The sequence below is a fragment of the Sphingorhabdus sp. M41 genome, assembly GCF_001586275.1.
Lineage (GTDB): Bacteria > Pseudomonadota > Alphaproteobacteria > Sphingomonadales > Sphingomonadaceae > Parasphingorhabdus.
In genome coordinates, this window is record NZ_CP014545.1 from 1347703 (window position 1) to 1462373 (window position 114671).

Here is a 114671-nt window from a genome sequence, read left to right on the forward strand (position 1 = left end):
CGGCCTGGCGGTCCTAACTGATGCCGATTCTCTTCATGATGCGATGGATCGGGCGGACCAGGCGTTATATCATGCCAAGAGAAACGGTCGCAATCAGGTCGCGCTCGCCAAGGTTGCGTGATCCAGGGACACTATAATCACCCGCCAGCTTTCCTACGTTGGCCTAACCGTGAAAGTTCCGCTTCAAGACGGGTCAACGCCTTAATAATCTCGCTTGGGGCAGATCGCTAATCCTCAGATCAGCCGGATTCTGTGAAATATGGAACCATGGAAAATGGCTCCCCGAGTTGGATTCGAACCAACGGCCATTCGATTAACAGTCGAATGCTCTACCACTGAGCTATCGGGGAACATGCTCGATTCTCGACCGAGCCTTTCATGGTGAAGCGCGCCTATAACAATGTCATTTGCGTCCCGCAAGTCATCAAACGACAAATTGTTCCATAGCGATGCGATCGTCGAGCGCATGTTCCGGGTCGAACAGCATGGTCAGCGACTGGCTGCGGTCGATTGCCACCTTGACGCAGCTGACATCGCGGACTTCCTGCTGGTCGCCAACCGCGCTAACCGGCCGTTTTTCGGGGTTAAGCACTCGGATGGTAATCTCCATCTTGTCTGGCAATATGGCACCTTTCCAGCGTCTTGGCCGAAACGGGCTGATCGGAGTCAGGGCAAGGAGATTGCAGGTGAGCGGAAGAATCGGACCGTTGGCGGACAGATTATAGGCGGTGGAGCCAGCGGGTGTCGCAATCAGCACACCGTCGCAAACGAGCTCTTCCATCATGATCCGGCCATTGATCTCAATCTCGAGCTTTGCCGTTTGCCGGGTTTCGCGCAAAAGCGAAACTTCGTTGATCGCGGGCAGGGTGAAGCTGGCCCCGGAAATGGTTTCAACCTCCATTTTGAGCGGCTTGACTTTGAAAGCCCGAGCTTTGGTCAATCGCTCGTGTAGGTCTTCCAGATGCCAGTTGTTCATCAGGAAGCCAACCGTGCCCAGATTCATGCCATAGACCGGCATGATCTTCCGGCGATTGAGCATTTGATGAAGTGTTTGCAACATGAAGCCGTCACCGCCCAGAACCACGGCCTGGTCGGCTTGTTCTACCGGCACCCAATCGATCAGCGATTTAAGCTTTTCGGCGGCCTCTTGCGCCGGCGGCGTAGGCGACACGATCAGTGCCCATTTCTTGTTGCTCATCCGCCCGTGACGTTCATGTGACGCTCCAATATCTCTGCGGACCCATCGAGCTGCGCATTGAAATCATGGCGCTGCGGTTTGAGCTTTAGAGCCTGCTGGAGCAGTTGGTCAACGGCAGCGATGCCATCCTTCCGGACAGCCGCGCGCAAATCGACATGTGCGTTATGGCCAAGGCACATGAATATCTTGCCATCGGTCGTCAGGCGCAACCGGTTGCAATCATCGCAGAAATTATTGCTGAGCGGCGTGATCAGACCCAGTCGCAGGCCGAGCGGTTCAACCGATACATAGCGCGCAGGGCCGGAGCTGCGATGGGGAATCGGAAGGATCGTATAATGGTCCCGCAACGGTGTCAGAAATTCATCGGCGGAAATATGGGCCAGTTTGCGATCAGCCCCGACATCGCCCAAGGGCATGCTCTCGATAATCGTCAGATCATGTCCCTGTTCTGCGCAATATTCGGCCATCGGCAGAAGATCCGCCTCATTGAAATCGCGAACCGCGACCATGTTGATCTTGACCCGGATACCCGCTTCCCTGGCGGCCTTTATGCCATCCAGCACAACGTTCACATCGGCGCCGCGGGTGATCTCGGAAAAGCGTGCGGCGTCGAGTGTGTCCATACTGACATTGATCCGCTGCACGCCATGACCTGCAAGATGGTCGGCATATTCGGTCAGCAGGGACCCGTTGGTGGTCAGCGTCAGTTCTTCCAGCTCTCCCGACGCCACCTTTCTGCCGAGCCGCTGGATAACGTCCTTCATATCCCGTCTTACCAGCGGTTCGCCGCCGGTCAGCCGGATTTTACGGATGCCGTGCCCGATGAACCGTTCCGCAATAAGCGTGATCTCTTCCAGTGTCAGCAGCTCCGACCTGGGCATGAAAGTCATCTTCTCCGACATGCAATATTGGCAGCGGAAATTGCATCGATCAGTGACCGAAATACGGAGATAATCAATTTTGCGTCCGAAACCGTCTTGCATTGGGCGCCTCATGTTGATTCAATGCTATAGGGCTAGCGTTTTCCGGATAGGCAAGCAACGCCCTATAAAGGTTTTCCTGCTACGGAAAAAGATAGGCATTCGTCGTAAAATTGGCGGTCCGGCTATGCAAACCAAGGAGGTTTAAGGTCCAAGAATCATCTATCTCGACTGTGCGTCCGGTTGAATTCAGAAACCTGTTCCTGCTTTCGTTTCACGAGCGTGATTCGCTGGCCGCTGAAATTGCGTCTTTCGGCTGGCGAGTCCATTCAGCCCGCAGACTGCACAATCTGAGCGCCCGTTTTTTTTCCGCCGGAGCGATGATCGCGGTGATCGATATCCGTCAAGCCGAACAGGAAGGCCTGAAAGCGATTGTAGATCTTTCACGCACGGCAACCGAAAGCGGAATTGCGATATTGGCATTGGTCGACAGCAACCAAAAGCGGGAGGTGATCGCACAATGTTTTGACTCAGGCGCGACCCATTATCTGGATTTTGCCGATTCCGGTGCGAACCTCGACCAGTCAATCAACTATGCCTATCGCTATGTCGAAAATTTCAGAGGTGGCGCCGAACGGGCTAGTCATGAGCAATCCTTGCTGACATTTGCGGATTTGCAATGGTCGATGACCTTGGACTCCATCAAGGGATACTGGATAAGCGATAGCCTGCTGGCAGCAGCTGGAGAGATTGATTTCAGGCAATATCCCATGACCGGCATCTACCGTGCGCTATCGCATGAAGAGCAAAAGCGCGTGCGAGGGGCCATGGGCCGTCTGCGCGATGGTGCCAGGCAGGCGGCGGTGCCACACCGGTTCAATGGCCGGGCGGTCATCCATCACTTGCACGAAGCAGATGGCCGGATTTCAGGCAGAATTGAATATCTCGCGAACAACGAGGAAGTGGATGACTGGACCGGGCGGGATCTGCTTTCCGGTTTGCGGAATACGGCATCGGCCCGCACGTGGATTCGGAAGAAGCTGGAAGCTGGAAGCCAATTGACGCTCATTGCGATCGGCATCAAGAACTTCCGGATGATCAACGCCGCATTCGGACGAAACGCCGGGGACCAGTTGCTACGGATTGTCGGGCACAGGCTCATGGATCAAACGCAGCGTCAATATGCAGGCCCGCACCTGGTCGCGCGTCTCGATGGCCAGAATTTTCTGGTCGCGCTGGCTAATATTCAGAAAAGCGAAGTTTCAGCTTTTGCCAACGACTTGATCAGCAACATTTTTGATGACTTGCAACTGGAGGGGCGACCGATCAATCCTGTCGCCCGGGTAGGGGTCGCGATCGGGAACAGCGATTCCAGCGAGAATACATTGATCAGAAAGGCGGTTCTGGCGCTTGCGGAAGCGACCGCCGCAGATGCTCTGCCGATCAATTTCAGTACTGTTTCGGAAGCGGATGTGCATCTCGAAGAAATATTGGAAGATCAATTGCCCGGGGCAATGGGCCGCGGTGAGATCGTAATCGCCTTTCAACCACAAATCAAAGTCGAAACCGGTGAGCTTTCTGGCGCAGAAGCCTTGGCGCGGTGGGAGCATCCCGAATACGGGCTGTTGGGCGCCTCCACTCTGTTCGCCGTCGCCGAACGGGCCGGGGTGATGGAGTCTCTCTCGACCCAGATTCACAAACAGGCTTTGACACTGGCGGCCGGTTGGCCGGCAAGTCTAGGGTTTCTAAGACTTTCATTGAATGTCACGGCAGGCGATTTGGCAGCAAAAACATTTGTCGATGATATGCTGGGGCAGGTCGACGCTGCCGGTTTTGAGCCGAGTCATCTGACTCTGGAAATCACAGAGTCCGAATTGATCGGTAATTTATCCGCTTCGGCGAACAAATTGCACCGATTGCGGAGGGCGGGCATTTGCATAGCGATTGACGATTTCGGCACAGGTTACAGCAGCCTGTCTTATCTCAAGCAATTACCGGTAGACTATTTGAAGATCGATAGCGGGCTGACCGGTGATATGAGCGGATCACCCAAGGACCAGGTTGTCGTGCGCTCGATAATCGACATGGCGCATAGCCTTGATCTCAGTGTGATTGCCGAGGGCATCGAAACTGAATCCCAACTCGATATCCTCGCAGAACAGGGCTGTGAATTTTTTCAGGGTTTCCTGCGGTCCGGACCGCTTTCCCCAGACGAATTTGAAGCTTTCGCCCTGCGCAGCAATTAAGCGGTCACTCGTTGCGCCAGTTTCGATAGTCCTGTCGTCAATTGTGTGAGCCCATGCAGACGGGACTTGGGATCACGCCACTTGCGTTCGATGAACAATTTATTGTCCGGACGGATTTTCGCGGTTCCCTTGAGGCGGTCGACATAATCGAGCAGACCCTGAACATTCGGAAAACTGTCATTGTGGAAGGTGACCAGGGCACCGCGCGGCCCCATCTCGATTTTCGCTATTCGTGCCTTCACGCAATTCATTTTGATATGCATAAGCTTGAGCAGATTGTCGGTCTGGATCGGCAGATCGCCGAACCGGTCGATCATTTCCGCAGCGAAGGATTCGATTTCCGGGAGCGTTTTGAGACCGTTCATGCGGCGATAAAGCCCCATTCGGAGTGAAAGGTCGGGGACGTAGGCCTCCGGTATCAGGATCGGAGCATCGACCGTGATCTGTGGAGAGAAACTGTCGGTTGGCATTGGTAAGCCAGAACCTTTGGCCTTCGCTTCCAATATCGCGTCTTCCAGCATCGACTGGTACAATTCAAACCCGACTTCCTTGATATGGCCGGATTGCTCATCGCCCAGCAAGTTGCCGGCGCCGCGGATATCGAGATCGTGGCTGGCGAGCTCGAAACCGGCACCAAGGCTATCGAGATCGCCCAAAATTTTGAGCCGTTTCTCCGCCTTTTCGGTAATTATCCGGTCCTTTGGCGTGACCATATAGGCATAAGCGCGGGTTTTTGATCGTCCCACACGGCCTCTGAGTTGATAGAGCTGGGCGAGGCCAAAGCGATCGGCGCGGTGAATGATCAGCGTGTTGGCGCTGGGAATGTCGAGGCCACTTTCTACAATCGTTGTCGACAACAAGACATCATATTTGCGGTCATAAAATGCGGACATCCGCTCTTCCACAGTCGCCGGGGCCATTTGGCCATGCGCTACGACATAGGTCAATTCGGTCGCATGCTTCTTGAGGAAATCCTCGATGTCGGGAAGATCCGCGATACGCGGGACAACTATGAACGACTGGCCTCCCCGATAATGCTCCCGCAACAGCGCCTCGCGCAGTGGAACAGGATCCCACGGCATAACATAAGTACGCACGGCCAATCGGTCGACAGGCGGAGTCTGGATGACGGATAGTTCGCGCATACCGGTCATCGCCATCTGCAATGTCCGCGGGATAGGCGTGGCGGTGAGGGTCAGGACATGGACGTCCGCCTTCATTGCCTTGAGGCGTTCCTTGTGGGTGACGCCAAAACGTTGCTCTTCATCAATGATGATCAGGCCGAGTCGCTGGAATTCAATCGATTTGGCTAGCAGTGCATGCGTGCCAATGACAATGTCGACTTCGCCGCTGGTCAGACCTTCTTTGGTTTTCTTCGCTTCTGCTGGCGTAACCAGTCGTGATAGCCGACCAATCTTTACGGGAAAGGGCCGGAAACGTTCTTCGAAATTGTTGAAATGCTGCCTAGCCAGAAGGGTTGTGGGAGCGATTATTGCGACTTGCATACCCGCCATTGCAGCGGCAAAGGCGGCGCGCATCGCGACCTCCGTCTTGCCAAAACCGACGTCGCCGCAGACCAGGCGGTCCATTGCCTTTCCGGACGCCATATCGCCGAGCACCTCTTCGATTGCCTGCTGCTGATCGTCGGTTTCCTGATAAGGGAAGCGATCTGCAAATCCGGCCATTTCACTGGCTTCGACGCGGGTAGGTGTTGCCGGTTGCAAAGCGCGTGCCGCAGCGGTTCTCAGCAGCTCATGAGCAATTGCCCGGATGCGTTCCTTCAGCTTCGATTTGCGCCTTTGCCAGGCTTCGCCACCGAGCCGGTCCAGCACAACACTGTCCCCGCCTTCACCATAGCGACTGAGGACGTCAATATTCTCGACCGGTACATAAAGCTTGTCGCCACCGGCATATTTGAGGTGGACACAATCATGCGGACTTGTACCTACCGGGATCGAAACAATGCCTTCATAAAGACCGACGCCATGTTCGAGATGGACGACGAGGTCGCCCTGACTGAGCGCTGACAATTCTTCGATGAAGGCATCGCTGCTTTTGCGACGCTTGGATTTGCGGACCAGACGGTCTCCGAAAATATCCTGTTCGGTGAGTAACGAAAGTTCGTCTGACCGGAATCCGGAAGACAAGGGCAATATTGTCAGGGCTATTGCAGGCGCAGCCGAGAGGCAGGAGTCCCAGTCGTCACAAAGCACTGCACCTTTGACGTCATGGTCTTTGAGCAAGTCAAAGATGCGCGCGCGCGAACCTTTGCTATAGCTGGCGACTATGGCGGTGGTTCCGGATTTTGTCAGACTGTTGAGATGGCCGCTCAAAGCCTGATAGATATTCTCATTGCGCGCTCGCTCCGGAGAAAAATCGCGCGGCGACGACACCGACATTGACATGACGGTTTCAGATTCGGGTTCGTCAAATTCGCTCAATATGTGGATTGGCGCATCATCCTCGCGGGACCGCCATTCATCTGCTGTCAGGTAAAGCATTTCTGGTGGCAGCGGGCGGTAGCTAGACAGATTGGCCTTGTCGGCTTCAACTCGGTTCTTGTGATAGTCTGCAATGGCAGCAAATTGCGCTTCTGCTGCCGCGGAACCGGCTGCATCCCGTAGAATTAGCGAATCTGCTTCCAAATAATCGAAAATCGTAGCCAGCCGGTCTTCGAGAAGCGGCAGCCAATGCTCCATGCCCGCCAATCGGCGTCCATCCGAGATCGATTGATAGAGAGCATCGCCTGTCGAAACGGCACCGAATAAATCCCGATAGCGGGTACGGAAGCGGGTGATGCTATCGGCGTCTAGCAGGAACTCCGATACCGGAAGCAGATCGAGCCCGTCTATGTTGCCTACCGTACGTTGGTCTGCAGGATCGAACTGCCGCAAGCTCTCTACCTCGTCACCGAAAAGGTCTATTCGGATGGGTAGCTCGGCACCTGGCGGAAATAGATCGATCAACCCACCGCGGGCCGCAAATTCGCCGCTGTCGGCTACAGTGTCTACCCGGACGAAGCCGTTTGCATAGAGGAAAGATATCAGTTTTTCCTGTTCAACAATCGTGCCGGGTGCGAGTCGGGTGACAAACTCCTTGATTCGTGAGGGTGTCAGCACCCGCTGGGTTATCGCGTTGACTGTTGTGACCACCAATTGCGCGCCGGTGAACGGCATGGCCAACTTGGACAGCGCCGCAAGCCGGTCCGAAGTGGTATGTAGCGCCGGGGATGCCCGATCATAAGGAAGGCAGTCCCAAGCGGGGAATTCGATAATCTCCAGCTCTGGTGCAAAAAAACGGGCAGCTTCGACAATAGCGCTCATCGCCGCATCATCGGTAGCAATGAACATCGTACGGCGACCGGAATGGACCGCCATTTCTGACAGAAACAGAGGGCGATAGCCGGTTGGCACACCGGCTAGCGTCATGCCTTTTTCTGAGGACAATAATTTATCTAGATAAGACACTCAAAATCGCTTCTGGATATAGGACAGGAATATTATTTCGTTGCATCGATATAGTCGAGTTGCTGCATGTTCGCCATTTCCGGCCCGTCAAAAGCCGGAGGAACAGGCAGTGTCCCAATCGCCCAGGCCATGACATCCACGTCATCTTCGACGAGCAGCCTCTCGAACCAGTCCAATTCCTTGTCGGACCAGTCCTGGCTATAGCGATCAAAAAAACCGCCTATCAAAAAGTCGGCTTCACGTGTTCCGCGATGCCAGGCGCGAAATTGCAGCCGTTTCAGCCTTGTTTCGCGATCCATATTTGTTGCTCCAACTTGGCTGGCATAATGAGCCAGCGACGGTATAAAGGCGGATAGACATGCGGCCCGAGATACTCAATCCATTATTTGGCGAAACCCAGTCGCTCAAAGGCGTCGGCAAGGTGCTGGTCAAGCCGCTCGAGAAGCTGCGACTGACCCGCGTCAAGGATCTGCTCTACCATCAACCGAGCTACTGGATGCACCGCAAACGCGTCGAGGAACTGGATGAAATCGATGTTGGTGAGACGATCATCGTTGAGGTGACGCCGGTCGACTATCGCACAGGCGGTCCGCGCAGCCCCCTGCGGGTCCACGCCACCGACAAGGCTGGCAATTATATCAGCCTGACCTTTTTCGGACGGAACCCGGGCTGGCCCAAGAAATTACTGCCGCTGGGCGAGCCCAAGGTCATTTCCGGAAAGCTCGAACGTTATGGTGATGAGTTGCAGATGGTCCATCCTGACCAGGTGCTCGACCCCGGACAGGGGGACGACATCGCGCTTCTGGAACCAATTTATCCATTGGCCGACGGGCTCGGCAATGTACGGATGAAGCAGTTGGTCGGGCAGGCGCTGGCGCTTGCTCCATCCCTGCCGGAATGGATCGAACCGAGCCAGCTGGCTGCGAAAAACTGGAAGAGTTGGAAGGATAGCATCGTCGCGCTTCATCGCGACGAAAGCGAAAATAGCAGTGACAGGCTCGCCTATGACGAAGTATTTGCCAACCAGCTCGCCTTCATGCTGGTGCGCGCCAGCAACCGGAGCAAGAAAGGTATCCCTATTCAAGGTGATGGCAGGCTTCGCGATCAGTTGAAGCTGCCGTTCGAGCTGACCAATGCCCAGAAGCGCTGCATTACCGAAATTGAGGGCGATCTTGCGCAAAGCGCACCGATGTTGCGGTTGCTTCAGGGTGATGTCGGATCGGGAAAGACGCTGGTGGCGCTAATGGCGCTGCTGTCAGCGGTGGAAGCGGGATACCAAGGCGCTTTTCTCGCCCCGACTGAAATATTGGCACGTCAACATTTTCAAGGTCTGCAGAAATTACTAACCGGTTTGCCGGTGAACATTGCCATATTGACCGGGCGCGACAAGGGCAAGATTCGCGAGGCGACACTAATGGGTCTGATGGACGGGTCCATCAACATCCTGATAGGGACCCACGCGATTTTTCAAGAGCATGTCCGGTACAAGAATCTCGCGGTGGCCGTTATTGATGAACAGCATAAGTTCGGTGTTTCGCAGCGCCTCATGCTGACCCAGAAAGCCGATCGCACACCGCATTTGCTGGCGATGACCGCCACACCCATCCCGCGAACCCTGACGCTCAGTCAATATGGAGAAATGGATGTCTCCCGTATTGACGAGCTCCCTCCTGGACGCCAATCCATTGATACCAGCGTGATTTCCGATGCACGCTTGCCGGATGTAGTGGAAGGGTTGGCTCGCCATATAGCTTCTGGCGGCCAGGCCTACTGGGTTTGTCCCTTGATCGACGAAAGCGAAAAAAGCGATCTTGCTGCGGCAGAAGACCGGGCTTCCGCCCTGAAGGTGCGGTTTGGCGATCAGGTCGGTCTGGTGCATGGCCGGATGAAGGGGCCCGAGAAAGACTTGGTGATGGGGCGCTTTCAGCGTGATGAAATCAAGATCCTCGTTGCCACTACGGTTATCGAAGTCGGGGTGGATGTACCCAATGCCAGTCTTATGATCATCGAAGCGGCAGATCGCTTTGGATTAGCCCAGTTACACCAGCTCCGCGGCCGCGTAGGGCGGGGAAGCGTCAAATCCAACTGCCTGTTGATTCGCGGTGAGACATTGAGCGAAACGGCGCGCGCCCGACTTACCCTGATGCGCGAGACGAATGATGGCTTCCGGATCGCGGAAGAAGATCTTCGATTGCGCGGGGCAGGGGAATTATTGGGGACGCGTCAATCGGGGGATGCCGGCTTTCGCATTGCCACACCGGCGCAAGTCAGTGATTTTATCGGAGCAGCTACTGATGATGCACGGCTGTTGCTTGACCGCGATGGTGGTTTGGCGAGCGAAAGAGGGCAGGCGGCGCGGATCGCGCTTTACCTGTTCGAGCGCGATTGGGGCGTCAGTCTGTTGCGAAGCGGATAAAGCCTAGATACCGTTGATTTTGTCTAGCATCGCATAGAAATCTGGTTCTCGGATCACCCGCTCGAACGTAAATCCTTGGCGTCCTTGATGAGACCAAGCAAGATGGGCTTCGATACGCCCGGCAACAGGTAGGTGAACGATTACCCGGTCTCCCTTTTCCCTGTCGATCGAGGCAGCGAGCATCATGCCGTTGGCGGAAATATTGGCGATGCGTACACGGATTTCCTGATGAGGATGATATTCGCAAATGGTCTCAAAATCGATCGAAAAACGCGTGGCGCGGCGTATATCACATACTGTTTGAGGTGGTGGGCCGGTCATCCGCAGCGAGCTCCGTGAATTGGTACCTCGCCACAATAATCAAAGATCGAGAATAAAAGGTAAATGCTGGTTAGCAGGTGAGGTCAGGCCAACAATCAGGATTTTCTGAGTAGACCATGCTTCTTTTTCCCTGCGGAAATCTTCAGGTCATGGTCGAAAATGGAAACCATGAATCCGGCGTCTTTGACGGGCTGATCATCAATTCGGGCGCCGCCGCCCGCAACCAGCCGTTTCGCTTCTCCTTTGGATGTACAGAATCCAATTCCAACCAAGGCATCGAGAAGCGAAATCGGATTTTCTGCTGTCTCAAATACAGGCAAATCGCCGCCTGCAGCGCCCTGTTCGAAGGTCTGCTGCGCTGTTTTGGCGGCGTCGCTTGCAGCGCTTTGTCCATGGGCCATTGCTGTCGCAGCATCAGCCAAGACTTTCTTTGCTTCGTTGATCTCGGAGCCTTGCAGGCATTCCAGCCGCGCAATCTCTTTCAGATCAATATCGGTGAAAAGTCTCATGAACTTGCCCACGTCCCGATCGTCGGTGTTTCGCCAGAATTGCCAGTAATCGTAAGGCGAAAGCCGGTCTGCATTCAGCCAGATAGCACCATCCACGGACTTGCCCATTTTGGAACCGTCAGCCTTGGTGATCAGAGGGGTGGTGACACCGTATAGCTCGGCACCGTCAACCCTGCGGCCAAGCTCGATCCCGTTTACGATATTGCCCCATTGATCCGAACCACCAAGCTGCAATTGGCAGCCATAATTCCGAGACAGTTCTAGAAAATCATAGGCTTGCAGGATCATATAGTTGAATTCGAGAAAGGTCAGCGGTTGTTCCCGTTCCAATCTGAGTTTGACAGAGTCAAAGGTCAGCATACGATTGATGGTGAAGTGACGCCCGATATCCCGCAGGAAGGGGATATATTTCAGCTCGCCCAGCCAGTCATTATTGTTGACCATCACCGCATCGGTGGGACCGTCACCAAATGTCAAAAAATTCTCGAAACTGTCCCGGATTTTGGCAAAATTTGACGCAATTCCGTCATCATCCAGCAATTTGCGCATCTCGTCTTTGCCGGAAGGATCGCCCACCTTGGTGGTGCCGCCGCCCATCAGAACGATCGGTTTGTGGCCCGCCTGCTGCAGCCGACGAAGAAGCATGATCTGGACCAGGTTCCCGACGTGAAGGGAATCGGCGGTGACATCAAATCCGATATAGCCGGGAATGATGCTCTTCGTGGCGAGAGAATCCAACGCTTCGGCATCGGTTAACTGGTGGATATAGCCGCGATCATTGAGTAGACGCAGGAGATCAGATTGATAATGGGTCATGGACTGGTGCGTTACATGGGGACAACGAAAGTCGCAATATGCGTTTGAACTTGCAAAGCCATCCCGTGACGCCGGTAACGGCAATCGATAAGATTACGGTCGAATGGTCGATGTCGGAGACCGGCACGATATGGTTGCGATATCATGCAGAGGGAAATGTTGAAGAAGTCAGCCTGCCGGTTGATCTGGATCAGTCGCGACGGATGGATGGTCTCTGGCAGAATACCTGTTTCGAACTTTTCCTCGGTGAACCGGGAGCCGAAAGATATTGCGAGTTCAACTTTTCACCTTCCGGCAACTGGGCCGCCTATATTTTCGACCGCTATCGTGACGGGATGGGTCAGCTCCCGATGTCTGAAGCACCCGAAATATACATGGATTTCAGCGATACCCATATGGCTCTCGAAGCCACTCTGCAATTGCCCGATATCTGGATGGCGAATGAACTTGATGCGGGCCTGTCGGCGGTTATTGAAACGCAAGATGGAGCGAAATCACTCTGGGCTTTGGCGCATCCCGCCGCTAGGCCGGATTTCCACCACCGGGATGGTTTTACGCTCAAAATGGAGGCAGCGGAACGTTGATGAAATTCGGAATAGACAGACTGATCGAGGACGCCGACCTGCGCCGGCCTTTGGTGGGAAAGCGAGTCGCGTTGCTGGCTCATCCGGCTTCGGTGACACGCGATCTAGTACATAGTCTGGACGCATTATCAGCTCTCGATGATATCAACCTGACCGCTGCCTTCGGGCCACAACATGGCCTGCGCGGTGACAAGCAGGACAATATGATCGAGTCGCCCGATTTCAACGACCCGGTCCACAATATTCCGGTTTTCAGTCTCTATGGTGAGGTCCGTCGCCCAACGGCTCAATCGATGAAAACATTCGATGTTGTACTGATCGACCTTCAGGATCTCGGGTGTCGGATCTACACCTTCATCACCACCTTGCGCTACATGCTGGAAGCCGCTGCAGAGCACGGCAAGACAGTCTGGGTGCTGGACCGCCCCAATCCTGCGGGCAGGCCGGTAGAGGGCACGCTGCTGGAAGAAGGCTGGGAAAGTTTTGTCGGGGCAGGGCCGATGCCTATGCGCCACGGGCTGACAATGGGCGAAATGGGGCGCTGGATGGTGAGCCATTTTAACCTCGACGTCGATTACAAGGTTATCGAAATGCAGGGGTGGCAGCCGGAAGGGGCCGGATTTGGCTGGCCGACAGATCGTATCTGGATCAATCCGAGCCCCAACGCTCCAAACGTCAATATGGCGAGGGCTTATGCCGGCACGGTAATGCTGGAAGGGACTAATTTGTCCGAGGGGCGGGGAACGACCCGGCCATTGGAGCTTTTCGGCGCCCCGGATATCGATGCGCGAGCGGTGATCGCGGAAATGCGGCGAAAAGCGCCGCAATGGCTGGATGGTTGTATATTGCGGGAGATCTGGTTCGAACCGACTTTTCACAAATATCAGGGTCAGTTGTGTAACGGGGTCCAGATCCATGCCGAGGGCCGCGCTTATGATCACCAGTCTTTCAGACCCTGGCGGCTTCAGGCGCTGGCGCTGAAAGCAATCGGGAAACTCTACCCCGGCTATGAGCTGTGGCGCGATTTTCCTTATGAATATGAGGAAGACAAGCTGGCTTTCGACGTCATTAATGGGGGAGCGGCCTTGCGGCAGTGGATCGAGAACGAATCAACAAATGCGAATGATCTGGAAGCAATCGCAGCGCCGGATGAAAAATCGTGGGGCGAGATATCAGGACAATATTGCCTCTATTAAATATGCTGCACTGCAACATATTTATTGCATTCGCCCTCATATCTGATAATTGCCCCCCATGTTACCGAGCAAAGAATTTTTTGAAGGCGTTGCACTGAAAAAATGTGTGGCTGCGACTTATAATAATACGACGTTCAAACTGGCGCCGCATATTCTTTATACGCGCCATGACGAAATGTATGTCGATGCCGTGCCGATCGAGAAAGACGGACAGCCGCCGCGGGAGATAAAACTCGGTACTTTCAAGCTTTCTGGCCTGAAGGATGTCCGGGTCGAGGACTTGCATTTTGAGAAGTCCGAAATTTTTGAGCCGGCAGCCGAAAAATATGATGGCACTACATTGCTGGCGATTGAAGGCTGAGGCTCAACCCTGCTTGCGGGTCAATTCTTTCATCGCATCACTCAGGCCGTCAACCGTCAGCGGGTACATCCGGTCATTCATCAGTTCACGGATAATCTTGACGCTTTGGGAATAGCCCCATTGCTTTTCCGGCACTGGATTGAGCCAGGCTGCAGCGGGATAGGTATTGGTTAGTCGCTGCAACCAGGTCACCCCGGCTTCTTCATTAAAATGTTCGACAGAGCCGCCCGGATGGGTGATTTCATAGGGACTCATCGACGCGTCTCCGACAAAGATCAGCTTATAGTCGTGGCCATATTTATGGAGCACATCCCAGGTGTTGGTGCGCTCGGAAAAGCGACGGCGATTGTCTTTCCACAGGCCTTCATAGGGGCAGTTGTGAAAATAGAAAAACTCGAGATTCTTGAACTCGGTGGTCGCCGCGCTGAACAATTCTTCGCATAGCTTGATGAACGGATCCATCGAACCGCCGACGTCGAGAAACAATAGCAGCTTCACCGCATTATGCCGTTCCGGGCGCATGTGGATGTCGAGCCAACCCTGTTTCGCCGTGCCGTTGATTGTCCGGTCGATGTCAAGCTCGTCGGCAGCACCTTCGCGGGCAAATTTGCGCAGGCGCCGGAGCGCGACCTTGATATTGCGCGTTCCCAGCAGCTTGGTGTTGTCGAGATTCTGGAACTCGCGCTTGTCCCAGACCTTGATCGCCTTTTTCTGGCCGCCTTCGCCGCCAATACGGACGCCTTCGGGATTATAGCCTGAATTGCCGTAAGGTGAGGTGCCGCCCGTACCGATCCACTTGCTACCGCCCTCATGTCGCTTTTGCTGTTCTTCGAGACGCTCTTTCAGCGTCTTCATAATCTCGTCCCAGCTGCCGAGAGAATTGATCTTTTCCATTTCCTCTTCGGACAGATATTTCTCCGCGACTGCTTTCAGCCAGTCGAGAGGGATATCTTCTTCCTGAGTGCCATAAGACGATTCTATGCCCTTGAAGACTTTCGAGAAAACCTGGTCAAAGCGGTCGAGCAGACCCTCATCTTTTACAAAGGTGGCTCGGGAAAGATAATAGAATTCCTCCGGATTCCGCTGGATGACGTCCTTTTGGAGCGCCTCGAGCAGAACCAGATGTTCCTTGAGCGAAGCCGAAATGCCAGCCGCCCTGAGTTCGTCCATGAAGTTAAAGAACATCGTATCTGCCTTTGCTTAGCGCGCTTCGCGTTTCGCCATGAAGGCAAGGCGTTCGAACAGCATCACGTCCTGCTCGTTCTTGAGCAGCGCACCATGCAATGGCGGAATCGCTTTGCTGCTGTCGTTCGATTGCAGGGCTTCGAGCGGCATGTCCTCGTTGAGAATCAATTTCAGCCAGTCCAGCAATTCGCTGGTGCTCGGTTTCTTTTTTAGGCCCGGGACGTCGCGGACATCGTAGAAAATGTCCATTGCCTTTTTGACCAATATGCCTTGGATGTCAGGGAAATGAACGTTGATGATTTCCTGCATCGTCTCGCGATCCGGGAATTTGATATAGTGGAAGAAGCAGCGGCGAAGGAAGGCGTCAGGCAGCTCTTTTTCGTTGTTTGAGGTGATGATCACAATGGGGCGTTCGACCGCCTTGATCGTCTCTTTCGTTTCGTAGACATGAAACTCCATGCGGTCGAGTTCCTGCAGAAGATCGTTCGGGAACTCGATGTCCGCTTTGTCTATTTCGTCGATCAGCAGCACGGGCAGTTCGGGAGCGGTAAACGCCTCCCATAGCTTCCCCTTGCGGATATAGTTGGAAATATCATGTACGCGTTCGTCGCCGAGTTGGCCGTCGCGGAGACGGGCTACCGCGTCATATTCGTATAGGCCCTGATGCGCCTTGGTGGTGGATTTAACGTTCCACTCAATCAACGGTGTGCCCATGGCTTTGGCAATTTCATAGGCAAGAACTGTTTTGCCGGTGCCGGGCTCGCCTTTGACCAGCAGAGGACGCCGGAGGGTCATGGCGGCATTGACCGCAACCTTCAGATCATCGGTTGCAACATAGTCCTGGGTACCGTCAAAACGCATGATTTTCTATTCCTTGCCGTGAACATCAAAGCAAAGGCGATAGGGAAAACACCCATTCTAGGCAAGTTAATCATTTAGTTAAGTTCGTCGGGACCTGACGGAACAATTAGCGGGACAGGCGAGTGTTTCTGCGCGCTTCCAGTAGTTGCCAAAGACCCCGATGCTGGTTGAGCAATTGTTCGGCGCCAAAATTCAATGCCCGTTCCAGAGCAGGAGTTTGAGCGAGGCGGTCGTTGAGATCGGCGGTTTTTTCTACGCTTGGCAGAATCGATGAGCGCGCCTCAACGCCGACTCGCAATGCGATCTGTTCCAGAATATATCTGATGTGATGCCAGTCCGTAACCAGTGCGATAGCGGCACCGATAGCGCATCCGCTGCGATCGGACTGGGACAGCATTTCCAGTGCCTTTCGCTGACCGAGAACTGCGGAGTTGCTTTGATCGTCCAGGCTAACACCGGAAATCGGTCCTGCGGCGACGGTCAGCTTGGTCAGAAAGGCCCGTTCGGCAGCAAAGCCGCCGGTCGCCTGAACCAGCCATTCCCGTGCAGCATCATCGGCCGTCTTGGTCGCGGCTTGATCAATCACGCCGGGATGGCGTCCGTGCAGAACGCACATGAAATGCGCAATATCCGCGAGGTCTGCACCGGACAAAGCTGAAAAGTCTTCAGTCATAAGGCGGACATAAGGGGCCGAATCGCTGCCAAGCGTGCCAATCTGGCCAGCAAAACCTGACGGTGTCACCAATTGTGCATTTTGTCCTAGCATCGCGTTTCCGATATCCGAATAGGGTTGCGAAAATGCATCGAGCATCATCGTCTATATTCGAATATAACGGCGATACCTAAAGACTAGGTTTACCGGCTGTTAGGGATTTACAAACCATAGCTGTCCGCCTTGCGGTGGCGAGTTTATTGATCCAGAAAACTGCGCATCTTGCGACTGCGGCTCGGATGCTTAAGCTTGCGCAATGCTTTGGCTTCAATCTGCCGAATACGTTCGCGCGTGACGCTGAATTGTTGTCCAACTTCTTCGAGCGTGTGATCGGTGTTCATGCCGATCCCGAAGCGCATGCGAAGCACACGTTCTTCTCGAGGTGTCAGGCTGGCCAATACGCGAGTCACGGTTTCTTTCAGATTGGCCTGGATCGCGGCATCCACCGGAATGATCGCATTTTTATCTTCAATGAAGTCACCGAGATGCGAATCTTCCTCGTCACCAATTGGCGTTTCGAGCGAAATCGGCTCCTTGGCGATTTTCATCACCTTGCGCACTTTTTCCAGCGGCATGGACAGGCGTTCGGCCATTTCTTCCGGAGTCGGCTCGCGGCCCTGTTCATGAAGGAACTGACGGCTGGTGCGGACCAGCTTGTTGATCGTCTCGATCATGTGGACCGGAATACGGATGGTCCGCGCCTGATCGGCAATCGAGCGCGTGATTGCCTGACGAATCCACCAGGTTGCGTAGGTGCTGAACTTATAGCCGCGGCGATATTCGAACTTGTCGACCGCTTTCATCAGGCCGATATTGCCTTCCTGAATGAGATCGAGGAACTGCAGGCCGCGATTTGTGTATTTCTTGGCGATCGAAATCACGAGGCGGAGATTGGCCTCGACCATTTCCTTCTTGGCGATTCGTGCTTCGCGTTCGCCCTTCTGGACCATGTTGACGATCCGGCGGAATTCGACCAGCGAAGTGCCGGTGGCATTGGCGATATCGGAAATTTCTGCGCGAATGCGATCAACGGCTTCCGCTTCTTTTTCGACAAATGCGGCCCATTTCTTGTCGGTCTTGGCCATGCTCGCCAGCCAGTTATCGTCGAGTTCGTTACCGACATAGCTTTCCAGAAAGGCGCGGCGCGGGACCTTGTGGCGTTCGGCCAGGCGAAGCATTTGCCCGCCGAGTGTCGTCAGCCGGCGATTGAACGAGTAAAGCTGGTCGACCAGAAACTCGATTTTATTGGCATGAAATTGCACGCTTTCGACCAAAGCGGTCAGTTCTTCGCGCAAATTATGATATTTATTCTCGGAAGATGTCGGGAAATCCTTGCCCGCTGCCAGAGAATCCAGTCGGATCGTCTGCAGTTTCGAGAATTTCTTGAACACCGAGGTAATCAGCGCGAATTTTTCAAGCGCCTCAGGTTTCAGGGCTTCTTCCATCTGGGCGAGCGAGAGAGTATTGTCTTCCTCTTCCTCCTCGACAACCCGCTTGGTGCGGCGTTCGGTCAGTTCGGCTTCATCATCATCTTCGCCATCGGCCGATTCTTCATCCTCGACTTCGTCATCATCCTTGAACGATGGGCCAGCGGTCTTCTCGCTGATTTCGCCATCATCGTCATCTTCGGCTTCTTCGAGGTTCTCCGGAACAGGATCCTTGGAGAGCATGGCATCAAGGTCGAGAATCTCGCGCAGCTGCATCTCGCCGTCGTTGAGCGCCGTCGACCATTCGATGATTGCGTTGAAGGTGGTCGGGCTTTCGCAAAGCCCCCAGATCATCGTGTCGCGGCCTGCTTCGATGCGCTTTGCAATCGCGATTTCGCCTTCGCGGCTGAGCAATTCCACGGCGCCCATTTCGCGCAAATACATGCGTACCGGGTCGTCGGTCCGGTCGGCGGTCGCTTTCTTGGGAGCGGCGGCAGCGGATTTCTTGTCCTTGTCCTTGCCGTCAATGGATTCGACTTCTTCGCCGGCCAGTTCTTCGGCGGCTTCCTCGTCATTCTCGACAATCCGGACGCCCATTTCGGAGATCGCCGACATGACGTCTTCAATCTGCTCGTTCTGGTCCTGGGGCAGGGCTTCGTTCAGCTCGTCTATCGTGAGATAGCCGCGCTTTTTACCTTGAGCGATCAGTTTCTTGATGGCGCTATCATTGAGATCGATCAACGGTTCGTCTTCGGCTTTGGTGTTTTTTGCTTTACTTGCCAATGGCTCAGGCCCCTAATTTAAAACTACACTGCATCGTCGATCTGGGTCAGTTCGACCAATCGCTCATGAAATAACTGCTTCGCTTCGCGAAGGCGCTGCTGCTCGGCATAACTTTCTTCCGTAAGATCGTCCTGCACTCGCCTCGTTGCCTCTGCCAGAGCCGCTTCCAATCCGGGGCGCGCCGTCACCACTTTTATCGCTTCTGCCAAATCCCGATGCGCCCGTTCGATCAAAAGCGAAGGGGCATCGTCTGGCAGCTTGCGGTTGAAAGTGAAATTCAGCGCGTCGGCCCGTAACAGCCCTTTTGCGACATTATAACAATCTGTCTTCTCCAATATGGTAAGAAGGCCGTGCATATCAAGCGTTTCTTTGCGCATTGCCGCATTGATCAATTCGCTGAGCAATAGCTGTAACTGCGAATCGGCAAGCTTGATCGCGCTGAGTTCTTCAAAATGCCCGGATATCCGGCAGGGATGACGGATCAGGCCACCCAAAATGCCCTTGGCAATCTGCAGATCATAGCCCTCGATCAAAAAGGTCTTGGTGTCCTCCAGCGGTTTGTAAGAGACGAATTTCGATGGGAATTTGCGATTATTATTCTGCTGGCGCCTGGCTTCGGGGCGACTATCCCGCTGGGCAAAAAAGGCGGCTTGATAGCGTTCGTCAAAAGCCTGCCGGTAATGCCGGGCAATATCCTGATCGGCGATATCGCGCACATGGTCGGACAGACGCTTTTTCAGGCCGGCCTTGGTTTCCGGTGTGTTGAGCGGCTCGGCGTCATATTCCACCTGCCAGATCTTGTCGTCGAGCATCTGCGGCCTGGCGATCAGGGCGGCAAAGGCATGAGCGCCGTCGGAGCGGATCAGGTCATCGGGGTCCTGTCCCGCGGGCAGGGAAATGAAGTTCAGGCTGTGCGAGGGGCGCAATATCGGCAGCGCTCGCAAGGCGGCGCGCATGGCAGCTTTCTGACCCGCATTGTCGCCGTCAAAGCAGAGTATCGGTGCCTCGACCATTTTCCAGATACGTTCGATCTGATGTTCGGTCAGCGCGGTGCCGAGCGGGGCGACGACGTCGTTGAACCCGGCCTGCGCCAAGGCGATGGCGTCCATATAGCCTTCTACCACCAAGATCCGGCCGGTCTGGCGGGAAGCGGGAGAGGCCTTGTCGAGATTGTAGAGCGTGCGGCCCTTGTCGAACAACGGCGTGTCGGGGGAGTTGAGATATTTCGGCTCGCCGTCACCCAATATCCGGCCGCCAAAAGCAATGACCCGGCCGCGTGGGTCGCGGATCGGGATCATCAGGCGGCCGCGGAACCGGTCATAGGGCTCCTTGTCATCGACCTTGATCAGCAGGCCGGCCTCGATCAGCTGGTCCATGCCGTGTCTGGACAGCGCGTCCTTGAGCCTTCCGCGGGAATTGGGAGCGAAACCAAAGCCGAACTCGCGGATCGTGTTTTCCGATATGCCGCGATTTTTCAGATATTCCCGTGCCCCAGCGCCCTCGGTGCTGTTGAATTGCTCGACAAACCAGTCCTGCGCCGCGGCCATAACGTCATGCAGGGTTGCCCGCACCTCCTGCCGCTGCGCCGCGCGGGGATCGGGGGCAGGGACTTCCATCTGCGCCTCGGCGGCGAGGTCCTTGACCGCGTCCATGAAGCCCAGCCCGCGCTGTTCGGTCATCCAGCTGATCGCGTCACCATGGGCGCCGCAGCCGAAGCAATGGTAGAAGCCCTTTTCGTCATTGATCGTGAAGCTGGGCGATTTCTCGTTATGAAAGGGGCAGCAGGCCTTATATTCGCGACCGGCCTTCTGGATCTTTACGGTGCGCCCGATCAGCGTCGACAGGGTGACGCGCGATCGCAGTTCTTCGAGCCATTGCGGGGTGAGGGTCATTCTGAAATCTCGGTGTCTCGACTACGCTCGACACGAACGGCGTTTTGGGCGCCGCTCTCTCCGTTCGTCTCGAGCGAAGTCGAGAGACGTTCTGTCGGAGGCTTCGCAAAATAGGACAATTTTTTCCAGTCACCTGCGATTAGAGCGCGCTTTTTGGCTTGGGACCATTTCTTGACTGTTAATTCGGCTGACAAAGCCTCTTCTCGAGTCGGGAAAGACTCCGACCACACCAATTCTATTGGTCGGCGCTGGCTCGTAAACTTACAATATCCACCGCTGCCATGTTCAGCCACCCGGCGTTCCAAATCATCCGTGTGACCGGTGTAGAACTTACCATCTGCACATAACAGCATGTAGGTCCAAAAGGCCAATTACGCTTCTCCCGGGTGTCTCGACTTCGCTCGACACGAACGGACAGAAGTCGCTCGATACGAACAACCTGTATTCAGTGTCACGAAAGCGCCGCCTTCACCAGTGCGCTGGCCTTGCTCATGTCGATTTCGGTGCCGTGGCGTTTCTTCAGTTCGCCCATCACGCGGCCCATGTCCTTCATGCCGTCGGCGCCGAGTTCGGTCTTGATACCATCGATCAGGGCAGCGGTTTCTTCCTCGTTCAATTGCGCCGGGAGAAATTCCTCGATCACCGCCAGTTCCAGTTTTTCCGCTGCGGCGAGCTCGGTGCGGCCACCGGATTCGAACATGTCGATCGATTCGCGGCGCTGCTTGGCCATTTTTTGCAGCACGTCGATCAGGATCGCATCATCGTCGCGCGCATCTTCCTTGGTGCGCAGTTCGATGTCCTTGTCCTTGATCTTCGCCAATATGCTGCGGGTCGCGGCGGTGCGATCCTTGTCACCGGCCTTCATGGCGGCAATTTGCGCGGCTTTCACGGTGTCGCGAATCATGGCGTCCCTCATATTTTTGGAGTAAGCGACCACCATAGCGGGAAGATAATTTTTTTCATAGATTGTGAGACCAGAAATCTGGTTCTAGGTCCCATGAAATTTTGCGCCTCAAACGGACCCAAAGGAACAGCCCATGACCGATGCCCATAATCCCGCCGCTCCCGAGGGTGCAACAGGGATATTGGTGTTGGCCGATGGCACGATCATCTGGGGCAGGGGCTTTGGCGCGACCGGTTCTGCGGTCGGTGAAGTCTGCTTCAACACCGCGATGACCGGCTATCAGGAAGTGATGACCGACCCCAGCTATGCCGGGCAGATCGTGACCTTCACCTTTCCCCATATCGGCAATGTCGGCACCAATGAAGATGATGTCGAGGCGGACAGCCCGCACGCCCTGGGCTGTATCGTCCGCGAGGATATTACCGCACCGTCCAGTTTCCGTGACCAGAAGCCGTTTGACCAGTGGATGGCGGAACAGGGCCGGATCGGAATTTCCGGTGTGGATACAAGGGCTTTGACCCGGCGGATCCGCGAAGCGGGGGCGCCCAATGCGGTTATCGCTCATGATCCCGAGGGCAAGTTTGATATCGACGAGCTGCTCGGCAAGGCGCGGGCCTGGGCGGGGCTGGAAGGCATGGATCTGGCCAAGGAAGTGACCGGGCACCAGACGCATTTATGGGACAAGGGTGGTCTGTGGCGGCTGGGTCATGGCTATGCGCCATTGGAAGAATTGGAAGCATCTTCGTCGCGGCCGCATGTGGTGGCGATCGATTATGGCGCGAAGCGCAATATCTTCAGAAATCTTGTGAAGGCTGGCGCAAAAGTCACTGTGGTTCCTGCTGAAACTTCTTATGAAGAAATCATGGCGTTGAAGCCGGCGGGCGTGTTTCTGTCCAATGGCCCCGGCGATCCGGCGGCGACAGGCGAATATGCGGTCCCGGTGATCAAGAAGTTGCTGGAGGCGGATATCCCGCTGTTCGGCATTTGCCTTGGCCACCAGATGCTCGCTCTCGCGGCGGGCGCCAAGACCGTGAAAATGCACCAGGGCCATCGCGGTGCCAATCATCCGGTGCAGCGGATCGGCGGCGGCTGGGCCGAGACCGAAGGTCTGGTCGAGATCACCAGCATGAACCACGGTTTTGCGGTGGACAGCGAGACGCTGCCCGACACTATTCACGAAACCCACAAGAGCCTGTTCGACGGCAGCAACTGCGGCATCGAGATCATCGGCAAACGCGCCTTCGGCGTGCAATATCACCCCGAGGCCAGTCCGGGGCCGCAGGACAGTTTCTATCTGTTCGAGAAATTTGTTTCATTGATCGAAAGTAGAAATTGATGATTTCATTTAATGCAGCCCAAGATTTGGTTTTAACAGCATTGTACATTCGAGAGTATGAGAGCGATGATGCTTTCAGTGCCACGATTGATGATGTGAAGGAAGCAATCGGCGGTGGATTGTCTAAGGTTTTCCTGCTGCGGGTAGTCGATCATCTCGTCGAAAAGAACTTACTTGAAAGCGACTATGACGAAGATATTGACGTGATGAAGTATTGGCTTAAAGCTAACGGAATTCAGGCTGCTGAGGTCGTCGTTAATGAACAAAAGAATGAAGGCGGTGTTATCTCGATTCCGGCAGCAGATAGGATCGTGCAGTTAAACGACAATCAGTTTAATGATTTGCATGAAAAACTGTCAGAAATAATTTCAACTTTAGATAACGGGTCCAATGCGATCGGCGCTGAGCTTGGTGATTCCCGAGTTCGGCTCAAATCAGAGATTGAAGCAGGGTCGACTTTGATTAACGCTAAATCTGTGCGGTTGAGCGCACTGTTTGCTGTTCTGATCAAACCATTGAAATTCCTCTCGGAAAAATTTTCTGGTGCAGCAATCGGAGAATTGGCCAAGAAGTTGGTCAGTGAAATTTTGAAGTTGATAGCATAAGTGTCCACAACAACTGACATAACCACAATCCTGATTGGAGGCCATAGCCAATGAGCGGCCCGATTGATCCAGCGCATCTTGCCGAAGAATGGGCAATTGATGACGAAATCCTGCAAAATATGGCAGCGGGCGGCGATTTGTCGCATGTTGTGCGCGAAATTAACGTGCAATTTGTCGGGGCGGTTGCCGATCTCAACAAGCTGAAGAATGACGCGGCCAAATGGGGTTTTCGCTCGGCGCTGGTGTCCAACGAGGATGACGAGTGGGTGATCGAACTGCAGATTGACCTCGACACCAAGCGCGAGACGATCCGCGAGCTGACCCGCAAATGCCTCGAGATCGAAAGCGAATATGACATCGACCATGATGGTTGGGGCTGCTTCGCCTGTAACGAAAATGGCGAAATTTCTGACGAGAATCCGGCGTGATGGTTCAAAGAGCTGACATAAATTCTGCTCTTGCTATCGGCGCAGGCCGAATATTTCCTCCGTCGTCCACTTTCATTCGGCCCACGGATCAATCACGGCAATCCCGGCAAAGGCAAAATCTTTCGCGTTCCGCGTTGCAATCGCGGCTTCATTCGCAATGGCCTGAGCGGCAATCATCGCATCCATCACGCCGGTATCAAGGCCTTCGAGGCGGATCTCGTTCGCCAGGAGGCCGTAAGCAGAAGCACATTTACGATCATAATCCAGCACGCGATCAGAAAACTCTGTTTCAAGGCGCTGGTACCAGCTCAGCATCAACTGCTTTTTCTGCCCGTCGTCCATTTTGCAGACGCCATAGAGCATCTCCGACAGCACGATTGAGGACAGCAGTACTTCAGTTTCATGATCGACAAACCATCGTTTCACGCGCTGATTGCCTTGTGCGTGCGATATCTCGCGCCACACGTTGGTATCTACAATTATCACGGGAATTCAGGGTCCGGAATGCCCTTGTCTCGGGACGGGATGGCCGGAGGGGCGACGTCCGGAGCGATACGGATGAGATATTCGGCCCGGTTCTCTCCCACTTTCTTGTCCGGAAGTTCATCAGACGAACGCCGCTTTTTTGGGCCATAGGTTCGTTCAATCAGCGCGCGCAGTTCGGCCTCGACCGAGCGCCCCTCTCTGGCCGCGACTTCTCGCAGCGACTGTTTGGTCGCATCGTCGATTTTTCTGATCGTTACACTACCCATGATCTTTCACCAATTGATTGCAATGCAGTCAATGTAATCAATGATTGCAAAATAGTCTATGCCCAAAAGAACTGACATAAAATCCATCCTCATCATCGGCGCTGGCCCGATCGTTATCGGGCAGGCTTGCGAGTTTGACTATAGCGGCACGCAGGCGTGCAAGGCGCTGAAGGAAGAGGGCTACCGGATCATCCTGGTCAACTCCAACCCGGCGACGATCATGACCGATCCGGAAATGGCGGATGCGACCTATATTGAGCCGATCACGCCCGAAATTGTCGAAAAGATCATCGAAAAAGAACGTCCTGACGCCATTTTGCCCACGATGGGCGGGCAGACGGCGCTGAACACGGCGCTGACGCTCAACAAGATGGGCGTGCTCGAAAAATATGGGGTGCAGATGATCGGCGCGGACGCCGAGGCGATCGACAAGGCCGAGGACCGCGAGAAGTTCAAGACGGCGATGACCAAGATCGGTCTCGAAAGCCCGCGGTCGGCGATTGCCCATAATATGGAAGACGCCATGCGGGCGCTCGAGGAAATCGGCCTGCCGGCGATCATGCGGCCTAGCTTCACCATGGGCGGGGCCGGTGGCGGCGTTGCCTATAATAAAGAAGAATTCATGCATATTGTCGGCACCGGGCTGGAAGCCTCGCCGACCAACGAGGTGCTGATCGAGGAATCGATCATCGGCTGGAAAGAATATGAGATGGAGGTTGTCCGCGACAAAAAGGACAATTGCATCATCATCTGCTCGATCGAGAATGTCGATCCGATGGGCGTGCACACCGGCGACAGTATCACCGTTGCGCCAGCGCTGACCCTGACCGACAAGGAATATCAGATCATGCGCAACGCCAGCATCGCGGTGCTGCGCGAAATTGGCGTTGAGACTGGCGGTTCCAACGTACAATTTGCGGTCAATCCGAAGGACGGCCGACTGGTGGTCATCGAGATGAACCCGCGGGTGTCGCGCTCTTCTGCCTTGGCTTCGAAAGCGACGGGCTTCCCGATTGCCAGTGTCGCCGCCAAGCTGGCGGTCGGCTATACGCTCGACGAGATCGAGAATGATATTACCGGTGCTACCCCGGCATCGTTCGAGCCGACGATCGACTATATTGTCACCAAGATTCCGCGCTTTGCCTTCGAGAAGTTCAAGGGCGCAGAGCCATTGCTGTCGACCGCGATGAAGTCGGTTGGCGAAGTCATGGCGATTGGCCGCAATATCCACGAATCGATGCAGAAAGCGCTGCGCGGGCTGGAAACCGGTCTCGACGGCTTCAACCGGGTGCAGGAACTGATCGGCGCGCCGCGTGAGGATATTGCTGCGGCTTTGGCGCGGGCGACTCCGGATCGTCTCTTGGTTGCAGCCCAAGCGATGCGCGAAGGTTTCAGCGATGCGGAAATCCACGCGATTGCCGGTTTTGACCCATGGTTTCTCGCCAGAATTCGCGAGATTATCGATGCCGAGCAAGACGTAATTGACAATGGACTGCCCAATGATGCGCAGGCCATGCGCAAGCTGAAATCCATGGGCTTTTCCGATCAGCGGCTGGCCAAGCTGGCGATCGACTCGGTCCATGTGGCTGGCGGTGCAGGGCGCGCAGTCGCCGAAGGCCACGGACTGGTCCATGACGCGCTTGCCGCGATGGCGGGTGCGACCACCGAAGCCGAAGTGCGCAGCTTGCGGCACAAGCTGGGCGTGCGGCCAGTGTACAAGCGGATCGATACTTGCGCGGCGGAATTTGAAGCCAAGACGCCTTATATGTATTCGACCTATGAAGCGCCGATTTTCGGGGCTCCGGAGTGCGAGGCTCAGCCTTCGGATCGCAAGAAGATCGTCATTCTTGGCGGCGGACCGAACCGGATCGGGCAGGGGATCGAATTCGACTATTGCTGTTGCCACGCCTGTTTCGCGCTGTCGGACGCTGGCTATGAAACGATCATGATCAACTGCAATCCGGAAACCGTTTCGACCGATTATGATACGTCCGACCGGCTCTATTTCGAGCCGCTGACCGCTGAAGATGTGCTGGAAATCCTGCACGTCGAGCAGCAGTCGGGCGAACTGGTCGGCGTGGTTGTGCAATTTGGCGGGCAGACTCCGCTGAAACTGGCGCAGGCGCTGGAAGACGCGGGCATTCCGATCCTCGGCACTTCTCCGGATGCGATTGATCTGGCCGAAGACCGCGAGCGCTTTGCCAAGCTGGTCAACAAGCTGAAATTGAAACAACCGGAAAACGGCATGGCCCGGACCCGCGACGAAGCGGTGAAAATCGCCGAGCGTATCGGCTATCCGGTCTTGCTGCGGCCGAGCTTCGTGCTCGGTGGCCGGGCGATGGAAATCGTCGACGGGCCGGCGCAGCTGGAAAATTATATCAATACCGCGGTGCAGGTGTCGGGCGACAGTCCGGTGCTGGTCGACCAATATCTGCGCGATGCGGTCGAAGTCGATGTCGATGCGATATGTGATGGCGACGAAGTCGTGGTCTGCGGTCTGCTGCAGCATATCGAGGAAGCCGGTGTCCATTCGGGCGATAGCGCCTGCTCGATCCCGCCACACAGTCTGAGCGACGAGATCATAGCCGAAATGGAACGGCAGACCGAGGCTCTGGCATTCGGTCTGAAGGTTCGCGGGCTGATGAATATCCAGTTCGCGGTGAAAGACGGCGAAGTCTATCTGATCGAGGTCAATCCCCGTGCCAGCCGGACCGTGCCCTTCGTCGCCAAGGCGATTGGCGTGCCGATTGCCAAGATTGCTTCGCGCGTGATGGCCGGTGAGAAATTGAAAGACCTGCCGGTGATCAACCGGCATATCGACTATACCGCGGTCAAGGAAGCGGTCTTCCCGTTCAACCGTTTCCCCGGTGTCGATCCGATCCTGTCGCCGGAAATGAAATCCACCGGCGAAGTCATGGGTATCGACCAGGGCTTTCCGATTGCCTTTGCCAAAGCGCAGCTTGGTGCCAGCAATATATTGCCTGACAGCGGCACGATCTTCATCTCGGTCAAGGAAACCGACAAGAAGGTGATCGAACCGGCAGCAAGGCTCGCCGAGAAGCTGGGCTTTCGCCTGATTGCCACGTCCGGAACCGCGGATTATCTGACCGAACAGGGAATCAAGGTCGAGAAGGTCAACAAGGTTGTCGAGGGACGACCGCATATTGTTGACCGGATCAAGGATGGCGAAGTGAACCTGATCTTCAATACAACCGAGGGCTGGCAGTCGCTGAAGGACTCGAAATCGATCCGGGCGGCGGCGCTGGTTGGCAAGATTCCGATCTATACCACAGCGACCGCGAGCAACGCCGCGATGCAGGCGATTGAGGCGATGCGCGATCAGACTCTTGAAGTTCGCGCGTTACAGTCCTATTATAAGGCTTCGCAGACTTAATTTTCCGACATTTTGTCACACTGCGGGCGCTCCTTCCAAGCGGGGCGCCGGAAAACTGTTTTAGACGCTGCACGGCTGAAATCGGCAGCGTATCAGTAAGGAAAGGCCAAAATAATGGCTGTTGAAAAAGTACCAATGCTCGCCGAAGGCCATGCCAAGATGGAAGCCGAACTCAAGGCGCTGAAGCTGGAGCGTCCGATCATTGTCGACGCGATCGAGACCGCGCGGGCCCATGGCGATCTATCGGAAAATGCCGAATATCATGCCGCCAAGGAACGTCAGGGCCAGGTCGAAGCGACCATTGGCGATCTTGAGGACAAGCTTTCCCGCGCCCAGGTCATCGATCCGAAGACCCTGTCCGGCGACAAGGCCGTATTCGGTGCGACGCTGACCTTGCTCGACGAGAATGACAAGCCGGTGAAATATCAGCTGGTCGGCCAGGCGGAAGCCGATGCCAAGTCCGGCAAGATTAGCTATAATTCGCCGATTGGCCGGGCCCTGATCGGTCGCAGTGTCGGCGACGATATCGAAGTGACGGTACCGTCCGGCGACAAATATTTCCTGCTCGAGAAGATTGAGTTCATCTAGCGGCGATGAACATGCCCGCCGGAAAGCTGACCAACGGCCTGATCATCGCCAATGTCGTGATCTATCTGCTGATCTGGATTTTTGGCTGGCAGCAGGAAGCGGTGCTGCGCGGCGGGATGTTTCCGATCCGGCTGAGCGGCGAAGCGCTTGATCTGACCGCTTATGGCTGGCTGGTGCCGGCCTGGCTGACGCCGCTTTCCTCTGCCTTTTTGCACAGCGGATTGCTCCATCTGAGTTTCAACATGTTGATGCTGCTGTTTTGTGGCCGCTTTGTCGAGCAGGCGATGGGCGCGCAGCTGACGGCAGTTCTCTATGTGGTGGGCGCTTATGCTGCGGCTTTTGCGCAATATATTGTCGAGAGTGATTCCATGATCCCGATGATCGGCGCAAGCGGCGCGATTTCAGCGATATTGGGAGCATATGCCTTGTTATTCGCCCGCAACCGGGTTGATTCGGTGGGGCCGATACCCGGCCATGTCGTCCGCATCGTCTGGCTGACGCTGGCATGGGTCGGGATCCAGCTGATGATCGGCGTTGCGACCAGCGGCAATCTGCAGGGAATCGCGATTTTTGCGCATATCGGCGGATTTGTCGCCGGTCTGCTGCTCACCAGGCCCTTGCTCGGATGGCGTTTCCGCAGCGCTTAATCTTCGAGCGGTACGTCTGGCTCCAGCAGCTTGTGCAGATGGACGACAACATATTTCATCTCGGCATCATCGACCGTCATCTGGGCTTTTGAGCGCCAGGCGTCCTCGGCTTCCTCATAGTCAGGATAGACACCGACCAGATCCATCTTGTCGAGATTGACAAATTCCACGCCGCGCGGGTCCTTGACCCGTCCGCCCATGACCAGATGAATTTTGCTGCGTTGTTCGCTCATTTTTTGCCCTGATGTTCGTCTTTCACCGCATCTTGTGCTGCGGCCATCGCGCTCTTAGCAGCCTCGATCGCTTTGCCAAACAGATCTTTGAACTGAGCGCGCATATTGTCATTGCTCAGACCCAGCTCGCCAATCTGGTCGCGGCTGGCATCCTTGGCGGCCTGATAAGCGGTTCTTGCGGTTTCGTTGATCTTGCGACCGGCGCCGCCGACATATTTGCCTTCGGCTTTGCTCTTGGGCAGCAGGGCGCCGATGAGGATACCCAGAACGGCGCCCCCGGCAACAATCGCCAGCGGGCTGTTGGTCAAGGTTTCTTCGGATTTGGCCACGGCCTTTTTCGCCGCATCTCTGGTCGCCGTGACGCTCTCGACGGCCTTTTCGCGGCCTTCGCCAAGCAAGGCCGCGGCGCGCGCCTTGCTTTCGGACATTTTCTCACGGGCGACGATAGTGCTTTCGGTCGCGATTTCCTTTGCCGTTTCGAGCCGTTCCCGGGATGCTGCGCGGGCTTTATCGATATTGTCGGTCAGCTTGTTCATAGTCTATTCCTCCGTTTGATCCGGCTCGGACATTTTGCGGTTGGCGATAAGCTTGGCAATCGGTTTGCGCATCGCGATCAGGGTCGCGGTCGCGGCAACCGTGGCGGTGAGGCCGGGATTGGCCCTGATTCCGTCGACAGCGCTCATGCCGGCTTTGCGGACCCGGTTCGCCGCCTTGGTCTTTGCCTCGGTCATCAGATTGGACGGTTTCAAACGTATCCTGGCCGCTGCCGTATCCCTTTTGAGATTGGCGCGGGCCTGGTCCCGGTCCATCGCAAGCGTACGCAGGCTGAATATTTCGTCATTATTTCGCGGCATCATCACTCTCATGCATCATGTTCATCCAGCGGCAGCTTTCGCGCCCGTTTGACCGCCATGTTCATGGTGATCACGGCAATCAGCAGCGCTGAGCCGGTCACGATGGCGGTTGCTGCCACAGGGCCAAGATAATGTGACAATATTAGCAAAAGGCCAAGAATCAAGGCAATGATTGCCGTGGTCGCGAATATGATCGCGATCCCGAACAGTGTCAAAAGCCGCTTGGTAGCGAGCATGTTGATGGACAATTTGGCGCGATAATATTCGATTTCGGCATGGGCCAGCAGGCGCACATCCTCGATCAGGCCAGCGACCTGCGATGTCAGAGTTTTCGCTTCAATGTCGTCAGCTGCAGAGCCTGCGGCTGCGCCGGTTTCAAACTCGTCATCCAAAACTGGAATTTCCTTGTCCTGCAACATCCGTCACCCGTTGATATGGTGACGCCATGCTACACTCATGCGTCGCTATCATCCATCCCTGATTTGATCAGACGGGATAACAGGAATCCGACGACGGCTGCTGCGCCAATGGCCACTGCCGGGCTTTTGCGGACGTAGCCGCGCGCGTCCTCGACCATTTCATCAATTTCCTTGGAATTGAGCTTCTCCGCGAAAGACGATACGGCGTCTGCGGCCGAACGGGCATAATCGCCATATTTCTCACCAACATTATCGTCGATGGTCTTGGCGCTATCCTCGATCATCTTGCTCAGATTTTCAATGGCGGTGCCGGTGCGTTCCTTGCCCTGCGTGGCGGCGGATTTGGCTTTGGTCAGCGCGCGATCCTTGAAATCACTTGTGCTTTCGGTCTTTCGCGCAGCCGCTTTGGTGGCGCCGGCTTTCAACGGAGCAGCTTTTTGGGCCTTGGTGGTGCGGACTTCAGAAGTGTCTTTTGCAGGAGCCTTCCTGGCAGCGGTTTTCTTCGCGGCGGGCTTTTTTGCCGCAGCTTTTGCCGGCGTTTTTCCGGTTGGTTTCTTGACTTCTGCCATGATCAATATTCCTTCTTAAATGTGCCTCTAGCCAATATTCTACAAACGCAAAGCGTTGCCAATATTATTCCCTTATACTCGAAATGGGAACATATGCTTTTGAATCAAGGGGCAAGGCGACGATAAAAGCGGTTCAATGGATTGCATGAAGCCGGTCATCGCGATAAGGCCGTGGCGAATATTTCTCTTCACTCGGAGCCTTACCATGACCGCAATAATCGACCTTCATGCCCGCCAGATTCTGGATAGCCGGGGCAACCCGACGGTTGAGGTCGATATACTGCTCGAGGATGGAAGTTTTGGTCGTGCCGCTGTCCCATCCGGCGCCTCGACCGGCGCATATGAAGCGGTCGAATTGCGCGATGGCGACAAGAGCAAATATCTCGGCAAGGGCGTTCTCAAGGCGATCGATGCGGTCAATGGCGAGATCAAGGAAGCGCTGACCGATCTGGATGCCGAAGACCAGGAAGAACTGGATGCGGTGATGATCGCGCTCGATGGAACGCCGAACAAGGCGCGGCTGGGTGCCAATGCGATATTGGGCGTTAGCCTGGCTGCGGCAAAGGCTGCGGCCGATGCGCGCGGCTTGCCGCTTTACCGGTACGTCGGCGGTGTTTCGGCGCATGTGCTGCCAGTACCGATGATGAACATCATCAATGGCGGCGAACATGCCGACAACCCGATCGATTTTCAGGAATTCATGGTGATGCCGGTGGGTGCCGACAGCCTTTCCGAAGCCGTTCGCTGGGGCTCGGAAATTTTTCACACGCTGAAGAAAGGCCTGTCGGAGAAAGGTCTCGCCACGGCTGTCGGTGATGAAGGCGGCTTTGCGCCGAACCTGGGATCCACGCGTGAAGCGCTCGACTTCATCATGGCATCGGTTGAAAAGGCCGGCTTCAAGATCGGCGACGAAGTTGTGCTCGCCTTGGATTGCGCCGCTACCGAATTTTTCCGCGATGGCAAATATCATATCTCGGGCGAGGGCAAAGTGCTCAGCCCGGCAGAAATGTCCGAATATCTCGCGGACCTGTGCCGCGACTATCCGATCAAGTCGATCGAGGACGGCATGTCGGAAGATGATTTTGAAGGCTGGAAGCTGATCACCGATGCGGTTGGTGATAAGGTGCAGCTGGTCGGCGACGATCTTTTCGTAACCAATCCCGAGCGCCTGTCGATGGGCATCAAGGACGGTCTCGCCAATTCACTGCTGGTGAAAGTCAACCAGATCGGAACGCTTTCCGAAACGCTGGCAGCCGTGCGGATGGCGCATAATGCATCTTATACCGCGGTGATGTCGCACCGGTCGGGAGAGACAGAAGATTCAACCATCGCCGATCTCGCGGTTGCGACCAATTGCGGTCAGATCAAGACTGGTAGTCTCGCACGGTCAGACCGGCTCGCCAAATATAACCAGCTGATCCGGATCGAAGAAGAACTGGGCAGTGTCGCGCATTACGCAGGCCGATCAATTTTCAGCTGATCGCCGGTTCCTCGCTATTGCGGGGCATTTGGGCGCTGAACTGCCAAAATGGGTATTAAGCCTCTTGCCAGCGAATCACTTTTCTGATTCAAGGCTGTTCTATGGCGCAACGCGAAAAAATCACTGATCTGATAAGAGCGGCCCTCGGGCCGGGATTTGCGTTGATGACTCTTCTTGCCATCGCCGGCTATGCCGTGCTCGGGCCAACCGGGATCTTGGCCTGGGGCGACTATCAGGCACAGCTGGAGATGCGCGGGATTGAGTTGGCCAAGCTGGAAAGCGAGCGCGCCGCCCTGAAAAACAGGGTGCAGTTGCTTGATCCAAAAGGCGCTGACCCGGATTTGATCGGCGAATTGCTGCGCAAGAAAGTCAACGTCGTTCATCCTGACGAGATTATCGTCCCGCTGAAATAGCCTATGGCTGTCTCAAGTCATTACCGCAGTTATTTAATCGCTCACTGAACCTAAGTACTTGGGTAACCGAACGGTTTTGGCTATGCAATTTTCTAGTCAAAAAAAGGATTCCGCTCGCGTGGCAAAAGCTCCCCAGAAAACCGCCCCAGCCAAAAAAACCCCGGCGCCGAAACGCGCCCCAGCCAAGGCCAAGAGAACCGTGCATTCTACAGGCGGGTTCAAGGCACCGATTTACAGCGCGACCAAAGCGGAGATGCTCGATTTTTATGAGCAGATGCTGCTTATCCGCCGGTTCGAGGAAAAAGCAGGGCAGCTATACGGCCTTGGCCTTATCGGTGGTTTCTGCCATCTCTATATTGGCCAGGAAGCGGTCGTGACCGGTCTGCAATCTGCGATCAACCCCGGCAAGGACAGCGTCATCACCGGTTATCGCGACCATGGTCATATGCTGGCATGCGGGATCGACCCGAATATTGTGATGGCCGAGCTCACCGGTCGCGCTTCCGGTATTTCGAAAGGCAAGGGCGGCTCGATGCACATGTTCTCGGTCGAGCATGGATTCTATGGTGGCCATGGCATCGTCGGTGCGCAGGTCTCGCTCGGCACCGGTCTGGCCTTCGCTCACAAGTATAAGGAGGACGGTGGAGTCTGTCTGGCCTATTTCGGTGACGGCGCTTCCAACCAGGGGCAGGTCTACGAAAGCTTCAACATGGCCGAGCTCTGGCAGCTGCCGGTGATTTTCGTGATCGAGAATAACCAATATGCGATGGGCACGAGCGTCAACCGCTCGTCCGCCGAGGACCAGCTCTACCGCCGCGGCGAAAGCTTTCGCATTCCCGGCGTGCAGGTCGACGGCATGGATGTGCTGGCGGTTCGCGGTGCGGTCGAGGAAGTCCTGAAGGACGTGCGGGGCGGTGGCGGTCCGGTATTGATGGAGCTGAAAACCTATCGCTATCGCGGTCACTCGATGTCCGACCCGGCCAAATATCGCAGCCGTGACGAGGTTCAGGACGTGCGTGAAAAATCCGATCCGATCGAGCGTCTGAAAGCGGCCTTGCTGAAAAAGGGCGTCAAGGAAGAGGATCTGAAAGCGCTGGACAAGAAGGTTCGCAAGACGGTGATGGAAGCGGCAGACTTTGCCGAGGAATCGCCGGAACCGGATCTGTCCGAACTTTATACCAACGTGCTGGTGGAGCAATATTGATGGCGATCCAACTGAAAATGCCCGCCCTGTCGCCGACCATGGAAGAAGGCACATTGGCCAAATGGTTCGTCAAGGAAGGCGATGAAGTCAGCTCCGGCGACATCTTGGCGGAAATTGAAACCGACAAGGCAACGATGGAATTCGAAGCCGTTGATGAAGGCGTGATCACGAAAATTCTGGTCGAAGCCGGAACCGACGAAGTTGCGGTTGGCACAGTGATTGCCGAAATGGCCGGCGAAGATGAAGAGACCGGTCCGGTAGCCGAAGCGGCACCGCCGAGCGCAGCGAAAGAGGAATCCAAGCCCGAGCCGGTGGAAGCAGCAAAGCCTGAAATCATGGAAGCAGCTCCACCCGCCCCGATATCGCGGGCTGATGATCCATCCGTTCCTGCCGGCACCGCATTGTCCTCACTCACGGTGCGTGAAGCCTTGCGCGACGCCATGGCAGAGGAAATGCGCAAGGACGAAACGGTCTTTGTAATGGGCGAGGAAGTCGCCGAATATCAGGGCGCGTACAAGGTTACGCAGGGCCTGCTCGAGGAATTTGGTCCCAAGCGGGTGATCGATACGCCGATTACCGAACATGGATTTGCCGGCATTGGTGCCGGTGCGGCGATGGGCGGATTGAAACCGATTGTCGAATTCATGACCTTCAACTTTGCGATGCAGGCGATCGACCAGATCATCAATTCGGCAGCCAAAACCAATTATATGTCCGGCGGCCAGATGCGCTGCCCGATCGTCTTCCGCGGCCCCAATGGTGCAGCATCGCGCGTGGGTGCGCAGCACAGCCAGAATTATGGTCCCTGGTATGCGGCGGTTCCCGGCCTGATCGTTATTGCGCCTTATGATGCTGCGGACGCCAAAGGCTTACTCAAAGCGGCAATTCAGACCCCCGACCCGGTCGTGTTTCTGGAAAACGAGCTGCTGTACGGACGGTCGTTCGACATACCGGAGATCGAGGATTACACGCTGCCTATCGGCAAGGCGCGGATCATGCGCGAAGGCAGTGATGTCACGATTGTCAGCTATTCGATCGGTGTCGGTCTGGCACTGGAAGCCGCAGACAATCTGGCAGGTGAGGGCATTGAAGCGGAAGTCATTGATCTGCGTACGCTGCGACCGCTGGATACGGAAACCGTTCTGAAAAGTCTCGCCAAGACGAACCGGATGGTGGTGGCTGAAGAAGGCTGGCCGACCTGTTCGATTTCGAGCGAAATCGTAGCGCTATGCATGGAGCAGGGCTTCGACGATCTCGACGCTCCGGTGATGCGGGTGACCAACGAGGATGTTCCGCTGCCTTATGCGGCCAATCTGGAGAAGGCGGCTCTTCTCGACAGCGCACGGATCATCGCGGCGGTTAAGAAAGTCTGCTATCGATAAGGTCCTGATATTCCAGAGCGGTCTAGCTGATACTATTATATAGGTCGCAACGGGAAACTGGATCACTGCCAGTTTGGTTATAGACTTGCGTCAAATCTCGACGATCACGGACGTTGAAGGCGCCTCGTGTGGTTATCGTCCGCGTGCTTGTAAAGTTGCTCGATATCAATGGCTGATAGTCGTAAGCAATTTCTACAAAGATAACCGCCTGATCGGCAGGGGCGGTTACTTTGGCACCCGCGGGACCCATTCCGTCTGTTGGGCGTGACGGGGAGTTCTCCCCCTCGGTCCCATAGCTTGAGACATGAGCCTTTTTGCCTTTGCATCTCTGCCAGCTGATATATTGATCGCCATCGCTATGCCTTTGGAGGCTGCTTATAATGATCCGCCCGTGTTCAAGTATATCGATAGTGCTACCCGCCTGACGTTGCGCGCCTACGAACAAATCATTGATGTCATTTTCGTAGATTTTCTTGGCAGACAAGAGCGAGCCTTCGCCGATACGGGACGCATTGTCGGCCGCATGCATGGAAACCTGGTTCACACGCATTCTCACCATCGCAACATTGGCGACTTCTGCGCCATACATTCCCACACCCATTAAAATAGGGAGGGAATAGGCCAGCTCAATGAGCGCAAGGCCGCTCGTATTGACTGCGAGGGCAGACAATGTCCGTTTGATAAATTTGCACGATTTTAGCCCGCTGAGCTTTTTGCTTAGGTACAATTTTTGATCCCTCCGCGTGCGGATTGTTCACCGAATGGCTGGTTCCTTAAAACCGTACTGGCTTCAATCACTTCATCCTGCGGCAGCCCAATCATTTCCGCCATCGGGAACAGCCGTGGATAGGTAACTGTGACGGTATACAGTACCGCATCTTTTGCATTGCCCTGACCGGCAGCGCCTCTGTCAGCGTCCCAACTGTCGTTGCCATTCAGGTCGTCATAAGGTTCGCCATCATTGCATTCACCGTCATTATTGGTGTCGGTAAAATCTTCTGGTTTCGCGATATCCGAGAAATCACTGTAATTTCGCCGTTCGAAATCAAAATTTGAAATCGGTTCTTCTTGAATCACCGGCAACATCAATGTCTTCACGCGATCATCAATGGCGCTGGCATTTGCTGCGCCATCGTCAAGGCTGGCATCGCGGGCAGCCTTCTGGATCGAGCCCTGCAGAATCGCAGTCGCGTAAATGCGATGCCCGATATCCAGCATGCCCATTATCAAAAGGATCAGCACGGGTGCAACGAGCGCGAATTCGACCAGCGCTGCACCGACATCATCCCTTTTGAGGGCGCGTAGCTTGTTCAGAAACTGCGGCATCAGTTGGTCAGTCGCAGTTGCGAGATGTCGTTCGCGATGGAGCGGAAATTGGCCAGCAATTCCGCGCTGTTGCTGGCGTTGTAGAATTTTCCGGAAGTCGCACAATTGCGCAAATTGGTGATCGAGCTTGAGCTCACACCATTACCAAAGGATACCACCCAAAGCGTGATATTCTGGTTTTTGATGGCGCTGCACATTGCCAGGAAGCGGCTGTTTACCTGTGTTTCGAGTGTCGAATCTGATGGCGCGCTACTCGTGGAAGTTCTGCGGCGATCATACCATTCTACTCCATAAGAAGTATATTGTGTATTGCTCGTCACCGTGTCGCCATCGGTCATGAAAATCAGGTGGCGGTCAATGGTGCCGCCGGTTTCCGACGCAGCATTTTCTGAGCCGAAGATCCCCACAGGCGTAAGAAAACGAGCGCCCCAGATTAATCCGATATCGTGATAAGTGCTGCCGATGGCATCAAGACTGTCAAGATAGCTGTCAAAATCGGCGGGATTGTCCCAGCGCTGCAGTTTGCGCGCTTCGGACGCACAGGTATAGCTGAAATTTCTGTATAACGTATTTGAATTAGAAACGGTCGAGTTGGTCCGATCGTTGGTGCTTCCATTATATCGGGCCCAGACGGCGTCATACAGCAGCGGTCCCCATTGCGTGGCAGGATCACCGGTGGTCGGCACCCGATTGATATCCAGGTCATATGCGGCCGTGGGTATCGGATCGAAGTTTGTGGTCCTCACAGTTTGCCGTTCTTCGATACAGCCATCCCAAGTTATGCCGGTATCCAGTCCCTGGTTGCCGACCGGCAGGTCGACCGAATTGTTCCATGACGAACCGCCTGCTTTCAGCCCGCTGACATTATGCTCAACCGGCATATAATCATAATGGGAAAAGACCTGTTGCTGTTCGTAAACCGGCGAGTTGACTTGCCGATATTCCCGTCGCTCTACGAGGTCGCGGGTCCGAAGCTCAATGCGGCAGCGGTCCCACCTGCTGTTATAGTCGGTGCTATAATCGTAACGAATGCCGTCGACATCCTTGAACCAACGGGTGATCTGTTCGCCCCCGGAGGTCCAGCTATATTCACCATATTTCGGGCCTTCACTTCCAGACATGTCATCATAGTCGTTGGGCTGAAGATCGTCGCAGGCGCGCGAGTTGCGCACGTTATAATGTGTGTCAACAGTTTCTGTGCGGCTCCAGCGGTCATCGAAATAATAGCTGCTGCCGTAAAGATAAGGCGTTCCCGCCGTATAATCGACAACTACATTTTCCAACCTAGTCCGTGCCACGCGCGATTGATAGGTCCATCGGTCCGCCAGAAAATCATTGGGCAGCAGTTTGCCGACGTTGACATTGGTGCTGTACGGCATGAAGCCGAAGCGCAGATGTGCGGTATTGGCGCTGCCCGCTGCCGGTGTCGATCCGCAATCTTCGCTGCTGTTTCTTTTCGCCAATGTCTCGTAGAAACATTTGACCGCCGAGCGCAGCCCTTTGATCCTGGCATTGGAAGCTTCGACATTGCCATTATTACCGCAATAGGAGGTTCCGGTATCCGGGCAGTTCATCGACCCGGTCGTGTCCAGAACGAACATGACGTCGGTATTGGGAATGCTCATCGAGGCATCGCATTCGACGGCGACGCTTTTGGTGCCGAAGCCGAACATCTGCATTACGGCCATGTCGAGTTTCACCGATGCGGTGCCAGTGACGGTCCCGGCATTTTCGGAAAATGTAGACGTTCCTTCATAGGACCCAAAGGCGTCGGTATCGAAATTCGCCTTGAACATATTCTGGGCTGCCGTGTTGGCCGCATTGTTGTTCGCGGTCCAGCTGCCACTGCTCATTTGACGTCGCCCGGCAAGGGCTCCGGCATCGCACGCCTGCTGCAAACGCGTCTGCACCAGATAGATGCGACTGACATCAACACCGCCACCAATCATCGCGGCAAGCGGAAAGAGAGCCATGCCGGCCATCGCAAGCGTGTTACCAGCGGTATTGGTACGCAACTCCTGCAAAAATGACCTTGCAGATTTCATCTTGTTGCTGTCAAACATTCCGTAGCCCTTGATCTGTGCGACGATAATTGCGCCGATAAATTTCTTTTCGGTCTGCCTGATAGGGAAAAAAGGGTTAGGGACGGCGCAATAGGCTTGGTTAACGCGACGTTTACCTTGATTTCGGGCGGAAAAGCGTTGACGTCATGTCCATGTCTGACACGGTTTTACAACTCGAGCCATTGCACAGGTTAGTTCTGGCCTATGCAAGGCAAAAGGACCGCTCTCGGTACGCGATGCTATTCGCGCTCGATGCCCGCTTCGCGGAGGTTATCCGCTCGACATCGGAAATATTGATCGGACAGATGCGGTTAACCTGGTGGCGGGATATATTAACCAAGCCGGCAGCAGATCGTCCGGCGGGCGAACCGCTGGTCGAGCACATCAATATTTTCGAGGAGAAGGGTGAGAGCCTGGCTCCGCTTTTGGTCCTGCTGGATGGATGGGAAGCGATGCTCGATGATTTTCCCTGGGAGGATCGTCAGTTTGACAATTATGCCGAAGCCCGTGGCGGCGGAACATTCGAATTTGCTCTGGCGGGTGGAAAATCGCTGAGCGAAGAGCAGGCGGAGCTGGGCAGGGCCTGGGCCTTGTGGGACTTTGCCCGCCATTGTTCGGACGCAAATATGCGGCACTCCGCGTTCGAGCGCTGTACGGAGATTGTGGCATCCCGGCCGCAGCCCGATTTTGACAGAAGCGGACGACCGCTCTCAATCCTCTGCAAACTGATGATTCGCGATGTTAGGAAGGGCCAATTGACTGCCGATCTCTATAATCCTGCCAGCGCCGCACGGATAATCTGGCACGGGATATCTGGTCACTAGACCGACAGTCGCTGATCTGCGGATTTGGCTGATGAAGAAATTTGCCGCCGGTGCTGCCGGTATATTGTTATTGCTGACGGCCGGTCTGTTCCTGTGGATTGGTGCACAGGGGCAGGATGTTCCCATTCCCGAAGCACCACCACCGCCAGAACCGGCTGACCCCGAGAGCTTGCCGGAAGCGGAGCTGGATGCGCAAACGGTGGGTCCTGCACCGCCAACGCCGCCGAAAGCCTATAAGGCGTCCCGCGAAGAAATGCGGTTCAACCGCTATGACCGCAATCGCGACGAGATTATCACGCGTCTCGAGATGATGAGCAGTCGCACCGATTCGTTCCGGAAGCTCGACAAGGACGGCAATAATCTACTGACGTTCGAGGAATGGGCGGTTGCCACCAGTGACCGCTTTGCCGGAGCGGATGCCAACGGCAATGGCCAGCTGACCCGCACGGAATTTCGCACGACGCGACCCAAGCGTAGTGCGCCGCGGTGCAAATGCTAGGCGCAGGGCTTAAGCGAGTTGCAGGCCCTGTGCCGACAAAGGTTGCAGCCACTGGGCGAAATCTTCCCGGGCGCGCTTGGTATAAGCTTCCTTGCGTTCCTTCTTCTTGATCCGCTGTTCGAAGGGAGGGAATAGCCCGAAATTGACGTTCATCGGCTGATAGTCGCGCGCATCGGCGCCGCCGGTAATATGCGACAGCAACGCGCCAAATGCCGTGGTCTGCGGCGGCAGGGTGAAGGGTTCGCCGCGGATTTCCGCAGCGACCATCCGGCCAACCATCAATCCGACCGCCGAACTTTCGACATAGCCCTCGCAGCCGGTTATCTGGCCGGCGAAACGGATATGCGGCGCTTTCTTCAGGCGCAGCTCCTTGTCGAGCAGCTTGGGCGCGTTGATGAAGGTGTTACGGTGGAGGCCACCCATGCGCGCGAACTCGGCATTTTCCAGACCGGGAATGGATTTGAGCAGATCAGCCTGCGCGCCATATTTGAGCTTGGTCTGGAATCCGACCATGTTCCAGAGCGTGCCGAGTGCATTATCCTGACGGAGCTGGACCACTGCATATTCGCTCTGGCCCGTGTGGGCGTTGGTCAGGCCGACCGGCTTCATCGGACCGAAGCGCAATGTTTCAGGACCGCGCGAGGCCATCACTTCAATCGGCATACAGCCTTCGAAATAGGGGGTGTCCTTTTCCCATTGCTTGAAGTCGGTTTTATCGCCGTCGAGCAGTCCCTGGATGAACGCTTCATATTGATCGCGATCCATCGGGCAATTGATATAATCCTTGCCATCGCCTTCCGGTCCGACCTTGTCCCAGCGCGACTGCATCCAGGCGATGTCCATGTTGATGCTGTCTTTATAGACGATCGGGGCAATGGCATCGAAAAAGGCGAGCGAATCCTCGCCGGTGGCAGCGCCGATGCTTTCTGCGAGCGTCATGGCGGTGAGCGGGCCGGTAGCGACGATGGTCAGTCCGCTTTCGGGCAGCTGGTCAATCCGCTCGCGGACAATTTCGATATTGGGATGTTCGCTGAGCCGCTTGGTTACGCCTTCCGAGAAATGATCACGGTCGACGGCCAGCGCCGAGCCGGCGGGCAGGCGGTGCTTGTCGCCTTCGCCGATGATGATCGAATTGAGATCGCGCATTTCCTGATGGAGCAGGCCGACGGCATTTTTCTCTGCGTCATCGGAGCGGAAGCTGTTCGAGCAGACAAGTTCGGCCAGACCCTCTGTCTGATGGGCAGGTGTCATTTCGCCGCTGCCCCGCATCTCGGAAAGGCGCACTTTTATGCCCTGTTCCGCGAGTTGCCATGCTGCTTCCGACCCGGCGAGTCCGCCACCGATAATATGTACATCTGTCATGCGCGCCTTACTGTTGTGGTAAGGCCCTAATGTCAATCTGGCAGTCACGCTCTTTGCGTGTTAGAGGCGAATCCGACGTGGGGGAGACAATATTCCGATGAAAAGCGCATTTGCCGAAAACAGACCATTTCTGCTGCTCAGCCTGCTGTTCGGCATCAGCTATTATTTTGCCTGCGTCCTGAACAATCCGGAACTTCCGGAACCGCTGATTGTCGTCTGGAAGGGTCTCGGAGTCAGCTTTCTGGCGATTTACGCCCTGATCCGGCTGCACCGTCTGGACGGCAAAATTGTCGGAGCGATCATGGCATTTGGTGCGATCGGCGACATGACCCTGGAATATGACATGCGGATCGGTGCCGGAGCGTTTCTCATTGGCCATCTTGTCGCAATCGGCTTCTATTCCCGCTATCGTCGCCACAAACTGGGTCTGAGCCAGAAGATATTTGCGATTCTTCTGGTGCCGCTGTCGGTATTGATTGCATGGGCATTGCCTTCCAACAGGGGCGACGCATTGACCATCGCAATCTACTGTCTGTCGGTGGCGGCGATGGCGTCCATGGCGTGGACCAGCCGTTTCTCCCGCTACCAGGTCGGTGCGGGAGCGATTCTGTTTCTCGTTTCAGACCTGCTGATATTTGCGCGGATGGGCCCGATGGAAACCAGCATCATACCGACATTGCTGGTCTGGCCTTTCTATTATTTCGGTCAGTTCATGATCGCGACGGGAATTGTCAGAACACTAAGGCACGAAATGGCAGCGGACAGCGCCGACCCGGTTCACGCCTGATAAGCGGCTATAGTGGTCCGGTGAAGCAACCGGTCATGCCCGTCATAGCCGCCGGTCGCGCAATGCAGGACAGAACGATTGTCCCACATGACCAGCATATTCGGCTGCCATTGGTGGCGATAGACAAATTCGTCGCGGCTTTGCCAGGCATATAGTTGCTGCAGCAGGGGCAGGGCCTCTTCCTGCGCCATGCCTTCAAAGCCTATTATATAGCCGAGGCAGCTGAACAGTCCGGGGCGTCCGGTTTCCGGATGTTCGCGGATCAGCGGATGGGTCTGGGTCTCGCGGGCGGACTCATCGGGACGGATCGCCATGCTGCGCCCCTCGTCCTTTTCGCCATAGGCGCCGTCGGGAGCGTAGGCCATTTGCGCGCTGTGAATCGCGACAAGGCCTTCATATTTTTCCCGCATTTCCGGCGGCATCGCATCGAGCGCTGCATGTTGATTGGCGAATAATGTGTCGCCGCCGACAGGGGGAATGGTGATGCCCAGCAGACAGGTTCCCGCTGGCGGACGGGCCTGAAAGCTCCAGTCGCTGTGCCAGTTCTCGGCGAACAACGGCGATTTCTCGTCTGCATCGCGCCGGATGGCTGCAATATGCTGACGGCCCTCAATCGGATCGAAAAACGGGTCAAGGCCGAAGGCGCCGAAATATTGGGTAAACCGCTCCAGATCGTCATCATTCATGGCCTGGTCCGGGAAGGACAGCACATGATGTTGCAGCCAGGCAGAGCGGATTTGGCCAATATCGTCAGCGGAAAGCGGCTGTGTCAGGTCGATACCCGTCACCTCGGCTCCGCAGGCTTGCCCGGATGGTGTGACCTTCATCAGCTTTCCCCTCGATATTATTCTCGTTCGTGCGGAGCCTGTCGACGCACCTCTTTCTGGTGGGAGGCGTCCTTCGACAAGCTCAGGACGAACGGTATTGGATCATTCGGCTGAATCGTCCGGTTCATCCGTTATTGCCACATCGCCGTCCGAAACGCCCTGATCGACCATTTCCTCGACCACGGCTTCTTCGGCTTCGTTTTCCGGCTCTTCTTCCTCGTCAATCTTGGCAGCGCCGACGACATGTTCGCCCTTGGCGACGTCGAACAATTTGACGCCCGAGCTGTTCCGTCCAATCACCCGCATATCCGCTACTTTCATGCGGATCAGCTTTGCCTGGTCGGTGACCAGCATGACCTGCTCGTCGTCCGATGCCCGGAAGCTGGCAACGACCGTGCCATTGCGCTTGATATTGTCGATGTTGAGAATGCCCTGACCGCCGCGGCCCGACTGGCGATATTCATAAGCGCTCGAGCGCTTGCCATAGCCATTGGCGCAGACGGTGAGGATGAAATCCTCGGTCTCGCTGAATTCGGCCATGCGTTCGGCGGACAGTTCGGGAGCGTTCTCATTGTCCTTCCACGGAGCGGCCTTGAGATACTGGTCGCGTTCCTCGGTCGAAGCTTCGAAACCGCGCAGGACCGACAGCGAGATGACTTCGTCATCGCCCTTCAGCGCAATACCGCGGACACCGGTGGATGTCCGGCTCTGGAAAGAGCGCACGGCATCACCGGCGAAGCGGATGGCCTTGCCGTTCTTGGTTGCGAGCAGGACATCGTCATTGTCGGTCAGCAATTCGACGCCGATCAGGCGATCATCGCTGCCTTCGTCAAATTTCATCGCGAATTTGCCATTGGAAGGCACGTTGGTGAAACTGTCCATGCTGTTGCGCCGGACGCCGCCTTTGGCAGTGGCGAACATCACGTGCAGCGCCGCCCATTCCGCCTCGTCTTCGGGCAATGGCAAGACCGTCGAAATTACTTCCCCGTCCGCCAGCGGCAGCAGGTTGATCATCGGACGGCCTTTGGTTTGTGGACCGCCTTCCGGCAGTTTCCAGACCTTGAGCCGGTAGACCTTGCCGTGGGTGGAAAAGAACAATACCGGCGTGTGCGTCGACGTCACGAACAATTCGGTGATCGCGTCTTCGTCCTTGGTCGCCATGCCAGCGCGGCCCTTGCCGCCGCGACGCTGGGCGCGGAAGGTGTCGAGCGGAGTGCGCTTGATATAGCCACCGTGGGTGACGGTCACGACCATTTCGGAGCGTTCCATCAGGTCTTCGTCTTCGAGACCGTCCCATGCTGCGGTGATTTCGGAGAGGCGCGGCGTCGCAAATTCGTCGCGCACTTCTTCAAGCTCTTCGCGCATCACGGCATAAAGCTTTTCGCGGTCGGCGAGAATGGCGAGATATTCCTCGATCGCGGCAGCCAGTTCCTTCAGCTCGTCACCAATTTCTTCGCGGCCGAGCGCGGTCAGTTTCTGCAGGCGCAGATCGAGAATCGCCTTCACCTGAACCTGGGACAGCTTATAGGTATCGCCCTCGACCTCGGTTTCGGTCGCTTCGACGAGCTTGATATAGCCAGCAATCTCGGCAATCGGCCATTCGCGCCGCAACAATGATTCACGGGCCTCTGCTGGGGTTGAGGAACCGCGGATGATCCGGACCACTTCGTCCATATTGGTGACCGCAACCACCAGGCCGAGCAAGATATGCGCCCGTTCGCGCGCCTTGTTCAGTTCGAACTTGGTGCGGCGGGTGATGACTTCTTCGCGGAATTTGACGAAGGATTCGATGATGTCGCGCAGCGTCAGCACTTCCGGCCGGCCGCCGCGAATGGCGAGCATATTGGCCGGGAAGCTGGACTGGGCAGGGGTGAAGCGCCAGATCTGGTTGAGCACTACGTCGGCGGTCGCGTCGCGCTTCAGCTCGATCACCACGCGGACACCGGCGCGGCTGGATTCATCACGAATGTCGGAGACGCCCTCGATCCGCTTGTCCTTGGCGGCTTCGGCGATTTTCTCGACCAGACCGGACTTGCCGACCTGAAACGGAATCGATGTCAGGACGATCGAGCGTTTGTCGCCGCGCCCTTCCTCGATCACGTGGCGCGCGCGCATCATGATTGATCCGCGACCGTCCTTATAGGCTGCGCGGGCGCCGGACTGGCCCAGAATCAGCGGTGCGGTCGGGAAATCCGGACCGGGAACAATTTCGATCAGCTCGTCAATGGTGATCCCGGGATTTTCGATATAGGCGAGGCTGGCGTTGATCACTTCGCCGAGATTGTGCGGCGGAATATTGGTGGCCATGCCGACGGCGATGCCGCCAGCGCCATTGACCAGCAGATTCGGGAAGCGGGCAGGGAGGACATTCGGTTCCTGCCGGCTGCCGTCATAATTGGGGATGAAGTCGACAGTATCCTTGTCGAGATCGTTGAGCAGGAAATTGGCGACCTTGTTCAGTCGCGCTTCGGTATAACGCATCGATGCCGGCATATCCGGATCCATCGAACCGAAATTTCCCTGACCGTCGATCAGCGGCACGCGCATCGACCAGTCCTGGGTCATGCGGGCCAGCGCCATGTAGATCGCGCTGTCGCCATGGGGGTGATAGTTGCCCATCACGTCACCGACGATTTTTGCGCATTTGCGATAAGGGCGTCCGGCGACCATGCCACCTTCCTGCGCCGCGAATAATATGCGGCGATGGACCGGCTTCAGACCATCGCGCACATCAGGCAATGCGCGGCTGACGATGACCGACATGGCATAATCCATGTAGCTGGTTTTCATCTCATCGACGATGTCTATCGGTTCGATATTGGACGGTGACGGTGGAGTGGTTTGTTCGTTCACAAACGGGCCTTTTTCATGGGTTTTTTCTTGTCGGTTCTTCTAGGCGAACGGGCTGGCAAAAGCCAGCCTTTCGGGCCAGTTTTACAATAATGTTACCGGGTGGATATCAGGGTTGGATTTCTGTTCCGTCCCACGCAAATATTTTGCCGCTGTCGGCGGGTTTCAGCGCATCGAGAACGGCGAGAAGCTGGCGAGCGGCGCGCCCGGAATCGAACAATTTTTCGGGCGCAACATTGCCCTGAAATGGGACGCTCAGCCTCGTGTCGACGGTGCCGGGGTGCAGAGCCACGATGATTGATTTGTCGTTCTTGCGCGACCATTCGATCGAGAGGTTGCGGATCATCATGTTGAGCGCGGCTTTGGAGGCCCGGTAGCCGTACCAGCCGCCAAGCCGATTGTCCGAAATGCTGCCGACACGGGCTGACAGGGCGGCGAATCTCAGAATGTCTTTGCGGTCCATCAGCGGCAGGAAATATTTGGCGACCATGGCGGGGCCAATCGCATTGACCTGATAATTTTTCATCAGCCAGTCGGCGTCGAGATGCCGGAGGCTTTTTTCCGGGCCTTTGATTTCATCATGCAGAAGTCCGGTTGCGACAAAAACCAGCGAGGGCGAAAGCCCGTGGTCCTGCAGCCAGTCCGCCGCATCCCTGATGCTTGCTTCGGATGTCAGGTCAACGGTGACGGGGCTGTTATCGGCTCGGGAGAAGCGGATAATATGGTCAAACCGGCTGTCGGCTTCCAGACTATCGGCAATTGCCGAGCCGATTCCGCCGGTTGCGCCAAAGATGACGGCTGTCCTTCCAGTCACGTGCGAAGGAAGCGGAGGCTGCTTTCTGTGCTGCCTTCGCCATCATAGCGGTAACCGTCATAGTCGAAACCCTTCAGCGCCGCGGGGTCGGTCAGATGGTTCTCGCAGATATAGCGCGCCATCATGCCGCGCGCGCGCTTGGCTTCGAAACTGATGAACTTGGGACCGTCGGGACTGTCCTTGCGAAAATCCACTTCGATGATCCGTCCGGGCAATTTTGCGACATGGGGTTTGACTGATGCCCAATATTCGTTGCTCGCGAGGTTGACGATGGTTTGGCTTTCAATCTGCGCCAGATCATCTGCCAGCGCATCGGCAATCTTGTCTTTCCAGAAGTCGGTCAGCTTGCTGTAGCGCGGTGCCCATTTCGTGCCCATTTCCAGACGGTGCGGGCGAATCGGATCGAGTGGACGGAGCAGCCCGTAGAGACCGGAGAGGATACGCAAATGACCCTGGGCAAAGGTCATGGCTTCGTCGCTAAGGCTGCTGGCTTCGAACCCGGTATAGACATCACCATTATAGGCATAGATCGCAGGCCGCTCGGGCTGATCGAAAAATTCGCTGTAACGCTTCCGGTTGAGGGCAATCAGATTATCGGAAACCGGCATGATCGCTTTCAGCTTCTTTACTGTCAGATTTCCGATCGCATTCGCCAGCTTTTCCGTTTCGTCGGGAAAGCGATTTGCGGATGGCGGGGTTGCGGGAATAGCGGATTCAAAATCCAGAGATTTGGCGGGGGATATGATTGCAAGCACGCGATTTTACCTCATTATACTCTATGGAGCGCTCCACGCCGTTGCGAAACGGCAGCCGTTCAACCTCTATTCAGCGGATTCACTCTAGGAAAGCTAAGAAAGCTTGGTAATAAGGCCAAGAGTGTATGGTGCAACCATATTCCGGGGAACCCGTTTCTCCCAAATAATAATCATCCGGAGGATATTCATGCGTTTTTTATCTCATTTTTCCATGGCCGTTGCGTTGGCTGCTGTCGGCACGCTGGCAGTAACAGCGTTGCCGCAGGAAGCTCAGGCAGCGAAAAAGAAAAAGGAAAAGGATTCCGGGGTTCAGATTAGCAAGGAAGTCAGACCAAAAGTGGCTGCTATTCAGGCCGCAATGGCAACCGAAACACCTGCGACTGCGAAGCCGCTGGTAGAAGCTCTGCTGGCCGAAACCCTTGCGCCCGATGATCGTTTCATAGCTGGCCAGCTGGCCATTCAACTTGGTGGCAAGCTCACCGATACCGGATTGCAGGAAAGAGGCATTATTGCCTCGCTCGATAGCGGCCGGACCGGACCGGAACAGTTGCCGGCGTTCAACTTTTTTGCCGGCAATTTTGCTTATGGCGCGGAACGCTGGGCCGACGCTGCCCAGAGGTTCCAGGCAGCCTATGATCTTGGTTATCGCGAGAATAACATCGAACCGCTGCTGGCCGAGAGCTATTTCAAACGGAATATGTTTCCCGAAGGCCTGGCAAAGTGGGACGAAATTCTGAACAACGCCAATGCGTCGCAAACCAAAGCCCCCGAATCATGGTACCGACTGGCACGTGATCGCGCGCTGGCCAGTGGCAACAAGGGCCTATATTCAACCTGGGCAGCGAAATGGGCCTCGGCTTATCCTTCCGGGGATTCTTGGGGTGATGCCATCGCAGCGAGCCGCTGGACGTCTCAATCCGATAGCGTTCAGAATCTTGAGGTTCTGCGTTTCATGAAAGCCACTGACGCTCTCAAGACAACCCGTGACTACAAGGAGTTTGCGGAAGAGGCGCAGCGCAAGAATCTATTTGGTGAAGTGGTCGCTGTCCTGGAAGAAGGAAAAAAGAAAGGCATCGTCAGCTCTACCAGCCCACTGATCGCCGAGCTACTCGAGCCGGCAAAACGCGAGGCGTCGTCTGACAAAGCATCGCTGCCTAGCCAGCCATCCGGGGTGCGAGGCTCCGGAAGCAGTTCGGTGATGATGAATTTTGCCGATGTCTGGCTTGGTTACAAAGATTATGGCAAGGCTGTAGCCTTTTATGAAGCGGGTCTTTCGAAGCCCGGAGCCGATGTGAATCGCGGCTATGTCGGGATCGGTACGGCCCATGCTTTTGCTGGCGACTTGGCAGCAGCCAAGCAGGCCTTTGCGAAGGTTTCCGGAACCCGCGCGCCACTAGCCACGATGTGGCAGACCTGGATCGCGCAACAGGCTGCGCCGGCAACCCCGGTGGCAACTCCGGCAGCGGCTGAACCGACAAGCTAGTCGAGTCTTTTATGTGATTTGAAGAAGGGCGCCATTGGCGCCCTTTTTTATTCCTGGATCGGAACGCCCGGCAAATGCTTGGCCGACCGGATGGTCAGTGATGTCTTGACGCTGGCGACATTGGGGGCGGCGGTTAGCTGGCTGGTCAAAAAGCTTTGAAATTGTTGAAGGTCCTTGGCGACGACCTTCAGTATAAAATCGATTTCGCCGTTCAGCATATAGCATTCCCGTACTTCGGGGAGCTTTTGCACATGTTCTTCAAAGGCCTGCAAATCGGTTTCTGCCTGACTTTTTAGGCTGACCATTGCGAATACCGTGATCGTGTAGCCCATTTTGGCCGGATCGATCGCAGCGTGATAGGAGTTGATCACTCCTTCATCTTCCAATGCCCGCATGCGACGGAGGCAGGGGGGAGCCGTCAAACCGACGCTGTTGGCAAGTTCTACATTGGTAATGCGGCCATCATCCTGTAGCCGCTGCAAAATTTTCAGGTCGATTTCGTCCAAATTTGTGTCAGCCATAGAAATGTAATATCCGTTCGCGAATCATTTGATCGTTATAATATAATAAGCAAACCAAGCAACGCTTTCTCCCATGTCCCACATTGTGACGAGAAATATTCATTGCTTCCAGTAAGGCGGCGGAAGAGTTATCACCCACTTAATAATCGGATACACCAACGCTTTTCGGGATCTTCATATTGCGCTTCGATGACCGTCTGACCACCGTGCTCAAGGGGAGCCTGCCGGAAGGCCCAGGAGCAGCCACGCAATGGCGCCAGGTGACCGATCTGTTGGCGCAGAAACCCGGGGATTTGGCGAACCATGATGTCCAGGCCGGATTGACCCGGCTGCGTGATCTGCACGACAGAGTCTCCGAACAGGATCGTGTGGCCGCCGTGCAATCGCTGAGCGGCCGATTGCGGTCCGCGCCGCTGCTGGTCTATTTGACCGCCGATACTGATGCTGTCTGCGATGCTGCCATGATGTCTGCTGACCTGCCACCGGAAAGCTGTGCGGATGCTTTCCCGAGGCTTTCGCCCCGCGCGCAGGCGAGATTGCAATCACAGGGTTTCGTGTTCGCTGATGAGAAACAAGAAGAGCCTGCTCCGCAAATTGTGGAAGAAGAGCTGGCTCCCGTCGCCAGTTCGGATACAGGACCTGCGATCGAATCGCCGTCAGACCGATCAGGGGATCCCGCTGGCCAGCTGGCTGAATCCCAAATCAGCGCGCTGGTCGAAAAGATCGCGGATTACCAAAAGAAGCGCCCGACCGAAATGCAGCGCCCACTGGTCGGTGAAGATGGCGGCAAAAGCTTCTTTGTCGAATCGCTTGAGGCCATCCGGTTTGAAACGGACGAGACCGGCACGATTAACTGGACCGAGGGGCCGCCGAAAGGCGCCATAGTCGGTGTCAGCATCGCTCAGCCCGCCTTTGATGAAGGCCCCGGTCCCGATGCTTATGGTGCGGCAGCATTCCGTCAGCGCATGCCCATGGAAAATGCGCGTATGCGACTCTGCGGCGCGTCCATTGTCGCCGGCGACTGGCGAATGAGCGCAATACCTTATTTTAGCGAGGAAACGGGACGCTTTGAAGGTTATCGCGGACTGATGCGGCGGCCCAATATGGCGGAAGATGCCGCTCATAGCGGTGTCAATGTCGAACGTCGCGAACAGCTCCAGCAATTGATCCACGAACTGCGGACGCCGCTCAATGCTGTGATCGGCTTTAGCGAGATTATCGATCAGCAGCTTTTCGGACCGGCCTCGCGTGAATATCGGTCGCTGGCGCGCAACATCATGGATGAAGCGAGACGATTGCTGGCTGGTTTTGAAGATCTGGATGTTGCCGTGAAAGTCGATTCCGGGCAATTGCCGGAATCCAGCGGAAGCACGAAAGCCGACTGGCTGTTTGAGCGGATGACTCAGCGTCTGCAAGGGCTTACCCAGAGCAAGGTGGTCGATCTCAACATCAGCAAGGCAGAGCCGGTTCGGCCGTTTGCGCTGGATGGCGAATCGGTCGAACGGATTTTTGCCCGCTTGTTGTCGGCTGCGATTATTTCCTGCGAAAATGGCGAGACGCTCAAGGGTGAATTGCGGACCTGCATAGGCGTGCAGCCGATCAACCAGTTCACTCTGTCACGTCCCTCGCGGATCAAGGATGTTGCAGAAAGCATATTGCTTGACCCGTCACAGGGCATCGATGGTGATGTCGGAGAATCCTCGCTGCTGGGTCTGGGTTTCTCGCTGCGCCTGGTGCGGAATCTCGCGCAGTCCGCCGGTGGTTCGCTCACCATAACCGAGGATAACATTGCCTTGACCCTGCCAGCAGCGACGACTAGCAAAATCAAAATTCGGGAAACGGAATCGGAATAGCCAGTCTGTTCATGGTCCGGTTTTTCGGAAAATACGGACCAACTGGAGGTGACAGAAATTTCTGCACAGGATCATCAGCCGATGAAAATCCGGAGGCCGAATCGCCACGTCCATTGGCCGGAAAAATTCGGCAGACGCTTTCTCATCTCGGTAGATACGGAAGAAGAGTTTGACTGGGATGCCCCGTTTCAGCGCGAGGGCCATACCACCGCATCTGTTCCCCAGCTGCAGGAATTTCAGGAGTTCATAGAGGCTCACGGAGTTCAGCCGGTCTATTTTATCGATTATGCGATCATTGAAAATGACGCAGCTGCAGCCTTTCTCAGGACCGTTGCAGAGCAAGGAAGAGCGACGGTTGGCGTTCATTTACATCCCTGGATCAATCCGCCTTTCGACGAGCAGGTAAATATCTACAACAGTTTTGCAGGCAATCTGCCGAAAGAGCTGGAGGAGGAGAAGCTCGTCACATTGCGCGATGCCATTCGTGACAAAATTGGAATCACGCCGACGATTTTTCGCGCCGGTCGCTATGGCATTGGGCCGAACACGACAGAGCTGTTGATCAAACATGGCTTTGAGATGGACAGCAGTATTCGTCCGCGATTCGACTATAGCGGGCAGGGCGGTCCGGATTTTCTGGCGGTTGGTTCGGAACCCTATTGGTGGAATGGGGAGGCCAAGCTTCTCGAAGTGCCCCTGACGACCGTCTATTCAGGGCTTTTGCGCAAGCAAGCCGGTTTTGTGGCCGGGATCATGGAAAAATATCCGCTGGTCAATGCGCTATTCTCCCGGAGCAAGATGATCGAGCGCATTCCGCTCACGCCCGAAGGCATTTCCGCGCGCGAAACGAAGGAGGCAATCGACGTCGCGCTGGATGATGAATTGCGATTGCTGGTCTTCTCCTTCCACTCTCCTTCACTGTCTCCCGGCCATACGCCTTATGTTCGCAGCCAAGCCGATCTCGAGGGTTTTTACGATTGGTGGCGGGAGGTTCTGGACCATCTTGCAACACGCAATGTAAAACCTGTCGATATCAGCGAATTGATGCGGGTTGCGAAGGACAGCTAGCATCTCATTTCTGTCAATCTGACAAATTGCGATGATCGTTCTTGCCAAGTCGTCATAGCTTCCGCTATCGCACCCTCCCATTGAGATCTGCCTGAAAAAGCTGCTCATATGGGCCTGTAGCTCAGTTGGTTAGAGCTGGCCGCTCATAACGGCTAGGTCGGGGGTTCGAATCCCTCCGGGCCCACCATATTTATTTCAATTGCCGTGAATCGGTCTCCTTCCGAGCCGCGGCAAAAAGAAGCGTAAAAACCCTTTGCTTTTCCGAAAAGCACCGCCTAGGGGAAGCGCGCGTCGGGGAGTGGCGCAGCCTGGTAGCGCACCTGTTTTGGGTACAGGGGGTCGCAGGTTCAAATCCTGTCTCCCCGACCATTTTTCCCTCTGTATCTTGCGCTCCATATTCGGCCTGGCCGCAGCCAGGCTCTTGGCTAGCTGCCGCTGGAAACCATTTTCCGCCAAAGCTTGAAGCCTTTGTAGACCAGAAAAATGCACAGGATCAGCATGAGCGATGCAATGATCAGCGCGGCAACCGGATTGGCAAAGGCAAGGAAAAGCAGGCCGCCGGTCGCAATATCCTCGCCGGTCGAGACGACGGCGTTGCTGACCGGTTCCGGACTGGTGTTGACGAGGGCGCGAGCGCCGGTTTTTGCGCCATGGCTCATCAGCGCTGCGCTGCCTCCCAGAAGAAACACCACAAGCTGCCACACCGGATCGCTGGCGTCGACAACCGCCAGAGCAAGAAGCGCGCCGCCCAGCGGCCGGATCGCGGTATGAATGGTGTCCCAGATCGAATCGAGCCAGAGAATCTTGTCGGCGAAAAATTCCGCCAGCGCTCCGAGCGCGCTGATTGCCAGAACCCAGGGATTGGCAAAGGCGTCGAGGACCTGCAGGTTTTCGGGAAGACTGACCCATCCGAGACGCATCGCCAGACCGGTGACAAAGACGGTGAGATAAAGCCGCCAGCCCGATATCAGGCTGACGCTACCGGCCAATCCCAATAGCTCGACAATTCCCATGTCATGATCCTGCCACGCCGTTCGGTTTTTGGCAAATCCGACTGCCCGAGCCGGTGAGAATCAAAAGACTTGGCAAAGCCGCCGCTTGCTGTTCATATGAAAGAATGAACAAACCAGAGACCGACAGCAGAGCGCCAGCGATGGATGCGATCACAGGCAAGCCGATGCCCAAACCGATTCCCGCGTCCACGCTGGTGATATTCCGGGATCAGCCCGGGAGCAATGCGCCGGATCTGCTGATGGTGGAGCGCTCGGCTAAAATGGTCTTTGCCGCCGGTGCCGCGGTATTTCCCGGTGGCCGGATTGATGACGCGGATTTCGAATTTGCCAGAGCGCTCGGTCATGACGATTTTGAAGAATATGGTGCACGCATTGCGGCGGTCAGGGAATCGATCGAGGAAACCGGGATTGCGGTCGCCGTCGAGGGGGATCTCGATCCCCGGCGTGTCCTGGAGGCCAGGGATGCGCTGCACAAGGGCACGGTGCTGGCCGATATCTGCAACCAGTTTGACTGGCAGCTGGAGCTGGAGAAGCTGATACCCTTCTCGCGCTGGTGCCCGCCTTTTGCGGAAAAGCGGGTGTTCGACACGCGATTCTACATGATCTCGCATGACGATCACAAGGCACAGGCAACGGTCGATGAAACCGAGAATTACAATCTGTTCTGGGGCAATGCCCAATCAGTGCTTGATCGCGCCGAAGCGGGCGAGGTCAAGATCATCTTCCCGACCAAGCGCAATCTAGAGCGGCTGGCGCAATTCGGATCGTTTGATGAGGCGGTCGCGCATGTGAAGGACCACCCGTCGGTGATGGTCTCTCCCAATATCGAGAAGCGGGGCGAGGAAGTCCATCTGTGCATACCGGAAGGCATCGGCTATCCGATCACTTCCGAACCGATGGAAGCTGTCCAGCGCGGTTTCAAGAAATAGGGAAAATGGTGCGCCCGGCAGGACTCGAACCTGCTGCCTCAAGATTAGAAGTCTCGCGCTCTATCCAGATGAGCTACGGGCGCCATTTGCAAAAAACCGCAGATTTTTGCGGCTTTGCGCCTAGTTTCATTTTTCAAACTTGTCAATAAGGAAGGTTTTTTCCTCCTCAGGGTGCGGCGGAGCGTCCGCATGCGCGACTGGGGCTGTTTGACCAGATCCGTTCAAAGACAAGGGTTTTTCACAAAAATGGCAAAAATGCTGAGCGAATTGGTCGTTCCAAACCGGGTGCATATCGACGGCGACCGCAGAGCAATTAAACGGACGGCCCGGAATCGAGGAGCGCAAACAGCATGAACCCGGTATCTTTCAACGTGGCATCGACATCCAAGTCCGGATTGTCGATCAGCATCTCCAGAACCGCATATCCCGTTTCCACGATGATCTGATAGCGTCGTTCGATTTCCTGAACATCGGTGCCCGGTTTTTCGCTCACGCGTAAATCGACAAATCTTTTGACCATTTCGCCATGGGACGAGCGCCGAACATCGGCGAGCTGCGGTGTCGCGTGCAGCGCGCGCATGATCCATGGGCCACCTTCCTGGGCCATGGTCACATCATATTGTCCGCGCAGTTGATCGGCAATATTCTGGGCCGTTGGCAATATCCCGGTCTCGTCGAGCGTGTCATAGAGCGCATCATTCTGAACCCGCATCAGACGTTCGCCCAAGGCTTTCAATACCGCATATTTGTTCGGGAAATAGCGATAAAGCGCTGGCGGGGTCAGGCCGGCGCGCTTGCAGATGAGGTTGGTGTTCAGCTTGTCAAAGCCCAGTTCCTCCAACAGCTCTGCCGAGGCTTCCAATATCCGGTCAATCGTGTCTTCGCCCCGCTGTTGTCGCGGACGCCGGCGCGGCTCGACCGCCTTGTCGGATATGTTCGCTTTCGTAGGCATGTCCGTCCTCTTGACACTATGAATATTGAAAGATAGTAATTACTATCTTTCTGGCAAAAGGCAAGATTGGGATATGAAAAGACTGGTCGCAGCATCGATGGTTTTGCTCGCCGCATGCGGGGAAGGCAGTGCCGACCAGAATGGCGAAACCGGCGATTCGATGGTTGCCGCGATTTCGCCTACAGGTTCCGACATCCAGCTTGCCGCTGACCTCACTCCCGATGATGCGAAGCTCGCGGCCAAATATGACCGGAGTTGCAGAGCCTGTCACTCGGCCGTCGACGCCGCAGCGCCATTGACCGGACATAAAGCCGCATGGGCCGTTCGATATGACGCCAGGGGCGCAGCAGGCTTGCTGGCCCGTACCAAGACCGGTCTCAACGCCATGCCGCCGATGGGATTGTGCAGTGATTGTTCGGATGAAGAACTGGAAAAATTGATCGCCTTCATGGCCGGAAGGACAAGCTGATGGCCCTTTCTCGCAGGAAATTGTTATTGGGGGGTGCCGCTGTTGCAGTCGCCATTCCGGTGGGGAGCCAGGCCTGGTGGTCTTCAAAGAATTTTGTCCGCGACGGCTTTGATCCCGATCTGCCCAAAGCCCCGACCGGTGAACGCGCCTGGGTGAACTGGTCCGGCATCGAAAAAGCGACGCCAAAGATATTGGCAGCTCCCACCAGCACCGAAGAAGTTGTGGCGCTGGTCCAAAACAGCCCGACACCCATTCGCCCGGCGGGAAGCGGCCACAGCTTTACCGCTTTATGTCCGTCCGAAGGGACAATGGTGGACATAGGTGCGTTGTCAGGAATCATCAGCCATGATCCAGTAACAAATATCGCGACGCTGGGAGCCGGTACCAAGCTGCAACAAGCCGCGCGCCTGCTCCATGAACAGGGCCTCGCTTTGGCCAATTTGCCCGATATCGACGTGCAGACGCTCGCGGGCGGTTTCAGCACTGCTACCCATGGCACCGGGCGCAACCTGACCGCGATTCACGATTATGTGCGGGGCTTTGAACTGGTCACCCCGTCGGGCGATATTGTACAAGCAAGCGCCGAGCAAAATGCGGACCTGTTCCAGGCGGGCAAGGTATCGCTTGGTGCGCTGGGAATCATCACCCGCTATGATCTGCAAGTCGAACCGGCCTTTGATCTGCACCGCCGCGTGAAACTGGTCAAGACCGAAGATATCCTCGACCAATATATGGGCCTCTCCGAACAGCACCGGAATTTTGAAGCGGTATTCTTCCCCAACACGGGTCATGGCGCCACCTTTACCCATGACAAATATGAAGGGTCTCTGTCAGGAGAGCAGCCAAGCGAAGATGATAATTTCCTTCAGGATCTAAAACAGTTGCGGGATACATTCGGCTGGTCATCGTGGCTCAGGCGCAAGATATTTGCAGCGTCGGTTGATCCTGAGGCCGGAGAAGATACCACCGATGCGGGCTGGAAATTGCTCGCGACCAGCCGTCCTTCCAAATTCAACGAAATGGAATATCATATTCCGCTGGAAAACGGACTGGAGACATTGCGCACGGTGATCGCCAAGATGGAAAGCAGAAATGATGCCTTCTATCCCATTGAGGCACGGGTCACCGCACCGGACGATGCCTGGCTCAGCCCGTTCAACGATGGCCACCGGCTTTCGATCGCCATTCATGCTGATTCTTCGGAAAACTTCCAATATTTCTTCACGGAATTCGAACCAATATTCCGCGCCGCCGGCGGGCGCCCGCACTGGGGCAAATTGCACAGTCTTGGCGCGAAGGAATTGTCGGCACTTTATCCAAAATTTGCCGCTTTCAATCAGCTGCGCAGGGAGCTTGATCCGACAGGAAAACTTGTAAATCCCTATCTCTCCAAAATCTGGGGAGAAGCCTAGCATGGCAAAATTGAGCCGTAGAAAAATGCTGGTTGGCGGAGCGGTGATAGCGGGAGGAATGGCTGTGGCATTGGGACGAGAATCAGACAAGAGCGGACCGCGCAGCCCCTATTTTCTGGCCATGCAGAAGGCATTGCGCGACGCGAAAATTGCGCAGCCCACCTTGGTGATCGACCGGGCGCGGCTGAATGCGAATATTGATCAACTCATGTCTGATTTGCCGGACGGCATGGGATACCGGATCGTCGCCAAATCACTGCCTTCGCTCGACCTGATTGGTCATATTCGGAAACGCGCCCACACCGACCGGCTGATGACATTCAACCTGCCAATGCTGATCGCGCTGAGCAAAGCCATGCCGGACGCGAACCAGCTGATCGGCAAGCCGATGCCGGCGCAGGCCGTGAAAAATTATTTCGCCGCGCTGCCGCAGGATAAAGCGGAAGCGGCCAGCAAGGTTCAATGGTTGGCGGATACACCAGAGCGGCTCGATCAATATGCCGCCATTGCTGACGCGCAAGGCGCTGATATGGCGATCAATATTGAATTGGACGTAGGTCTGCACCGTGGCGGGATGGAGCCCGGCGATGCGCTGACCGGCATGATGGAAAAAATCCGCCAGTCAAACCGCCTGAAATTTTCCGGTCTGATGGGTTACGAGCCGCACTTGTCGAAAATTCCTACGACATTGGGCTGGCGGGACCGGGCCAAAAACGGTGCGTGGGAAATTTATGGTTCGGCCTTGGGCTCAGCAAAGCACGTCTTTGGAGAGGCCGAGGTCACAGCCGCGACCCGCAACGCGGCCGGCAGCCCGACTTATCGGCTCTATAAGAATACCGATATTGCCAACGAAATCTCGGTCGGTTCGGCGCTGGTCAAGCCAACGGACTTCGACACCGGTTTACTGGAACCGTTCGCGCCCGCCGCTTTCATCGCCACGCCTGCTCTCAAGGTGCTTGATGAAACGCGGTTGCCGGTGATGGAATTTGCCGACGGCGCAAAACGGGCGCTCAATCCCAATCTCGACAAGACGGTCTTCATCTATGGTGGCAAGTGGATGGCGCATCCCGAAGATCCTCCCGGACTGCGCTATAACAGTACATTCGCTCGCTCCAGCAACCAGGAAATGCTGAATGGTGGCCCGGGCACCGACATCCGGCCCGATGATTTTGTCTTCCTGCGTCCGACACAAAGCGAAGCCGTGTTCCTGCAATTCGGAGATATCGCGATCTATGACGATGGTGCGATAATCGATAGCTGGCCGGTGTTCCCATCGAGCGCTTGAGACACATTTTGCCGAGATAGAGAAAATTGATCTTTAAAAAGTCACTTTGATCAAGCCACGGTTTTGCCAGCAAATTTATCCCATCAGTCTTGCATGAGAACGGCCGCTCACTGCGTGATTTAGAGGCATTTCCACTGGGGTGTGAGCAGGTCCCGCAGAAGAAACAGGTTGACTGAATTCGATATATACATCTTATTGTACAATAGATTGTATAAATTTATCGGAGTCTGTGTCTGTGGAAAGTTACGTCGATAGCCATCCGTTGCGAGGCGCTTTTATCGCCAATCAGTTGGTTCGCTTAGCGGATTTGATCTCTGATCAGGGTGAATTGCTCCTGCAGGACGCGGGTATCGAGTTTCCCGCACGAGCTGTGTCCTATATTTTGTTAATTGGTGAGCGGCGCGAAATATCCACCGCTGACATTGCTAAGCTTCTTCGGCAGCCCCATCAGGTGGCAACGCAACGCGTCGAACTACTCATCACATCAGCTATCGTCGAGCGGTTCGCAGATCCCCAGGACGGACGGCGGAAAATTCTGCGGCTGACACCCAGCGGCATAGAGCAATTCGGGCGTTTGCAGGCATGTCTGGAAAAAGCCGCTCGTGCTTTCGCCGGCCTGTTCGAGGAAATCGAATGTGACATGCCGGCGATCACGCGGCGCGCGACAGAGGCGCTTGAGCAAAAATCAGTCCTGGAGCGGGTTCGGGCGCTCTGAAAGGCCCGCATCATCCTCAATCCCGCAAATCCGAGCGCAACGCATTATCAGTGAACAGGAATATTCATGACAAACCCAGATCACAGCAATCCCGGTCGATGGACAGCATTTCGCGATCTACTGCTTATCATCTTTACGCTTTTGACAAGCAAATATCTGCTGCTGCAAATTGACGCGATCTGGACTCTTGCTGGACCGATTTCGCTTCTTCTCGCTTTGGGGGTTGCAACAATCTGTCTTCGCCAAAATGATCAAAGCTGGAGCAGTGTTGGGCTGAAGCGCCCCGAGAATATGAAGCTGCTGGCCATGTGGACTATCATTGCGTTGGTCGTGACCATCGGTGTTGGCATATTCGCTGAGTCTTTCATCGTCAGCCTTTTTAGCGCGCCCGACGAGGCCACTCGTGCCATAGATGCAAGATATCAGGGGCGGTTCGACAATCTTCAGGGCAATTTTCCTGTCTTTCTTTTCTGGCTGATGCTCGCTTGGCTCATCGGAGCGTTCGCCGAGGAGATGCTATTCCGCGGAGCTTTATTTTCGCGTTTTGAGTATTTGTTCACGGGCATACCATTTTCGGCATTTCTTGCCATTGTCTGTCAGGCGATCCTGTTTGGGCAAGCTCACTTCTATTATCAGGGTATGGCCGGATGGGTGGCGACCGGAGCCATCGCCATTGCATCCGGACTTCTGTATCTGGCTTTCAGACGAAACCTGTGGCCGCTCATGCTTTCTCACGGTCTCAGCAATACCATTGGCCTAACCCTGCTATATCTTGGAGTGATGCAGCAAAACTAACGCACCATATGGTCGCCGCTTTGTGACAAGCCGAATGAGCCCAGTATCTCGAAACCCAAAAAGGCGCGCGGACTATGCGCACTTGGCGATTGCAGAATCGAAGAAGATTCCAACGCAGAAATCGCGCCTATTATCCATATGTTGAATTGTCTCCCGGCTGAGCTAAGGTCAGCCCATGACCGATAATCCCATAGTCCGTACTTCCGCTTCCAGCCAGACCGGCCACCGGTTCCGCTATTATGATTTCGTGATGGCGGCTTTCGTGACGGTGCTGCTGCTGTCCAATGTCATTGGCGCGGCCAAGCCGACTTTCATCATGATCAGCGGTGAGCAGTGGATCTATGGTGCGGGCATATTATTCTTCCCGCTTGGCTATGTGATCGGCGACGTGCTGACCGAAGTCTATGGTTATGCGCGGGCACGGCGGGTGATCTGGGCCGGCTTTGCCGCGCTGCTGTTCATGGCCTTCATGAGCTGGGTGGTGGTGTCGCTGCCGCCGGCCGAGGGCTGGGAAGGGCAGGCCGCCTATGAAAGCGTGTTCGGCCAGGTCCCGCGCATCGTGGCTGCATCGATAGTCGCCTTCTGGGCCGGTGAATTTGTGAACAGCTATGTGATGGCGCGAATGAAGGTCTGGACGCAGGGCAAGGCCTTGTGGAGCCGCACCATCGGTTCGACGGTTGTCGGGCAGGGCGTCGACAGCCTGATCTTCTATCCACTGGCATTCTGGGGGCTGTGGGAGGCTTCGGTGGTGTTTACCGTGATGGTGACAAACTGGGGCCTGAAAGTGCTCTGGGAGGCTGTGCTGACGCCGGTGACATATCTAGTGGTCGGATGGCTCAAACGGCGCGAAGGTGTCGATATCTATGATGAAGATACCGATTTCACCCCGTTCAGCACGTCTGCCTAGGTGAGAATGCCGTCTTGTTCCGCCTTGCGGGCGTAGAAATATAGCCCGACTGCGCAAATGGGAACCAGAAGGGGCATCACCCACTCGCCGCCGATCAGGGCATCCGCATATCCGAAAGCCAGAAACAGGCCGCCAAACTGGATCAGCACGGCGACCATCGACAGGAGATATAGTCTGACGGCGAGGCGCTTTCGCGCTAGCAGCATGATTGAGCCGACAAAGCCGGCGAAGACCGCGATGGCGAATGCGGCGGTCAGCCAGAATGGCTGGCTGAAGAGCAATTCCTGCTGTTCCGGACGGAGCCCCGCGAAATCCTCTGCGCTCATCATATATTGCTGGAAATAGGCGCCAAGGCCCATGGCGTTCCAGACCAGCGCGACAATGCCGATGATCCAGAACCAGACCGGTATTTTCGTTTCTTCCGTCATTTCATCCTCCCCGTGGTTGCGGGATAGTGCAACTCGCGCGGTTCCCGATCAAGAAGAATGTCGAACCGGAGCGTGGGGCGGGTTTTCAGTGCTGCAATTTTCTGGAAGCGTCGTGTGAATTCCGCGTGATGCGGAAAATGCCATGCACCAAAGGCATTTGCAGCCGCACAGACTTTGAGTGATTATGTCAATCAGTGGAGTGTAATAAATCAATTTAGCCTATCAATCTTTCGATGCTAGGCGGCCCTCATTCAAACCAATGGAGCCCATGATGATCGGTAGAAATATCCCTGAAGTTACCCTGAAAACCCGCGTTCGCGACGAATCGGTCGACGGCGAAAATCCCTTCCGCTGGGAAGACGTGAATACCAAAGACCTGTTTTCCGGGAAACGCATTGCTGTTTTCTCCCTGCCGGGCGCATTTACCCCCACCTGCTCGAACGAGCAGTGCCCGGCCTACGAACGTCTCTATGAAGAATTCCAGGCGCGCGGCGTTGAAGAAGTCTATTGCATTTCGGTCAATGACGCATTCGTGATGTACCAGTGGGGCAAGTCCCTCGGTCTGGAAAAAGTGAAGCTGCTGCCGGACGGATCGGGCGACTTTACCCGGCGTATGGGCATGCTGATCAAGAAAAACCATCTCGGTTTTGGTGATCGCAGCTGGCGCTATTCGATGATTGCCGATGATGGCGTCGTCAGCGCATGGTTCGAAGAGCCCGGTATCAATGACGATGGTGTCGACAACGATCCCTATGTCGAATCGACCCCCGAAAAGCTGCTCGAATGGCTGGACAGCGAGGAAGCATCGCGCAAGGCGGCCTAAGTCCGACGCACAACCCGAGAAAATGAACCGCGAGCGAGAAATTGCTCGCGGTTTTACATTGTGCGATAGCATCGGCGCATGGAGCGCCTTAACAAACCAATCATCATGACGGCGGAAATGGGCAAGGCGGACTTCGCCTGGGCCGATGGCCTCCGCAGACGTCATTTTCCGCCGGAGCGCAATCTGGTGAGAGCCCATATCACATTGTTCCATCATCTGCCGCCGCAGGCACTGGATGAAATCAGGTCTGCCGTGATATCACTGACCAGCAGCTTGCCGAAGCCAGAAGCCCGATTATCCGGGCTGATCCATCTTGGACGCGGCGTGGCCTATCAACTGCATGCGCCGGAATTGCTGTCCCTGCGGATGGAACTGGCGGACCGGTTCGCCGGATTGCTGGTGGCGCAGGATCAGCAGACGCCCCGGCTGCATGTCACGGTGCAGAACAAGGTGATTCCCGGAGAGGCGCAGCGCCTGTTGGAGGAGCTTTCCGACGAATTCGAGCCGCGACCCTTCGCCATCCACGGGATCGGGCTGCATTATTATCTTGATGGCCCCTGGCAGGACATCGGCAGCTGGCCCTTTCGCGGGCGTTAGCGGACTCCGACTTCCTTTATCGGAATCTCCGTATTGACCAGGTCGTTCTTGTCGAGATTCAATCCCTCGACGACGGCCTTGCGGCCCTGCACATAATCCTTGGTGGCGTTGACGCAATCGAGCGCCACAACCTTGCCGTCGCGATAATAGATCACCGAAAAACTGCGCGACTCCGGATCGCCGCGAACAACATAGCTGTCATGGCCGGTCGAGAGGCCCACCGTTTGCAGCCTGAGATCATATTGGTTCGACCAGAACCACGGCACGGTATCATATTCGGTTTCCTCGCCAAGGATGTCGAGCGCGGCCACTTTCGCCTGGTCATTGGCGTTCTGGACCGACTCCAGCCGAATCATCGCGCCATCGGCATAGGCATTGCTGTGCGCAGCGCAGTCACCGATCGCATAAACATCTTCCAGACTGGTGCGGCAATGCTGATCGACGTCAACGCCATTGCCGGTCGCTGCGCCTGCCGCCACGAGGGGGCCCGTTTCCGGAATAATCCCGATGCCGACCACGAACATGTCCGCCTCCAGCGTCCGTCCGTCGGTAAGCGTAACGGCGGTGGCAATGCCATCTTCACCAGTTTCAAATCCCGCGACAGTGGCGCCCAATTCAATGGTGACTCCATGACTGCGGTGCTCGGCTTCAAAGAATCGGGAGAGCGCTTCGCCTGCCACACGGGACAAGACCCGGTCGAGCGATTCGACAATGGTGATCTGCTTGCCCAATTTGGTCAGAACCGCAGCTGCTTCCAGTCCGATATAGCCGCCGCCGACGACAACGACCTTTTTGACGGTCGGCAGAGCGGCCATGATCTTGTCGACATCGGCGCGGGATCGGACAGCGTGAATATTGCGCGCCTGGCTTCCCGGACAATCGAGCATCCGCGGAGAACCGCCTGTTGCCCAGATCAGCTTGCCATAACCAATTTCATCGTCGGAAGCCAAAATCACTTTCTTGCCGATCGGATCAAGTTTCGACACCCGGCGACCGGTGAGCAAATCAATTTCGCGTTCGACCCAGAAGCTCTCGGGCCGCAGCAAGATCCGTTCAAACGGCTTTTCCCCGGCGAGATATTCCTTGGACAGCGGGGGCCGTTCGTAGGGTGGATATTTTTCGTTTCCGACCAGGCCGATCGAGCCTTCAAACTTTTTCTGACGCAATGCGATGGCCGCTTGCGCGCCCGCATGGCCAGCGCCAACAATCAATATGTCATAAAATGCGTTCATATCTGCCCCTTGGTGCCACATATCGGCCCGAAAAGCGCTGTTAGCGCGGATCGTATTGGCCGTGCAAGTTTTAGCGTATTTCTCGCTTCAGCTTGTTGACCAGACCGAAGGCTATGACTATAGCGCCGCCGTCCAGAGAGAGTTTCGTGGCGATTAAATAATCGCCGGGACCCGATGGCGGAGTAGCTCAGGTGGTTAGAGCAGTGGAATCATAATCCATGTGTCGGGGGTTCGAGTCCCTCCTCCGCTACCAAAACATTGTTTTGAATGTAGCAATCGAATCGACAAAAATTAACGATTATAAACGCAGGTCAGCTGCGTTAAATTCGTTAGGGGTTTCCTGCCGATCACCGGTTTTTCAGGGCCTGTGTGGTGTGGATCACAGCGCCTGCTCAGACTCGATATATTGATGCCGGATTATTTCTTGATCCTAGATCCCATTTTGGGGTGATGCACCGGGATGAGAGTTGGAATGTAAAAAAAGGTCTGGCCGATCAATTCTTGCAGGCATATTGTCGCAAGCATGCCGGAGGGATAGTTGGTGGAAGAGGTCAAAGGAAAGTTGAAGTAATTTAGATTTGGCTGGCCACATCGGCTAGAGCTCTGGGTCTCGGTTCGTCATGGGCATGAAACAGGAGGAATATTTGAGCAAGGTTCAAACAGCGCTTGCTGTGACTGCCGTTGGAACGATGACTGCAATCGCGATTGGTGCGTTCGTCATCCACCCAAGTCCGGTCGAAGCCAATGTGGCTTTTGCCAGAAGCACCGGTGCTTCCTGCTCCGAGTGCCATTCCGATGCTTCGGATCCCATAACGAACGGACTGACCAGTGTCGGTATCGCGTATAGCCAGTGCATCTATAGCTCATCGTCAAGCCAGGGGGATTGCAACAGTCAGGTCCAAAACAGCCAGCGACCGGGAGGGGTGGCCACTCCGCAGTCGGTACCACTTCCATCATCAGCATATGGAAGTGCTCCGGTGAATGATGATCCGGCGGTATCTCTACCGAACCCGGACAGTGATGCCGCAAATGGCTCGGGAGGATTTTCCGGTCCCGGTCAGTCGCAAAACCCGCCCCAACCGCCACAAGAACCTGCCGGTACCGGCAATCCAGAAGGATCACCTGTTCAGGCAGCGGAAGACAAGGCCTATGTGCCGCCATCGCGAGTAGAACCGCCTTTGCCGCAGTTACCGCCAACCCCGGTTCTCCTGCAGCAGGATTATCCGGATTGTCGCGAAGATCATCTGCATCTTCCCGACCCTCACGACAAAGCGAAGAATATCAATCAATGTACGACGCGGCTGGATAATTATTACAGCAGCGTTTTGACCGACTATCGAAAACGCATGAATCAATATCAGGATGAAATTTCCCGGATTTATACGGATAAAGTGGCAGGAAAAATGGAATATTCTGCTGCCAGCAGAGACCGGTTCTACAAGGAGATGCGGCAGGAGCATGCAAACTCAGATCCGGACGGAAAAAATATGGCGATCTATCGGGCTGCAGAGCAACTCTATCATTTGGATCGCAATTACCTGAGCGATCGATATTGCTACAATACCGGATGTGGTGGCTATCCGGTCCCCTCCAATTACGGTTTCCTGAACATGGAAGGAGGCAGCGGCAACTCCGGCAAACAGGGCAAAACCTCCGGTAAGTCAGGAGGCGACAAGTCCTGTAAAAAATCCAGGGGCCGTGGCCAATTGTTGGGCGGCATTTTTGGTGGAGTGGTCGGAGCCGTGGCCGGCCTTGACGATGTCGGCGTGTTGGTCGCCGGTGCCGTCGGTGCGGCGCTTGTTGGTGAAATCGCCTGCAAGTTGAGTCAGGATGAACAGAAGAAAGCCTCTGAAGCAACTTATGCTGTTGTCCAGCAGGAGACCGTCGGAGCAGTAGCCAATTGGAAAAGTCCGACCCGTGGCGGTGTGTCAGGGTCTTCTACCGTCACTGCGCTGAACACCGAGCCCAATGGTCGCAAATGCCTCACCATTACCGATGTTGCGATTATCGATGGCGAAGAGACGCGCGTTTCCAAGCAAATGTGCCGCGGTGCTGGTCAATCTCAATATTCGATTACGGCTTGAACATGAAGTTGATCGCGAAACATCAAGCTAGTCGGTGTTGGCGGGAAGACTATCGACTTGGTCTGTGAAAGATGTTCTGGCTGATCGCCTCGATCTGAAACGCAACATAATTCGCGCTGTACATTATCAGTATCGGTGAAGACTGGATGAGCAGCTTTTGCTTTCAAACGGGACAAGGCATTTGACTTTTGCCTTCATGCTTATAGGCTGAAACCGTTGTTGATTATTGATTGTAGAATCAACCGGAGTGGGGGCTCCCGATAAAACTCATCATATAGATGGGACAAAAACCCTGGATCGTAAGGCCTTTTTCGAAAGGTTACCAAACGTCTCGGGGGGAACCGGAATGAAGTTCGGACATAAATTAGCGACGTCCGTCGTAATGAGTTTTTTCGCAATCGCGATTGCCATCAACTATTTCCAACCATCCGCGGTCAACGCCACGCCAGCCTATGCGACCGCTACCAGTTCGGGATGTGGAGCGTGTCATGTGGCAGGGGTCACCGCAAGCCGGTCTTCGGTCAATGGCTTCGGCCAGAGATATGCTCAATGCGGATATCAACTGAACTGTGCTCGGTCTCCGCAACCTCCTCAGGTCGTCCAACGACAAAACCCCTACAGTCCTCCACCGGGCAATTATGTACCGCCAAACGCTTCCGCGGGTTTCCAGCCTGGAAAAATCTGGCTGGTACAATTGCGCGAGAGCACTGGAAAATCTGCTGACGTGATCTGGAAGTTCCGTCCCAATACAAATGTGGTTGATGCCACGATGTATATTGATGGCAAACATCTCGATGATATTTTGACTTATGAAGGATATCGAAACGGGGCCGTAAGTTTTTTCAGCGCCAAATTGCAGATGCGATATACCGGTATTCCTTCAGCCGACACTAATCACATATTTAACGGAACCGTTGCCGGTGCCAATTTCGGCCAAGGCGATAGCTGGACCGCATCGATCTGGGAAGATTGAGCGATGGACCGGAAAATAAGTTTAAGGGAACGGGGAGCGGGCATGAAAAAATCAACGAAACCATTAGCAATCGCAACAGCAGGATCAATTCTGACTCTTGCCTATGGCGCAAGTTTTCTGATGCCGGCACCAGTTGAAGCGAATATAGGTTTCGCTAGGAGTTCCGGCCTGTCTTGTTCGGAATGTCACGCCACGCCTTCCAATCCCACGAAACAGGCGCTGACGCTGACTGGCCGCCGTTTCAAAAACTGCGTATATAGTCCGAATCCCGGAACCGTGGATTGCAACACTCAGGCCGTTTCCGGTTCGAATAATGCCAAGGGTACAGGCAATAATGCGGTCTACGGACAGCCTGTTGCTGCGCCTTATCCTGTCGCCAATCCGGGATACCAGCAACCAGTGAATCCCGGCTACCTGCAACCTGGCAATCCGGGCTATGTTCAAACACCCCAAGGGGGATATCCCGGTGGTACGCGACCGGTGACCGCACCGCCAGCGCCGCAAAAGAAAAGCAATGGCGTCCGTGATTTCCTGTTGGGGCTATTGGGAGCACCTGCCGCCACAACCCAAAATCCTTCTACGCCTGGATACCGGCCGCCAACAAATTATGTTCAGCCGAGACCCAACTACACCGCACCGGCGGGAGGCTATGATCCAGGTCAGAGATGGATCATTGTTGAGCGACTGGGCAATGGACGGGTATTGGATTCCACCTGGCGCAGACGTCCCGGCACCAATTATTTTGATGCCGTCTTCATGGATAGTCTCAATGGATCCCAGAGCAATGACGTGGTCATTTATGAACAGTTTCGCAACGGCCAGATCAATTTTCGGCGTCAGAGCACTGGAACCGTTTACAAGGGCAATCTGACTCCGGATGGCAGGATGGTCCTTGGTGGAACAACCAATAAAAATGCTGCTTATCTGACCTGGACCGGCACGCAGTTCGATAGATAATATCGACCGCAGCTGGTGGACCGCACATAGCGAGACTGATCAGTTGTGCCTCACCGTGCCACGGAACGAAGCAAGGGGTGGGTGAAGCACAGGATATAGCTGGCATGAGACTTATGACAGGTGGCATAATGTGCCATCTGTTTTTCTTCTGCGACCAGACCGCTCGCTTCGCTCTCATCATCTGGACAGGCAACCGGTTGTCGTGGGCTGGCAGAAGGTAAAAAAAGGGAGGAGAAAAGCCCTGTTCTTTCCCCCTCCCGTTGTGATTATCGCATGAGCCAGTCTTTAGAAGTCTTTCTTCAGCGTCAAGGCCCAGGTCCGGGGCAAGCCGGGTGCTCCCGAAATGGTGCCGGGGCTGCCAAACTGCTCGTACAGAGAAGTGAAATAATATTTATCGAACAGGTTTTGCACTTCCAGACTGACTGACCAAGGGCTGTCGCTATCCTGTTTCCAGGTCAGGCGAGCATTGCTTAGAAATTGTGCATCAATCCGGTTGGTAGCGATAACATTCGGTAGTGCCCCTCCACCAGCGGGAGCCGATACGCCGGGGACGAACGGGGTGGTGGCTGGCGGAACACCTGCAGGTGATGTAGCGACAGAAACCGCATCATAGTTCAGGGCTTCGGTATAGACGTGGCTCTGATACGATCCGTCGACGCGGGCTGACAATGTACCGCCAGCGACATCTTCGAAGTCATATTGGACGCCAAAGCTCCATTTCCATTTGGGCGTATAGGGTGTGACCATATCGAGTGTGACGGCCGTCCCAGCACCCAGTTCCTTATATTTAAAGTCAAGATAGCTCAACGCGCCGTCAATCGAGAGGCCGTGAACCGGGGTCAGCAGGGTTTCAATTTCGAAACCTTTGACCTCGGCCTTGCCGACATTATTGGGTTGCAGGCACGGAGATCCCGGACAAGCTGATAATGTCAGAATGATATTCTTGTAATCGTTGAAAAAAGCCGCCGCGTTGATCCGGACATCACCGCCAGCAAAGTCAGACTTGAAGCCGATTTCATAGGCAACCAGCTCTTCCGGTTGGAATTGCTTGATCTGGTTACATGGTGCAATGACACCCGGCGGGAGATCCTCGCACTCGCCGGCGGACGGACCGAAAAAGGGCCGCGGGTTAAATCCACCAGCACGATAGCCAGTCGAGACCTGACCATAGAATAACAGTTCGTCGGAAAAGCGGTAATCAAGAGCCACGCGCCAATCGATACGGTTATCCTTGAAAGTTGGCGGAGTGACATCGTTGAGACCCAGCAACAGACAATTTGGTTCATTGCCAATGCCGACCGGCCCTGCTGTCGGTGCACCAAGGAAGAACGCACAGGGGGCCGGTCCCGGAACCGTCAAGTCGGGATTGCGACGGAAGAACGTATAGCTCTTCTCATCCCATGATTGCCGAATGCCCGCAGTGATATTGAAGGCGTCACTGACCTGGAAGGTGCCATTGGCGAACAATGCATAATTTTTCGCAGGCGTCGGGTCAGGTCCGTGAATGAAATCCAGGCCGGCATAGTTAAGGTCGACCCGGGCCGTCAGAGTGCCGTCGCGTTCGAAATAAAAGCCGCCGACGGTGAAATCGAGCAAGTCATTGAACGCCGTACCCGACAGGCGCAATTCTGTGCTCCACTGTTCGTTCTTCAGTTCCTGCTGTAGCTGCTGGTTTGAAACCGGTGTATTGTCGACATCCTGTGACCAGTCAGATGTATATTCGCGCCAGGCGTTGATCGATTTGAGCGCCAATGTATCGGACAGTTCGATGTCGATGGTTGCCGAGATGCCGTAATTGTCGAGATGCGAATGCGGATCGAAAATTACCGGCTTATATGGTGCCTGTGTCGTTGGTGTCCGGACATCGGCGAAGGTTGCGTAGGAGACATATCTTGGATCATAGCCGGTCAGATTGTCACAGCTGTTCACGCCCGAGGGTACGAAAGCGCAATTGATCGGAATGGCAGCGCCGGTGTTGGTATTGGCAAGCCAGGGTATCCCGTCCGACGTTGTCGCTGCATGATTGCCGTATATCAATACGGATGCCCCGGCTTCGGAGCGATCACGGGAATAGTCGCCCGCGATATTCACTTCAACACGATCGCTTGGCACCCAGCGCAGCGCGAGCTTGCCGGCTGCATAGCTGGTGCCGCCCAAGGTGCCGAGTTCGGCGTCAGGGCCAACCGACTGGCTGGGGACGCCTGACCCGGGATGGGTAATTCCGTAATCGAGCCGTTTTACATGGCCGTCACGATTCTTGGTTGCACCGGAAATGCGGGCAAACAGATTGTCGCTAATGGCAAAGTCGGCAAAACCCCGAACATCAATCCGATTGAACGAGCCATAAGTGGCCGAGATCGAACCGCGGCCATCACCTTTCGGCTTGGTGGAGAAAAGCTTGATCGCTCCGCCGATTGAATTGCGACCAGCGAGCGTGCCTTGCGGACCGCGCAGAACTTCGATGCGATCGAGATCCATCAGGTCGAGCAAGGAACCGGTCAGCGTCGGAATATAGACGTCGTCGACATAGATGCCGACGCCCGGTTCTAGGGCAAAGTTGAAATCGGTCTGACCAACGCCGCGGATAAAGGCGATAAGGCCGTTACCATTTTGCTGCCCTTGCGGGGTTAGCGTTACATTTGGTGCCTGTTTCGCAACATCTTCGACCCCGGTCTGGCCGCGGGCTTCCAGCATATCAGAATTTATGGCTGTAATCGCAAGCGGCGTATCCTGCAGATTCTGCTCGCGAAATTGCGCTGTCACGACGATTATATTATTGCCATTTTCGCCATCGGCCTGCTCGCCAGATGATGATTGATCCTGCGCATATGCAGGTGTTGCTGCGGCCAAGATTGCCCAAATACTGGCACTGGCCAAGCTCGATTTTATAAGATTGTTCACGACATCCCTCCCAAATGATTCATACTTATGTAGAATTCATGCAGTGACAAAGCATAGAGCAATTGATATGCAAAGCATACTATTATTTCACGCAATCTGTCGCCCTGTTGAAGTGTCATCAGAGCATTTCCGGAGAATCATTCCGGTTTGGGTAGGCTGTTGCAAGGGCAGGGAGAGGACAATTTTATCTTATTTCGCAAGGGCAAATGAAATGCAATCAGGGCGGTTGATCGCGGAACTCAGTCCGTCAATTGCCATCAGTTCAGCTGGGTAATTTTCAGTAAACGCGATATAGTTCTAGCTGAAAATTCCAGTGCATGAATGTCTGAAGATAATGGGTGAGATTAACAACTTGCCGGTTCTTCAGAATGCCAAACTCATACGATATCCAACACCAAAAAATCCAACACCGAAAAGGATCATATACCATGTTTACCCATATTTGTATCAGTGCAGATAATCTCGAAGATTCTAAAAAATTCTACGATGCCACGTTGGCACCGCTAGGCGTACAAAGCGTTGGTCAGGTTAACGACCGCACTTGTGTCTATGCTACCGAAACAGGGAAATTGCTGGTGATGACACCTTATGACGAGGGTGCCGCCAGCTTTGCCAATGGGGGTACCATCAGTTTTGCAGCCGCGAGCAAAGACGCTGTCGACAGTTTCCATGCTGCAGGCCTTGCGCATGGTGGGCGTGATGAAGGTGCACCGGGACCGCGGCCGAACGCGCCGGGCAATGCTTATGGTGCCTATCTCCGCGATCCGGTCGGCAACAAGATCTGCGCTTTCGCTCAACTTCCTGAATAAGACGACATATCATAATCTGTTCCAGATTTTGACTCTGGGGCTGGCGGACGTTCGGGTTATATTTCTCTGGAATATAACCCGAATTTGCTAGTCGCCAATGGGTACTATCACCGGCCAAAAATATTCTACGCCTGTTTTGACGGTGATAGGTCTTGCCTACCGGCGTCGGGCATCCCTATTTGCAACCAACAGAATCATCACCACAGGAATGGATTATGGCTGAAACGCATCGCACGAAAATGCTCATTCTGGGCTCGGGACCTGCCGGATTGTCGGCCGCTATCTATGGTGCCCGCGCCGGACTGGAACCGATCGTGGTTCAGGGCCTTCAGCCAGGTGGTCAGTTGACCATCACTACTGATGTCGAAAACTACCCCGGCTTTCGCGATGTAATCCAGGGGCCGTGGCTGATGGAAGAGATGCAGGCGCAGGCTGAAAAAGTCGGTACACGCACGATTTTCGATACGATTGTCGACGTCGATTTCTCCCAGCGCCCGTTCCGGATGACCGGCGATGGCGGCGATATCTATGAAGGTGATACATTGGTGATTGCAACCGGTGCGCAGGCCAAATGGCTGGGCCTACCCGGTGAAGAAGAATTGTCAGGGAAGGGCGTTTCGGCCTGCGCAACCTGCGACGGATTTTTCTATCGCGGCAAGAAGGTAGCGGTGATCGGAGGCGGCAATACCGCGGTCGAGGAAGCGCTCTACATGACCAACCATAGCGATGATGTGACGCTAATCCATCGCCGCGACAGCCTGCGGGCGGAGAAGATCCTGCAGGATCGGCTCTTTGCCAATCCCAAGATTTCCGTGTTGTGGAACACCAATGTCGAACGCTTTGTCGGCGGCGGCGAGCCTGTCGGGCTGGTCGGACTGGACTTGGTCGATACGCAGACTGGCGAGAAGAGCCACCTTGCTCTCGACGGCGCGTTCGTTGCGATCGGACACGCGCCTGCAACCGAGATTTTCAAGGGCCATCTCGATCTGATCGACGGCGGATACATCCAGGTTGAACCGGGTACGCCGAAAACCAAGATTCCGGGCCTGTTTGCCTGTGGCGATGTCATGGATCATGTCTATCGGCAGGCGGTGACTGCAGCAGGAACGGGCTGCATGGCGGCGCTTGATGCCGAGCGTTTTCTGGCCGAACAGGAATTTGAGCTGATCGCCGCCGAATAGTCAGGCGGCGCGCAGCGCTTCCAGCAATTTTTCGGTGAGCCATTCTCTGGCCGCTTTATCTGCGAAACTATGTGATGCACTGTCGAGGGGCTCGACGGTTATTGTGACTTTGTCTCTCACTTGCGCAAAATCTGCGCTGTTCCAGGCGGCGAGAAATGCGCGTGCGGTGGTATCGCGCTTTGCCAACAAAATACGGGTATTCGCTTCCAGTCCCGACAGAGCCTTGCGCAACTGCAATGAAAGCGCGCTATTTTCTTCTGATCGGGTGGCCTGTTTCAGGCCTTTCAGCAATTTCCCGAAATCGATTTTTCCGGAGAGCAGATCGACAATCGTGCGCGGATTCTTTATCCGGTCCCAGTAGCGGGAGCGGATCGCTGCTGAGGACATTGTCGGTTGTGTTTCGTCCGGTACGACTCTGCTCTCGATCACCCAGGGATTGGCCAGAATATAGCCATTGATTCCGGCATCCGGTCCGAACAGAGCCAAAGCGGTCGCCGCATCGCAATTGCCGAAGGCGACGACCGACGTTATCTGCGGCTGTTCCTGCCGGAGAAATTCTGCGGCTGCCGCAATTTCATCCGCGCTACCCAGAAATCCTTGGTTGTCGCCACTGCTTTCGCCAATTCCGCGCCGGTCGTAACGAAGCACCGGAAAGCCCTGTTCCGAAATCCGCAGCGCCAATCCTGCCATTCCACTATGGGCGCCCGAGCGGATTTCATTGCCGCCGCTGACGATGAGCAAGGCGGTCGTGCCTGTTGCGGAATCCAGCGTCGCCGCGAGCTTGTCGCTCTTACAGGCTATATGGTGAAAGCTCCGCGTCATTGGCCCATCCACGCGGCGATATCCTGCGCGATAGCGGAGGACATCACTGGATCATCATCCGGTTCGGCGCGGAGCCAGAGGGCGGAGCCGGGGATTTGTACATCGTGGGGCTTGTCGTCGGAATCGAGTCGCACGATCCGCTGACTTTTCAGTTCCGCTATCTGTGCAGCCTCGAGTTGCGCAAACAACCCGGAACCGATGATGTTTCCAGCCAGTTCCAGCGGTCCGGTCCTGGCCAGTTCGGCCAGTGCGGCGAGGCTCGTGTTCTGTCCAGCCTCGCGGTCAGCCGCAACCCTGGTCCGCATCATCGTCCGCAGGATGGTCGCGCCTTTTACCGGGCTGAGAATCCAGTGATCGGCCCTTTGCATTTCCGCAACGGCCAAAGCGCCGCCGCGGAACGAGGCAATATGAGAGATTTGATGCTGTTGTGCGCAGGCCTGAACGGCTTTCTGCCAGTCGGATAGCGTGATCTCTTCCAGCGCGGCCAGGCTTTCATTGGTGCCGGGAAGATCAGGGAGGAAACTGCTGATTTCAAGGGCATGCAGCGACCGCATGACATCGACCAGCATCTTGCGCATCCGGTTCATCTCGTCGAACAGGGGAGGGACGAGCATGACGCGGCGGGCAGACCGGACTGCAAGGGACAAACATAATTCTTTGCGATCCGCAAATTCGTAGGAGACGAATGCGGGGATGAGCGTCACTCGGTGACTTTCATCTCGGCAAATGCAACCAGATTGCCAAAGGTTTCAAAAAGTTCGCCGTCCACTTCATCATCGTCGATCATGATATTCAGACGATCTTCCAGTTCGGTGAGCAGCCCGGCAACAGCCATGCTGTCCAATTCGGGAAGGGCACCGAAAAGTTCGGTCTCCGCCGTAAATTCCGCGACCTGTTCCTCGCTTAGCCCCAGAATGTCCCGCATCACTGCGCGCACGGCGGCTTCCGGCATTAACTCGACCTTATTCTGCATCAAAAACCCCCGAATCCCGGATATCGGCGTTTCCCTAAAGCGATGTGCGCTTTCCGGCAAGGCCCGAGGCATAGTGTCGCAAAATAGGTAGCCAGGACAAGGGATTGTTCGGCCAGTAAAATTCCAGCCGGTAGCGGTCCCGGACCTCTTCCATCCACTCGCGCTTGTAGCCGTCATTACCGGTGCCAAAGTCGATCAGATCGACATGATCGATGTCGATCGCGTGCTGGAACATGGCAACAGACAGCAGCGTTCCGGGAGATGTTTTTGTCGCGTCTTCAATATGTGCCAGCTTGTGGATCAGTGCTTCGCCATTTTCGACTGTCCAGAATTGTGCGGCGACCGGCTCTCCGTCGATATAGGCCAGACCCAGGCGCATGCAGCCTGCTGCCGCTTCGTGTTGGGCCAGCTTTTTCAGAAAATCGGGATTGCCCTCTTCCGGTTTCCAGCTGCGCTCATAAACCGACACATAATCATCCCAATCCTCATCGGAAAATTGCGTTTCAATCCGGACCGATACAAGATTTTTCTTCGCTTTGCGGCGTACCGTGTTGCGCAGCTGACCGGGGCGATCGGCCCAATATTGGTCGAAGGTACGCCCCTTGACGTTGAGAATATGATTGTCATCCGCCTTTGACCGGAAGACGATCCAGCCCGCTTGCTCGAACGCACGTTCGGTCAGGCTGGCAGCGGAATCTTCGTCCGGAACCGGCGTGATTTCAATATGATGAGAGCTCGATTTGAGCTGTGTTGCGAGTTTGGCGAGCAATGCCAATTTGGTCACTTCGTCATAATCACCCAGAAAAATCGGGCGAAAGGTGAAATTATACCAGTTGGCCAGTGCTGCATGGCGGCCGAGGCCGGTTTTCATCAGGAACATCCACGCTTCGGCTTCGCCTTCGGTGCTGTGGACAATCAATGGTGATTTGTCCGGCAGGCACAGCTCGTGCAGCGGCTTCAGCCATTCGATCCGGTCGAACAGCGACTTCTGGACTGATCGGCCCAGTTTTTCTCCCGCAATGGCTTGCACGGACTGAAAATTGCTATGATATTCACTGGTCATGGCTAAGGTCGTATCTGTCACAAATCTGCTCTTTTTCCCATAGGTCAAAAATTGAACATCACTCCCGAAACCGCCGCATTCCCGCTCGACCATCTGGCGATAGGCAAGAATCCGGATGCAAGCGCTCTCGTCACGCGTTCGGGGACTCTTAGCTACAAGATGTTAAATCATCGTGTCGGCTTGCTGGCGGCATGGCTGCAAGGGCAGGGCTTGGCCAGGGGTGACAGGATAGCGACATGGCTGTCCAAGACCGAACTGGCTTGCGTCATGCCGCTGGCGGCGGCCCGGGCAGGCCTGGTCCACGTGCCGGTCAATCCCTTGCTCAAGCAGGCGCAGGTTGCGCATATTATGGCCGATAGCGGCGCCAAACTGCTGATCAGCAATTCCGGGCGTCTGAAAACTCTCGAAGACAGCCGCAAACAGGATTGTGAATTGTTCGAGGACAAGGCTGTTGAGACTTTTCTGGAATCCGTCAAAATATCAATGGAGCCCAGTGCGGAATCCACCGACACCAATGATCTGGCCGCAATCCTGTACACCAGCGGGTCTACGGGCCGCCCGAAAGGGGTCATGCTCAGCCATGCCAATCTGACGCTGGGCGCGCTCAGCGTGGCCGAATATCTGAAGCTTTCAGCCAACGACCGCACGATATGCGTGTTGCCGTTGAGCTTTGACTATGGCCAGAACCAGTTGCTCTCGACATGGGCTGTTGGCGGATGCGCAGTGCCGATGGATTATCTTACTCCGCGGGATGTCCTGAAGGCCTGCGCTCGCGAACAGATCACAACTTTAGCGGCGGTACCACCACTGTGGGTGCAACTGGTGGAGCATGAATGGCCGGAAGAAGCGGTCGCCTCGATGCGGCGGCTGACCAACAGCGGTGGTGCACTGACCCCGACATTGGTCAAGCAGTTGCGGGGAATATTCGGTTCCGGAACCGACATCTATGCAATGTACGGCCTGACCGAGGCTTTCCGTTCAACCTATCTTGATCCCGCTCTGATCGATGATAATCCGACCAGCATGGGGACCGCAATCCCTTATGCCGAAATATTGGTGGTGGATGAAACGGGGACTGTCGCCGGGGCGGATCAACCCGGAGAACTGGTCCATTGCGGGCCGCTCGTTGCGCAGGGTTACTGGAATGATCCCGAGCGGACTGCGCAGAGATTCAAAAGTGCCCCGGAAGCGTCAAGATATGCTGGAACCGCTGTTTTCTCCGGCGATACGGTGAAGCGCGGCGATGACGGTCTGCTCTATTTCGTCGGTCGAGACGATGCGATGATCAAGAGCTCTGGCAACCGGATCAGTCCGACCGAGATTGAGGAAATAGCAGTGGAATCGGGGATGGTAGCGGAAGCGGTTGCCCTGGGCGTCCCTGATGAACGACTGGGCCATGCCATCAGATTGTTTGTCCGACCGGTTGAACAGGGGGCGGAAACTTCAGCGGTTGCAGAGCAGCTGGCAAAATATCTAAAGCAGAATTTACCGAATTTTATGCACCCGCGGGATATCATTCTGCTTTCGGAATTTCCCAAAAACCCCAATGGAAAGCTGGACCGCACCGCATTGGCCAGCATGGATATCGAATGATCAAGACCAAGGCCACAGGGCCGATCCCTTCCGGATATCATGCCACCGACGGCGAACTGGCCCTTGGTGGACAGAAAGTCAGCGCGCTGGTTGCGGAACACGGCTCGCCGCTTTTCGTCTATTCCAGCAACCTGCTGGACAACCGGATGGCGCAATTGCGGACGGCAATGCCCGATCGCCTTGATCTGCATTATGCGATGAAAGCCAATCCCTTTCCGCCGCTGCTCCGCCATATGGTAGGACTGGCCGACGGTATCGATATCGCTTCAGGTGGTGAATTGCGGATGGCGCTGGAAGCGGGAGCGGCGCCGGAGCACATCAGTTTTGCCGGACCGGGCAAGCGGGACGAGGAGCTTGAAAAAGCGATCCAGGCCGGTGTCACGATCAATATCGAATCGCCCGGTGAGTGCGAACGGGCGCTGAAAATCGGTGCCCGGTTGGACAGAAAAACCCGTCTGGCGGTTCGCGTCAATCCGGACTTCGACCTTAAAGGGTCGGGCATGAAAATGGGTGGTGGTGCGAAGCCGTTCGGGATGGATATCGAACTGGTTGCCCCGGTGGTGAAGCGGATATTGGATGCCGGAGCGGATTGGCGGGGTTTTCATATTTTCGCCGGTTCGCAGGCGCTCAGCGCGGATGCGATTATCGAGACACAGGCGCAAACGCTGGAACTTGCCGCTCGTCTTGCGACGGAGATCGGCAAATCGCCGGCTCATGTCAATCTGGGCGGCGGCTTCGGTATTCCCTATTTTCCGGGTGACGAACAGCTGGATATTGCCAAGGTCGGCGAGGCTCTGGCAGGCCAGTTCGAGCGGCTGCCGGAGATATTGGCATCAACGCAATTCGCCATCGAACTGGGGCGCTATCTGGTCGGCGAGGCGGGCGTCTATCTGACCCGGATAGTGGATCGTAAGCAAAGCCAGGGCCACACCTTTCTGGTCACCGACGGTGGTCTGCATCACCAGCTCGCCGCGAGCGGCAATTTCGGCACGGTCGTCAGACGCAATTATCCTGCTGCCATCGCCAGCAGGTTTGAAGAGGAAACCGCAGAAACGGTTTCGATAGTCGGCTGCCTCTGCACGCCGCTGGACCGTTTGAGCGACAGTGCCGCAATGCCCAGAGCTGACGTTGGGGACATTGTCGCGATCTTCTGCGCCGGCGCTTACGGGGCCACTGCAAGTCCCGCCAGCTTTCTGGGTCAGGGGCCGGCCAAGGAACTGTTGGTCGACTAGCCCTGACGGTCCGGGCTGCTGTCAAAGCGCGGGTGTCGTTAATTGCAAATTCAGCTAATCCTAACGCTATATTCACTATTTTCCAGCATAGCCGCCTCGTAACTTTGCGTGAATTGCCCGTTTTCTCTTGGAATTCGGCCATTCACCAGATGGTTTATACGAGGTGGTAAAAATGCGTTCTGCTATAAAAAACAATCACTTGGCTAAGCTGATGGTCGGCGCTGGCATGGCGTCACTTGCCGTCGCCGGTTGCTCCGGCAATTCCAGCGGGCCGCAACTGCCGCCGGCATCCTTTGTGTCTATGCAGGAAGGCCCCGGAGAAGAATATGTCATCGGCCCGCTCGACGAACTGACCATCTTCGTCTGGCGAAATCCCGAGCTGGGCGCAAAGGTACAGGTCAGGCCTGATGGACGGATCACAACACCTTTGATCACCGATATGCCCGCCGTGGGCAAGACGCCCGCGATGCTGGCACAGGATCTGACGCTGCAGCTGTCGCAATATATCAACGAGCCGCTTGTCTCGGTCATCGTCAATAATTTTTCCGGCACATTTTCCCAGCAAATCCGTGTCGTGGGTGCCACTGAAAAGCCAGCATCGATTCCGTATCGCGCCAATATGACTCTGCTCGATGCGATGATCGCTGTCGGCGGCATGTCTGAATTTGCCTCCGGTAATCGCGCCCGGTTGATCCGGTTCGACCGTGGCACTGGCAAGCAACAGGAATTTGCGTTGCGGATCGACGATTTGATGAAGAAAGGCGAAACCCGCGCCAATGTCATGCTGCGTCCCGGTGACGTGATCATCATTCCGGAGAGTATGTTTTAAGCTGTTTTTAGCTCCCTATGACAGGAATTGAATAGACACATGAACGGTCTTTACGATGAATTTAAAATTGCGGTGCACAGCGTCTGGAATCGGCGCTGGCTTGCGCTGGCTGTCGCCTGGGGACTTTGCCTTCTAGGGTGGCTTGTCGTCGCACTGATCCCCAACAGCTATGAATCGCAGGCGCGCATTTCCGTCGAAATGCAGTCAATCCTGTCCGACAAGGTTGGTGTTGATGCGCGTGAGCGCAAGAAAAATATGGAGCGCGTCCAGGAAACACTCGCTTCGACTATCAATCTCGAAAAGGTCGTTCGTGGAACCGCTCTGAACCGGTCAGTTTCCACGGATCGTGAACTGTCTGCCAAAGTGGAGATGCTGCGCAAGAGCATCAAAATCAAATCGGAAAAAGACAATCTGTTCGAAATTACCGCAAATTCCTCCGCGAGCAATTTCTCGGATGCCGAGAATGCCGTTTTGGCCCGCGATATCGTGCAGAAAATGATAGATATTTTTGTCGAAGAGAATTTGTCCGGGGATCGCACCGAAACCAGCCAGACGATCAAGTTTCTTGACGCCCAACTCGCTCAACGGGAGAAAGAGCTTCAGGAAGTCGAGCAGAAGCAGGCGCAATTCGAGACGGAAAATCTGGGTCTGCTGCCAGGAGTTGGATCGATCAGCCAACGGATGGAGGCAGCCCGGGCTGAACTTGGACAGATAGACTCGCAACTGAGCCAGGCTTCGGCTTCGCTAGCCGCCTTGAATGGACAGCTCTCCGGCACGCCTGCGTCTATCGCTACGCCCGGATTTGGCGGCGCCAGTGATGGCAGTGCCCGTGGCCAACTGGCTCAAGCGGAGGCACAGCTGGCTTCGGCGCGGGCCCGTGGCTGGACCGATGGCCATCCCGATGTCGTTGCCATGAAAGCTGAAATAGCCGCATTACGAAAACAGGCAAGCAAGGAACCGGCTGGTGGCGGTGGCTATCGCACACCAAATCCTGCTTATAGCTCGCTGCAAAGCATGCGGGCTGAACGGCAGGCAAGCGTTGCCGCTTTGCAGGCCCGGAAAAATGTATTGCAGGCCGATATGGCCCAAATGGCTTCGAAACAATCGCTAGAACCCGGAGTTGCTGCCGAAATGTCGCGGATCAATCGCGATCATGAGGTGCTGAAAGCCCAGTATGACAAGCTGCTTACCGACCGGGAGCAAATTAAATTGCGTGGTCAGGTGGAGTCCGAAACCGACTCCGTCAAGTTCCGCGTTATCGATCCACCATCCAGCCCGCGGTCCCCGGCCGCTCCAAACCGGCCTTTGTTGCTGGCCATGGTTCTGATTGCCGGCATCGGTGGCGGCGTCGGCTCGGCTTTCGCGATGGGCCATTTGCAAACCAGCTACCCGACTGCGGACAAGTTGGAAAAAGCCAGCGGCCTTCCGGTAATCGGATCGGTTTCCCAAGTTCTGACCAGCGCTCAGCGCGAGATCAAAAAGAAGAAAATGCGATTTTTTTACGGCACAAGTGGTGCGCTATTCGGCGTCTTTGGCATGCTGATGATCGTTGAATTTATCCAGCGCGGCATGGTGGCCTGAGGGTGCAGATATGAACGAATATACACGTCCCAAAAAAGCTGCTTCTTTGCTCGAAAGGGCAGGGGAAATTTATGATTATATTCCCGCAGTCCGGACAGTTGACCGGCGTGCTCCGGCTTCGGAAAATTTGCCGCCGGAAACTCCGGTCCGTCAAGTCACTCCAGTCAAGCGCCGGCCGGCCGAGCCCTATGATGGCCCGCGTGTCATTGTCGATCGTGACAAGTTGCAGGAAGCCGGTTTCATCGTTCCCGATGGACCGGTAACCGGTATTTCGGAAGAGTTCAGAATCATCAAGCGCCAATTGCTGCTTGCCGCCAAGGGCAGTCAGAAAGCTGCTCGGGTGCCGCATGGCGAACGGATTTTGATATGTTCCGCGCATCCGAACGAAGGCAAGACATTCTGTGCCCTGAACCTCGCACTTTCGATCGCAGCGGAGAAGGACAATGAAGTCCTGCTCGTCGATGCTGATTTCGCCAAGCCAAGCATATTGTCCAGTCTTGGTCTGGAAGGGAGCAAAGGGCTAATGGACGCGTTGGCCGATCCACAATTGCCGGTTGAAGATTGCATCATTCATACAGATATTCCCGGGCTGGCAATCTTGCCGGCCGGTGATCAGACCAATGCTGATACAGAATATCTGGCATCGGCGCGAACCGAGCAGGTGCTTAATCTGCTGACCGAGAATAATCCGCAACGCATCGTGATTTTCGATTCACCCCCGGCTTTGTCAGCATCTCCAGCTTCGGTTCTGGCGACGCATGTTGGTCAGGTCCTGATGGTGGTCAAAGCAGATGAGACAACCGAAACCGCCTTGCGCGACGCGCTGAGTTTGATGGGCGGATGTGAACATATCCAACTCCTTCTGAACGGCACGAAATTCTCGCCGACGGGAAGGCGCTTTGGATCTTATTATGGATATGGAGAATAAGGCATGACCTCGCAAACGACGAGAAATGTCCTGAAATATGGGGCAGCTATTCTACCTGTGCTGGGACTGGGCGCGCCCGTTGTTGATGCACGCGAACGCAAAGCTGATGCAGCGCCCTATATCGAGATCCAGCAAATATTGGTTGCCGATCTCAAAGACGGCAGCGATGTGCTGACCTATAGTTCGGTTGCAGCCGGCATAGACAGCTCGATCCAGACGCGCTCTGCCGAGGCGCAGCTGAACCTGCGCTACGAACGGAGATTCTATTATCAGGATAATATCGGCGACGATGATGTGATTTCCGGGCTGGCTCGGGGTAATGTGCAATTAATTCCCAATATTTTGTCGCTGGAAGCTGGCGCTATTGCAACCCGCAGCCGGATTGATTTGCGCGGGGAAGCGCCATCCAACACAGTTGGCAATGTGGACAATGTCACGCAGGTCTATTCGGTCTATGCCGGTCCAAATCTGTCGACCCGGGTGGGGGCAATGGATGTAACTGCCGGTTACCGGATCGGATATACCAAGGTCGAAGATCAGGCGACCGGGGCCTTGCCTCCGGGGCAGCTTCCGATTGACGTGTTCGACGATAGCGTGAGCCATTCGGCCAGCGCCAGTGTTGGCATGCAGCCGGGCGATCTTCCCTTTGGCTGGTCCGTTGGTGCTGGCTGGGAACGTGAGGATGGCAGTCAGCTTGATCAGCGTTTCGAAGCAAAACAGGTGCGCGCAGATGTAACCGTGCCGGTGTCGCCAACTCTGGCACTGGTTGGCGGTGTTGGCTATGAAGATATCGAGATTTCGGAACGGGACGCTGTCCGTGATGCCAATGGCATCCCAGTCATCGGCGATGACGGCCGCCTCGTCACCGACGAAACCTCGCCCCGATTACTATCATATGATCAGGATGGTATCTATTGGGATGCCGGTGTGCTCTGGCGACCAAGTCGCCGTACTTCTCTCGAGGCGCGTGTCGGTCAGCGTTACGGCAGTGAAACCTATTTCGGCAGCTTTGCCTACCAGCCGAACCAGAATACAGCCCTGAATATTTCGGTTTATGACACCGTTTCCGGTTTCGGCAATTTGCTTAACGACAATCTGGCAAATCTGGGCCCCGACTTTACCAGTTCGCGCAATCCTCTGAGCGGGGAGCTGAACGGTTGTGCCTTCGGTCAAGCGAGCAGCCTTTGCTTCAATGATATACTGCAATCTGCAGCCGCATCCTCATTCCGCGCGCGGGGCGTCAATGGGCAACTCACCTATAATTACGGCGGATGGAATACCGGACTGGGCGTAGGATATGCGCGCCGCCGGTTCTTTGCTTCGCAATTGGGCGCAGTATCTGCAACCGACGGTCTGGTTGACCAGAATTACTATGCTAATCTGACGATCGGACGAGAGCTCGATACCTATTCCAGTTTTGATGCGAATGTTTACGCGAATCTGCTGGATAGCGGTTTTGCCGCGGCACCCAATGTTCTGGGGCTCGGTGCCAACGCTGCCTATTATCGCCAGATTTTGCCCGGGCTGCAGGGTACGGCTGCCGTTGGCTTGGACAGTTTCCAGCAAGATGGTTTCGACAGCGAGATCACGGCTTCCGCATTATTGGGGCTTCGATATGATTTTTAAGAGCATCGTCACCGCTGATGATCGGAGATACGCGCATGTATGATATATTTTATGGATTGAATGGCCGACCCTTTCAGCTGACTCCCGATCCACATTTTTATTTCGAGAGCCTGACGCACCGCAAGGCGCTGTCCTATCTGGGCTATGGTCTGGCACAGGGTGAAGGGTTTATCGTCATTACCGGTGATGTTGGCGCGGGCAAGACCACTTTGGTCAGCCATCTGATGGCGACAATTGACAAGGCGCGTCTGACGGCGGCCAATATCGTCACGACCAAGCTGGACAGTGAGGATATTGTGCGCGTGGCTGCCAATCATTTTGGTATCGACACCTACAATATGGACAAGGCTCAATTGCTGAGCGCGATTGAAGATTTTTTGCACGCCGAAGCGAGGGCCGGTCGGCGCTGTTTGCTGATCGTGGACGAATCGCAGAACCTCCCCGCGGGTGCTCTGGAAGAATTGCGGATGCTGTCAAACTTCCAGCTTGGTGGACAGGCTTTGCTGCAGATATTCCTGCTCGGTCAGCCGGAGTTTCGTGATATGCTGCAGAACTCCAATCAGCTCGAACAATTGCGCCAGCGGGTCATCGCGCACCATCATCTCGATCCGATGGATCCTGAAGAAATAGAACCTTATATAACCCATCGCCTATCCAAAAGCGGTTGGTCGGGGCGGCCGAAGATCACTTCCGGTGTTTTCCGGTTGCTTTATGCTGAAACCAGCGGTGTGCCTCGCAAAATCAACGCGCTGATGAGCCGGATATTGTTGATGGGGTCAATCGAACATGCCGAGACGATCGACCAGCCGATGGTTGAACGGGTGCTTGCCGATCTGAATGGCGAGGATGTCGAAATTGCTGCTCCGCCCACCGCGTCATCGGCAACAAAAAATCCGCTGTGGGAAAAGCCCAAACGGGATAGTGCTCCTGCAGTTGAACAGGCGGCGGCAATCGAGACCCCAACGTCGGACAAGGCCGAGTCGTCTGAGGCGAAAGTGGAACCGGTATCGGCACCTGAGCATGAAGTGGTCAATTTGCGGACACCAGAAGCACCGGCGCAGCCGGTGGCGAAGTCGGGCGAACCCCAGGGTGGCGGCAAGACGGAGACGATGACGAATGTTGCGCCGGCGCCAGCCGCCGACAAAGCGACTGCGCAGCGGATCGATATAATGTCCAAGCGACTGTCCCTTCTGGAAAACCGCGTGAATGGTCAGGAAGAAAACCTGCACCGCGTCTTGACGATGCTCGTGGAATGGGTGGAAAGCGATGTCCGGAGCAAGGAAAATTATGCCAATGCGGGACGTGCAGCCTGAAACTTTCGCCACGGCGGGAAAAGCGGATGCTTTGCTCAACGCCATGTCGGTCGATATCGAGGACTGGTTTCAGGTGGGAGCCTTTGAGACGGTCATTGATCGTGCCGACTGGGATCAGCTCGAACATCGGGTAGAGCGCAACACCCATGCGGTGCTCGAGCTGTTTGATGAAGCGCAAATCAAGGCGACATTTTTCATTCTGGGCTGGGTCGCCGAACGCTATCCGGCGCTGATGCAGCAAATCGCCGATGCAGGACATGAAATCGCCAATCACGGCTATGACCATGCCCGTGTATTCACATTGTCACCCGACCAGTTCCGGGCAGATCTTGATCGCAGCCGGAAGATCATCGAAGATACATCCGGCCAGCAGGTCATCGGCTACCGGGCACCCAGTTTTTCGATCGATCACAGAACCCCGTGGGCGCATGAAATATTGGCCGAACAAGGCTATATTTACTCATCAAGCGTCGCGCCTATCAACCATGACCATTATGGCTGGGCGGGGTCCCCGCGCTTTGCATGGAAGCCCATAGAAGGATCTGATCTCATTGAACTGCCGGTAACCACGGTAAAACTCGGCAATCGGACGCTTGCCGCTGGTGGAGGCGGGTTTTTCCGGCTGCTGCCTTATGCTTTGTACGATCGGGCCATAAGGAAAATGCAACGCGACGACGGGCACGGGGCGATATTCTATTTTCACCCCTGGGAAATCGATCCGGGTCAACCGCGGGTCGGCAACGCGCCGACAAAATCGAAGCTTCGCCATTATACCAATTTGAAAGGCATGCGAGCGAAGCTCTTGCGCGCGGGGCAGGACTTCAAATGGGGCAGGGTGGACGAGCTTGCCGCATTGGAAGCGGGGCTGATGTGATGAACATGGCATTCAAGCCAGGTTCGTTGTCGGTCCGTGTTCTGGAGCATCCTGACACAGAGGAACTGGCCCGGATCGAGGCATTTGTTGCCGCCTCTCCGGAAGGTACCGCTTTTCATCGGCCTGCATGGTTGCTGTCGGTCAGCAAAGCCTGCGGTCATGAATGGCGATATCTCCTTGCCGAAGATGGCGACGGGCTGCTGCATGGCATTCTGCCGCTTAACCTGATTCATTCCGCATTGTTCGGCCGGGCATTGGTTTCTTCGGGTTTTGCCGTCGGCGGCGGTATCCTCGCGGACAGTGATCGGGCGGTCCAGTTGCTAGCTGAAGAAGCGTGGCGTTTTGCCGAGGGTAACAGTTTCCCCACCGTCGAATTGCGCGGCGGACCTGTCCCTGATGCACGCTGGCAGTGCAAACAGGACGTCTATGCGGGTTTTGTGACTGCCCTGGCAGAGGATGCGGAAAGCCAGCTACTCGCCATTCCGCGAAAACAGCGCGCTGAAATCCGCAAGGGACTCAAAAACGATCTGACCGTGCGCATAGGGACGACGCAACAGGACCGGACAGATCACTATACCGTCTATGCAGAAAGTGTCCGCAATCTCGGGACGCCGGTGTTTCCCAAAGCACTGTTCGAGCAAGTCCTCGACGCATTTGGCGAGGATGCCGATATCCTCACCGTGCTCAGCGATGGCCTGCCGGTAGCCAGCGTCCTCAGTCTTTATCATCAGCAAACGGTAATGCCTTACTGGGGCGGTGGAACATGGGATGCGCGGCGTTTCCGCGCCAACGATATCATGTATTATGAACTGATGAACCACGCTCGCAAGCGCGGATGTAGATCGTTTGATTTCGGTCGATCCAAATATGGCACCGGCGCTTTTTCCTTCAAGAAAAACTGGGGATTCGAGCCTCGGCCGCTTTCCTATGCAACGCGCACTGCCGATGGCGAAGACGCGCGCGATGTCAATCCGATGAGCGCGAAATACCGGTTGCAGGTGGCGCTGTGGCAGCGATTGCCCCTGTCGGTTGCAAACCGGCTAGGGCCGATGATAGCCAAGGGTCTCGGCTGATGGGGGAAATCCTTTTTCTGGCGCACCGTGTTCCGTGGCCGCCCAATCGGGGCGACAAGATCCGTTCGCACCATTTTCTCCAAAAGCTGATGGAATGCGCGTCCGTACATGTTGCCTGTTTCGCCGATGACGAGAGCGAAAGGCAGGAAGAGTGGGAGCGCAAATCGGAGCTGGCGTCCTGCGAAATCGTGGTTCGGAAAAAGCCCAAGTGGCTGGGCGGGATGGAAGCGATACTAACCGGCAAGCCGGTTTCGCTGACATGTTTCGACAGTCCCGAAATCCGCGCCCATGTTGCGCGGGTCATCGCCACGCAACCGATTGATTGTATCTTTGTATTTTCCGGGCAGATGGCCCAGTTCATCCCGGCAGATTTCGGCGGTCGCGTGGTGATGGACTTTGGCGACGTGGATAGCGCAAAATTCGAAAGCTATGCAGATGATGGTTCGGGTCCGATGGCCTGGGTCAATCGCCGGGAAGGGCGACTGCTGCGAGCTTTCGAGCAAGAAGTCGCCGAACGGGCCGACCATAGCCTGTTTGTCAGTGATGCCGAGGCGCAGTTGTTCCGTCAGCGCTCCGGGCTGCCCCACGGCCGCGTGAAGGCGGTGGGCAACGGGATCGATCTGGACTTTTATGGCGCACCGAATGTGCAGCCCGCGGGCTTCGAAGATAGCGGACCGATGATCCTGTTTACCGGCCAGATGGACTATCAGCCGAACGTTCAGGCTGTGCAGAGCTTCAGCACTCAGGTCATGCCGGCGATTCTCGCGCGTTTTCCTGACGCCTGTTTTGCAATCGTCGGGCGGTCACCCACCGACAGGGTGAAGCAACTCGACGGCAGGAATGGAACGGTTGTGGTTGGTGCTGTCGATGATATTCGCAGCTGGATCATGGCTGCCGATATTGTGGTTGCGCCGCTGAGGATTGCCAGAGGTATCCAGAACAAGGTGCTTGAGGCGATGGCGATGGCCAAGCCGGTGGTAGCATCGGGCTGCGCAGCGGAGGGCATTGGGGCGATCGACGGCGAGCATTTTCTGATCGCGCAGTCTGTCAATAACGAAGCGCAACTGGTGTGCGAATTGCTCGAGAATCCTGAGCGGGCCAGGCAACTGGGAAAGCAGGCGAAGCAGCTCATTCATGCGCAATATTCTTGGGAAAGGCAGCTCGCTGGCCTGCCGGACTTGTGCGGGATAATCGATGCTGTGGTTGTCGAGGCTGCTGCATGACGAGCGCTACTACCGATCGGACTTCGACCAGCGACCAACCTGCTATTCCGGCCTCGCTCTGGTCGACGCATCTGAAATTACTGGCGATTGCCACATTGGCAATATTGGGGATTTTCTGGCGGGACGGCGCGGACATGGTCCGGACCTGGTGGTCGATCTCTACTTACAATCACTGCCTCGTGATTTTGCCGATCCTCTATTGGCTGGTGCAGCAGCGGCAGAACGAACTGGCAAGGCTGGTGCCGGAAATCTGGTTGCCGGGTCTGTTCCTGACCGGCGTTGCTGCATTCGGATGGCTGCTGGGTGAAGCGGCCGGCGTTTCCCTTGCGCGCCATCTCGGGTTGCTGATGATGTTGCAAGGTGCGGTTGTCACATTGCTCGGGCCAACCGTAGCGCGCGGACTGATATTCCCGCTTGGCTTCAGTTTTTTCCTCGTTCCCTTTGGTGAAGAATTTGTGCCTTTCCTGCAGATGGTCACCGCCAAATTGTCGATGATCTTTCTCGGCTGGGCCAATATCCCCGCCTTTATCGACGGGATTTTCATATCGACACCGACCGGTTATTTCAAGGTTGCCGAGGCCTGTTCCGGCATCAAGTTTCTGATCGCGATGCTCGCTTATGGCACGCTGGTAGCCAATGTCTGTTTCCAGAGCTGGAACCGGCGGATATTGTTCATGATCGCTGCGGTCATTGTCCCGATCCTTGCCAATGGTGTCCGCGCATTCGGCACCATCTATATCGCCCATCATACGTCTCTCGATTTCGCAGTCGGATTCGATCATATTTTTTACGGCTGGTTCTTTTTCGCCTTTGTCCTGATCTTGCTCATGGCGATCGGCTGGCCATTTTTTGATCGCCAGATCGACGATCCGATGATCGATGGAAATGCTTTGCGCCAAAGCCAGCCTGCACGGGCGACCGCGCAAAAGCCCGTGACGGTCATGGCCGCGATGGCGGCTATCGTTCTGATCCCGGTGCTCTGGACTTCGATCCTTGCTGCACAGGAATCGCCAGTTCCGGATAAGATTGCGCTGCCGGAAATAGCCGGTTGGGAGCGGGTGGATTACCAGCCGCTTTACCCTTGGCAACCGCAGTTTGACGGCGCCAGCCACCAGCTGCTCGGACGCTATCGGAACAGCTCCACCGGCTTGCAAGTCGATATGTCGGTCGCCGTTTACGACCGTCAGGAAGAAGGGCGCGAGATTGTCGGCTACGGACAGGGCGCTCTTGTCCCGGATACGCAATGGTCCCGAAACCGGGCTCTGGAAGCACCGGAAGGGGCGGTCGCGGTCGAACTGATCGCGCCGGGACCGGTGGTACGCGATGTTCTCTCCTTTTACCGCATCGGCGGCAAGCTCACCGGCAGTGGCTCGGTGGTGAAGCTGGAGACGCTGAAGAGCAAGCTGCTGGGCGGGCCGCAACAGGCCGTGGCGATCCTGGTCTCCTCCGAGACGAAGCGCGATGAATCGCCCCGGATTGCAATCGATGCCTTTCTGGCTGATCTGGGGCCGGTCGACAAATTGGCTGACGCGATGGCCGGGCTGCGCTAGGGCGCACCTATGTGCGGAATTGCAGGTATCTTTCATTTGGAGACGGCCAAGCCGGTTGATCCCGAGCGGCTGCGCAAGATGACCGACAGCCTGTCCCACCGCGGACCCGACGGATCGGGCATCTGGACCGCGCCGGGTGTCGGGCTTGGCCATCGGCGGCTTTCGATCATCGATCTGGAGGGCGGCGCCCAGCCGATGCTGACACCCGATGAAGCGCAGGTCCTCAGTTTCAACGGCGAAATCTATAATTTCCGCGAAGTGCGTGCGGAACTGGAAAGTCTTGGCCACCAGTTTAAGACCAGCAGCGACAGCGAAGTCATTCTCTATGCCTGGCGGCAATGGGGGGTAGAGTGTCTGAAACGACTGAACGGTATGTTTGCGTTCGCTCTCTATGATCAGCGCACCCGGAAGTTGTTTCTGGCCCGCGACCGGCTGGGCGTGAAGCCGCTGTTTTATGCGCGCGTTTCCGACGGCAGCATATTGTTCGGTTCGGAACTGAAAGCGCTGCTGGCCAATCCGTTGTTGCGCCGGGAACCCAATTTGCGGGCGGTCGATGACTATCTCGCCTTTGGTTATGTGCCGGATCAGACATCGCTACTCAGGGGCGTCAGGAAGCTGGCGGCTGGCCATTATCTGCTGCTCGAACAGGGCAAGCCGGAGTCCGCGCCGGTCCGATATTGGGATATGGATTTCAGCCAGCGGCACAAGGCTTCGGCGGGGGCCCTGGAAGAAGAGTTGGTCGATCTGCTGAAACAGGCTGTCGGTTCGCGGATGATCGCGGATGTGCCCTTGGGCGCGTTTCTCTCCGGTGGCGTCGACAGCAGCGCTGTGGTTGCCCTTATGGCCGAGCAAAGCCGTCGTCCGGTCAAGACCTGTTCGATCGGTTTCGACCAGCAGTCGCTCGACGAGACCGGCTATGCCCGGCAGGTCGCGGAACGGTTTCAGACCGACCACCGCGAACGGATCGTGGCTGCGGATGATTTTGGCCTGATCGATACGCTCGCGGATCATTTTGATGAACCGTTTGCCGATGCCTCTGCCTTGCCGACCTATCGGGTGGCCGAGCTGGCCCGTGAGACCGTCACGGTGGCTCTGTCCGGAGACGGCGCCGACGAAGCAATGGCGGGCTATCGCCGCCATGTCTTCCACCATGCCGAAGAACGGGTGCGGGGCCTTCTGCCGCAATCCTTGCGCGGACCGGCATTCGGCTGGTTGGGATCGGTCTATCCCAAGGCAGACTGGGCACCGCGTCCGTTTCGCGCCAAGTCGACCTTGCTCTCGCTCGCCCGCACCGGACCGGAAGGCTATGCCGAAGCAGTCGGGGTGACAACGCCAGCAGGGCGCCAGCAAATCTATTCGGACCGTATGCGCAGCGATCTGGGCGATTATCAGGCGGAGCAGCGGATGATCGACCTGATGGACAATGCGCCGGCGCGCAACGGTCTCGATCAGGCGCAATATGCGGATATGAAAATGTGGCTGCCGGGCGATATTTTGACCAAGGTGGATCGAACCAGTATGGCTGTGGGTCTCGAGGCGCGCGAGCCGTTGCTGGACTACAAGCTGATGGAATTTGCCGCGAAGCTGCCGACCAATTTGCGGGTGCATAAGGGGCAGGGGAAATATCTCCTCAAGAAATCGATGGAACAGTATCTCCCCGATGATATTCTCTACCGCCCAAAAATGGGCTTCGTTACGCCGATCGCGCAATGGTTCCGCGGGCCGCTTGCCGACACTGCGCGGGATATTGCCAGCGGCGGCAATTTGGCGCGGACCGGCTGGTTTGACAGCAAGGCAATGCGGAAGGTTGCGGACGACCACATCGCCGGGCGCTCCGACAACAGCCGCTTGCTGTGGCAGCTGCTGCTGCTCGACAAATCGTTGTCGCGGTTGTTCGGGCTCTAGTCCCCGGCGAAGGCTGGAGCCTAGCCGAAGGTGTACCAACATTTTGGGTCCCGGCCTTCGCCGGGCCCTGGTCAATCCGGATAGATGGCTTCGACAAAATAGAGACCGTCCGGCGGGGCGTTGAAGCCGAGGGCGTTGCGATCCTTTGCCGCCAGTGCGTTTTTGAGATCCACTTTCGTCCATTTGCCGGTGCCGACCAGTTTCAGGCAGCCGACGATCGAGCGGACCTGATGGTGGAGGAAAGAGCGGGCGGCCACCTCCACTTCAATCTCCTCGCCAAAGCGGCTGACCGAAATGCTGTCGAGCGTCTTGATCGGGCTTTGCGCTTGGCAATGGGCCGAACGAAAGGTGGTAAAATCATGCTGGCCGGTGAGCGCCTGCGCCGCATTATGCATCGCTTCGGCGTCAAGGCTGGGCGCAATCTGCCAGCTTAGCCCGCGGTCGAAGGTCAGGGGCGCGCGGCGATTGGTGATCTTGTAAAGATAGCGCCGCCCCTCGCAGGCAAAGCGGGCGTGCCATTCCTCGTCGACAATGTCGCAGGCCAGCACCGCGACCGGATGGGGACGCAGTCCGGCATTGATACCCTCGCTCAAGCGGAAGGGTGTCAGCTTCGTCTCGAGATCGAAATGCGCGCGCATTGCCAGCGCGTGGACACCGGCGTCGGTTCTACCCGCCGCAAAAACACGCACGTCCTGGCCGGTGATCTTGTGGATCGCCTGTTCTACCGCCTGCTGGACGCTGGGGCCGTGATCCTGATGCTGCCAGCCCATGAACGGGCGGCCATCATATTCCAGAGTGAGGGCAAAGCGGGTCATTGCAGGACGGTTCCGATCGGAATTTTGGTGCCGTTGAGAAAGGACTTGAGGTTCATTGCGGGCTTGCCTGCCTTCTGAATGGTTTGAGGCTGGATCGACCCTGTCCCGCAGCCGATGAGCAAATGGTCGTCCAGAATTTTGCCAGCCTCATCGTTGGTGTCGCTGACCTGCGCTTCGAGAATCTTATATCGATTATTGCCAAATTCGAAAAAGGCACCGGGGACAGGGGTGAAGGCCCGTATTTGCCGTTCCACCTGTTCGGCAGGTTTGCTGAAATCCAGGCGCGCCTCCTGTTTTTCGATTTTTTTCGCATAGGTGGCTAGCGTGTCATCTTGTGCTTCGGCGGGATATTCTGATGGCGTGGCCAGATATTGCACCATCAGCTCCGCACCCGCCTTGGCCAGTTCATCGGTCAGTTCGCCAGCGGTCTTCCCGTCAATCGGGGTCGTCGATTTCAATAGCATCGGTCCGGTATCCAGTCCCGCTTCCATTTGCATGATGGTGATGCCGGTTTCTGTATCGCCGGCCAGTATCGCGCGCTGTACCGGTGCCGCACCGCGCCAGCGCGGGAGCAGCGAGCCGTGGATATTCAGGCAACCCATCCGGGGCGCATCCAATATTGCCTGCGGCAGGATCAGCCCATAAGCCGCGACTATCGCTACATCCAGATCGAGCGCTGCAAAGGACGCCTGTTCGGCTTCATCCTTTAGGGAAAACGGCGTGCGCACTTCTATGCCGAGCGTCTCCGCCAGGCGTTGCACAGGCGAGGGAGCGAGCTTTTTTCCCCGACCAGCCCGACGTGGTGGCTGTGAATAGACCGCTACGATGTCATGTCCGGCCGCGTGCAGCGCTTGCAGCGCCGGGACCGCAAAGTCCGGGGTTCCCATGAAGGCAATGCGCAGAGATTTCGTGCCGGACGTCATAAATAATCTTTCTTCGGGTCACACGGGTCACACCCCCTAATCGGGAATCTGATTTCCCGGATCAGCGCCATCGCGTTACAGAATTCTGCTTTTGCCTTCAAATATTTGATCAGCCTCTGGCATGATCGGGACGATAAATATTCGCGTTCATGTAGGACAGGCATTTTCTGCTTGGCAGGTTTGTGCGGCTGCTCCTAATGACTAAGCCATGGCATCGCAAGAGATCGAAAATCTGGTTCAGGCCCTCGCCAAGCTTCCCGGCCTCGGCCCGCGTTCGGCGCGGAGGGCGGTTTTATACCTGCTGAAACGTCCGGAGACGGCGATGAAACCGATATTGGCGGCGATGGAACGCGTAGACGAGCGGCTCGTGACCTGCGGTGTCTGCGGCAATGTCGATACGCAGGATCCTTGCCAGATTTGCACCGATCCCCGACGCGATGAAAAATCGCTGTGCGTCGTTGAGGAAGTTTCCGACCTCTGGGCACTGGATAAATCGCGGCTGTTTCCCGGCAAATTTCATGTGCTGGGCGGAAAATTGTCGGCGCTGGACGGCGTTCGTCCGGAGGACATCGGCATCGATACGTTGATCAGACGGGTTGAGGCAGGCGGCATTGACGAAGTGGTGCTGGCGATGAATGCGACGCTCGAAGGCCAGACCACTGCCCATTATATTGCCGAACGTCTGGAAAATTATCCGATAAGGCTGAGTCAATTGTCTCATGGCATACCTGTGGGTGGGGAACTGGATTATCTCGATGAAGGCACGCTGGCGCAGGCGCTGCGCTCTCGAAGGCCGATTCACAGCGAGTAAACGGGTTTTTGACCGCGTTTGCCTTTTTAGTGGTGATAAAGCTGAGTTTTTGCTGCGCCGACAAGTGGACATTTCGATAACGCCCAGAAAAGGCCGTTATTTCAAGTCATTACCCTGGGTTTATTCGTCTGCCAGTCGGCAGGACCAGTAAAGGAAATGAAATACAGCTTCATTTCTTTATATCAGGTCCTTCCATATATTGACAATAAAGCCACAGTTCCAAGAAAATTGGCGCAATGATCTGCGATTTGGCTATCAAATGCAAACTGTCAGGCTATCATTGGTGGCAATAAAAAAGAAAATTTCAGGAGAGCATGTTATGAAACTAGCATTGAATCTGTCTGCCTGCGCAATCGCACTAGCAGCAATCGCCACCGCTCCCGTCTATGCACAGACACAATCCGATGCAGCTGACCAGGCTAGCGGAAATGATGAGGGCAATTACGATGACAATGTGATCGTCGTGACCGCACAGGGCAGGGCGCAGGTTCTGTCCGATGTGCCTATTGCCGTTTCGGCTATTGGCGCGGAGCAATTGCAGCAGAGCGGAACCAGCGATATTCGCGAGCTCAATCAGCTGGCACCTTCATTGCTTGTGTCTTCGACCGGCAACGAAGCCAACGGCTCGGCCCGTATACGCGGTATTGGTACCGTGGGGGACAACCCCGGCCTGGAAAGCTCCGTGGCCGTGTTCATCGATGGTGTCTACCGGTCGCGCAGTGGTAATGCGCTCAGCGAACTGGGCCCGATTGACCGGATTGAAGTTCTGCGCGGTCCGCAAGGAACACTGGGCGGACGCAATTCTTCTGCGGGTATGATCAACATCACCACGGCAGCACCGGAATTTGTCTTTTCCGGACATGCTTCTGCAACCTATGGCAATTATGACCTGCTTCGTCTGGAAGCGGGCATCAACGGACCGCTGAGCGATAACATCGCTGCGCGTATCGATGGGGTCTATCTGAAACGCGACGGTTTCTACAATGATGTGGTAAACGGGACCGACGTCAATAACAAAGACCGGTTCCTGGTTCGCGGTCAGCTGTTGTTTGAACCCAGCGACACGCTGAGCATTCGTGTGGTCGGTGACTATTCGAAGAAAGACGAATCCTGCTGCGCGGCGACTTTCGTCCAGCCGGAATTTGCACAGCAGGCGCGGGTAAGTCCCGGACTTGATCCTTTCGCCCTCCCACAACCTGGTTCGCCTGCTCTAACAGACCCGGCCAACCCGATCATTCCGGTGCTGTTGGCACTAGGTCAAAACAGCAACGCGCTGACCCAAAGTACGTTCAACCGGAATATTTACGTCACTCCCGGTCGTTCCTATGCTGGCGAGACGGAGGATTTTGGCGCTTCGGTTGAGATCAATGCCGAACTGGGCAATCTGAACCTGACGTCGATTACCGGCTATCGCGAATATTCCAACTTCCAGGCATCGGATACGGATTATACGCAGGTCGACATTCTCTATCGCGCACCAACCGAAAATGCTGGTGCCCGGGAATTTAAAACCTTCACGCAGGAATTGCGGCTGCAGGGTGCGGCTTTTGATGATAAGCTGGATTGGTTGATCGGCGGTTTTTACGCGAATGAAAAACTCGAAACCCGCGATAACATCCGCTTTGGTTCGCAATATGGAGCGTTCGCGCCATGCCGGATCGTCAATGCTGTCAATCCGGCTCTGGCATCTCCGACCAGCACAGGCTGTCTGAGCGCTGGCGGCAGAGCTGCATTGCAGGCTGCAAATGGCGGAGCCGGCGCATTTGGCGCTGCCACACCACTGATTTTTGCAGGGCTGGATAATCTGGCCCAGATCAATGACCGGGGAACGGTTCTTGACCGGTATAATCAGACGAGCGAAAATTTCGCGTTCTTCACTCACAATATCTTCCATGTGACCGACAAGCTCGATCTCACATTGGGCCTGCGCTATACCAATGAAACGAAGGATTTCCGGGCGGCGTTCACCAACGACAATACGATGTGCCCGATCCAGCGCGCTGCATTTACGCCGCTGCTTGCCCCATCTGTCGATACTGACGGTGATGGTATTTTGGATTTCGCGCCTCTGGGTGCTTTGTCGGCCGGCCTCATCGGTCTCGCGTGTCAGGGTAATTCGACATCCGAACTGGACGGCGTAACCCTGGCTGATAGCCGGAGCGAGAGTGAGTTCACCGGCACTGCCATATTGTCCTACAAGCCGACCGACGATCTGATGCTTTATGGCAGCTTCTCGCGCGGTTACAAGGCCGGCGGTTTCAACCTTGACCGGTCTGCATTGACCAGTTCGACGCTGGCCAATCCGGCATTGACGGGTGACACCGCCAATCTCCAGTTCGACCAGGAAACGGTGGATGCGTTTGAAATCGGTGCAAAATACTCGTCTCGGGAATTTTCGCTGAGCGTTGCCGCTTTCCGTCAGCAGTTTGACAATTTCCAGCTCAACACATTCAATGGCTCCGTTTTCCTGGTGCAGAATATCAACGCCTGTAGCACTGATCTGAACGGCGCGGACAAGGATGCCGACGGAACCACCGGCAACTGTGCTCCGGATGATGTCAAATATGGCGTGGTTGCACAGGGTGTCGAACTGGAAGCATCGATCAATCCGATCAGGCACGTAAATTTCACCATGGGTCTCACCTATACCGATACCAGCTATGAAAATGATCTGGTTGGGCGTGATAACGGCACGGCGCTTGATCCAGCTCTGCGTTTGCTGCCAGGCGACAATCTGTCGAACGCTCCTGAAATCACAGCGACTGCGTCGGTGTCTTATACCCCGCCAATCGGAAATAGCGGGCTGACCGGACTATTCTATGTGAACGCCCGGACGACCAGCGACTATAACACCGGCTCGGATCTGCTCTATGGCAAGGAGCAGGACGGCTTCACACTGGTCAATGCGCGTATCGGTATCCGTGGCCCAGACGACAAATGGGCGATCGAAGGCTGGGCACAAAATCTGTTCAATGTGAATTATTCGCAGGTCGCGTTCAACACGCCATTTGTAGCATCGCAGCAGACCTATTCGGCTTTCCTTGCAGAACCAAGAACCTACGGCATCACGGTGCGTGGGCAGTTCTAAACCAAGCCTGCAAAGCTGATTAAAACAAGGCGTGCGGTTCCACCAATGAACCGCACGCCTTTTTATTTGCTCCGCCGCTGCCGAGCCTCTGGTTGGCTATTGTGGCTGTATCCGCCCATTCGGCTCGTTTTGATATCGTCTGAATATACAAGTCGCCGCTGGAGCGCTGTTCCGCGCCGCTTGACGAATCCCGGCACAATCCCTAAATTTGCACCATGGCTATATTACCGATCCTAGAGGTGCCTGATCCGCGCCTGAAAATTGTGTCCGAACCCGTAACCGTGTTTGATGACGAATTGAAAACGCTGATCAAGGACATGTTTGAAACCATGTATGACGCGCCGGGCATTGGCCTGGCCGCGATTCAGGTCGGTGTACCCAAACGCGTGCTGGTGATCGATCTGCAGGAACCGGTGCCGCACGAGCATGAACATGGCGAGCATTGCGACCATGACCATGGCGTGATCAACGATCCGCGCGTGTTCATCAATCCCGAGATTCTCGATCCATCCGAAGACATGAACCTGTACAGCGAAGGCTGTCTGTCGGTGCCCGATCAATATGCTGACGTGGAACGCCCCGCGGCGATCACAGCGCGCTGGCAAGATGTTGACGGCAAGCAATATGAAGAGCAGATCGACGGCTTGCTGGCGACCTGTCTGCAGCACGAGATGGACCATCTCGAAGGGATATTGTTCATCGACCATCTGTCGCGGCTGAAACGGCAAATGGTACTGAAGAAGCTTGCTAAGCTGCGCAAGGAACATGGCATAGCGGCCTGATGGTCAGATCATTTCACAGCTCATAAGACCCCGTTCGCACTGAGCTTGTCAAAGTGCACCTATCGGCTTGAACTGTCCTTCGACAGGCTCAGGACGAACGGCAGCTAGCGAATGCACCGCTCTGAATTGTCTTTCCCGGATTGACGTGTATTGCCTATTCCGGAAAACGCTCCTAGGTTCTCTTTTCGTTCTTATCGGAAAGAGAGTTAATTTGGACCCCATCATTGTCATTTTCGCAATCGTCGTCGCTCTTCTGGGCGGGCTGGCGCTGGGCTGGTATATCGGCGGTAAGCCGGCCAAGGACGCCGCTCAGGCGGCCAGAGATGCGGTGCAGGCGGCCAAGGACGCGGCGCAGGCCACCGATGCCTTGCGGATCACGCTCGACGGTGTCCGCGATGAGCGTGATGCGGCGAGAACCGAACTGGCGGCGCTACAGGCCGATGCCCGCAATCATGAAAAGCAGATGCAGCAGCTGATCGAAGCGAAAGAGGCTCTGTCGGCGCAATTTTCCGAAATTGGCGCGAAGATGCTGGAAACGGCGCAAAGGCAGTTTCTCGAGCGGGCCGACCAGCGCTTTGACCAGGCGAATGAAAAGGGCGGCGAAAAAATCGCCAAGCTGTTGCAGCCGGTGCACGAACGTCTGGCGACCTACGAAGCCTCGATCACCAAGATCGAAAAAGAGCGGACCGAATCCTATGCCGGGATCAGCGCTACCATTGAACAGGTCAGGCAAGGGCAGGACAGGGTGCAGCAGGAAGCGGCGCGCCTCGTCAACAGTCTTCGCAATGCGCCCAAATCGCGCGGCCGCTGGGGCGAGCAACAACTCAAGAATGTCCTCGAAACCTGCGGGCTATCCGAACATACCGATTTTGTCACCGAGCAGAGCATCGACACCGACGAGGGGCGTCTGCGTCCCGATGCGGTGATCAATGTGCCCGGTGGTCGCAAGCTGGTGATCGATGCCAAGGTCTCGCTCAACGACTATCAGGATGCGTTTGAGGCGGAAGATGAGGCTGCGCGCAGCTTTGCCATGGCGCGCCACTGCAACAGCATGAAGGCGCATATCGATGGCCTGTCGAAGAAAGCCTATTGGGACCAGTTCGAGGATGCGCCGGATTATGTGATCATGTTTGTGCCGGGCGAGCATTTTCTGGCCGCCGCGCTGGAACATGAACCGACATTATGGGACCATGCCTTCGAGAAGAAGGTGCTGCTGGCCACACCGACCAATCTGGTGGCCATCGCCCGGACCGTAGCCGGTGTCTGGCGTCAGGAAAAAATGGCCGCAGAAGCGAAGCAGATAGGCCAGCTTGGCAAGGAAATGTACGACCGTCTGGCGGTGGCGGGGGAACATCTGAAACGCATGGGCTCCGGCCTTGGCAGCGCGGTCGGCAATTATAATAAATTTGTCGGCAGCTTCGAGCGCAATATCATGGCGACCGGGCGCAAATTTGCCGAGCTGCAGATTGAAACCGGCAAGAAGGATCTCGAGCCCGTGCCCGAAATCGAGGCTTTGCCCCGCTATAGTGACTCGGTCGCCGAAAAACTGATCGAAGAGGATCGGCAGATCAGCGACCGTGCAGCAGAATAGTGCCTAGGCCGACCCGTCCAGCCCTTCGGTAAAGCTGCCGCCGCAACCGTTTAAAACGCCACTGTCGCTCGCTTCTATCTTGACCGTATCGGCATAGGTACGATCGCTCATGCCATCGTTACATTCTTCGCCGCTGGTGATGTAGACGTTGATATTATCGGTGCCGGAAAAGCCTCTGAGCTCCCATCCGCCATCGGTTTTCTTTGTCCGGTCAATCGGCAAGGTGAAATCCTTGCCGTTCTGCGCAGTAAAGGCGATTTTCTCGTCCTTGATATCGACGGCCCATCCGGGCTCGGTGCCGATGGCGCTATAGTTGCCCAGTTGCTCCTCGACGACCGGTGGTTCTTCCGCAGGCGCTCCGCAGGCCGTGAGCGCCAGTGTTGCCAGCGATGACAATATTATTATGTTTTTCATATTTTCCCCCTCCGTCATCAAGCTAACATAGAGAGGGCAGGAACGCCAAACTATCTCTGGCGGGTCTGATTCAGCACTTCATAGGCCATGACCGAGGCGGCGACAGCCGCGTTGAGACTGTCAGCCTTGCCCATCATCGGCATCTTCACCAGCGTGTCGCAGGCCGCTTCATAATCGTCCGGCAATCCCTGCGCTTCGTTGCCAATCAGCAGAAATGTTGGCGTCTTGTAACGGACCGACTGATAGTCATTTTCCGTGTTGAGACTGGTTCCGACCAGTTCGCCCGGACCATTGCGGAGCCATGTCAGGAATTCCGGCCATCGTGCCTGCACGACCTGCTGGGTAAAAATGGCGCCCATGCTGGCGCGCACCGCCTCGACCGAGAAAGGATCGACGCAGTCGTCGATCAGGATCAGACCCCCGGCGCCAACAGCATCGCCGGTCCGCAAAATCGTCCCGAGATTACCAGGATCGCGAAGCGCCTGTGCGACCAGCCAGATATTGGAACTCGATCGATCCAGCTCTTCGAGCGGAACAGGATGATCGGGATAGATACCGATGATCGATTGCGGATTGGATTTGCCGGAGAGCTTGGCAATGATTGCTTCGCTGGTTTCGATAACATCGCCGCCGGCGGCCACTGTCGCTGCCTCGATTTTCTGGGCGAGCGGATGCAGCTCGGTGTCTTCAACGACTACCAATATCTTGGGAGTTCTGCCGCTGTCGAGCGCTTCGGCTAGAATCCGGAGTCCTTCTGCGAGAAACAGGCCCTCGCGTTTGCGATGCTTTTTCTCGCGCAGGCTTCTGAGCCGCTTGATCGTCGGATTGGAGAAGCCGGTAATCTGGTGGCGCATGGGTTCAGTCTTCGCCGAAACCGTCAAAGACCAGGCCCGTCAGCTTTTCCAGCGCGCTTTCTGCCTGATCGCCGGAGACAATGATCTCGATATTATCGCCCTTTGCTGCGCCCAGCATCATCAGCCCCATGATCGATGTTCCTGTCACTTCCGACCCGTCTTTCGCCACCCTGACTTCCAGTCCGTCGGGCAATTTGCTGACATAGGTGACAAATTTCGCGCTCGCGCGCGCGTGCAGGCCGCGGCTATTTGTAATCTCGACGGTTTTGCGAAATTCGCTCACGCATCGGTTCCCAATATTTCCGAAGCGACGCTGATATATTTTATACCCGCTTCCTTCGCGGCGGCGATAGCGGATGTGATATCCATGCATTTGCGGGCGCCGTCCAGACGGATGAGCATCGGCAGGTTTACACCGGCGATAACTTCAACCTTGCCTTTTTCCATCAGGGAAATGGCAAGATTCGAAGGCGTACCCCCAAACAGGTCGGTCAAAATAATGACGCCCTCGCCGGAATCGACTTTTGCAACACTATCCGCGATTTCCTTGCGGCGCTCTTCCATATCATCGCGCGCACCGATGCCGATCGCGGCGATCGCCTTTTGCGCGCCGACGACATGTTCCATGGCAATGACAAACTCGGTTGCCAGATGCCCGTGTGTCACGAGAACCAATCCAATCACCTGATTAAATTCCCCTGTTCCCGTTCGATTTCTGCATAGATTCCAGCGCTTCCATTGGCCTTGACGCCAAATTGCGATGCAGGACATTGGGCGAAAAGCCGGCCGCGTGCAAGTCTTTGCTCAGACGCTCCGCTACATGTACCGATCTGTGACGCCCGCCAGTGCAACCGATGCCAATATTGACATAGGCCTTGCCGGCCTCCTGATAGCGCGGAAGCAGGAATTTGAGCATGTCGACAAATCTTTCTATCGCTTCGACATAAGCGGGATCCCTGCCGATATATTCTGCCACCTCGGTGTCGAGTCCGGTCATCAGCTTGAGCTCCGAATTCCAGAACGGGTTGGCCAGAAAACGGACATCAAACAGCAGATCAATATTATTGGGTATGCCCCGGGAGAAGCCGAAGCTGGTGAGCGTGATCGTCGTCACCGCATCCTTGTCCAGCGTGAACTGTTGCCTGATTTCGCGCTGCAGGTCGTTGGCGGTCAGATCGGTGGTGTCGATCACGTGGTCCGCCCAGCTTCGGAATGGTGCCAACATGGTTCGCTCCAGCGCGATACCCTGTTTTGCCGGGCGGTCCAGAGCCAGCGGATGCCTGCGCCTGGTTTCGCTATAGCGCCGTTCCAGTTCACCGCCCGCACAATCCAGATAAAGTGTGGAAATTTGATAATCCTGTTTCTTCTGCAGACGCTTTACGCCCTTGATCAGCTTGTCCGGCTCAAATCCTCTGGTCCGGCTGTCAAAACCAATTGCCAGCGGCGGGTCGCTGTCGCCCCGGGAAGTTGATGGCGGTGTTTTCAGCAAGCGCTCCACCAGTCGAAACGGGAAATTGTCGATCGTTTCCCAGCCGATATCTTCCAGCGTTTTCAACGCCGTTGATTTTCCAGCCCCGGATAGGCCGGTGACCAGCAGGACCGGTTTGACAAGTTTTTCGCTCATGATTCTGTCGCGCCCTGCATTATCCGGTGCAAAGCCCATTCTGCCTTGATTGCTGCGCTCGCTTCCATAGCGTTCAATGTACAGGATGGGACCTTTATTCCCAGCAAAAACATGCTTTGTCGATCCATCGGGAAGCGATCGGGATGTTCTTTCAGGTCGATGATCAATTTTAGCGCTACGTCGGAAACATGGTCACACTCGCAAATGCCGAGCGCGCGAACCTCCAGCTTGCCGGCAAGGCTGGTCGGCGGGCTGAGCAGCAAATTCTGGCCCTCGCGCCTGATGTCTACCTGATCATCGCTGACCAGCGTGGCACCGCGGTCGACAAGACGCAAGGCAAGATCCGATTTGCCCAATCCGGACTTTCCGCGAATCAGCAGGCCGGCACCAGCAATAGCGACGGCAGTTGCGTGAATCGTTGCCCGGTCATCGTCTCCGGTCTTGCTGGTCATTCTGGTGCCTTTGGCAGGCGAATTTCAAAACAGGCGCCCGATTGTCCGCCAGGTCGATCCAAAATCTTGATCGTCCCCTGATGACCTTCGACGATCGTTTTCGCGATCGCCAGCCCCAGTCCGCTATGCTTTCCAAAGGCTTCGCCATCTGGCCGGTCGGAATGGAAGCGCTGAAAGACCTGTTCTCGCTGTTCCGGCTGAACGCCTGGTCCCTCATCCGCAACATGGATGACAATCTCATCACCATCCGGGGTTGCCAATATTTCCACCAGACCACCTTCGGGTGAAAAAGAGACGGCATTGTCCAGAAGATTGCTGAAAACCCGTTCCAGCCGTCCGCCATCGCCCATTACCTTGGCAACATCCCTGGCCGGTCGCGCGAAGGCGATATGAACGCCCAGATTGGAGGCCCGTTGTTCCCGTGCCGCGAGCAGTTGCTCCAGCATATTGCCGATATCAATGGGGTCAAATCTGGCCCGGGCCAGCTCGGCATCGACTCGAGATGCATCGGAAATATCGTTGATCAGCCGATCGATACGACGGACATCGTCGTTGGCAACATCGAGAAGCTGCCTTTGCAGGTCCGGATCATCGACCCGTTCCAGCCCCTCGAGCGCTGATCTGAGCGAGGCGAGGGGGTTTTTGATTTCATGGCTGACGTCGGCAGCAAAGGCCTCGGTGGCGTTGATACGATGGCGCAGGGCAGCGCTCATGTCGGACAACGCCCGACTCAGCTGGCCGATTTCATCGCGTCGTCCCGGCATTCTGGGAATCGCGATTTCATCTGATCTTCCCATGCGAACGCGGACTGCGGCGCGGGCCAGTTTTCTGATCGGTCTGACAATGGTGCGGGCGAGAAATAACGAGAGCAAGATCGATACGGTCGCGGCAACCAATATCACGAGAAGCACACTGGATCGTTCCGCTCTCACGATGCGCGTTATATCGCGGGCGTTGGCAGTGAGAAGGATTGAACCGGTCCCGTCGGGCAGCGCTTTGCCAGCGGTAATCACTGGAGTCCGGTCTGGCGCAAAGCTGACGGAACTGATCGCTTGCGGTTCGGTTCCGGCCGCGACAAGCTCCGGCCAGTTGCGCGCTATATCATCGGACGGTTCGCTGAAATCCGGAATAGGAGCGCTGAATACGACGCTTTCAATTGTCCTGTCCAATATGCGGGCGATATCCTTTCGTAAGGGTTCCCTATCCGGATCGACAAATTCATATGTCGGCTTGGCCAGCGCGAAACTGTCGGTGATTTTCGTTCCGTCGGGAGTGTAAAGACGGAGCCTGGCGCCCAAATGGCTGGAAAATTGACGGACGAGAGCATTTCTGTGTTCAGCATTTTCTGCGGACAAGGCATCAGCGATAATGGTCAGCTGCATTCGGGCTTGAGTCAAACGCTCTTCGGTCAGCCTGTCCCGATAATTGTTGAGATAGAACAGACCGCCGGCCAGCAATGCAATGGCCAGGACATTGACGACCAAGATGCGTGTTGTGAGAGACAGCCTGGCTGACCAGCGGAGGGACAGTCCACTTTCCTCATCCTGTCCGCCTTCATTCCGTGTAGCGATATCCGGCTCCATATAGCGTATCTATTGCATCAAATTCAGAATCGACTTCGCGGAATTTCCGCCGCAATCGCTTGATATGACTGTCGATCGTCCGGTCGTCGACATAGACATCATCCTGATAGGCTGCGTCCATCAACTGGTTCCGGCTTTTCACGACACCCGGCCGATGGGCCAAAGTCTCGAGAATCATGAATTCCGTGACGGTCAGGGTTACGTTTACATCTTTCCACCGCACCAGATGGCGCGCCGGATCCATTTCGAGACTTCCGCGAACAAGTGGTTCTGCAGCTTCCTCGTCCTGCCCCTCGTCGACGGATTTTATGAATTCCGTGCGGCGCAATATGGACCGGACGCGTGCGATCAGCAACCGCTGCGAGAACGGTTTCTTGATATAATCATCAGCGCCCATTGCAAGGCCGAGTGCCTCGTCCAGCTCTTCATCCTTCGAGGTCAGGAAGATCACCGGCACATTGGATTTTTCGCGGACTCTTCTGAGCAGTTCCAGCCCGTCCATCTTCGGCATTTTAATATCGAACACTGCAAGGTCCGGCGGATTCTCCAATATCGCATGAAGCGCCGCCTCGCTGTCCGAATATACACGGGTGACAAAGCCTTCGGCCTGCAAAGCGATCGACACGGAGGTCAATATATTGCGGTCGTCATCGACAAGAGCAATATTGGCTGCCATTATTTTTGCGTTCCTTTGCCGCTTGCGCTGGATGTGATCTAGGGGATGGGCTAATATGTTACAAGATAGCTTGTCGGTGACGGTTTTGACAAACGAAGTCGCGAATTGTCTGGGAAACTACAATTTTGCCAGTGCGTGGGGAAGAAATTTGACCGACTCGACAGGGTTCAGTAAGCGCCAATTCAAATTCGCCGGGTCGGCGTGACCTCAACCTGTTCCAAGCCATAGGGGATTATCAGTGCCAAAAGTTTCGTCTGTAACGTTAAATGATCAAGGTTTTACCAATTCAGGCGAACAGCACTGGAATCTCGGTGCGCCCGCTCTGGTCGAAGCCGCTGTCTCCCGGGGCGAAGGTCATCTGGCCAAGGACGGTCCCCTGGTTGTCGAAACCGGTAAACACACCGGACGTTCCGCCAATGACAAGTTCATCGTGCGTGACGGCGAAACCGAAGACAGTGTCTGGTGGGGCAAAACCAATGTCGGGATGACGCCGGATCATTTTGCCGCGCTGAAGGAAGACTTTCTTGCTGCTTTGGCCGAGAAGGATACGTTGTTCGTGCAGGACCTTTTTGGTGGTTCGCAACCGGAACATCGGGTCAATGTCCGCATCATCAACGAACTGGCCTGGCACAATCTGTTCATCCGCACGATGCTGGTACGGCCGAGTTCAGACGAACTGGCGGCTTTCGATCCGGAATATACGATCATCGATCTGCCCAGCTTCAAGGCTGATCCAGCGCGTCATGGCACGCGCAGCGAAACCGTCGTCGCGGTCAATCTGACCGAGAAGCTGATCCTGATTGGCGGCACCGCTTATGCCGGTGAAATGAAGAAATCGGTTTTCGGTCTGCTCAACTATCTGCTGCCGCTCGATTCGGTCATGCCGATGCATTGCTCGGCCAATATCGGTCCGGAAGGCGATACCGCGATTTTCTTCGGCCTCTCGGGAACCGGCAAGACCACATTATCCGCTGATGCCAGCCGGGTGCTGATCGGCGATGACGAGCATGGCTGGTCGGATACTGCCGTGTTCAATTTCGAAGGCGGCTGTTACGCCAAGATGATCCGTCTTTCCGAAGAAGCGGAACCGGAAATTTTCGCGACCACACGCCGGTTCGGCACGGTGCTGGAAAATGTCGTGATGGATCCCGAAACCCGCGAACTGGATCTCGACGACAACAGCAAGGCGGAAAACACCCGTGGCGCTTATCCGATCGAATTCATCCCGAATGCTTCCGAAGAAAATATGGGTCCGGTACCCAAGAATATCATCATGCTGACCGCGGATGCATTCGGCGTATTGCCTCCGATCTCGCGGCTTACGCCAGAACAGGCGATGTATCATTTCCTTTCCGGCTATACCGCCAAGGTCGCCGGTACCGAAATCGGCGTGACCGAGCCGGAAGCGACTTTCTCGACCTGTTTCGGTGCACCGTTCATGCCGCGTCATCCGTCGGTTTACGGCAATCTGCTGAAAGAGCGGATCGCCAAGGGCGGCGTGCGTTGCTGGCTGGTCAACACCGGCTGGACCGGCGGGAAATATGGCGAAGGCAACCGGATGCCGATCAAGGCGACCCGGGCGTTGCTCAATGCCGCACTGGACGGCAGCCTGAACGACGGTGAATTCCGGACTGACGAGAATTTCGGCTTTGAAGTTCCGATCTCGGTATCGGGCGTAGACAGCGGGATTCTCGATCCCCGTTCGACCTGGTCTGACCCGAGCGCCTATGACGAAACCGCGCAAAAGCTGGTCAAATTGTTCATCGACAATTTCGAGCAATTTGCCGAGCATGTTGACCAGAATGTCCGGGAAGCGGCACCGACAGCAGCCTAGAAACCAGTTAAATCTTGGCCGCGTCGGCGTTGAAGGCATCGTTTTGGATGCTGATGTCGACATGGCCAAGATCATCGCTGGGGGTGTAAACCAGCGTTTCTCCTTCAGCCATGCCCGCTGAGCGGGCGGGCCTGCCTACCTTTCCGTGCCTCGCGATATCGACGATGATGTGCGCCAGCCTGTCGGTTACATCGGTAAGGCCATAGGCCTGCTCGATGGTCAGCCGTATTTCCTGGCCGGCAAAATAGTCCAAGCCGCTGGTCACGAAATGCCCGGCGCGAACCTCCTAAATGGAGGTCTGAAAGAAGGCCGGGAAGCGGCCGTCGCTGACATATTGGTCAACGGCCCTGGCATATTGAGAAAAATTCGTCAGCCTCCGGGACGGCAGCCAGGCTGCTGCGGTCGCGTTCAATCCCTCTCCGATCCATTTGCCGAGCAATAGCAATCGACGGTTTACCTCGGGTAGATTCCCGGCACTGGCTAGATTCTCTCCCAGTGCGACCCCGATGGCAGATTCTCCGACATCAGGCGGAGCGCATGACAGCGGCTTGCATTTCTTTGCAACCAAATGCTGGTGTGTTTCCGATACGGTCAGACGAGAGACAAGGAAGGTCATGGCGTCGAATATGACCTCTACCATTTCCAGATTTTTGAATTTGGCTGGGTTGACGGATATATGTTCCGCTGCCGCTTCCGACCATGGCAATCGTGCCAAGTCCAGATCATCCGCCATCGGGGCGATCATCAGCAGGGAAGGTTCGGGAATCACACTGCCAGTTCCGTTTCTGGTTCGTCCTGTTCTGTCTCTGATCTAGATAATATTGATGTTCCTGGCAATGCTGCGCCTGAATCCGGGCTCGGCCAAGCCTTCGCTCCGCAAACTCATCGAAAGATTTGATTGTCAGCCAGTTGATGCGCCGGTAACTGCTTCGGCATGTCAAACCTGATCTTATCGATACTCATGCTCGCAGGAGCTGCGCTGCTGGTTGGCGGAATTTACATATTGCGCAAGGGCACCAATCGAAAGCAGGGCTTGCTGATGCTAGTGGCGGCCGCTGTGATGTTCGCCAATGTCGGAATCTGGTCGATTCCCACACCGGAGAGCAATCAGCCGCTATCACCGTCGTCCGTCAACTAGGTCAGTAGACCTATTTAATCGGCGAATCCGGTGCAAGCCGCATGTCGAGATAATTGTCGATCGAGCCCATCAGCAATTCCATTTCATTTTCGTAAAAATGGTTGGCGCGGGGAATTTCGTCGTGATGGATGGTGATGTGCTTTTGCGTCCGCAGCTTGTCGACCAGTTTCTGGACCGCGCTGGGGGTGACGACTTCATCATTCACGCCCTGCACAATGATACCCGATGACGGGCAGGGTGCCAGGAAGTTGAAATCATACATGTTCGCTGGTGGAGATACCGAGATGAAGCCGCGGATTTCCGGACGGCGCATCAGAAGCTGCATGCCGATCCAGGCGCCAAAGCTGTAGCCGGCGATCCAGGTCGTCTGGGCTTCGGGATGGAAGCTCTGCACCCAGTCGAGTGCAGCCGCAGCATCGGACAATTCGCCAATGCCATTGTCGAATACGCCCTGCGAGCGACCGACGCCGCGAAAATTGAACCGCAGCGTTGCGAAGCCGCGTTTGACGAATGTCTTGTACATGGCCTGCGTGATCCGGTCGTTCATCGTCCCGCCCGCTTGCGGATGGGGATGCAATATCATCGCAACCGGTGCGCGGTCACGGGGTCCTGGGCTAAAGCGGCCTTCGAGGCGGCCTTCGGGTCCGGTAAAAATTACGTCAGGCATGGATTTTCAATTCTTCGATCTAGATTGTCGTGTCCAGAGCGCGAGAAGTCAGAATAGCTTTTGCGCTGGATGCAGCGTCTATATAGGGAGAGTCGAACAATCCGCAACTCAATCCCGCAAGCCAGAGAGTTTTTGCCCATATCGTGACCGACCCCAAACGTATCTATCTCGACTATGCCGCTACCGCGCCGATGCTCGATGCAGCCAAGAAAGCCTGCGCGGAGGGTTTTGAACATTGGGCCAACCCGTCTTCACCGCATGGCGACGGCCGCGCCGCTCAAGCGATGCTGGAGAATGCCCGTCGGCGATTCAAGGATGCGCTGGGCTGGAAGGGCGATGTTATCTTTACCAGTGGGGCGAGCGAAGCGGTTCAGATCGCGCTAACGAAATCCAAGCCGGAGACGCAATTTGTCTCGCCGGTAGAGCATGATGTGGTTCTGCGATTCGCCAAAAATGCGAAAATGATTCCGGTCGACACGGACGGTTTGGTCGTTCCCATGAACCTGAACCACCTGCTGAAGTCTGCGGAGGAACCGGCGCTGGTGGCAATCCAGTCGGTTAATAATGAAACCGGTGTGATCCAGGACCTGGATTCGCTGGCGAAAGTCGTGCGCGACCGGGGCGGCTATCTGCTGGCCGATTGTTCGCAATCGATCGGAAAAATGCCATTGCCGGATGCCGATCTGATCATTGTAGCAGGCCATAAATTCGGCGGACCTCCGGGCGTTGGGGCGCTTCTGGTCAAGGATCTCCGGCTGCTCGAAGCCGATGGCGGGCAGGAGCAGGGCTATCGGTCCGGGACGCAGAACCTGCCTTATATCATGGGGATGACCGCGGCCCTGGAGGCACCTGCCAACTGGGCAGGCCGAGCGGCGGAATTGCGCCAGCATCTTGATGATGCGATAAAGAAAGAGGGTGGTTCCGTGATTGCCGAGAAGGCTCCCCGCATTGCGACGATCGCCAGCTATCACATGCCCGGGGTTGCCGCCAATACCCAGTTGATCAAATTTGATATGGCCGGATTTTCGGTTTCTGCCGGCAGCGCCTGTTCATCGGGGACGCTGAAGACCAGCCATGTGCTCGAAGCCATGGGAACCGACCCGCAAGTGGCGCGCGAAGTGATCCGGGTCAGCATCGGACGGGACACAAGCCGGACTCATATTTACGCCTTCATCGACAAGTGGAAGTCGATATTCGCGGCATCCCGGCAGAGCTGAGCCCGGCTATGAACCCGATCTATCTCGACAATCAGGCAACCACGCCGCTTGCTCCAGAGGTATTTGATGCGATGGTGCCATGGCTGAAGGATGGCTTTGGCAATCCGCACAGTCCCCATATATTGGGTCGTAGGGCTGCTGCTGCCGTGGAAGTCGCGCGCGAACAGGTTGCCGCATTGCTGCCCCCCGGCGGGCGCGTGATTTTCACGGGAAGTGCGACGGAAGCGATCAATCTGGCAATGGGTGCGGTCAGAACTCAGCCAGGTCGCAACGAGATCGCAATCATCGACACCGAGCATGCGGCGGTTCGCGATACTGCGCTCTGGTATGGCACGCAGGGTTTTGAAACCAGACTGCTTCCCGTCGATCAGCAGGGGCTGATCATATTAGAAGAACTGGAAGCATGTTTGGGGCCGCAAACCGCGCTGGTTGGTGCGATGCTGGTCAATAACGAAATTGGCGTTATCCAGCCTGTCGATCAAATCACCGAAATGGCGCATCGTGCTGGCGCGCTGATGCTTTGTGACGCGGTGCAGGGGTTCGGCCGGATTGATATTCCCGGCCAGGCCGATCTGATCGCGCTTTCCGGCCACAAGATTTACGGCCCCAAGGGCATTGGCGCGCTTTGGGTGCGAGACGGTATCAATGTGCCGCCGCTGATCCATGGCGGTGGCCAGGAGCAGGGAATTCGGTCGGGCACGCTTTCTCCGGCTCTATGCGCGGGGCTGGGCGCTGCGGCCAAATTAAGTGCAGAGCGCCAGCAAGAGGATATGCTGCATATCGCCAGCCTCGCCGACAAGGCGCGCAGCCTTTTCTCTGACTGGACGGTGAATGGCTCGCTTGATCAGCGCTATCCCGGCAATCTCAATATCCGCCGCGAGGGGCTCGATGTTGCCCGCCTGATGTCCGATGTTCGCGGCGTGGCCTTTTCCGCCGGCTCGGCCTGCGCCAGCGGCTCTGGCCGGCCAAGTCATGTACTGGCCGCTCTGGGGATGGGCTCTGCGCAGATCAAATCATCCATTCGGCTAGGCTTTGGACGGTATAACAGTATAGACGATGTGGAACAGGCGGCGCGCCTGATCAATCGAGCCGCGGAGAGTCAGCTATCATGAAGAAGATCACCGTCCATTTTGTCAGCTCTGACGGAGAAAAAACGGTTACTGCAGAGGCATCGGAAGGCGACAATCTGCTCACCGTCGCACAAATCCACGACCAGCCTCTCGAAGGTACGTGCGAAGGCCAGATGGCCTGCTCGACCTGCCATGTCATTGTTGAATCAGCGGATTTTGACAGATTGCCCGAAGCGACAGAGATGGAAGAGGATATGCTTGATCTGGCCGCTGGGGCACGCCGGACTAGCCGACTGGCTTGCCAGATCACACTCACAGCGGACCTTGATGGCCTGACGGTGCATATGCCGGTTGAGAGCCATAATATGCAGATCGTCTAACGGCTTGCATTTTTGTCAGCTTCCTACCATATGCGCAGCGGGAGTCGGGTGGACGCAGTCTTCGCCAACCCGGTCAGGTCCGGAAGGAAGCAGCCGCAACGATTTTTCTGCGGGTCGCTCGGCTCCTACTTTGAAACGCCATAGTGCTTTGGCCGCTTCTCAAATAACAACCCTCCCGTAATATCCATAGTTGGACGAATTTCGTCCATATTTTCGATCAGACTCGGAATTGACGGCGAATAGCCTTCGACAAGCCGAAGGCTCTCCCCTAAACTCTCCCATCATGTCCGATTCACAAGATATATTCGCGGCCACCGGTGTCGACGCGCCGGATCAGCCCGCTCCGGCTGCGGCTCAACCCTATCGGGTGCTGGCGCGCAAATATCGGCCGTCAAAATTTTCTGAGCTGATCGGTCAAGATGCAATGGTCCAGACGCTGGGCAACGCGATCAAGCGCGACCGGCTTGCGCATGCGTTTCTGATGACTGGCGTACGTGGCGTCGGCAAAACATCCACTGCCAGGTTGATTGCTAAGGCGCTGAACTGCATCGGCGAAGATGGGGAGGGCGGCCCGACGATCGATCCCTGCGGTCAGTGCGAACCTTGCCAGAGCATCGCCACAGGCAGCTTTATCGATGTAATCGAAATGGATGCCGCAAGCCATACGGGCGTCGACGATGTCCGGGAGATTATCGAAGCGGTGCGCTATTCATCGGTTTCGGCGCGCTATAAAATCTACATCATCGACGAAGTGCACATGCTGTCGAAAAATGCTTTCAATGCGCTTTTGAAGACGCTCGAAGAGCCGCCGCCGCATGTGAAATTCATTTTCGCCACGACCGAAGTCCACAAGGTCCCGATCACCGTCCTGTCGCGTTGTCAGCGCTTTGACCTGAAGCGGATCAGCGCCGATCAGCTATCGCAACATTTCGGCATGATCGTCGGGAAAGAAGGCGTGTCCGCAGAGCAGGAAGCGCTGGATCTGATCGCACAGGCAGCCGAAGGCTCGGTTCGCGATGGTCTTTCGATTCTCGATCAGGCGATTGCCCATGCCGATATGGATGGCGATGGCGAGGTCAAGGCTGCCCAGATCCGCGACATGCTTGGTCTTTCGGATCGCAGTGCGGTCCGGCGGCTGTTTGCCCAATTGCTCGAAGGCGATTCGGCTGCGCTACTGGATGCGATCGCCGAACAATATAGGATTGGCGTCGAACCGCTGTCGCTGATGAACGGGCTGCTTTCGCTCTCGCATCAAGTGACCCTGTTCAAGGTTGGCAGAGCGAGTGATCCGACACTGTCAGACGCCGCCCGGCAGCAATTTTCCGACTGGTCGGAACAGCTTTCCTATCCGGTGCTGCATCGGCTCTGGCAGTTGCTGCTCAAGGGCTATCAGGAAGTTCAGCAAGCGCATCTGCCGCGCGAAGCCTGCGAAATGGCGCTGCTACGTGTGCTTTGTGCCGCCGATATGCCCGATCCGGGAAAACTGGGGAAAATGCTGGAGCAGAGCAGGCCGGCGACCGCCAGCGCGCCGGAAAATCAACAATCTGCACCACCCGTGGCCGAACCTGTCGCGCAGATGATTGCTGAGCCCGTTGCTCCGCAAAAGCAGCATGAACCGCAAACTGGCGCGCTGCCCTCCAAATTCACCGATATTGTCACCGCCGTCGGCCGGGTTTCCGCTGTTCTGGAAAGCATATTGATTGCCGACATGCGGGTCGTTTCGCTCAATGCACCCGACCTTGTCTATCAGCCGGTGCGTACAATCGCCGAGGCAGATATCCGGAAAATTGCCGGAGCGCTGAAGCAGGAAACCGGTCAGGAGTGGAATATCACCGAAGGGCCGGGTGAAGCGGAGCCGAGCCTCGCCGAACAGGAACAGATGGCCAGAGATGCTGAACGACAGGCAATATTGGATGCGCCGCTGGTAAAAGCCGCTTTTGAAGCTTTTCCCGATGCCGTCCTGCTGGAAAATGACGACCCACGCCCACAAGAATCAAGGAGCGCTTAGCTATGAAATCGATGGAAGAAATGATGAAAGCCGCGCAGGAAGCGGCGCAGCAGGTTCAGACCCAGATGGAGGAAGCGCAAAAGAAGCTTGATAGCATCGAAGTGGAAGGCCAGGCCGGCGGCGGACTGGTCAAGGTCAAGGCAACGGCAAAAGGACGTGTGATCGCGGTGACGATAGACGAAAGCCTGATGAAGCCCGACGATAAGCAGATGCTGGAAGATCTGGTCGCGGCGGCGTTCAATGACGCCCGCAATCGTGCCGACACGGTGAGCAGCGAGGAAATGGGCAAGATGACCAGCGGTATGCAGTTACCCCCAGGTTTTAAACTGCCATTCTAGGTCCTGCTGCGGATCGGATGCATTCCGCTTGAAGTGTCTCCAACAGGCACCATATAGTGGAGAGAAGCGCTGTTGCAGCGCAATATGTTGGAGTAGAAATGTCCGAATTCGAAGTAAATCCCGCCCCTGAATCCAAAACGCTACCATTGTTGCCTTTGCGCGACATCGTGGTGTTTCCGAACATGATCGTGCCGCTCTTTGTCGGTCGCGATAAATCCGTGGTGG

General features: G+C 55.8%; 111 protein-coding genes, 5 tRNA genes and 1 other RNA gene (2 of these 117 only partly in view). 64 read left to right on the top strand and 53 right to left on the bottom strand.

The features are described from left to right. On the top strand, window positions 1-121 hold the final stretch of the coding sequence (locus AZE99_RS06410; protein WP_197460265.1) for a GGDEF domain-containing protein. The gene continues 1034 nt to the left of window position 1, outside the view; the window shows 121 of its 1155 coding nt (coding positions 1035-1155); the start codon falls outside the window, past its left edge; it ends in the stop codon at window positions 119-121. Between the two features lie 154 nt (window positions 122-275). On the opposite strand, the gene AZE99_RS06415 is transcribed toward AZE99_RS06410, so the two are convergent. The 3 genes from AZE99_RS06415 to moaA form a co-directional block, all read right to left on the bottom strand. Continuing rightward, a tRNA-Asn gene (locus AZE99_RS06415) sits at window positions 276-350 on the bottom strand. Between the two features lie 74 nt (window positions 351-424). Continuing rightward, the gene (locus AZE99_RS06420) at window positions 425-1198 is read right to left on the bottom strand and encodes an NAD kinase (RefSeq protein WP_067199016.1); all 774 of its coding nucleotides are present in this window, start codon (window positions 1196-1198) and stop codon (window positions 425-427) included. Then, window positions 1195-2193, bottom strand: coding sequence for a GTP 3',8-cyclase MoaA (gene moaA, locus AZE99_RS06425; RefSeq protein WP_067199018.1), 999 nt, complete (start codon window positions 2191-2193; stop codon window positions 1195-1197). The genes AZE99_RS06420 and moaA overlap by 4 nt, the downstream gene beginning before the upstream one ends. Before the next feature lie 158 nt (window positions 2194-2351). Here moaA and AZE99_RS06430 point away from each other — a divergent pair, with 158 nt between their 5' ends. Further along, on the top strand, window positions 2352-4364 hold the full coding sequence (locus tag AZE99_RS06430; protein ID WP_067199020.1) for a putative bifunctional diguanylate cyclase/phosphodiesterase: 2013 nt from the start codon (window positions 2352-2354) through the stop codon (window positions 4362-4364). Here AZE99_RS06430 and mfd read toward each other — a convergent pair. Next, entirely contained in the window at window positions 4361-7831 is a 3471-nt protein-coding gene (mfd, locus tag AZE99_RS06435) for a transcription-repair coupling factor (RefSeq protein WP_197460266.1), read from the bottom strand. The genes AZE99_RS06430 and mfd overlap by 4 nt on opposite strands. Before the next feature lie 32 nt (window positions 7832-7863). Further along, entirely contained in the window at window positions 7864-8130 is a 267-nt protein-coding gene (locus AZE99_RS06440; RefSeq protein WP_067199024.1) for an FAD assembly factor SdhE, read from the bottom strand. 59 nt (window positions 8131-8189) lie between these two features. On the opposite strand from AZE99_RS06440, the gene recG reads away from it, so the two are divergent. Then, a complete protein-coding gene (gene recG, locus AZE99_RS06445) occupies window positions 8190-10247 on the top strand; it encodes an ATP-dependent DNA helicase RecG (protein WP_067199026.1) in 2058 nt (685 codons plus the stop codon). Window positions 10248-10250: 3 nt separating this feature from the next. On the opposite strand, the gene AZE99_RS06450 is transcribed toward recG, so the two are convergent. Both AZE99_RS06450 and tyrS read right to left on the bottom strand, forming a co-directional pair. Next, a complete protein-coding gene (locus tag AZE99_RS06450; protein ID WP_082788270.1) occupies window positions 10251-10568 on the bottom strand; it encodes a PilZ domain-containing protein in 318 nt (105 codons plus the stop codon). A gap of 95 nt (window positions 10569-10663) precedes the next feature. Next, window positions 10664-11893, bottom strand: coding sequence for a tyrosine--tRNA ligase (tyrS, locus tag AZE99_RS06455; protein WP_067199028.1), 1230 nt, complete (start codon window positions 11891-11893; stop codon window positions 10664-10666). A gap of 38 nt (window positions 11894-11931) precedes the next feature. Between tyrS and AZE99_RS06460 the strand changes: the two genes are divergently transcribed. Genes AZE99_RS06460 through AZE99_RS06470 form a run of 3 tightly spaced genes read left to right on the top strand, consistent with a single transcriptional unit; the run spans window position 11932 to window position 14034 of the window. Further along, window positions 11932-12477, top strand: a complete 546-nt coding sequence (locus tag AZE99_RS06460; protein WP_067199030.1) for a DOMON-like domain-containing protein — start codon at window positions 11932-11934, stop codon at window positions 12475-12477. After that, window positions 12477-13673: an exo-beta-N-acetylmuramidase NamZ family protein gene (locus AZE99_RS06465; protein ID WP_067199031.1), complete on the top strand. Its 1197-nt coding sequence runs from the start codon at window positions 12477-12479 to the stop codon at window positions 13671-13673. The genes AZE99_RS06460 and AZE99_RS06465 overlap by 1 nt, the downstream gene beginning before the upstream one ends. 58 nt (window positions 13674-13731) lie before the next feature. Continuing rightward, window positions 13732-14034 (top strand): hypothetical protein, encoded by a 303-nt coding sequence (locus AZE99_RS06470; RefSeq protein WP_067199033.1) that lies wholly within the window; start codon window positions 13732-13734, stop codon window positions 14032-14034. A 3-nt stretch (window positions 14035-14037) separates the two neighbouring features. Here AZE99_RS06470 and AZE99_RS06475 read toward each other — a convergent pair whose 3' ends face one another. From AZE99_RS06475 to AZE99_RS06505, 7 genes are all read right to left on the bottom strand, one after another. Further along, window positions 14038-15219, bottom strand: a complete 1182-nt coding sequence (locus tag AZE99_RS06475; RefSeq protein WP_067199035.1) for a vWA domain-containing protein — start codon at window positions 15217-15219, stop codon at window positions 14038-14040. Between the two features lie 15 nt (window positions 15220-15234). Beyond that, a complete protein-coding gene (locus tag AZE99_RS06480) occupies window positions 15235-16080 on the bottom strand; it encodes an AAA family ATPase (protein ID WP_067199037.1) in 846 nt (281 codons plus the stop codon). Between the two features lie 106 nt (window positions 16081-16186). Further along, the gene (locus AZE99_RS06485; RefSeq protein WP_231862705.1) at window positions 16187-16846 is read right to left on the bottom strand and encodes a DUF6975 family protein; all 660 of its coding nucleotides are present in this window, start codon (window positions 16844-16846) and stop codon (window positions 16187-16189) included. A 143-nt stretch (window positions 16847-16989) separates the two neighbouring features. Next, window positions 16990-19002: an RNA polymerase sigma factor RpoD gene (gene rpoD, locus AZE99_RS06490; protein WP_067199040.1), complete on the bottom strand. Its 2013-nt coding sequence runs from the start codon at window positions 19000-19002 to the stop codon at window positions 16990-16992. Between the two features lie 23 nt (window positions 19003-19025). Continuing rightward, window positions 19026-20894 carry a DNA primase gene (dnaG, locus tag AZE99_RS06495; protein ID WP_067199042.1) on the bottom strand — a complete coding sequence of 623 codons (1869 nt, stop codon included), beginning with the start codon at window positions 20892-20894 and terminating at the stop codon, window positions 19026-19028. Continuing rightward, a complete protein-coding gene (locus tag AZE99_RS06500; protein WP_231862729.1) occupies window positions 20891-21247 on the bottom strand; it encodes a GIY-YIG nuclease family protein in 357 nt (118 codons plus the stop codon). Before AZE99_RS06500 ends, dnaG begins: the two co-directional genes overlap by 4 nt. Before the next feature lie 98 nt (window positions 21248-21345). Next, window positions 21346-21798, bottom strand: a complete 453-nt coding sequence (locus AZE99_RS06505; protein WP_067203359.1) for a GatB/YqeY domain-containing protein — start codon at window positions 21796-21798, stop codon at window positions 21346-21348. 133 nt (window positions 21799-21931) lie between these two features. On the opposite strand from AZE99_RS06505, the gene carA reads away from it, so the two are divergent. The 3 genes from carA to AZE99_RS06520 are packed head-to-tail and all read left to right on the top strand — an operon-like array spanning window position 21932 to window position 24167. Continuing rightward, window positions 21932-23134 (top strand): glutamine-hydrolyzing carbamoyl-phosphate synthase small subunit, encoded by a 1203-nt coding sequence (gene carA / locus AZE99_RS06510; RefSeq protein WP_067199044.1) that lies wholly within the window; start codon window positions 21932-21934, stop codon window positions 23132-23134. After that, window positions 23134-23739, top strand: a complete 606-nt coding sequence (locus tag AZE99_RS06515; RefSeq protein WP_067199046.1) for a hypothetical protein — start codon at window positions 23134-23136, stop codon at window positions 23737-23739. The genes carA and AZE99_RS06515 overlap by 1 nt, the downstream gene beginning before the upstream one ends. 50 nt (window positions 23740-23789) lie before the next feature. Beyond that, a complete protein-coding gene (locus AZE99_RS06520; protein WP_067199048.1) occupies window positions 23790-24167 on the top strand; it encodes a ribonuclease E inhibitor RraB in 378 nt (125 codons plus the stop codon). A gap of 72 nt (window positions 24168-24239) precedes the next feature. On the opposite strand, the gene AZE99_RS06525 is transcribed toward AZE99_RS06520, so the two are convergent. Continuing rightward, on the bottom strand, window positions 24240-24653 hold the full coding sequence (locus AZE99_RS06525; protein WP_067199049.1) for a PIN domain-containing protein: 414 nt from the start codon (window positions 24651-24653) through the stop codon (window positions 24240-24242). Next, window positions 24650-24919: a FitA-like ribbon-helix-helix domain-containing protein gene (locus AZE99_RS06530; RefSeq protein ID WP_067199051.1), complete on the bottom strand. Its 270-nt coding sequence runs from the start codon at window positions 24917-24919 to the stop codon at window positions 24650-24652. Before AZE99_RS06530 ends, AZE99_RS06525 begins: the two co-directional genes overlap by 4 nt. A 58-nt stretch (window positions 24920-24977) precedes the next feature. On the opposite strand from AZE99_RS06530, the gene carB reads away from it, so the two are divergent. The 3 genes from carB (at window position 24978) to AZE99_RS06545 (ending at window position 29548) form a co-directional block, all read left to right on the top strand. Next, the gene (gene carB / locus AZE99_RS06535) at window positions 24978-28313 is read left to right on the top strand and encodes a carbamoyl-phosphate synthase large subunit (RefSeq protein ID WP_067199053.1); all 3336 of its coding nucleotides are present in this window, start codon (window positions 24978-24980) and stop codon (window positions 28311-28313) included. Between the two features lie 111 nt (window positions 28314-28424). Beyond that, a complete protein-coding gene (gene greA, locus AZE99_RS06540; RefSeq protein WP_156472127.1) occupies window positions 28425-28901 on the top strand; it encodes a transcription elongation factor GreA in 477 nt (158 codons plus the stop codon). 11 nt (window positions 28902-28912) lie between these two features. After that, on the top strand, window positions 28913-29548 hold the full coding sequence (locus AZE99_RS06545) for a rhomboid family intramembrane serine protease (protein WP_335339237.1): 636 nt from the start codon (window positions 28913-28915) through the stop codon (window positions 29546-29548). On the opposite strand, the gene AZE99_RS06550 is transcribed toward AZE99_RS06545, so the two are convergent. From AZE99_RS06550 to AZE99_RS06570, 5 genes are all read right to left on the bottom strand, one after another. After that, window positions 29545-29781: a DUF4170 domain-containing protein gene (locus AZE99_RS06550; protein WP_067199057.1), complete on the bottom strand. Its 237-nt coding sequence runs from the start codon at window positions 29779-29781 to the stop codon at window positions 29545-29547. The two genes, AZE99_RS06545 and AZE99_RS06550, sit on opposite strands and share 4 nt — an antisense overlap. Beyond that, the gene (locus AZE99_RS06555) at window positions 29778-30317 is read right to left on the bottom strand and encodes a DUF883 family protein (RefSeq protein WP_067199060.1); all 540 of its coding nucleotides are present in this window, start codon (window positions 30315-30317) and stop codon (window positions 29778-29780) included. The genes AZE99_RS06550 and AZE99_RS06555 overlap by 4 nt, the downstream gene beginning before the upstream one ends. A 3-nt stretch (window positions 30318-30320) precedes the next feature. Continuing rightward, window positions 30321-30638 carry a hypothetical protein gene (locus AZE99_RS06560; protein WP_156472129.1) on the bottom strand — a complete coding sequence of 106 codons (318 nt, stop codon included), beginning with the start codon at window positions 30636-30638 and terminating at the stop codon, window positions 30321-30323. Between the two features lie 5 nt (window positions 30639-30643). Further along, window positions 30644-31027 (bottom strand): phage holin family protein, encoded by a 384-nt coding sequence (locus tag AZE99_RS06565; protein ID WP_197460267.1) that lies wholly within the window; start codon window positions 31025-31027, stop codon window positions 30644-30646. Between the two features lie 62 nt (window positions 31028-31089). Then, window positions 31090-31623 (bottom strand): hypothetical protein, encoded by a 534-nt coding sequence (locus AZE99_RS06570; protein WP_067199064.1) that lies wholly within the window; start codon window positions 31621-31623, stop codon window positions 31090-31092. A gap of 205 nt (window positions 31624-31828) precedes the next feature. Here AZE99_RS06570 and eno point away from each other — a divergent pair, with 205 nt between their 5' ends. From eno to AZE99_RS06590, 4 genes are all read left to right on the top strand, one after another. Further along, a complete protein-coding gene (gene eno / locus AZE99_RS06575; protein ID WP_067199065.1) occupies window positions 31829-33103 on the top strand; it encodes a phosphopyruvate hydratase in 1275 nt (424 codons plus the stop codon). A gap of 101 nt (window positions 33104-33204) precedes the next feature. Continuing rightward, window positions 33205-33516, top strand: a complete 312-nt coding sequence (locus tag AZE99_RS06580; protein ID WP_067199067.1) for an FtsB family cell division protein — start codon at window positions 33205-33207, stop codon at window positions 33514-33516. Window positions 33517-33598: 82 nt separating this feature from the next. Continuing rightward, on the top strand, window positions 33599-34720 hold the full coding sequence (gene pdhA, locus AZE99_RS06585) for a pyruvate dehydrogenase (acetyl-transferring) E1 component subunit alpha (RefSeq protein ID WP_067199069.1): 1122 nt from the start codon (window positions 33599-33601) through the stop codon (window positions 34718-34720). Further along, a complete protein-coding gene (locus AZE99_RS06590) occupies window positions 34720-36102 on the top strand; it encodes a pyruvate dehydrogenase complex E1 component subunit beta (protein WP_067199070.1) in 1383 nt (460 codons plus the stop codon). The genes pdhA and AZE99_RS06590 overlap by 1 nt, the downstream gene beginning before the upstream one ends. Window positions 36103-36124: 22 nt before the next feature. Here the strand turns inward: AZE99_RS06590 and AZE99_RS06595 are convergent, their stop codons facing one another. The 3 genes from AZE99_RS06595 to AZE99_RS06605 are packed head-to-tail and all read right to left on the bottom strand — an operon-like array spanning window position 36125 to window position 39491. Next, on the bottom strand, window positions 36125-36829 hold the full coding sequence (locus AZE99_RS06595) for a TadE/TadG family type IV pilus assembly protein (protein WP_067199072.1): 705 nt from the start codon (window positions 36827-36829) through the stop codon (window positions 36125-36127). Next, on the bottom strand, window positions 36820-37428 hold the full coding sequence (locus AZE99_RS06600; protein WP_067199074.1) for a TadE/TadG family type IV pilus assembly protein: 609 nt from the start codon (window positions 37426-37428) through the stop codon (window positions 36820-36822). The genes AZE99_RS06595 and AZE99_RS06600 overlap by 10 nt, the downstream gene beginning before the upstream one ends. Next, complete coding sequence (locus tag AZE99_RS06605; protein ID WP_067199075.1) at window positions 37428-39491, bottom strand: TadE/TadG family type IV pilus assembly protein; 2064 nt, start codon at window positions 39489-39491, stop codon at window positions 37428-37430. The genes AZE99_RS06600 and AZE99_RS06605 overlap by 1 nt, the downstream gene beginning before the upstream one ends. Before the next feature lie 146 nt (window positions 39492-39637). On the opposite strand from AZE99_RS06605, the gene AZE99_RS06610 reads away from it, so the two are divergent. Together AZE99_RS06610 and AZE99_RS06615 are read left to right on the top strand one after the other, a co-directional pair. Next, window positions 39638-40315: a hypothetical protein gene (locus tag AZE99_RS06610; RefSeq protein ID WP_231862707.1), complete on the top strand. Its 678-nt coding sequence runs from the start codon at window positions 39638-39640 to the stop codon at window positions 40313-40315. A 31-nt stretch (window positions 40316-40346) separates the two neighbouring features. Next, window positions 40347-40814, top strand: a complete 468-nt coding sequence (locus AZE99_RS06615; RefSeq protein ID WP_067199078.1) for a hypothetical protein — start codon at window positions 40347-40349, stop codon at window positions 40812-40814. Window positions 40815-40823: 9 nt separating this feature from the next. Here AZE99_RS06615 and trmFO read toward each other — a convergent pair whose 3' ends face one another. Beyond that, window positions 40824-42176: a methylenetetrahydrofolate--tRNA-(uracil(54)-C(5))-methyltransferase (FADH(2)-oxidizing) TrmFO gene (trmFO, locus tag AZE99_RS06620; RefSeq protein WP_067199079.1), complete on the bottom strand. Its 1353-nt coding sequence runs from the start codon at window positions 42174-42176 to the stop codon at window positions 40824-40826. Window positions 42177-42273: 97 nt separating this feature from the next. Here trmFO and AZE99_RS06625 point away from each other — a divergent pair, with 97 nt between their 5' ends. Continuing rightward, the gene (locus AZE99_RS06625) at window positions 42274-42963 is read left to right on the top strand and encodes a lysoplasmalogenase (protein WP_231862708.1); all 690 of its coding nucleotides are present in this window, start codon (window positions 42274-42276) and stop codon (window positions 42961-42963) included. On the opposite strand, the gene AZE99_RS06630 is transcribed toward AZE99_RS06625, so the two are convergent. From AZE99_RS06630 to AZE99_RS06645, 4 genes are all read right to left on the bottom strand, one after another. Continuing rightward, window positions 42954-43790, bottom strand: coding sequence for a TauD/TfdA dioxygenase family protein (locus AZE99_RS06630; protein WP_067199081.1), 837 nt, complete (start codon window positions 43788-43790; stop codon window positions 42954-42956). The genes AZE99_RS06625 and AZE99_RS06630 overlap by 10 nt on opposite strands. A 102-nt stretch (window positions 43791-43892) precedes the next feature. Beyond that, window positions 43893-46580 (bottom strand): DNA gyrase subunit A, encoded by a 2688-nt coding sequence (gene gyrA / locus AZE99_RS06635; RefSeq protein ID WP_156472337.1) that lies wholly within the window; start codon window positions 46578-46580, stop codon window positions 43893-43895. 169 nt (window positions 46581-46749) lie between these two features. Then, on the bottom strand, window positions 46750-47454 hold the full coding sequence (locus AZE99_RS06640) for an SDR family NAD(P)-dependent oxidoreductase (protein ID WP_067199085.1): 705 nt from the start codon (window positions 47452-47454) through the stop codon (window positions 46750-46752). Next, window positions 47451-48209, bottom strand: a complete 759-nt coding sequence (locus AZE99_RS06645; protein WP_067199087.1) for a YaaA family protein — start codon at window positions 48207-48209, stop codon at window positions 47451-47453. Before AZE99_RS06645 ends, AZE99_RS06640 begins: the two co-directional genes overlap by 4 nt. Before the next feature lie 187 nt (window positions 48210-48396). On the opposite strand from AZE99_RS06645, the gene AZE99_RS06650 reads away from it, so the two are divergent. Continuing rightward, the gene (locus AZE99_RS06650; RefSeq protein ID WP_156472131.1) at window positions 48397-49692 is read left to right on the top strand and encodes a hypothetical protein; all 1296 of its coding nucleotides are present in this window, start codon (window positions 48397-48399) and stop codon (window positions 49690-49692) included. 47 nt (window positions 49693-49739) lie between these two features. Here the strand turns inward: AZE99_RS06650 and AZE99_RS06655 are convergent, their stop codons facing one another. Then, entirely contained in the window at window positions 49740-50213 is a 474-nt protein-coding gene (locus AZE99_RS06655; protein ID WP_067199094.1) for an Lrp/AsnC family transcriptional regulator, read from the bottom strand. 179 nt (window positions 50214-50392) lie between these two features. Between AZE99_RS06655 and AZE99_RS06660 the strand changes: the two genes are divergently transcribed. The 4 genes from AZE99_RS06660 (at window position 50393) to AZE99_RS06675 (ending at window position 53503) form a co-directional block, all read left to right on the top strand. Further along, a complete protein-coding gene (locus AZE99_RS06660) occupies window positions 50393-52066 on the top strand; it encodes a sensor histidine kinase (protein ID WP_067199096.1) in 1674 nt (557 codons plus the stop codon). Between the two features lie 48 nt (window positions 52067-52114). Beyond that, on the top strand, window positions 52115-53134 hold the full coding sequence (locus AZE99_RS06665) for a polysaccharide deacetylase family protein (protein ID WP_231862709.1): 1020 nt from the start codon (window positions 52115-52117) through the stop codon (window positions 53132-53134). Between the two features lie 110 nt (window positions 53135-53244). Beyond that, window positions 53245-53321 (top strand) — tRNA-Ile (locus AZE99_RS06670). Between the two features lie 105 nt (window positions 53322-53426). Continuing rightward, window positions 53427-53503 (top strand) — tRNA-Pro (locus AZE99_RS06675). 56 nt (window positions 53504-53559) lie between these two features. On the opposite strand, the gene AZE99_RS06680 is transcribed toward AZE99_RS06675, so the two are convergent. Further along, window positions 53560-54147: a DUF4126 domain-containing protein gene (locus tag AZE99_RS06680; protein ID WP_067199101.1), complete on the bottom strand. Its 588-nt coding sequence runs from the start codon at window positions 54145-54147 to the stop codon at window positions 53560-53562. Window positions 54148-54251: 104 nt separating this feature from the next. Between AZE99_RS06680 and AZE99_RS06685 the strand changes: the two genes are divergently transcribed. After that, window positions 54252-55076: an NUDIX hydrolase gene (locus AZE99_RS06685; protein ID WP_231862710.1), complete on the top strand. Its 825-nt coding sequence runs from the start codon at window positions 54252-54254 to the stop codon at window positions 55074-55076. Between the two features lie 6 nt (window positions 55077-55082). On the opposite strand, the gene AZE99_RS06690 is transcribed toward AZE99_RS06685, so the two are convergent. Beyond that, window positions 55083-55159: transfer RNA gene (locus tag AZE99_RS06690), tRNA-Arg, on the bottom strand. A gap of 230 nt (window positions 55160-55389) precedes the next feature. Beyond that, window positions 55390-56028, bottom strand: coding sequence for a TetR/AcrR family transcriptional regulator (locus tag AZE99_RS06695; RefSeq protein WP_067199102.1), 639 nt, complete (start codon window positions 56026-56028; stop codon window positions 55390-55392). A 73-nt stretch (window positions 56029-56101) separates the two neighbouring features. Between AZE99_RS06695 and AZE99_RS06700 the strand changes: the two genes are divergently transcribed. From AZE99_RS06700 to AZE99_RS06725, 6 genes are all read left to right on the top strand, one after another. Continuing rightward, window positions 56102-56497, top strand: a complete 396-nt coding sequence (locus AZE99_RS06700; protein WP_197460268.1) for a c-type cytochrome — start codon at window positions 56102-56104, stop codon at window positions 56495-56497. After that, a complete protein-coding gene (locus AZE99_RS06705) occupies window positions 56497-57909 on the top strand; it encodes a D-arabinono-1,4-lactone oxidase (protein WP_067199104.1) in 1413 nt (470 codons plus the stop codon). The genes AZE99_RS06700 and AZE99_RS06705 overlap by 1 nt, the downstream gene beginning before the upstream one ends. A 1-nt stretch (window position 57910) precedes the next feature. Beyond that, window positions 57911-59194, top strand: a complete 1284-nt coding sequence (locus AZE99_RS06710) for an alanine racemase (RefSeq protein WP_067199106.1) — start codon at window positions 57911-57913, stop codon at window positions 59192-59194. A 235-nt stretch (window positions 59195-59429) separates the two neighbouring features. Further along, window positions 59430-59909 carry a MarR family winged helix-turn-helix transcriptional regulator gene (locus AZE99_RS06715; RefSeq protein ID WP_197460269.1) on the top strand — a complete coding sequence of 160 codons (480 nt, stop codon included), beginning with the start codon at window positions 59430-59432 and terminating at the stop codon, window positions 59907-59909. 66 nt (window positions 59910-59975) lie between these two features. Next, a complete protein-coding gene (locus AZE99_RS06720; RefSeq protein WP_067199113.1) occupies window positions 59976-60704 on the top strand; it encodes a CPBP family intramembrane glutamic endopeptidase in 729 nt (242 codons plus the stop codon). 175 nt (window positions 60705-60879) lie between these two features. Continuing rightward, complete coding sequence (locus tag AZE99_RS06725) at window positions 60880-61611, top strand: queuosine precursor transporter (protein WP_067199115.1); 732 nt, start codon at window positions 60880-60882, stop codon at window positions 61609-61611. Here AZE99_RS06725 and AZE99_RS06730 read toward each other — a convergent pair. Next, a complete protein-coding gene (locus tag AZE99_RS06730; RefSeq protein WP_067199117.1) occupies window positions 61608-62039 on the bottom strand; it encodes a hypothetical protein in 432 nt (143 codons plus the stop codon). The two genes, AZE99_RS06725 and AZE99_RS06730, sit on opposite strands and share 4 nt — an antisense overlap. A 271-nt stretch (window positions 62040-62310) precedes the next feature. Between AZE99_RS06730 and AZE99_RS06735 the strand changes: the two genes are divergently transcribed. Both AZE99_RS06735 and AZE99_RS06740 read left to right on the top strand, forming a co-directional pair. Beyond that, the gene (locus tag AZE99_RS06735) at window positions 62311-62862 is read left to right on the top strand and encodes a peroxiredoxin (RefSeq protein WP_067203365.1); all 552 of its coding nucleotides are present in this window, start codon (window positions 62311-62313) and stop codon (window positions 62860-62862) included. Between the two features lie 78 nt (window positions 62863-62940). Beyond that, window positions 62941-63459, top strand: coding sequence for a 2'-5' RNA ligase family protein (locus AZE99_RS06740; RefSeq protein WP_067199119.1), 519 nt, complete (start codon window positions 62941-62943; stop codon window positions 63457-63459). Here AZE99_RS06740 and AZE99_RS06745 read toward each other — a convergent pair. After that, on the bottom strand, window positions 63456-64691 hold the full coding sequence (locus AZE99_RS06745; RefSeq protein ID WP_067199120.1) for an NAD(P)/FAD-dependent oxidoreductase: 1236 nt from the start codon (window positions 64689-64691) through the stop codon (window positions 63456-63458). The two genes, AZE99_RS06740 and AZE99_RS06745, sit on opposite strands and share 4 nt — an antisense overlap. A 176-nt stretch (window positions 64692-64867) precedes the next feature. Here AZE99_RS06745 and AZE99_RS06750 point away from each other — a divergent pair. The 4 genes from AZE99_RS06750 to AZE99_RS06765 all read left to right on the top strand — a co-directional run bounded on the left by AZE99_RS06750 (window position 64868) and on the right by AZE99_RS06765 (window position 68705). Further along, window positions 64868-64944 (top strand) — tRNA-Met (locus AZE99_RS06750). Between the two features lie 391 nt (window positions 64945-65335). Continuing rightward, a complete protein-coding gene (locus AZE99_RS06755; protein ID WP_156472136.1) occupies window positions 65336-66775 on the top strand; it encodes a hypothetical protein in 1440 nt (479 codons plus the stop codon). 346 nt (window positions 66776-67121) lie between these two features. Next, window positions 67122-67748: a hypothetical protein gene (locus AZE99_RS16085; protein WP_156472138.1), complete on the top strand. Its 627-nt coding sequence runs from the start codon at window positions 67122-67124 to the stop codon at window positions 67746-67748. Window positions 67749-67790: 42 nt separating this feature from the next. Next, window positions 67791-68705 (top strand): hypothetical protein, encoded by a 915-nt coding sequence (locus AZE99_RS06765; protein WP_067199124.1) that lies wholly within the window; start codon window positions 67791-67793, stop codon window positions 68703-68705. A gap of 285 nt (window positions 68706-68990) precedes the next feature. Here the strand turns inward: AZE99_RS06765 and AZE99_RS06770 are convergent, their stop codons facing one another. Beyond that, a complete protein-coding gene (locus AZE99_RS06770; protein ID WP_067199126.1) occupies window positions 68991-71606 on the bottom strand; it encodes a TonB-dependent receptor in 2616 nt (871 codons plus the stop codon). 428 nt (window positions 71607-72034) lie between these two features. Here AZE99_RS06770 and AZE99_RS06775 point away from each other — a divergent pair, with 428 nt between their 5' ends. After that, window positions 72035-72415, top strand: a complete 381-nt coding sequence (locus AZE99_RS06775) for a VOC family protein (protein WP_067199128.1) — start codon at window positions 72035-72037, stop codon at window positions 72413-72415. A 215-nt stretch (window positions 72416-72630) separates the two neighbouring features. After that, window positions 72631-73596 (top strand): thioredoxin-disulfide reductase, encoded by a 966-nt coding sequence (trxB, locus tag AZE99_RS06780; RefSeq protein ID WP_067199130.1) that lies wholly within the window; start codon window positions 72631-72633, stop codon window positions 73594-73596. Here the strand turns inward: trxB and AZE99_RS06785 are convergent, their stop codons facing one another. The 4 genes from AZE99_RS06785 to AZE99_RS06800 are packed head-to-tail and all read right to left on the bottom strand — an operon-like array spanning window position 73597 to window position 76475. After that, window positions 73597-74418: a hydrolase 1, exosortase A system-associated gene (locus tag AZE99_RS06785; RefSeq protein WP_067199131.1), complete on the bottom strand. Its 822-nt coding sequence runs from the start codon at window positions 74416-74418 to the stop codon at window positions 73597-73599. It abuts the gene before it with no gap. Beyond that, window positions 74415-75065, bottom strand: a complete 651-nt coding sequence (locus tag AZE99_RS06790; protein WP_156472140.1) for a hypothetical protein — start codon at window positions 75063-75065, stop codon at window positions 74415-74417. Before AZE99_RS06790 ends, AZE99_RS06785 begins: the two co-directional genes overlap by 4 nt. Before the next feature lie 53 nt (window positions 75066-75118). Continuing rightward, window positions 75119-75391, bottom strand: a complete 273-nt coding sequence (locus tag AZE99_RS06795; RefSeq protein ID WP_067199134.1) for an acyl carrier protein — start codon at window positions 75389-75391, stop codon at window positions 75119-75121. A 34-nt stretch (window positions 75392-75425) separates the two neighbouring features. Continuing rightward, window positions 75426-76475 (bottom strand): GNAT family N-acetyltransferase, encoded by a 1050-nt coding sequence (locus tag AZE99_RS06800; protein ID WP_197460270.1) that lies wholly within the window; start codon window positions 76473-76475, stop codon window positions 75426-75428. Window positions 76476-76505: 30 nt separating this feature from the next. On the opposite strand from AZE99_RS06800, the gene AZE99_RS06805 reads away from it, so the two are divergent. From AZE99_RS06805 to AZE99_RS06860, 12 genes are all read left to right on the top strand, one after another. Continuing rightward, a complete protein-coding gene (locus tag AZE99_RS06805) occupies window positions 76506-78047 on the top strand; it encodes an acyl-CoA ligase (AMP-forming), exosortase A system-associated (RefSeq protein ID WP_067199136.1) in 1542 nt (513 codons plus the stop codon). Further along, window positions 78044-79279: a pyridoxal-dependent decarboxylase, exosortase A system-associated gene (locus AZE99_RS06810; RefSeq protein ID WP_067199137.1), complete on the top strand. Its 1236-nt coding sequence runs from the start codon at window positions 78044-78046 to the stop codon at window positions 79277-79279. Before AZE99_RS06805 ends, AZE99_RS06810 begins: the two co-directional genes overlap by 4 nt. 211 nt (window positions 79280-79490) lie before the next feature. Beyond that, a complete protein-coding gene (locus AZE99_RS06815) occupies window positions 79491-80108 on the top strand; it encodes an XrtA/PEP-CTERM system exopolysaccharide export protein (RefSeq protein ID WP_443027818.1) in 618 nt (205 codons plus the stop codon). 39 nt (window positions 80109-80147) lie between these two features. Next, on the top strand, window positions 80148-81689 hold the full coding sequence (locus AZE99_RS06820) for an XrtA system polysaccharide chain length determinant (RefSeq protein ID WP_067199138.1): 1542 nt from the start codon (window positions 80148-80150) through the stop codon (window positions 81687-81689). 10 nt (window positions 81690-81699) lie between these two features. Continuing rightward, on the top strand, window positions 81700-82617 hold the full coding sequence (locus AZE99_RS06825) for an AAA family ATPase (RefSeq protein WP_067199140.1): 918 nt from the start codon (window positions 81700-81702) through the stop codon (window positions 82615-82617). A 3-nt stretch (window positions 82618-82620) separates the two neighbouring features. Further along, on the top strand, window positions 82621-84243 hold the full coding sequence (locus AZE99_RS06830; RefSeq protein ID WP_067199144.1) for a hypothetical protein: 1623 nt from the start codon (window positions 82621-82623) through the stop codon (window positions 84241-84243). A gap of 35 nt (window positions 84244-84278) precedes the next feature. Continuing rightward, window positions 84279-85556 carry an XrtA/PEP-CTERM system-associated ATPase gene (locus AZE99_RS06835; protein WP_067199146.1) on the top strand — a complete coding sequence of 426 codons (1278 nt, stop codon included), beginning with the start codon at window positions 84279-84281 and terminating at the stop codon, window positions 85554-85556. Further along, on the top strand, window positions 85537-86430 hold the full coding sequence (locus AZE99_RS06840) for an XrtA system polysaccharide deacetylase (protein WP_197460294.1): 894 nt from the start codon (window positions 85537-85539) through the stop codon (window positions 86428-86430). Before AZE99_RS06835 ends, AZE99_RS06840 begins: the two co-directional genes overlap by 20 nt. Further along, the gene (locus AZE99_RS06845; RefSeq protein ID WP_067199153.1) at window positions 86430-87503 is read left to right on the top strand and encodes a FemAB family XrtA/PEP-CTERM system-associated protein; all 1074 of its coding nucleotides are present in this window, start codon (window positions 86430-86432) and stop codon (window positions 87501-87503) included. The genes AZE99_RS06840 and AZE99_RS06845 overlap by 1 nt, the downstream gene beginning before the upstream one ends. Continuing rightward, window positions 87503-88726, top strand: a complete 1224-nt coding sequence (locus tag AZE99_RS06850; RefSeq protein WP_335339238.1) for a TIGR03087 family PEP-CTERM/XrtA system glycosyltransferase — start codon at window positions 87503-87505, stop codon at window positions 88724-88726. Before AZE99_RS06845 ends, AZE99_RS06850 begins: the two co-directional genes overlap by 1 nt. Then, window positions 88723-90276 (top strand): exosortase A, encoded by a 1554-nt coding sequence (xrtA, locus tag AZE99_RS06855; protein WP_067199154.1) that lies wholly within the window; start codon window positions 88723-88725, stop codon window positions 90274-90276. The genes AZE99_RS06850 and xrtA overlap by 4 nt, the downstream gene beginning before the upstream one ends. A gap of 9 nt (window positions 90277-90285) precedes the next feature. Then, complete coding sequence (locus AZE99_RS06860) at window positions 90286-92181, top strand: XrtA/PEP-CTERM system amidotransferase (RefSeq protein WP_067199156.1); 1896 nt, start codon at window positions 90286-90288, stop codon at window positions 92179-92181. A gap of 71 nt (window positions 92182-92252) precedes the next feature. Here the strand turns inward: AZE99_RS06860 and truA are convergent, their stop codons facing one another. Both truA and fmt read right to left on the bottom strand, forming a co-directional pair. Then, the gene (gene truA / locus AZE99_RS06865) at window positions 92253-92996 is read right to left on the bottom strand and encodes a tRNA pseudouridine(38-40) synthase TruA (RefSeq protein WP_067199158.1); all 744 of its coding nucleotides are present in this window, start codon (window positions 92994-92996) and stop codon (window positions 92253-92255) included. Beyond that, window positions 92993-93898 (bottom strand): methionyl-tRNA formyltransferase, encoded by a 906-nt coding sequence (fmt, locus tag AZE99_RS06870; RefSeq protein ID WP_067203373.1) that lies wholly within the window; start codon window positions 93896-93898, stop codon window positions 92993-92995. Before fmt ends, truA begins: the two co-directional genes overlap by 4 nt. Window positions 93899-94127: 229 nt before the next feature. On the opposite strand from fmt, the gene recR reads away from it, so the two are divergent. From recR to rmuC, 4 genes are all read left to right on the top strand, one after another. Next, window positions 94128-94730, top strand: a complete 603-nt coding sequence (gene recR / locus AZE99_RS06875) for a recombination mediator RecR (RefSeq protein WP_067199160.1) — start codon at window positions 94128-94130, stop codon at window positions 94728-94730. A 319-nt stretch (window positions 94731-95049) separates the two neighbouring features. Further along, the gene (locus tag AZE99_RS06880; protein ID WP_067199169.1) at window positions 95050-97818 is read left to right on the top strand and encodes a TonB-dependent receptor; all 2769 of its coding nucleotides are present in this window, start codon (window positions 95050-95052) and stop codon (window positions 97816-97818) included. A gap of 215 nt (window positions 97819-98033) precedes the next feature. Then, window positions 98034-98600, top strand: a complete 567-nt coding sequence (gene def / locus AZE99_RS06885; protein ID WP_067199170.1) for a peptide deformylase — start codon at window positions 98034-98036, stop codon at window positions 98598-98600. A 211-nt stretch (window positions 98601-98811) separates the two neighbouring features. After that, window positions 98812-100191 (top strand): DNA recombination protein RmuC, encoded by a 1380-nt coding sequence (gene rmuC, locus AZE99_RS06890; RefSeq protein WP_067199172.1) that lies wholly within the window; start codon window positions 98812-98814, stop codon window positions 100189-100191. A 3-nt stretch (window positions 100192-100194) separates the two neighbouring features. Here the strand turns inward: rmuC and AZE99_RS06895 are convergent, their stop codons facing one another. Genes AZE99_RS06895 through AZE99_RS06930 form a run of 8 tightly spaced genes read right to left on the bottom strand, consistent with a single transcriptional unit; the run spans window position 100195 to window position 105794 of the window. Continuing rightward, window positions 100195-100605 carry a hypothetical protein gene (locus tag AZE99_RS06895; RefSeq protein WP_067199177.1) on the bottom strand — a complete coding sequence of 137 codons (411 nt, stop codon included), beginning with the start codon at window positions 100603-100605 and terminating at the stop codon, window positions 100195-100197. 50 nt (window positions 100606-100655) lie between these two features. After that, window positions 100656-101459, bottom strand: coding sequence for a TrmH family RNA methyltransferase (locus tag AZE99_RS06900; RefSeq protein ID WP_067199179.1), 804 nt, complete (start codon window positions 101457-101459; stop codon window positions 100656-100658). 4 nt (window positions 101460-101463) lie between these two features. Next, complete coding sequence (locus AZE99_RS06905; protein WP_067199181.1) at window positions 101464-101742, bottom strand: HPr family phosphocarrier protein; 279 nt, start codon at window positions 101740-101742, stop codon at window positions 101464-101466. Next, window positions 101739-102143 (bottom strand): PTS sugar transporter subunit IIA, encoded by a 405-nt coding sequence (locus AZE99_RS06910; RefSeq protein ID WP_067199183.1) that lies wholly within the window; start codon window positions 102141-102143, stop codon window positions 101739-101741. The genes AZE99_RS06905 and AZE99_RS06910 overlap by 4 nt, the downstream gene beginning before the upstream one ends. Before the next feature lie 4 nt (window positions 102144-102147). Further along, window positions 102148-103083, bottom strand: coding sequence for an RNase adapter RapZ (gene rapZ / locus AZE99_RS06915; RefSeq protein ID WP_067199185.1), 936 nt, complete (start codon window positions 103081-103083; stop codon window positions 102148-102150). Continuing rightward, window positions 103080-103535, bottom strand: coding sequence for an HPr kinase/phosphorylase (locus tag AZE99_RS06920; RefSeq protein ID WP_067199187.1), 456 nt, complete (start codon window positions 103533-103535; stop codon window positions 103080-103082). Before AZE99_RS06920 ends, rapZ begins: the two co-directional genes overlap by 4 nt. Then, window positions 103532-105118, bottom strand: coding sequence for an ATP-binding protein (locus tag AZE99_RS06925; protein WP_067199189.1), 1587 nt, complete (start codon window positions 105116-105118; stop codon window positions 103532-103534). Before AZE99_RS06925 ends, AZE99_RS06920 begins: the two co-directional genes overlap by 4 nt. Beyond that, window positions 105090-105794: a response regulator transcription factor gene (locus AZE99_RS06930; protein WP_067199192.1), complete on the bottom strand. Its 705-nt coding sequence runs from the start codon at window positions 105792-105794 to the stop codon at window positions 105090-105092. Before AZE99_RS06930 ends, AZE99_RS06925 begins: the two co-directional genes overlap by 29 nt. Window positions 105795-106032: 238 nt before the next feature. Here AZE99_RS06930 and AZE99_RS06935 point away from each other — a divergent pair, with 238 nt between their 5' ends. Beyond that, complete coding sequence (locus tag AZE99_RS06935; RefSeq protein WP_067199194.1) at window positions 106033-107628, top strand: phosphoenolpyruvate carboxykinase; 1596 nt, start codon at window positions 106033-106035, stop codon at window positions 107626-107628. A gap of 7 nt (window positions 107629-107635) precedes the next feature. On the opposite strand, the gene AZE99_RS06940 is transcribed toward AZE99_RS06935, so the two are convergent. Both AZE99_RS06940 and AZE99_RS06945 read right to left on the bottom strand, forming a co-directional pair. Then, a complete protein-coding gene (locus AZE99_RS06940; RefSeq protein WP_067199196.1) occupies window positions 107636-107893 on the bottom strand; it encodes a hypothetical protein in 258 nt (85 codons plus the stop codon). A 21-nt stretch (window positions 107894-107914) separates the two neighbouring features. Next, a complete protein-coding gene (locus tag AZE99_RS06945; protein WP_067199199.1) occupies window positions 107915-108397 on the bottom strand; it encodes a hypothetical protein in 483 nt (160 codons plus the stop codon). A gap of 165 nt (window positions 108398-108562) precedes the next feature. Between AZE99_RS06945 and AZE99_RS06950 the strand changes: the two genes are divergently transcribed. Then, window positions 108563-108766: a hypothetical protein gene (locus AZE99_RS06950; RefSeq protein ID WP_067199202.1), complete on the top strand. Its 204-nt coding sequence runs from the start codon at window positions 108563-108565 to the stop codon at window positions 108764-108766. 10 nt (window positions 108767-108776) lie between these two features. Here AZE99_RS06950 and AZE99_RS06955 read toward each other — a convergent pair whose 3' ends face one another. After that, window positions 108777-109433: an alpha/beta hydrolase gene (locus AZE99_RS06955; protein ID WP_067199204.1), complete on the bottom strand. Its 657-nt coding sequence runs from the start codon at window positions 109431-109433 to the stop codon at window positions 108777-108779. 143 nt (window positions 109434-109576) lie between these two features. Here AZE99_RS06955 and AZE99_RS06960 point away from each other — a divergent pair, with 143 nt between their 5' ends. The 7 genes from AZE99_RS06960 to lon form a co-directional block, all read left to right on the top strand. Further along, window positions 109577-110650, top strand: coding sequence for a cysteine desulfurase family protein (locus tag AZE99_RS06960; protein ID WP_443027810.1), 1074 nt, complete (start codon window positions 109577-109579; stop codon window positions 110648-110650). An 8-nt stretch (window positions 110651-110658) separates the two neighbouring features. Beyond that, window positions 110659-111762, top strand: a complete 1104-nt coding sequence (locus tag AZE99_RS06965; protein ID WP_067199207.1) for a cysteine desulfurase family protein — start codon at window positions 110659-110661, stop codon at window positions 111760-111762. Next, on the top strand, window positions 111759-112100 hold the full coding sequence (locus AZE99_RS06970) for a 2Fe-2S iron-sulfur cluster-binding protein (protein ID WP_067199209.1): 342 nt from the start codon (window positions 111759-111761) through the stop codon (window positions 112098-112100). The genes AZE99_RS06965 and AZE99_RS06970 overlap by 4 nt, the downstream gene beginning before the upstream one ends. Before the next feature lie 37 nt (window positions 112101-112137). Continuing rightward, window positions 112138-112232, top strand: an RNA gene (gene ffs, locus AZE99_RS06975) — signal recognition particle sRNA small type. A gap of 151 nt (window positions 112233-112383) precedes the next feature. After that, window positions 112384-114108, top strand: a complete 1725-nt coding sequence (locus AZE99_RS06980; protein ID WP_082788274.1) for a DNA polymerase III subunit gamma/tau — start codon at window positions 112384-112386, stop codon at window positions 114106-114108. Window positions 114109-114110: 2 nt separating this feature from the next. Beyond that, window positions 114111-114446 (top strand): YbaB/EbfC family nucleoid-associated protein, encoded by a 336-nt coding sequence (locus AZE99_RS06985; RefSeq protein ID WP_067199212.1) that lies wholly within the window; start codon window positions 114111-114113, stop codon window positions 114444-114446. A gap of 98 nt (window positions 114447-114544) precedes the next feature. Further along, window positions 114545-114671: the 5' end (the start) of an endopeptidase La gene (lon, locus tag AZE99_RS06990; protein WP_067199214.1), read on the top strand. 2303 nt of this gene lie beyond the right edge of the window; 127 of the gene's 2430 nt are visible here — the first part of the coding sequence; its start codon is at window positions 114545-114547; its stop codon lies beyond the right edge, outside the window.

Bases quoted from the DNA above. Each gene is read 5' to 3' on its own strand.
- AZE99_RS06920 (WP_067199187.1), bottom strand. From the start codon at position 103,535: ATGACCAGCAAGACCGGAGACGATGACCGGGCAACGATTCACGCAACT.
- AZE99_RS06795 (WP_067199134.1), bottom strand. From the start codon at position 75,391: ATGCAGAATAAGGTCGAGTTAATGCCGGAAGCCGCCGTGCGCGCAGTG.
- AZE99_RS06610 (WP_231862707.1), top strand. From the start codon at position 39,638: ATGTCCATGTCTGACACGGTTTTACAACTCGAGCCATTGCACAGGTTA.
- carA (WP_067199044.1), top strand. From the start codon at position 21,932: ATGACCGATGCCCATAATCCCGCCGCTCCCGAGGGTGCAACAGGGATA.
- AZE99_RS06695 (WP_067199102.1), bottom strand. From the start codon at position 56,028: ATGCCTACGAAAGCGAACATATCCGACAAGGCGGTCGAGCCGCGCCGG.
- AZE99_RS06745 (WP_067199120.1), bottom strand. From the start codon at position 64,691: ATGAACGCATTTTATGACATATTGATTGTTGGCGCTGGCCATGCGGGC.
- AZE99_RS06705 (WP_067199104.1), top strand. From the start codon at position 56,497: ATGGCCCTTTCTCGCAGGAAATTGTTATTGGGGGGTGCCGCTGTTGCA.
- AZE99_RS06775 (WP_067199128.1), top strand. From the start codon at position 72,035: ATGTTTACCCATATTTGTATCAGTGCAGATAATCTCGAAGATTCTAAA.
- moaA (WP_067199018.1), bottom strand. From the start codon at position 2,193: ATGAGGCGCCCAATGCAAGACGGTTTCGGACGCAAAATTGATTATCTC.
- AZE99_RS06460 (WP_067199030.1), top strand. From the start codon at position 11,932: ATGCGTTTGAACTTGCAAAGCCATCCCGTGACGCCGGTAACGGCAATC.
- AZE99_RS06925 (WP_067199189.1), bottom strand. From the start codon at position 105,118: ATGGAGCCGGATATCGCTACACGGAATGAAGGCGGACAGGATGAGGAA.
- tyrS (WP_067199028.1), bottom strand. From the start codon at position 11,893: ATGACCCATTATCAATCTGATCTCCTGCGTCTACTCAATGATCGCGGC.
- AZE99_RS06815 (WP_443027818.1), top strand. From the start codon at position 79,491: ATGGTCGGCGCTGGCATGGCGTCACTTGCCGTCGCCGGTTGCTCCGGC.
- AZE99_RS06810 (WP_067199137.1), top strand. From the start codon at position 78,044: ATGATCAAGACCAAGGCCACAGGGCCGATCCCTTCCGGATATCATGCC.
- def (WP_067199170.1), top strand. From the start codon at position 98,034: ATGGCTATATTACCGATCCTAGAGGTGCCTGATCCGCGCCTGAAAATT.
- AZE99_RS16085 (WP_156472138.1), top strand. From the start codon at position 67,122: ATGAAGTTCGGACATAAATTAGCGACGTCCGTCGTAATGAGTTTTTTC.
- AZE99_RS06515 (WP_067199046.1), top strand. From the start codon at position 23,134: ATGATTTCATTTAATGCAGCCCAAGATTTGGTTTTAACAGCATTGTAC.
- AZE99_RS06730 (WP_067199117.1), bottom strand. From the start codon at position 62,039: ATGACGGAAGAAACGAAAATACCGGTCTGGTTCTGGATCATCGGCATT.
- rapZ (WP_067199185.1), bottom strand. From the start codon at position 103,083: ATGAGCGAAAAACTTGTCAAACCGGTCCTGCTGGTCACCGGCCTATCC.
- AZE99_RS06630 (WP_067199081.1), bottom strand. From the start codon at position 43,790: ATGAAGGTCACACCATCCGGGCAAGCCTGCGGAGCCGAGGTGACGGGT.
- AZE99_RS06970 (WP_067199209.1), top strand. From the start codon at position 111,759: ATGAAGAAGATCACCGTCCATTTTGTCAGCTCTGACGGAGAAAAAACG.
- pdhA (WP_067199069.1), top strand. From the start codon at position 33,599: ATGCAATTTTCTAGTCAAAAAAAGGATTCCGCTCGCGTGGCAAAAGCT.
- AZE99_RS06720 (WP_067199113.1), top strand. From the start codon at position 59,976: ATGACAAACCCAGATCACAGCAATCCCGGTCGATGGACAGCATTTCGC.
- recG (WP_067199026.1), top strand. From the start codon at position 8,190: ATGCGGCCCGAGATACTCAATCCATTATTTGGCGAAACCCAGTCGCTC.
- AZE99_RS06485 (WP_231862705.1), bottom strand. From the start codon at position 16,846: ATGCTAGGACAAAATGCACAATTGGTGACACCGTCAGGTTTTGCTGGC.
- AZE99_RS06450 (WP_082788270.1), bottom strand. From the start codon at position 10,568: ATGACCGGCCCACCACCTCAAACAGTATGTGATATACGCCGCGCCACG.
- AZE99_RS06820 (WP_067199138.1), top strand. From the start codon at position 80,148: ATGAACGGTCTTTACGATGAATTTAAAATTGCGGTGCACAGCGTCTGG.
- AZE99_RS06860 (WP_067199156.1), top strand. From the start codon at position 90,286: ATGTGCGGAATTGCAGGTATCTTTCATTTGGAGACGGCCAAGCCGGTT.
- AZE99_RS06895 (WP_067199177.1), bottom strand. From the start codon at position 100,605: ATGAAAAACATAATAATATTGTCATCGCTGGCAACACTGGCGCTCACG.
- carB (WP_067199053.1), top strand. From the start codon at position 24,978: ATGCCCAAAAGAACTGACATAAAATCCATCCTCATCATCGGCGCTGGC.
- AZE99_RS06600 (WP_067199074.1), bottom strand. From the start codon at position 37,428: ATGCCGCAGTTTCTGAACAAGCTACGCGCCCTCAAAAGGGATGATGTC.
- gyrA (WP_156472337.1), bottom strand. From the start codon at position 46,580: ATGAAAACCAGCTACATGGATTATGCCATGTCGGTCATCGTCAGCCGC.
- AZE99_RS06845 (WP_067199153.1), top strand. From the start codon at position 86,430: ATGAACATGGCATTCAAGCCAGGTTCGTTGTCGGTCCGTGTTCTGGAG.
- AZE99_RS06740 (WP_067199119.1), top strand. From the start codon at position 62,941: ATGGAGCGCCTTAACAAACCAATCATCATGACGGCGGAAATGGGCAAG.
- AZE99_RS06505 (WP_067203359.1), bottom strand. From the start codon at position 21,798: ATGATTCGCGACACCGTGAAAGCCGCGCAAATTGCCGCCATGAAGGCC.
- eno (WP_067199065.1), top strand. From the start codon at position 31,829: ATGACCGCAATAATCGACCTTCATGCCCGCCAGATTCTGGATAGCCGG.
- AZE99_RS06785 (WP_067199131.1), bottom strand. From the start codon at position 74,418: ATGACGCGGAGCTTTCACCATATAGCCTGTAAGAGCGACAAGCTCGCG.
- AZE99_RS06825 (WP_067199140.1), top strand. From the start codon at position 81,700: ATGAACGAATATACACGTCCCAAAAAAGCTGCTTCTTTGCTCGAAAGG.
- xrtA (WP_067199154.1), top strand. From the start codon at position 88,723: ATGACGAGCGCTACTACCGATCGGACTTCGACCAGCGACCAACCTGCT.
- AZE99_RS06420 (WP_067199016.1), bottom strand. From the start codon at position 1,198: ATGAGCAACAAGAAATGGGCACTGATCGTGTCGCCTACGCCGCCGGCG.
- AZE99_RS06530 (WP_067199051.1), bottom strand. From the start codon at position 24,919: ATGGGTAGTGTAACGATCAGAAAAATCGACGATGCGACCAAACAGTCG.
- AZE99_RS06520 (WP_067199048.1), top strand. From the start codon at position 23,790: ATGAGCGGCCCGATTGATCCAGCGCATCTTGCCGAAGAATGGGCAATT.
- AZE99_RS06655 (WP_067199094.1), bottom strand. From the start codon at position 50,213: ATGGCTGACACAAATTTGGACGAAATCGACCTGAAAATTTTGCAGCGG.
- AZE99_RS06900 (WP_067199179.1), bottom strand. From the start codon at position 101,459: ATGCGCCACCAGATTACCGGCTTCTCCAATCCGACGATCAAGCGGCTC.
- AZE99_RS06590 (WP_067199070.1), top strand. From the start codon at position 34,720: ATGGCGATCCAACTGAAAATGCCCGCCCTGTCGCCGACCATGGAAGAA.
- AZE99_RS06480 (WP_067199037.1), bottom strand. From the start codon at position 16,080: ATGCGTTTTGACGGTACCCAGGACTATGTTGCAACCGATGATCTGAAG.
- AZE99_RS06680 (WP_067199101.1), bottom strand. From the start codon at position 54,147: ATGGGAATTGTCGAGCTATTGGGATTGGCCGGTAGCGTCAGCCTGATA.
- AZE99_RS06685 (WP_231862710.1), top strand. From the start codon at position 54,252: ATGAACAAACCAGAGACCGACAGCAGAGCGCCAGCGATGGATGCGATC.
- AZE99_RS06765 (WP_067199124.1), top strand. From the start codon at position 67,791: ATGAAAAAATCAACGAAACCATTAGCAATCGCAACAGCAGGATCAATT.
- AZE99_RS06835 (WP_067199146.1), top strand. From the start codon at position 84,279: ATGTATGATATATTTTATGGATTGAATGGCCGACCCTTTCAGCTGACT.
- AZE99_RS06955 (WP_067199204.1), bottom strand. From the start codon at position 109,433: ATGCCTGACGTAATTTTTACCGGACCCGAAGGCCGCCTCGAAGGCCGC.
- AZE99_RS06440 (WP_067199024.1), bottom strand. From the start codon at position 8,130: ATGGATCGCGAAACAAGGCTGAAACGGCTGCAATTTCGCGCCTGGCAT.
- AZE99_RS06700 (WP_197460268.1), top strand. From the start codon at position 56,102: ATGAAAAGACTGGTCGCAGCATCGATGGTTTTGCTCGCCGCATGCGGG.
- AZE99_RS06880 (WP_067199169.1), top strand. From the start codon at position 95,050: ATGAAACTAGCATTGAATCTGTCTGCCTGCGCAATCGCACTAGCAGCA.
- AZE99_RS06950 (WP_067199202.1), top strand. From the start codon at position 108,563: ATGTCAAACCTGATCTTATCGATACTCATGCTCGCAGGAGCTGCGCTG.
- AZE99_RS06840 (WP_197460294.1), top strand. From the start codon at position 85,537: ATGCGGGACGTGCAGCCTGAAACTTTCGCCACGGCGGGAAAAGCGGAT.
- AZE99_RS06850 (WP_335339238.1), top strand. From the start codon at position 87,503: ATGGGGGAAATCCTTTTTCTGGCGCACCGTGTTCCGTGGCCGCCCAAT.
- trxB (WP_067199130.1), top strand. From the start codon at position 72,631: ATGGCTGAAACGCATCGCACGAAAATGCTCATTCTGGGCTCGGGACCT.
- AZE99_RS06930 (WP_067199192.1), bottom strand. From the start codon at position 105,794: ATGGCAGCCAATATTGCTCTTGTCGATGACGACCGCAATATATTGACC.
- AZE99_RS06500 (WP_231862729.1), bottom strand. From the start codon at position 21,247: ATGCTGTTATGTGCAGATGGTAAGTTCTACACCGGTCACACGGATGAT.
- recR (WP_067199160.1), top strand. From the start codon at position 94,128: ATGGCATCGCAAGAGATCGAAAATCTGGTTCAGGCCCTCGCCAAGCTT.
- AZE99_RS06980 (WP_082788274.1), top strand. From the start codon at position 112,384: ATGTCCGATTCACAAGATATATTCGCGGCCACCGGTGTCGACGCGCCG.
- AZE99_RS06625 (WP_231862708.1), top strand. From the start codon at position 42,274: ATGAAAAGCGCATTTGCCGAAAACAGACCATTTCTGCTGCTCAGCCTG.
- AZE99_RS06965 (WP_067199207.1), top strand. From the start codon at position 110,659: ATGAACCCGATCTATCTCGACAATCAGGCAACCACGCCGCTTGCTCCA.
- AZE99_RS06560 (WP_156472129.1), bottom strand. From the start codon at position 30,638: ATGATGCCGCGAAATAATGACGAAATATTCAGCCTGCGTACGCTTGCG.
- AZE99_RS06710 (WP_067199106.1), top strand. From the start codon at position 57,911: ATGGCAAAATTGAGCCGTAGAAAAATGCTGGTTGGCGGAGCGGTGATA.
- truA (WP_067199158.1), bottom strand. From the start codon at position 92,996: ATGACCCGCTTTGCCCTCACTCTGGAATATGATGGCCGCCCGTTCATG.
- AZE99_RS06570 (WP_067199064.1), bottom strand. From the start codon at position 31,623: ATGGCAGAAGTCAAGAAACCAACCGGAAAAACGCCGGCAAAAGCTGCG.
- AZE99_RS06985 (WP_067199212.1), top strand. From the start codon at position 114,111: ATGAAATCGATGGAAGAAATGATGAAAGCCGCGCAGGAAGCGGCGCAG.
- dnaG (WP_067199042.1), bottom strand. From the start codon at position 20,894: ATGACCCTCACCCCGCAATGGCTCGAAGAACTGCGATCGCGCGTCACC.
- AZE99_RS06465 (WP_067199031.1), top strand. From the start codon at position 12,477: ATGAAATTCGGAATAGACAGACTGATCGAGGACGCCGACCTGCGCCGG.
- AZE99_RS06545 (WP_335339237.1), top strand. From the start codon at position 28,913: ATGCCCGCCGGAAAGCTGACCAACGGCCTGATCATCGCCAATGTCGTG.
- AZE99_RS06550 (WP_067199057.1), bottom strand. From the start codon at position 29,781: ATGAGCGAACAACGCAGCAAAATTCATCTGGTCATGGGCGGACGGGTC.
- trmFO (WP_067199079.1), bottom strand. From the start codon at position 42,176: ATGACAGATGTACATATTATCGGTGGCGGACTCGCCGGGTCGGAAGCA.
- AZE99_RS06470 (WP_067199033.1), top strand. From the start codon at position 13,732: ATGTTACCGAGCAAAGAATTTTTTGAAGGCGTTGCACTGAAAAAATGT.
- AZE99_RS06605 (WP_067199075.1), bottom strand. From the start codon at position 39,491: ATGTTTGACAGCAACAAGATGAAATCTGCAAGGTCATTTTTGCAGGAG.
- AZE99_RS06650 (WP_156472131.1), top strand. From the start codon at position 48,397: ATGCGTTTTTTATCTCATTTTTCCATGGCCGTTGCGTTGGCTGCTGTC.
- AZE99_RS06555 (WP_067199060.1), bottom strand. From the start codon at position 30,317: ATGAACAAGCTGACCGACAATATCGATAAAGCCCGCGCAGCATCCCGG.
- AZE99_RS06725 (WP_067199115.1), top strand. From the start codon at position 60,880: ATGACCGATAATCCCATAGTCCGTACTTCCGCTTCCAGCCAGACCGGC.
- AZE99_RS06615 (WP_067199078.1), top strand. From the start codon at position 40,347: ATGAAGAAATTTGCCGCCGGTGCTGCCGGTATATTGTTATTGCTGACG.
- AZE99_RS06735 (WP_067203365.1), top strand. From the start codon at position 62,311: ATGATCGGTAGAAATATCCCTGAAGTTACCCTGAAAACCCGCGTTCGC.
- AZE99_RS06580 (WP_067199067.1), top strand. From the start codon at position 33,205: ATGGCGCAACGCGAAAAAATCACTGATCTGATAAGAGCGGCCCTCGGG.
- AZE99_RS06830 (WP_067199144.1), top strand. From the start codon at position 82,621: ATGACCTCGCAAACGACGAGAAATGTCCTGAAATATGGGGCAGCTATT.
- AZE99_RS06475 (WP_067199035.1), bottom strand. From the start codon at position 15,219: ATGTTCTTTAACTTCATGGACGAACTCAGGGCGGCTGGCATTTCGGCT.